The sequence below is a fragment of the Metalysinibacillus jejuensis genome (assembly GCF_003057615.1).
GTDB classification, from domain to species: Bacteria; Bacillota; Bacilli; order Bacillales_A; family Planococcaceae; genus Metalysinibacillus; species Metalysinibacillus jejuensis.
The window spans coordinates 1-93535 of sequence record NZ_QAFW01000005.1; the positions used below are offsets into that span (position 1 = coordinate 1).

General features: G+C 40.5%; 84 protein-coding genes, 1 pseudogene and 1 other annotated feature. Of the genes and pseudogenes, 23 read left to right on the plus strand and 62 right to left on the minus strand.

Annotated features, from left to right (window positions below; genetic code table 11):
- Positions 1-455: 455 nt before the first annotated feature.
- The 3 genes from DDE80_RS03045 to DDE80_RS03055 form a co-directional block, all read right to left on the minus strand.
- Positions 456-3419, minus strand: a complete 2964-nt coding sequence (locus DDE80_RS03045) for a Tn3 family transposase (protein WP_108306213.1) — start codon at positions 3417-3419, stop codon at positions 456-458.
- A gap of 241 nt (positions 3420-3660) precedes the next feature.
- Positions 3661-4827 (minus strand): M56 family metallopeptidase, encoded by a 1167-nt coding sequence (locus tag DDE80_RS03050; RefSeq protein ID WP_108306214.1) that lies wholly within the window; start codon positions 4825-4827, stop codon positions 3661-3663.
- 8 nt (positions 4828-4835) lie between these two features.
- On the minus strand, positions 4836-5210 hold the full coding sequence (locus DDE80_RS03055) for a BlaI/MecI/CopY family transcriptional regulator (protein ID WP_108306215.1): 375 nt from the start codon (positions 5208-5210) through the stop codon (positions 4836-4838).
- A gap of 283 nt (positions 5211-5493) precedes the next feature.
- Here DDE80_RS03055 and DDE80_RS03060 point away from each other — a divergent pair.
- Positions 5494-6051 (plus strand): annotated as a pseudogene (locus tag DDE80_RS03060) (recombinase family protein); the annotation flags it as partial.
- 86 nt (positions 6052-6137) lie between these two features.
- Here DDE80_RS03060 and DDE80_RS03065 read toward each other — a convergent pair.
- From DDE80_RS03065 to fadH, 6 genes are all read right to left on the minus strand, one after another.
- Positions 6138-6980: an ABC transporter permease gene (locus tag DDE80_RS03065; RefSeq protein ID WP_108306217.1), complete on the minus strand. Its 843-nt coding sequence runs from the start codon at positions 6978-6980 to the stop codon at positions 6138-6140.
- On the minus strand, positions 6977-7912 hold the full coding sequence (locus DDE80_RS03070; protein WP_108306218.1) for an ABC transporter ATP-binding protein: 936 nt from the start codon (positions 7910-7912) through the stop codon (positions 6977-6979). The genes DDE80_RS03065 and DDE80_RS03070 overlap by 4 nt, the downstream gene beginning before the upstream one ends.
- A complete protein-coding gene (locus DDE80_RS03075) occupies positions 7909-10176 on the minus strand; it encodes a hypothetical protein (RefSeq protein ID WP_108306219.1) in 2268 nt (755 codons plus the stop codon). Before DDE80_RS03075 ends, DDE80_RS03070 begins: the two co-directional genes overlap by 4 nt.
- Positions 10177-10305: 129 nt before the next feature.
- Positions 10306-11199, minus strand: coding sequence for a transcriptional regulator CcpC (ccpC, locus tag DDE80_RS03080; protein WP_108306220.1), 894 nt, complete (start codon positions 11197-11199; stop codon positions 10306-10308).
- Between the two features lie 49 nt (positions 11200-11248).
- Complete coding sequence (cbpB, locus tag DDE80_RS03085) at positions 11249-11686, minus strand: cyclic-di-AMP-binding protein CbpB (RefSeq protein ID WP_108306221.1); 438 nt, start codon at positions 11684-11686, stop codon at positions 11249-11251.
- A gap of 98 nt (positions 11687-11784) precedes the next feature.
- Positions 11785-12549, minus strand: coding sequence for a 2,4-dienoyl-CoA reductase (fadH, locus tag DDE80_RS03090; protein WP_108306222.1), 765 nt, complete (start codon positions 12547-12549; stop codon positions 11785-11787).
- Positions 12550-12747: 198 nt separating this feature from the next.
- On the opposite strand from fadH, the gene DDE80_RS03095 reads away from it, so the two are divergent.
- Positions 12748-13653, plus strand: coding sequence for a DUF4352 domain-containing protein (locus DDE80_RS03095; RefSeq protein ID WP_108306223.1), 906 nt, complete (start codon positions 12748-12750; stop codon positions 13651-13653).
- Positions 13654-13684: 31 nt separating this feature from the next.
- Here DDE80_RS03095 and DDE80_RS03100 read toward each other — a convergent pair whose 3' ends face one another.
- From DDE80_RS03100 to DDE80_RS03125, 6 genes are all read right to left on the minus strand, one after another.
- Complete coding sequence (locus DDE80_RS03100) at positions 13685-15829, minus strand: RNA degradosome polyphosphate kinase (RefSeq protein ID WP_108306224.1); 2145 nt, start codon at positions 15827-15829, stop codon at positions 13685-13687.
- Positions 15826-17373: a Ppx/GppA family phosphatase gene (locus tag DDE80_RS03105; protein ID WP_108306225.1), complete on the minus strand. Its 1548-nt coding sequence runs from the start codon at positions 17371-17373 to the stop codon at positions 15826-15828. Before DDE80_RS03105 ends, DDE80_RS03100 begins: the two co-directional genes overlap by 4 nt.
- Positions 17374-17470: 97 nt before the next feature.
- Positions 17471-18379: a chemotaxis protein gene (locus DDE80_RS03110; RefSeq protein WP_108306226.1), complete on the minus strand. Its 909-nt coding sequence runs from the start codon at positions 18377-18379 to the stop codon at positions 17471-17473.
- A 74-nt stretch (positions 18380-18453) separates the two neighbouring features.
- Positions 18454-19749 (minus strand): MFS transporter, encoded by a 1296-nt coding sequence (locus DDE80_RS03115; protein ID WP_108306227.1) that lies wholly within the window; start codon positions 19747-19749, stop codon positions 18454-18456.
- A gap of 91 nt (positions 19750-19840) precedes the next feature.
- Entirely contained in the window at positions 19841-20695 is an 855-nt protein-coding gene (locus DDE80_RS03120) for an NAD(P)-dependent oxidoreductase (RefSeq protein WP_427901792.1), read from the minus strand.
- 95 nt (positions 20696-20790) lie between these two features.
- Positions 20791-20979, minus strand: a complete 189-nt coding sequence (locus DDE80_RS03125) for a hypothetical protein (protein WP_108306229.1) — start codon at positions 20977-20979, stop codon at positions 20791-20793.
- A 108-nt stretch (positions 20980-21087) separates the two neighbouring features.
- Between DDE80_RS03125 and DDE80_RS03130 the strand changes: the two genes are divergently transcribed.
- The 3 genes from DDE80_RS03130 (at position 21088) to DDE80_RS03140 (ending at position 22726) form a co-directional block, all read left to right on the plus strand.
- On the plus strand, positions 21088-21303 hold the full coding sequence (locus DDE80_RS03130) for a YkvS family protein (RefSeq protein WP_108306230.1): 216 nt from the start codon (positions 21088-21090) through the stop codon (positions 21301-21303).
- Positions 21304-21387: 84 nt separating this feature from the next.
- Positions 21388-22002 (plus strand): CPBP family intramembrane glutamic endopeptidase, encoded by a 615-nt coding sequence (locus DDE80_RS03135; protein ID WP_108306231.1) that lies wholly within the window; start codon positions 21388-21390, stop codon positions 22000-22002.
- 49 nt (positions 22003-22051) lie between these two features.
- Complete coding sequence (locus DDE80_RS03140) at positions 22052-22726, plus strand: hypothetical protein (protein WP_108306232.1); 675 nt, start codon at positions 22052-22054, stop codon at positions 22724-22726.
- 50 nt (positions 22727-22776) lie between these two features.
- Here DDE80_RS03140 and DDE80_RS03145 read toward each other — a convergent pair whose 3' ends face one another.
- Complete coding sequence (locus tag DDE80_RS03145; RefSeq protein WP_108306233.1) at positions 22777-23223, minus strand: MarR family winged helix-turn-helix transcriptional regulator; 447 nt, start codon at positions 23221-23223, stop codon at positions 22777-22779.
- 167 nt (positions 23224-23390) lie between these two features.
- On the opposite strand from DDE80_RS03145, the gene DDE80_RS03150 reads away from it, so the two are divergent.
- Positions 23391-25130 carry a B12-binding domain-containing radical SAM protein gene (locus tag DDE80_RS03150; RefSeq protein ID WP_108306234.1) on the plus strand — a complete coding sequence of 580 codons (1740 nt, stop codon included), beginning with the start codon at positions 23391-23393 and terminating at the stop codon, positions 25128-25130.
- Between the two features lie 111 nt (positions 25131-25241).
- Here DDE80_RS03150 and DDE80_RS03155 read toward each other — a convergent pair whose 3' ends face one another.
- The 6 genes from DDE80_RS03155 to DDE80_RS03180 form a co-directional block, all read right to left on the minus strand.
- Positions 25242-26588, minus strand: coding sequence for a TrkH family potassium uptake protein (locus DDE80_RS03155; protein WP_108306235.1), 1347 nt, complete (start codon positions 26586-26588; stop codon positions 25242-25244).
- A gap of 80 nt (positions 26589-26668) precedes the next feature.
- Entirely contained in the window at positions 26669-27436 is a 768-nt protein-coding gene (locus DDE80_RS03160) for a TerC family protein (RefSeq protein ID WP_108306236.1), read from the minus strand.
- 226 nt (positions 27437-27662) lie between these two features.
- Positions 27663-28754 carry an SDR family oxidoreductase gene (locus tag DDE80_RS03165; RefSeq protein ID WP_427901790.1) on the minus strand — a complete coding sequence of 364 codons (1092 nt, stop codon included), beginning with the start codon at positions 28752-28754 and terminating at the stop codon, positions 27663-27665.
- Positions 28755-28768: 14 nt separating this feature from the next.
- Complete coding sequence (locus tag DDE80_RS03170) at positions 28769-31828, minus strand: efflux RND transporter permease subunit (protein WP_108306238.1); 3060 nt, start codon at positions 31826-31828, stop codon at positions 28769-28771.
- A 59-nt stretch (positions 31829-31887) separates the two neighbouring features.
- Positions 31888-33462 (minus strand): peptide chain release factor 3, encoded by a 1575-nt coding sequence (locus DDE80_RS03175; protein ID WP_201261486.1) that lies wholly within the window; start codon positions 33460-33462, stop codon positions 31888-31890.
- Positions 33463-33572: 110 nt separating this feature from the next.
- Entirely contained in the window at positions 33573-35042 is a 1470-nt protein-coding gene (locus tag DDE80_RS03180; RefSeq protein ID WP_108306240.1) for a UDP-N-acetylmuramoyl-L-alanyl-D-glutamate--2,6-diaminopimelate ligase, read from the minus strand.
- A gap of 129 nt (positions 35043-35171) precedes the next feature.
- Between DDE80_RS03180 and DDE80_RS03185 the strand changes: the two genes are divergently transcribed.
- Entirely contained in the window at positions 35172-36743 is a 1572-nt protein-coding gene (locus DDE80_RS03185; RefSeq protein ID WP_161952257.1) for a two-component system sensor histidine kinase NtrB, read from the plus strand.
- Positions 36744-36811: 68 nt separating this feature from the next.
- Here DDE80_RS03185 and DDE80_RS03190 read toward each other — a convergent pair whose 3' ends face one another.
- Together DDE80_RS03190 and DDE80_RS03195 are read right to left on the minus strand one after the other, a co-directional pair.
- Positions 36812-38179: an aldehyde dehydrogenase gene (locus DDE80_RS03190; RefSeq protein WP_235612263.1), complete on the minus strand. Its 1368-nt coding sequence runs from the start codon at positions 38177-38179 to the stop codon at positions 36812-36814.
- Positions 38180-38189: 10 nt separating this feature from the next.
- Entirely contained in the window at positions 38190-39569 is a 1380-nt protein-coding gene (locus tag DDE80_RS03195; protein ID WP_108306242.1) for a right-handed parallel beta-helix repeat-containing protein, read from the minus strand.
- Between the two features lie 109 nt (positions 39570-39678).
- Between DDE80_RS03195 and DDE80_RS03200 the strand changes: the two genes are divergently transcribed.
- Positions 39679-39954: an amphi-Trp domain-containing protein gene (locus DDE80_RS03200; protein WP_108306243.1), complete on the plus strand. Its 276-nt coding sequence runs from the start codon at positions 39679-39681 to the stop codon at positions 39952-39954.
- Between the two features lie 34 nt (positions 39955-39988).
- Here DDE80_RS03200 and lpdA read toward each other — a convergent pair whose 3' ends face one another.
- From lpdA to DDE80_RS03220, 4 genes are all read right to left on the minus strand, one after another.
- Entirely contained in the window at positions 39989-41326 is a 1338-nt protein-coding gene (gene lpdA / locus DDE80_RS03205) for a dihydrolipoyl dehydrogenase (protein ID WP_108306244.1), read from the minus strand.
- Between the two features lie 99 nt (positions 41327-41425).
- Positions 41426-41953 (minus strand): YceI family protein, encoded by a 528-nt coding sequence (locus tag DDE80_RS03210; RefSeq protein WP_108306245.1) that lies wholly within the window; start codon positions 41951-41953, stop codon positions 41426-41428.
- A 124-nt stretch (positions 41954-42077) separates the two neighbouring features.
- Positions 42078-42680 (minus strand): thermonuclease family protein, encoded by a 603-nt coding sequence (locus tag DDE80_RS03215; RefSeq protein ID WP_108306246.1) that lies wholly within the window; start codon positions 42678-42680, stop codon positions 42078-42080.
- 91 nt (positions 42681-42771) lie between these two features.
- Positions 42772-43353, minus strand: a complete 582-nt coding sequence (locus tag DDE80_RS03220; RefSeq protein WP_108306247.1) for a phosphatidylglycerophosphatase A family protein — start codon at positions 43351-43353, stop codon at positions 42772-42774.
- Between the two features lie 107 nt (positions 43354-43460).
- Here DDE80_RS03220 and DDE80_RS03225 point away from each other — a divergent pair, with 107 nt between their 5' ends.
- From DDE80_RS03225 to DDE80_RS03235, 3 genes are all read left to right on the plus strand, one after another.
- On the plus strand, positions 43461-44180 hold the full coding sequence (locus DDE80_RS03225; protein WP_108306248.1) for an alpha/beta hydrolase: 720 nt from the start codon (positions 43461-43463) through the stop codon (positions 44178-44180).
- A gap of 104 nt (positions 44181-44284) precedes the next feature.
- Complete coding sequence (locus DDE80_RS03230; RefSeq protein ID WP_108306249.1) at positions 44285-44797, plus strand: 2'-5' RNA ligase family protein; 513 nt, start codon at positions 44285-44287, stop codon at positions 44795-44797.
- A 1-nt stretch (position 44798) separates the two neighbouring features.
- The gene (locus DDE80_RS03235) at positions 44799-45233 is read left to right on the plus strand and encodes a GNAT family N-acetyltransferase (RefSeq protein WP_108306250.1); all 435 of its coding nucleotides are present in this window, start codon (positions 44799-44801) and stop codon (positions 45231-45233) included.
- Positions 45234-45289: 56 nt separating this feature from the next.
- Here the strand turns inward: DDE80_RS03235 and mgtE are convergent, their stop codons facing one another.
- From mgtE to DDE80_RS03260, 5 genes are all read right to left on the minus strand, one after another.
- Positions 45290-46660, minus strand: coding sequence for a magnesium transporter (gene mgtE, locus DDE80_RS03240; protein WP_108306288.1), 1371 nt, complete (start codon positions 46658-46660; stop codon positions 45290-45292).
- 62 nt (positions 46661-46722) lie between these two features.
- Positions 46723-47646, minus strand: a complete 924-nt coding sequence (locus DDE80_RS03245) for an RluA family pseudouridine synthase (protein WP_108306251.1) — start codon at positions 47644-47646, stop codon at positions 46723-46725.
- Positions 47621-48415: an NAD kinase gene (locus tag DDE80_RS03250; RefSeq protein WP_108306252.1), complete on the minus strand. Its 795-nt coding sequence runs from the start codon at positions 48413-48415 to the stop codon at positions 47621-47623. Before DDE80_RS03250 ends, DDE80_RS03245 begins: the two co-directional genes overlap by 26 nt.
- Positions 48415-49083 carry a GTP diphosphokinase gene (yjbM, locus tag DDE80_RS03255; RefSeq protein WP_108306253.1) on the minus strand — a complete coding sequence of 223 codons (669 nt, stop codon included), beginning with the start codon at positions 49081-49083 and terminating at the stop codon, positions 48415-48417. Before yjbM ends, DDE80_RS03250 begins: the two co-directional genes overlap by 1 nt.
- A 21-nt stretch (positions 49084-49104) precedes the next feature.
- Complete coding sequence (locus DDE80_RS03260; RefSeq protein ID WP_108306254.1) at positions 49105-49473, minus strand: UPF0738 family protein; 369 nt, start codon at positions 49471-49473, stop codon at positions 49105-49107.
- A 90-nt stretch (positions 49474-49563) separates the two neighbouring features.
- Between DDE80_RS03260 and DDE80_RS03265 the strand changes: the two genes are divergently transcribed.
- The 4 genes from DDE80_RS03265 (at position 49564) to DDE80_RS03280 (ending at position 52306) form a co-directional block, all read left to right on the plus strand.
- Positions 49564-50154 carry a CYTH domain-containing protein gene (locus DDE80_RS03265; protein WP_108306255.1) on the plus strand — a complete coding sequence of 197 codons (591 nt, stop codon included), beginning with the start codon at positions 49564-49566 and terminating at the stop codon, positions 50152-50154.
- A complete protein-coding gene (locus tag DDE80_RS03270) occupies positions 50154-50900 on the plus strand; it encodes a lytic transglycosylase domain-containing protein (RefSeq protein ID WP_108306256.1) in 747 nt (248 codons plus the stop codon). Before DDE80_RS03265 ends, DDE80_RS03270 begins: the two co-directional genes overlap by 1 nt.
- Before the next feature lie 190 nt (positions 50901-51090).
- A complete protein-coding gene (locus DDE80_RS03275; RefSeq protein ID WP_108306257.1) occupies positions 51091-51489 on the plus strand; it encodes a globin domain-containing protein in 399 nt (132 codons plus the stop codon).
- Position 51490: 1 nt separating this feature from the next.
- On the plus strand, positions 51491-52306 hold the full coding sequence (locus DDE80_RS03280; protein WP_108306258.1) for a DsbA family protein: 816 nt from the start codon (positions 51491-51493) through the stop codon (positions 52304-52306).
- Positions 52307-52565: 259 nt separating this feature from the next.
- Here DDE80_RS03280 and pepF read toward each other — a convergent pair whose 3' ends face one another.
- The 4 genes from pepF to spxA form a co-directional block, all read right to left on the minus strand.
- A complete protein-coding gene (gene pepF / locus DDE80_RS03285; RefSeq protein ID WP_108306259.1) occupies positions 52566-54365 on the minus strand; it encodes an oligoendopeptidase F in 1800 nt (599 codons plus the stop codon).
- A gap of 22 nt (positions 54366-54387) precedes the next feature.
- Complete coding sequence (locus tag DDE80_RS03290; protein WP_108306260.1) at positions 54388-55461, minus strand: competence protein CoiA; 1074 nt, start codon at positions 55459-55461, stop codon at positions 54388-54390.
- A gap of 168 nt (positions 55462-55629) precedes the next feature.
- Positions 55630-56292, minus strand: coding sequence for an adaptor protein MecA (locus DDE80_RS03295; protein WP_108306261.1), 663 nt, complete (start codon positions 56290-56292; stop codon positions 55630-55632).
- A gap of 102 nt (positions 56293-56394) precedes the next feature.
- Positions 56395-56790 (minus strand): transcriptional regulator SpxA, encoded by a 396-nt coding sequence (spxA, locus tag DDE80_RS03300; protein ID WP_036147132.1) that lies wholly within the window; start codon positions 56788-56790, stop codon positions 56395-56397.
- Between the two features lie 361 nt (positions 56791-57151).
- Positions 57152-57366, plus strand: a binding site (T-box leader).
- A gap of 47 nt (positions 57367-57413) precedes the next feature.
- On the opposite strand from spxA, the gene trpS reads away from it, so the two are divergent.
- Positions 57414-58400 (plus strand): tryptophan--tRNA ligase, encoded by a 987-nt coding sequence (gene trpS, locus DDE80_RS03305; protein ID WP_108306262.1) that lies wholly within the window; start codon positions 57414-57416, stop codon positions 58398-58400.
- A 65-nt stretch (positions 58401-58465) separates the two neighbouring features.
- Here the strand turns inward: trpS and DDE80_RS03310 are convergent, their stop codons facing one another.
- The 3 genes from DDE80_RS03310 to DDE80_RS03320 form a co-directional block, all read right to left on the minus strand.
- Positions 58466-59098, minus strand: a complete 633-nt coding sequence (locus DDE80_RS03310) for a carboxymuconolactone decarboxylase family protein (protein WP_235612265.1) — start codon at positions 59096-59098, stop codon at positions 58466-58468.
- A 104-nt stretch (positions 59099-59202) separates the two neighbouring features.
- Positions 59203-60438: a beta-ketoacyl-ACP synthase II gene (gene fabF, locus DDE80_RS03315; protein ID WP_108306263.1), complete on the minus strand. Its 1236-nt coding sequence runs from the start codon at positions 60436-60438 to the stop codon at positions 59203-59205.
- Positions 60439-60451: 13 nt separating this feature from the next.
- On the minus strand, positions 60452-61390 hold the full coding sequence (locus DDE80_RS03320; RefSeq protein ID WP_108306264.1) for a beta-ketoacyl-ACP synthase III: 939 nt from the start codon (positions 61388-61390) through the stop codon (positions 60452-60454).
- Positions 61391-61572: 182 nt separating this feature from the next.
- On the opposite strand from DDE80_RS03320, the gene DDE80_RS03325 reads away from it, so the two are divergent.
- Entirely contained in the window at positions 61573-61767 is a 195-nt protein-coding gene (locus DDE80_RS03325; RefSeq protein ID WP_108306265.1) for a YjzD family protein, read from the plus strand.
- 78 nt (positions 61768-61845) lie between these two features.
- Here DDE80_RS03325 and DDE80_RS03330 read toward each other — a convergent pair whose 3' ends face one another.
- The gene (locus DDE80_RS03330; protein WP_108306266.1) at positions 61846-63975 is read right to left on the minus strand and encodes an ATP-dependent Clp protease ATP-binding subunit; all 2130 of its coding nucleotides are present in this window, start codon (positions 63973-63975) and stop codon (positions 61846-61848) included.
- A gap of 189 nt (positions 63976-64164) precedes the next feature.
- Here DDE80_RS03330 and DDE80_RS03335 point away from each other — a divergent pair, with 189 nt between their 5' ends.
- Positions 64165-64854, plus strand: coding sequence for a Crp/Fnr family transcriptional regulator (locus DDE80_RS03335; protein ID WP_108306290.1), 690 nt, complete (start codon positions 64165-64167; stop codon positions 64852-64854).
- 109 nt (positions 64855-64963) lie between these two features.
- Here the strand turns inward: DDE80_RS03335 and DDE80_RS03340 are convergent, their stop codons facing one another.
- Entirely contained in the window at positions 64964-65272 is a 309-nt protein-coding gene (locus tag DDE80_RS03340) for a metal-sulfur cluster assembly factor (RefSeq protein ID WP_036144760.1), read from the minus strand.
- 101 nt (positions 65273-65373) lie between these two features.
- On the opposite strand from DDE80_RS03340, the gene DDE80_RS03345 reads away from it, so the two are divergent.
- The gene (locus DDE80_RS03345; protein ID WP_036144763.1) at positions 65374-66186 is read left to right on the plus strand and encodes a Cof-type HAD-IIB family hydrolase; all 813 of its coding nucleotides are present in this window, start codon (positions 65374-65376) and stop codon (positions 66184-66186) included.
- A gap of 36 nt (positions 66187-66222) precedes the next feature.
- Here DDE80_RS03345 and DDE80_RS03350 read toward each other — a convergent pair whose 3' ends face one another.
- The 10 genes from DDE80_RS03350 to DDE80_RS03390 form a co-directional block, all read right to left on the minus strand.
- Positions 66223-66420: a YwbE family protein gene (locus DDE80_RS03350; protein WP_108306267.1), complete on the minus strand. Its 198-nt coding sequence runs from the start codon at positions 66418-66420 to the stop codon at positions 66223-66225.
- The gene (locus DDE80_RS03355) at positions 66413-67843 is read right to left on the minus strand and encodes an alpha-amylase family glycosyl hydrolase (RefSeq protein WP_108306268.1); all 1431 of its coding nucleotides are present in this window, start codon (positions 67841-67843) and stop codon (positions 66413-66415) included. Before DDE80_RS03355 ends, DDE80_RS03350 begins: the two co-directional genes overlap by 8 nt.
- Before the next feature lie 147 nt (positions 67844-67990).
- Complete coding sequence (locus tag DDE80_RS03360) at positions 67991-68356, minus strand: YisL family protein (protein ID WP_108306269.1); 366 nt, start codon at positions 68354-68356, stop codon at positions 67991-67993.
- Positions 68357-68432: 76 nt separating this feature from the next.
- Positions 68433-69335 carry a fumarylacetoacetate hydrolase family protein gene (locus DDE80_RS03365; RefSeq protein WP_108306270.1) on the minus strand — a complete coding sequence of 301 codons (903 nt, stop codon included), beginning with the start codon at positions 69333-69335 and terminating at the stop codon, positions 68433-68435.
- A gap of 30 nt (positions 69336-69365) precedes the next feature.
- Complete coding sequence (locus DDE80_RS03370) at positions 69366-70520, minus strand: DUF418 domain-containing protein (protein WP_108306271.1); 1155 nt, start codon at positions 70518-70520, stop codon at positions 69366-69368.
- Positions 70521-70631: 111 nt separating this feature from the next.
- The gene (gene addA, locus DDE80_RS03375; protein WP_161952258.1) at positions 70632-72923 is read right to left on the minus strand and encodes a helicase-exonuclease AddAB subunit AddA; all 2292 of its coding nucleotides are present in this window, start codon (positions 72921-72923) and stop codon (positions 70632-70634) included.
- A 293-nt stretch (positions 72924-73216) separates the two neighbouring features.
- A complete protein-coding gene (locus DDE80_RS15105; protein ID WP_161952259.1) occupies positions 73217-73375 on the minus strand; it encodes a hypothetical protein in 159 nt (52 codons plus the stop codon).
- 161 nt (positions 73376-73536) lie between these two features.
- Entirely contained in the window at positions 73537-74883 is a 1347-nt protein-coding gene (locus DDE80_RS03380) for a UvrD-helicase domain-containing protein (protein WP_108306273.1), read from the minus strand.
- Complete coding sequence (addB, locus tag DDE80_RS03385; RefSeq protein WP_108306274.1) at positions 74855-78361, minus strand: helicase-exonuclease AddAB subunit AddB; 3507 nt, start codon at positions 78359-78361, stop codon at positions 74855-74857. Before addB ends, DDE80_RS03380 begins: the two co-directional genes overlap by 29 nt.
- A gap of 349 nt (positions 78362-78710) precedes the next feature.
- A complete protein-coding gene (locus DDE80_RS03390) occupies positions 78711-79328 on the minus strand; it encodes a TVP38/TMEM64 family protein (protein ID WP_108306275.1) in 618 nt (205 codons plus the stop codon).
- Positions 79329-79437: 109 nt separating this feature from the next.
- On the opposite strand from DDE80_RS03390, the gene DDE80_RS03395 reads away from it, so the two are divergent.
- The gene (locus DDE80_RS03395; protein ID WP_108306276.1) at positions 79438-80139 is read left to right on the plus strand and encodes an AzlC family ABC transporter permease; all 702 of its coding nucleotides are present in this window, start codon (positions 79438-79440) and stop codon (positions 80137-80139) included.
- Positions 80136-80459, plus strand: a complete 324-nt coding sequence (locus tag DDE80_RS03400) for an AzlD domain-containing protein (RefSeq protein WP_108306277.1) — start codon at positions 80136-80138, stop codon at positions 80457-80459. The genes DDE80_RS03395 and DDE80_RS03400 overlap by 4 nt, the downstream gene beginning before the upstream one ends.
- A 44-nt stretch (positions 80460-80503) precedes the next feature.
- Here DDE80_RS03400 and DDE80_RS03405 read toward each other — a convergent pair whose 3' ends face one another.
- From DDE80_RS03405 to uvrB, 9 genes are all read right to left on the minus strand, one after another.
- The gene (locus DDE80_RS03405) at positions 80504-81679 is read right to left on the minus strand and encodes a PDZ domain-containing protein (RefSeq protein ID WP_153060864.1); all 1176 of its coding nucleotides are present in this window, start codon (positions 81677-81679) and stop codon (positions 80504-80506) included.
- A 115-nt stretch (positions 81680-81794) separates the two neighbouring features.
- Positions 81795-82376 (minus strand): peroxiredoxin family protein, encoded by a 582-nt coding sequence (locus DDE80_RS03410; RefSeq protein WP_108306279.1) that lies wholly within the window; start codon positions 82374-82376, stop codon positions 81795-81797.
- 1 nt (position 82377) lies between these two features.
- Positions 82378-82974: a hypothetical protein gene (locus DDE80_RS03415; protein WP_108306280.1), complete on the minus strand. Its 597-nt coding sequence runs from the start codon at positions 82972-82974 to the stop codon at positions 82378-82380.
- A 149-nt stretch (positions 82975-83123) separates the two neighbouring features.
- Positions 83124-84413: a murein hydrolase activator EnvC family protein gene (locus DDE80_RS03420; RefSeq protein WP_235612266.1), complete on the minus strand. Its 1290-nt coding sequence runs from the start codon at positions 84411-84413 to the stop codon at positions 83124-83126.
- Between the two features lie 21 nt (positions 84414-84434).
- Positions 84435-85319, minus strand: a complete 885-nt coding sequence (gene ftsX / locus DDE80_RS03425; protein WP_108306281.1) for a permease-like cell division protein FtsX — start codon at positions 85317-85319, stop codon at positions 84435-84437.
- Positions 85309-85995: a cell division ATP-binding protein FtsE gene (gene ftsE / locus DDE80_RS03430; protein ID WP_108306282.1), complete on the minus strand. Its 687-nt coding sequence runs from the start codon at positions 85993-85995 to the stop codon at positions 85309-85311. Before ftsE ends, ftsX begins: the two co-directional genes overlap by 11 nt.
- Positions 85996-86233: 238 nt before the next feature.
- The gene (locus DDE80_RS03435; RefSeq protein WP_108306283.1) at positions 86234-87370 is read right to left on the minus strand and encodes a DUF4097 family beta strand repeat-containing protein; all 1137 of its coding nucleotides are present in this window, start codon (positions 87368-87370) and stop codon (positions 86234-86236) included.
- Between the two features lie 63 nt (positions 87371-87433).
- Complete coding sequence (uvrA, locus tag DDE80_RS03440) at positions 87434-90259, minus strand: excinuclease ABC subunit UvrA (protein WP_108306284.1); 2826 nt, start codon at positions 90257-90259, stop codon at positions 87434-87436.
- A gap of 7 nt (positions 90260-90266) precedes the next feature.
- Positions 90267-92231, minus strand: coding sequence for an excinuclease ABC subunit UvrB (uvrB, locus tag DDE80_RS03445; RefSeq protein ID WP_427901791.1), 1965 nt, complete (start codon positions 92229-92231; stop codon positions 90267-90269).
- A gap of 267 nt (positions 92232-92498) precedes the next feature.
- On the opposite strand from uvrB, the gene DDE80_RS03450 reads away from it, so the two are divergent.
- Entirely contained in the window at positions 92499-92984 is a 486-nt protein-coding gene (locus DDE80_RS03450; protein ID WP_108306286.1) for a competence protein ComK, read from the plus strand.
- A gap of 137 nt (positions 92985-93121) precedes the next feature.
- On the opposite strand, the gene DDE80_RS15255 is transcribed toward DDE80_RS03450, so the two are convergent.
- On the minus strand, positions 93122-93277 hold the full coding sequence (locus DDE80_RS15255; RefSeq protein WP_201261480.1) for a hypothetical protein: 156 nt from the start codon (positions 93275-93277) through the stop codon (positions 93122-93124).
- Between the two features lie 81 nt (positions 93278-93358).
- Here DDE80_RS15255 and DDE80_RS03455 point away from each other — a divergent pair.
- Positions 93359-93535: helix-turn-helix domain-containing protein (locus DDE80_RS03455; RefSeq protein WP_153060862.1), on the plus strand; the 177-nt coding region annotated here is incomplete at its 3' end.

Here is a 93535-nt window from a genome sequence, read left to right on the forward strand (position 1 = left end):
TTATGTCTATATTTTACCAAATTCTTTGGCTAAAGCCAACCGAAATTCATCTCCCACCTACTCATTGGTGCTATTCGCACCTTCACACTCCTTGAGGTTGGGAGACTTCTTTCGGAAAGTCGTTAAAGGATGTAAGGTAAAAGATATATGGGTATTACCGGCTACTAATAGAAATGTCGGAACACGTTAGTTTAAACTAACGTGTTTTTTCTAAGTGTGCCCAGTATGGGCATAGTCTATAGGGTGCAAGTCCCGAGCAGTGAAGGAAGAAGTTGCCATGTATGAACTTCAGAAAGAAGAGGTTAGGAAAAATCCTAATCATAACTTTAAATGTCACGCTCTGAAGAATAAGATTGTGAAATAATGTACTTACGCTAACGTGGGGTCCCGTCAGAAAAATGCGGATTTGCAACGTTAAGGGATTTTTTCTGACGGAAACGCCTATTTTAACAACGTTAAGGAATTCGTAATGGGCGAAGTTCCTTTGGATTGTGGCTACTTTCTGACCTGAAGTGGTATTCACCTAAGAAATTAATATGCTCCCAACCGAGTGGAGAAATATGAGGTAATAGTTCTTCGTTGAAATGCCCTTGGCTCTTTTGGTGTTCGAGTGCCTCCGTTAAATAAATCGTATTCCACACGCTAATGGCGTTAATAATGATATTTAAGGCGCTGGCACGTTGTAATTGATGCTGCATTGTTCGTTCTCGCAGCTCGCCTTGTTTCCCAAAGAAAATCGCACGTGCTAGCGCATTCATTGCCTCACCTTTGTTCAAGCCCTTTTGAATTTTCCTTCGTAGTGCCTCATCTGAAATATAGTTTAAAATGAAAATCGTTTTTTCAATCCGTCCCATTTCTCTTAAAGCTGTCGCTAAACTATTTTGTATTGCATAAGAGCCTAGCTTGCCCATAATGAGAGAGGCAGATACTGTTCCTTCACGTAAAGAGTGTGCTAAACGCAAGCATTCGTCGTAATTTTCCCGAATGATTCTTGTGTTAATTTGACCACGTAAGAGTGCATTTAATTTGGGATACTCTTTCATTTGTTTAAAAGTAAATAGCTTGGCATCCGATAAATCTCGAATTCTTGGCGCAAACTTGAAGCCTAATAGATGTGTCAAACCAAAAATTTGATCTGTGTAGCCCGCTGTATCCGTGTAATGCTCTTCAATCATTAAATCCGTTTCATGATGCAATAAGCCATCTAACACATGAATCGCATCTCTTGAATTAGTATGAATAATTTTAGTGTAATACGATGAGAACTGGTCACTTGTAAAGCGATAAATCGTGGTGCCTTTTCCTGTGCCATAATGCGGATTGGCTTCTGCGTGTAAGGAAGAAACGCTAACTTGCATACGCATACCATCGGAGGAAGATGTTGTACCGTCTCCCCAATACGAAGCCATTTTTAACCGGTGTTGATAATTCACTAAGGTCGCTTGTGCGCGATTCATTGCATCTTCATGCATACGCCAATGAGCGACATTTGCTAATTGTTTATAGGTTACACCTGGTGTTGCATCAGCCATTTTACTTAAACCAATATTGGTCCCCATACCAATTAAAGCAGCCATAAGCAACACCGTTTCCTCTTTGTCGGGTTTCCGATTCGACGAGGCGTGTATAAATTGCTCATGAAAGCCTGTTAAATACGCAACGTCCATTAAGAGATCCGTTAATTTAATGCGTGGTAACAGCTTATATAAACTTGCACTATACGCTTGTGCCTCTGCGGGAATATCTTTTTCTAATCGAGCTAACGATAAGCGTCCTTTTTCAAGTGAAACGCCATCTAAGTCTTTTAAATTAGTAGTTAACCATTTCAAACGTTCCTCTAAGCTTGCCATTCGCTCTTGCAAGTACTCTTCATAAGCAATAGGGACAGCGAGTCGCGTTTGTTGTTTGTCAGCCTGCCACTGTTCTGCTGTAAACAAATATTCCTCAAAATCTCGGTATTGCTTACTTCCTTCAATGAAAATATCCCCAGCTCGTACGTGCTCACGTAATTCGGTTAAAACAGCCATTTCATAATAGTGACGATTAATGGAGCCGTCTTCCTCATATAAATGCTTTTTCCATCGTGCAGAAATAAAGTTGATAGGTGCATTGTTAGGCACTTTTCGTTTCCCCGCATCGTTCATCTCACGTAATAGCTCAACGGCTTCTAGTAAAGGTTCATTTGCTTTTGTTGAACGAAAATCAAGTACACGTAACAACGTTGGTGTGTATTTACGAAGGGCATAAAAGCGTTTTTGCAGCAAGTCTAAATAATCGTAATCGGATGGTCGTGCAAGCTCCTTTGCTTCTTCAATGGACGTAACAAATGTATCCCATTCTAAAACGGATTCTAATACATCAAAAACATTCAAGTTCTCTTGTTTTGCCTTAATAAGTGCCTGTCCAATATTTGTGAAATGAATAATTTTTTCGTTTAATTTCTTGCCGTTTTTCCGCTGGATTTCTTCTTGAGCTTTACGCCCTTTTGATAATAAGCTTAAAATTTGCCGGTCATGAATTTCAAAGGCTTTATCTGTTAATTCCTGTGCCAGCTGCAGCAAGTACACAACTAAAATGGCGTAGCGTTTGTTTTCTTTAAAATTACGAAACGCATACGGCTCATAGCGTGTACCAAGTCGAGCGAGCTGGCTTAACCGGTTTCGATGAATCGTATGTAATGAACGGTCATTTAACGCCATATCCCGTATAAATTCTAACCGTTCAATAACTTTTAAAAAGGTATCTGGTGAAGGGAACCCCATCGGCTCTTTCAGCCAGCCAAGCGGTGTTTTATTCGATTCTGTTGCACTCGCTGGCACAACCAATGTTTCTAATTTCTCTATTTGCGTAGGTGTTAGCGCATAATAAATCTGATTAAATATCCTTTCTTCAGCTCGGTCACGTGTTTCCCATACAACCCGTTCAAGCGTTGTTAAGGCAGGAAAAATGATTTTCTGTTGGCGTAAGTAGTCAAAGCATGCATTTAATAAATACATCGAATCCCCATTCTCTAAGGCCAGTGGTAGCAGGTGCTTTGAAAGCTGCCGATATTCCTTACTTGTGAATTCCTGATAACCGTACGCTTTACGAATTTCTTTTAAGTGATCCCATAACGTATTTTCTCTTTGCCCATAAGAATGAATGGCTGCTGCTGGGACATGGATTTGTTGGGCGATGTACTGGATAACACTATGTGGAATGCTTTTAAGATGCGTGTAAGACCAACCCGGATAGCGTAAAACCGCAAGCTGTACGGCAAAGCCTAAGCGATTGTCCTCACGTCTTCGTTTTAAAATGATGGCCAAATCCTGCTCTGAAAACGTATAGTATGTCCCTAAAATCCAGTCATCCGTTGGGATTTGCATGAGTTCAGTTCTTTGATTGTCAGTTAGTAGTTCCCGTCCTCTTGAAGTTTTCATGATTCACCAACCTTATTATTAATAATAAAAACAGTAAGTCCACTGTCATTCTAAATGATAGTGGACTACTTAGGGTCCTGCCGACAAAACGTGGGTATTGTACACTATGGTATTTTTAGAAGGATAAATTCTAATTTCTTTTACTTTAAGAGGAATATTAACATACAAAACAATATGAACGTGACTTGCATTTGTAATATAAAAATCCCCCTACTTTTTATAACGTAGAGGGTTTGTAGTTCTATTCATCTTCCAAAATAATTTCTCCTGCTTCAATTCCTTTTAGAACTTCTTTCCAACTTTCTTCTGAAAACTTACTCTTATCCGATAATTTAACCGCAGAAATTTCTGAATATCCGCCTGGACTTTCTGTTTTATTTTCTTTTTCTGAGACTAATGTTGCAATCTTATTTTTTTCCTGATCCACTTCTTTTGATACAGATGGTGTATTTTCTTTGGCTAATGTAGAACCTAATACTCCAATGCTTCCAAGCGTCAATAATGCAACAGAGGATAAAGCAATAACCGATTTACTCATTTTTTTAACCTTTAACATTTTTATCAATCTCCTTTTTAAATTCATTTGTTTAGTCGAAAAAAAAGCCCCAACAAAATGGGATTTAGATTGCTCGTTTGCCCTTTCAATCATATTCAGAATGGTTTCACCATATTTTTTCCTTTCAATGTGGGACATCTTCATTACAACTTCTTCATCACAAGATAATTCACACCATACATGCATCTCTTTTTGTAATAAGTAAACAAGTGGATTGTACCAATGTAGAATAGTAGCAATTAGCATGGCCCTATTAACCCATAAATCTTTTTTCTTAAAGTGGGTCAATTCATGTTTAATAATCAGATCCAATTCATCATTTGGAATCTTATACATAGGCAATACTATAAACGTTTTCAAAATCCCAATTAAAAAAGGACTAATATTACAATGACTATAAACAAGTTTGATTTCAGCCGAGATGTTCATTCTTACCATATTTTTATTAAGAAGGTGTTGCACTTTACTTTCTTCAGGCACTAGAAAACTAGCTATCTTCATCTTCTTTATAAAGCTCTTATACGAATAAAAAGACCAAACACTTGTAATAAATACTCCTACAACCCAAATAGCAAATAAAATTTGGACAAATGTCAATGATAAAGATAGTGTGTTCTGATGTACAGACTGACTCCCATAATATATATCGGTATTTACTTTTCTGAAATTGGAAAGTAGTTCAGGTATCATAAATACTGGAACAAGGAAAAAGAAGAGAGTCAGTTTCAAGCTTAAATAACTCCACTTCGCAGAGAGTGAACCTTTTGTTACGTATGTTATCAAGATGGAAAGTAATAGAACTCCACTTCCACCCACTGACAATGCAATTAATACCTTGAGCCACTCATTCATTATCAAACCTACTTATCCGAAAACCATTTTTTGAGTTCATTCAATTCATCGGAAGGTATCTTTTCATCGTATAGTGTTACTAAAAAGTTCTTGACCGAACCTTCATACATTTTATCTAAGACACTTTGGGCTTCTTTCTTTTTATACTCTTCCAAGGAAAGTAGGGGAGTATAGATGTTTGATCGTCCTTCTCTTTTTACTGATAGGACCCCTTTATCAACAAGTCTTGATAAAAAGGTGGCTATCGTTTGGCCCTTCCAACCTTTTCCTTTTTCTTTCGATGCAATATCTAACAATACATTAGATTTGACAGGACAACCAAATTTCCAAATAATTTCCATTATCTCCATTTCTGTATCAGATAATTTTTGAAAATCATTCACTGTCTCACCCCCATATAAGTATGTATTTTTTAAAAACCACTACATTGTGTAGTAGGTTAAATATACTACATAATGTAGTATATGTAAAGTCCAAATTTTGTTTTGGGGACCCAATTTCTTTCACCAGGGGAATCTATCACAAACGATTGTTTTTGAGACAGTTTTCATTTCAGTAATTTTCATTCGTATTTCTAGCTAAATGCTGTTTCAAAACTTTGCTCAAAATCTATGTTTCAAAAAGCCCCCTTTGTGATATAGATTTGTATATCAAAGGGGGAAAACGATGGCTTCTTATACTTATGGCTATGCACGAGTGAGTACACGACAGCAGGAATTGAATCGACAGTTAGATTTATTGAAGCAGTACAATTGCCACGAGATTTTAACTGAGAAATTATCCGGAACGAAAACAGATCGTCCAGAATTAAACCGGCTGAAGGATAAATTGCGACCAGGAGACATGGTAATCGTAGAAAGCTTTTCTCGGTTAGGTAGAAGTACAAAGGATTTAATTGAATTAGTTGCGTATTTTGAAGAACGAGAGATCAAGCTACTGAGCATTAAAGAAAACTTTGATACTTCAACACCACAAGGGAAATTAATGATGACGGTTTTCCAAGCATTCAGCCAGTTTGAACATGATTTAATTGTCCAGCGAACGAAGGAAGGTTTAATTAGTGCTAGAGCAAGAGGGCGTCAAGGTGGGCGTCCGAAAGTGAATGAACGAGAGCTGAAAAAAGCCCTCAATTTATATAGATCCGAACAGTATAGTGTGAGTGAAATTGTTGAAATGACAGGGATTAGTCGTGCTACACTTTATCGCTATTTAAAACAAGAGCAGCCCAACAGTTAACGTTGTGCATGCTCTTGTTTTGTGTCCATTTTTCCTTAACGTTGTAAATCCGCATTTTTCTGACGAGACCCCTTTTAGCGTTGTGTTTTCATATTGGTACGCAGCTTTTTAATCGCGCCCGTTAAACAACAAACAGTAATGGTACTATAAAACGCTAAGTAGGTAATCCACACCGGTAGTGTAACACCTGTCATCTCCTGAAAAACTTGCGTCAATTCAGGCGTTGTGAGTGTAATAATTAAAGCACCTGGGTTAATAGCCGCAAATAAATAAGCTAAATAGCCACCTACTATTGGCGCAACGCCCGACTGTGTCATAATCATGCTAACAAAAAATAAAAAAGCTGTAATGGCACCTAAAAAAATCATAGCCCCGTACGTTGCAATCATCGCAACAATTGTTTTTTTCGTAATGGTCGAAAAGAAAATCCCAATACTCCCTATTGCTACAAGCGTGACAAAATAAAAAGCAAATGTCGTTATCATTTGACTTGGTGATACCCCACCAAATAAAAATACTAAACTATAAATCGGTAAACCTGCTACGAGCATTAATACAATAAAGGCGATAGAAGACAGTAGCTTACCAATAATTAATTGAGCTGAACTTTGTGTAGTCGTTAATAAGATATTTAGCGTTTGTTTTTCACGTTCACTACTAATCGCGCCTGCTGTGACACCTGGCGTAATAAACATTACTAATGCCATTTGCACAATGCTTAATAATACAAATAAACCATAACTCATCGTCGGCTCAATATAACCGTGGCCTTTAAAATCTGTAGCGATTAAAACGAAGCCCGTAATAAAAATACAAAGTACGGCTAAATAAAATAAGAGACCTGAAAAGCTTTTAAATGAACGAAATCGCAACTTCATTTCCTTCATCAACATAGGATTATATAATTTATCCATCATGCTAAGTCCGCTCCTTTCGTAATAGCCATAAAGACATCCTCTAAATCTTTTTTCTGCTCTGTAAAGCTTGTAATAGCAAGGTCAGCAAGCATAGCCTCACGCAATAACTCTGTTTGCTCCACTTTAGTACCACTGAAACTAAACTGCAGTTGCATAGCAGCATGATCTACAAACATGGCACTAACGAGTGGGTTACGCTCAAAAAAGGCACGCGCTTCTTCTAAGCCGTAACTTAGTTCTACAAAAATATGGGCATCGCCTTGTAGCTCTGCTTGAATTTGAGCGACATTGCCATGTGCAATTAAGGTACCGTTATCAATCACACCAATTTCGTCACACATCTCCGCAAGCTCTGGCAAAATATGCGATGAAATAAGCACCGTCTTGCCTAAATCTTTAAGGCGATGAATAATATCACGCATCTCAACACGCGCTCGTGGATCTAAGCCTGAAGCCGGCTCATCTAAAATCAACACATTAGGATCATGAATGAGTGCTCGTGCTAAACAAAGACGCTGTTTCATACCGCGTGATAATAAATCTACATACTCATAACGCTTATCTGTTAAATTTACGAGTGCTAATAGCTCTGGTATTAACTTTTTTCGTTCACTCGCTTTAAGGTTATAACTTGCGCCGTAAAAATCTAAATATTCATCTACTTTAAGTTGATCATATACACCAAAGAAGTCCGGCATATAACCAATCTCCTTGCGTACAGCTGCTGGCTCTCGTACGACACTTTTACCATTAATTAGTGCATCACCACTCGTTGGTGAAAGAAGCGTAGCTAAAATCGAAAACGTCGTAGATTTACCTGCGCCGTTCGCACCTACAAAACCAAATACCACACCGTCCCCTAATGTTAAATGTAAATCATTTAACGCATAGAAGTCGCCGTAACGCTTCGTTAATCCTGTAATCTCAATCATTGCGCCACTCCTTTCAATTCAACAATTGGTAACTCATACCACTCATGCTCCGGTCCTGTTAGCAATAATTTAATTTGATTGCCATCGATATAATCTTTGCTACTTGCAGTAGGTGCCATACGCTCAATATCTTCATAAGCTTGTGTCGTGGCATTCCAAATGCTAACCTCACCTTGCGTAGCATTTGCTTCTACGGTAATTTGTTTAATGCTTGCAATATCTTTCACCATTTGTGCTGGTACTTCTAACGTCATAACGGTTTCTTTACCTTCAAAATACCACTCTTCCTCATCCACAGAGGACGACGTATAAGCCGTAGCGGTTTGTAAGTCATAAAGTTGTTTATTCATCACTTCACTCGTAATAGAGAAATCGCCCTGCAATTGTAGTGTAGCTGTAATCGGTTGCGCTAAATAATTAATCATTTTTTGTTTGGCTTTGCCTTCATAAGTTAAGCCTATAAGCGGCTCATCTGTCCACCCTACTAAAATTGGTGACTGTAAGTCTTGCGTTTGTAAAACGGCTGCTTCGCTTACCATTTGATGAAGTCTTTCATCTAAATCTTGCTGTGGCATTGCTGTATACTGGTATGCTTCTAATGCTACTTGTCCTGCTTGTAAATAATTGCTCGGAATTTCAGCAGACACTTGTAACGTTGCACCCGCTTTAATGGTGCCAAGGTGAATACGCTCTTTCCCTGTAGCAATCGCTACATCTTGAACATCGAACGGAAAATTATTTTTGACCGTTCCTTCAACTCTTCCATCTGCCACAACTAAGCTTGTGTCAAACTTGCCTAGCTTAGGGATAAAACTTTCGCCTTGAATTTGTTGTACCGACCAATAACGTGCATCTTTAAAAACGACTTGCTGACCTTTTGTGTAGGCAGTTTGTGCGTTTGCACCCAAATTGGTTGCCTCCATAGCAAAAGCTGTAGTTGTATCATCAAAAGTAAAACTAAAAGTACCACCACGATTTGTTAACAGTGATGTCATATACGTGCCTGATAAACTACTGTCTTCATTAATGACATAGCTTGCTACTTGTTGTGTTTGTGGTTGACGAATGCGATCTTTAGCGCCGAAACCAAATAGAGTGATGGCGACAACAACCGCTAAGGTAGGAATGATAACCCAAGCATACTCACGCTTGTCTAACTTTTTTAATACCATATATAAAATTGGTCCAACGATAATGACATATAAAATAATCGCGAGTAAAATACCTGAAGCTGAAACTTCAAAAGCCTCAAATGTTGCATTAGCAGTACGGTAATACTCAGCTACATTTGTAGTAGCCATTACTTGATGTTGCATATCAACAGCACTTACCAACCACTCACCATAAGCTTGGTTGTTATGATATGGTTGATCGCCAATGACAAAAGCAAATTGTACAACTTTACCTTTACCTAATGGCTTTTGAGCAACTAATGTCTCTCCTGTCCCCGTCGTTTTTACTACAGTAGCACCTGGCTCAAGTGTTGTCATATACCCCGGGATGGTCAGATTCTCACTAATCGTTAGCTGTTGCTTTTCAGCTTTTTGCAACGGCATATGCGCATTTAATTCACCTAATGTTGTCGGTGTTGTACCAGCAACTAACATGCCACCGTTTCGTACCCAAGCAATAAGTGCATTTTGCTGTGCCTTCGTTAAATCTTGAGTGGCTACATCATCAATAATGAGCACATTAGCAAGGGCCAACGCTTCAACATCTTGCGGAAATGTTTGTGTTGTTAAGGCGACTTCCACACTATCTGCAAGTTGTTTTTTTAATTGATCGGATACCGCCTGTAAACGCTCTCGGTTCGAAGTTAATGTAAAAATAAACGGCGTATCTTCTGGATATAATTGTGGTTGCGTAACTAATTGATACGTTGCACTTACCTTTTTCCCTCCTTCAATACCGCCATCATAAAAAGCAATAATTTTTGGCAACATTACTTTGGGATTCTCAGCAATTTGCGAGCCATTTAAGTTTACTGTAATTTTCTTCTCTTCACCGCTCGCAATATTTAACGGCTGTGCTGTTGTTACCTCTCTATTATTTTTTTCAGATTTTACTACCATATCACCTAAAAAATCTTTACCTGTATTTTTAATTGTAATTTCTGCTGGCGATAGTGCACCATACTTCAATTTGTCCGTAACAGAAAAATCCACTTGTACTTCTATCGTCGATTTCGCTGCTACATGCATCGTCGGTAATAAAATACTCATTACGATGAGTACTAATGTTAAACGTAGCCATTGTTGACGCATAAATGTTCACTCCTTATTTTATATGTGGTTATAGTGTAAACGCTATAAGCTGTAAAAAGGTCCATTGTTATAAAGCTTTAATATTTTTTTCAGAACTTAATAAGAAAGCGTTCGCCTATTAAGCGAACGCTACTCATAAAGTCCATATAAACATCGCGCATGATTTTGTACTACTTCCGAAAATGCTTGTACTTGGCGTAGTTCGAATGCCGATTCGTAACCGATTAACCACGTATCTCTTGTTAAACCTAGCTCTTTATCATTATTAATGAGTGGGATTTTATTGACGTTTTCTTCACCATTTAATGTAATGGAAGGTAAAATAGCGTAGCCAATGCCGTTCATCGCCATTTGCTTACACGTTTCAATTTGATCTACTAAAATTTGACGGTGTGGATTAGAAGAAAACTGATGTTGCCACCACTGCTGGATTTCTTGATAATAATTAGAATCACTCTTAAACTGAATAAAAGGACGTTGCGTTTGCAACACATCCTCTAAAGTTTCAAGCTCACGGTCTACTAAATACAGCGTATCCCTAAACAAGTGCACCTTAGGCCCTTTCCAATCGACTTGACCTCGAACAATACCGACATGTGCCTCACCATCATAAAGCGCTCGCACAATTTCTGAGCTCCAGCCTGTCATTAAGGAAATTTTGGCATCCGGAAATTGACTGACATATTCCTTTAATACTTTAGGTAACCAATTTTGCCCGATGATTGACGCGCAAGCAATTTTTAAAGTACCATTAACCTTTGTTGTTAAGCCTTGTATCGTTTCAAAAATTTGCTCACGTTTTTCTAACACTTCATTCGCATGCGCAATAACAAGCTCTCCTGCTGGTGTTGGTAACAACCCTTTTTGTGAGCGAATAAACAGCTGCGCATTCCATTCTTTTTCTAATGTTTTAAGACGTTGCGACAGTGCAGGTTGCGTTAAAAAAAGGCGTTCCGCTGCCTTTCTCATATTGCGTTCTTCCGCTAAAATTTTTATGAGCTTTGCTTCTGTAACTGCTGTCATTTCACTACTCCTTCACTTAAAAAAAAGATGCCCCTAATGGCGCATCTTTTTATGTGGAATATACATATTTTTTTAATTGTTTTAATACAACACGGCGTGTTAAAATACCCATAAACATACCATCTTCATCTACCACGCACAAAAATGCATTATTAATGACTAGCTCTAGCGCTCGTTGGAATGTATCTGTATACTTTAATGTCGCCACATCTTTATCCATAATAGCTTCAACTTTAATGCCACTTAATTTATCAAATTCAATATGTTCTAACCCTAATATCGATTCTGTAATCATTTTCATACTCAATAGCCCTTGTAAACGGTACTTCATATCAAGCACAGGAATCGCTGAATAGCCTGTTCGTGTTAGCACGAGTAGTGCATGCTCTGCATTGTTCATGCTTTGCACATGTGCAACCTTCTCAGATGAAATAATAAAGTCTTGAATCCCCATGTTTAATAAATCTCTATTCTTCGAAACAATCATAGTAGTCTTCTCCTTTATCGCCCTCTCATGAGAACAGGTCAATCACTTCCTATCATACCATAATTATTAATAACGCTATATTGAAATCACTGACTTTTTTAGAAAGGATGTGTATTTAACCATTGTCCGCCATCTAACGTAACGCATTCGCCGTTCATATAGCGTGCTTTGTCAGACATAATAAATGCCGCTAAGTCACCAATCTCCTCTGGCGTCCCTAAACGTCCTAGCGGCACAGATTGAATCGTCCGTTTTGCCGCTTCTTCGGACTCCCATAACTTCTCAGAGCCACCCGTACGCTCGATAGGCCCAGGTGCAATCGCATTTACACGAATACCATACTGGCTACCCCACTCAACCGCTAATGTGCGCGTCAGCGACATGACACCTGCTTTCGCTGCTGCAGAATGCACTACCCCAGCTCCTGCGCCCCATGCATAAGTAGCTAACATATTAATGATACTTCCCTTTATTTCTTTCTCAATCCAATAGTTACCGACAGCAGAAGTACAATAAAAGGTGCCGTTTAATACGATGTCAATAACAGCTTGCCAACCATTAGGCGATAACTTTTCAGCTGGCACTAAAAAATTACCCGCTGCATTATTCACTAAACCTGTCACTGTGCCGAATGTGTTATCAGCAAATGCCACCATAGCTTTCGCTTGCTCTGGATCGCGCACATCCATCGCAAATGTAGCAATATTTTCGCCTTCACTAATAAAAGCTTTAGCTTCTTGCAAACGTTCTTCATTTCGACCTGTGATTACTACGTTAGCGCCCTCTTTCACAAATTGCTTAGCCATGTACAAGCCCATGCCACTAGAGCCACCTGTTACGATAATTGTTTTTTCTTCTAGCATTGCGTCATCCCCCTCTATTAACTGAATATTCATTCATAATCGTACTACATCACCAGCGTTTTGTCATACAAAAATATCTCGAAAAATCTTTTTTATCATATTTAAAATCAATTTTTTCTACAAAATTCAAAAAAGCTATGTATTTATTTTCATTTTTCGATTACCATTATCAATAGATAGAAAGGGTGTTTACGCATCATGTTTCCATTGTTACAACAAACTTGGCTTGTAATAATAAGTCTAGCGGTACTAACTTTAGTCGGTTGTACGCCAGAAAAAAATCACATTGTGAAAGAAAATCACACGTATCCCACAGAAGCTACATTCGGTCACTTACATATCGCTTTAAACGAAAGTTTACCTTACACCTCTGATGCACAAATATTTTATCAAGGGGTTGCTGTTACTTTAACGAATACCAGTAATGAGGCTATTAACTTACCATCAATGTTTTCGCGCATAACTGTTTTTGACACCACTGGGCAGGATATTACAAACCAAATCGACTGGCAAACAACAGATGAACACGGTAGAGATCTCGCTTCGTTAAAAAAAATCGCACCTAACCAAACGATAATCGGACATGTGTATTATAGAAGCGAAGCAACACCACATACTATCATGTTGACGCATAAAAAAAAGCCGCAACAGTTGCAATTGCCTCCATCACCTACCGTACCAATAGCGAGTGCTAAAAAACATGCGCTACCTGATGATGCCGTCGAGGCTAAAGTGCAAGTAATTCGTACATGGTTTAACCAAATTGAAGCGAATGCTCAAGCAAATCAAATGAATGTACAACATATTGATAATATCGTAACTTATGACGCTGAAGCTTATCGCAAAGTAACATACCATTATCAAGAAATGACATATCATTTTTACTACATGAATGATGAGCTATTTTTCGCTTATACTTATCCTAATGTTGAAGCCGTCGCTTCAGAAAACCGCTATTATTTCCAAGATAATATGTTGATTCGTTGGATTAAAGCAGATGGTACAACGATTAACCAAACCGCTGGCAATACAAGCGCTAATTTTTTACAACAAGAAGCTAATATTAAATTTTTAGCTAATAAAATAAAAAACAGACGTCACTAAAGTATAGCGACGCCTGTTTTTTTATTGTAAGTTATTCTTCATTGACAATTGCACTTAATGCTTCTTGTAAGAAAATTTCTTGGCTGTTTAATAAATTCGCATCAAGACCGCGATCTGCATCCTTATAACGGTATTTACTATCCGCCCCTTGCACACGTGCTTTCGCTGTATCCGCAATTTGTAAATCCATAATATGCTGAATACGCGCTTTCGCTGCCGCATCATAAATTGGGAATAAAATTTCTACACGCTTAATCATATTACGTGTCATCATGTCGGCTGATGATAAATAAATCTTCTCATCACCATTATTATTAAAGCAGTAAATGCGTGAGTGCTCTAAGAAGCGACCAACGATTGAAGTTACGGTAATATTTTCACTAATGCCTGGGATGCCTGGGCGTAAACAACAAATACCACGAATGATGAGCTCTACCTTCACCCCTGCAATTGACGCCTCATACATCTTCATCATTAAATCTTTATCCGTTAATGAATTCATTTTTGCACGAATGCGGCCATTGCCAAATTGCTTATGACAAGCAATTTCATCATCAATTAATTTAATAAATTCATCACGAATATCAAATGGTGCTACGACCAAATGGTTAAATTTAGGTTTTTCTGTATAACCACTTAAATAGTTAAAGAAGTTTGTCGCATCAATACCAAACTCTTTATCTGTAGTAATGATACCCATATCTGTGTAAATTTTAGCTGTTGCATCATTATAGTTACCTGTACCAAGGTGAACAAAGCGCTCAATTTTACCTTGACGACGGCGTACCACTAACGTGATTTTCGAGTGTGTTTTTAAGTTATTCATACCATAAATAACCAAGCAACCTGCTTGTTCTAGCTGTTTCGCCCAATGCACGTTGTTTTCTTCATCAAAACGTGCCTTTAACTCTACAAGTACCGTAACTTGCTTACCATTCTCTGCTGCTTGTTTTAACGCTTGAATAATTGGCGAGTTACCACTTACACGATACAGCGTTTGTTTAATTGCAAGCACGTCTGGATTAACAGCTGCCTCAGCAATAAAATCGACGATAGGTGCAAATGATTCATATGGATGGTGGAAGAACACATCTTGTTGTAATGATTTTTCAAAAATATCTTCATCTGAACATAAATCTAATGGACGCTGTGGAATAAAGCTCTCATACTCTAAGTGCTCACGACCTGCTGAAATCGCCTTCACAAACGGGAACATGAATGTTAAATCTAACGGTCCATCAATATGGAAGACATCCGCTTCTTCAATTTCAAATTCTTTCAGTAAATAAGCGAGTACTTCGTCACTCATTTCACCTTTTCGTACTTCTAAACGGCTTCCTACGCCCCATTTACGCTTTTTCAATTCTTTTTCGATTTCTACAAGTAAATCGCGTGCGCCTTCTTCATGAATCGTTAAATCAGCGTTACGTGTTAGACGGAAGGCTTGTGCCGACTTTACCGTATAGCCGTAGAATAATTGTTCAATATGTTTTGTAATAACGTCTTCTAATAAAACAAACTCACTCTTACCTTCTTCAGTTGTCGGTAGTTCAATAAAGCGTCCTAATACAGATGGCACTTGTACTACAGCTACTTTTTGGCGATTTTCTGGATCGGCATCCTCTTGTTCTAGCAACACTAAAATATTTAACGTTTTTCCAAGCAATGTTGGGAATGGACGGTACGCATCTACTGCTACTGGTGTCACAACTGGAAAAATTGTCTCTGTAAATAATTCATCGACATAATTATTTTGTTCCGCTGTTAATTCATTAATATCTTTCATAAAAACATTATGTTCTGGTAGTAAATTATGTGTTAAATGATTGTATACTTCAGTTTGACGCTTAACTAGCGCTTGCGTACGTTCTGCGATACATGTAAGTTGCTCTGTTGGTGTTAACCCTGACTTGTTTTCAGGTTTATGAAAGCCAGCACGTACTTGATCTTGTAACCCTGCTACACGTACCATGAAAAACTCGTCTAAATTCGAGCTGAAAATCGCTAAAAATTTTAAGCGCTCTAATAATGGGTTATGAATATCTTCCGCTTCTTCTAATACACGCTCATTAAACGCTAACCAGCTAAGCTCACGGTTATTATAGTATTCAGGCTTAGCAATCTCCTCTAGTAAATTCGTGTGATGGGCTGTTTCGTCAATGATTTCTGTCATCATTTATTCAATCCTTCCTCGTTATAATAAATATGAATATCTTCTTTAATGACACGCTCTAAATGTTTTTTATGGCGTTCTGCTTGGTATTTTTCAGCCGCTGCATTTTTTTGCAACTTAGCAGTTAAATGTACACCGTCCGCTGCGCGTGTAAGTGTAATATCTTGCACTACACCACGCTTTGACACAGTAAAAGCATACGCAAACTTTAACATGGCACCGAAGTCTCGAAGTTTATGTAATTCATCTTCCTCTAGCCATGATTCAAATGGTTCTACAAAGTGAGAAAAATAATCTTTATTTTTATAGGATGCCAGCAGTGCTACTTTAATACGCTCTACGTGGTCTAACCCATCAATTGCTTGATTAGCAATTAAGTAAAATGTATGTTGGCTCGAAGAACTTAGCTCGATATATTCGCCTATCGCAAAAACTTTAGCAGCTTTACGGATTAGCTCCTTATCTTCCTCTACATACGTAAAGAAATTTAAACGACAACATTCGTCGTACATTTTTTCAGCTAACTGGACTAAATTGGCTACTTCAACGTCGCTGCGCCGATATTCCGCCGCAAGTTGCTTAGCATGAATATCAAACACATGATACTTATCAAACGCTGTTGGATCCTTTTGTAAAATGCGCTCCATAACTAACCCTTCGCGTAAACCTTTTTTCGTTAATTGGAAGCGTGTTGTATTAACGATTTCTAACAAAATACGGAATACAGAAAGTGCGGGTACGATAATATCTGCACGATCTGAAGATAACCCATCAAGTTGTTTGAGCTCTTCATACGTCATATTACCTAAGAAATCATTTAATTTTCGTAAATCTTGTGCGGTCATTTCATACCCATGAACTCCAGTTAACCCATAATTTTTTCGTTGTTGATGTACTTGCGCAATATTACGCGCACTGCCACCAATTCCGATAACAGGCAAGCCGCAATTTGTAATCCATTCAATTTGCGCAAACTGCTCACGCACAAAGGCATTAAGCTTTTGTTGCTCATTTGTAGACAATACTTCACCTTTGACAAACATTTGTTTCAACGACACCGTACCGAAAGGAAAACTATGTGAGTAGCACAATTCCTTATCTTTAAATAGTGTAATCTCGGTACTGCCACCGCCGATATCAATCGTTACAGCAGATGGCGTTGCTAGTGAGTAAGCTACACCTAAAAAGCCATAGTAAGCTTCTTGTTCTTCCGATAGTAAATCTATTTTCAACCCAAGCTTGTCAGACATTCTGGCCATAATTTGCTCACGGTTCGTAGCTTGTCGAATCGCTGCAGTAGCTACAACACGGACGTCGCTCACCGAAAAATCTTCTAGCATTTCCACAAAATCCTGCAAAGTATGCTCTAATAAGTCGATGCCTGCTTCTGCCATTTCTCCAGAAGGTAAAATATGTGTACGCAAGCGCGCAACTACTTTCATATTTCCTAGTTCATGGAGACCTTCACGTGTATCATAATCGTAAATTACAAGACGCACCGTATTTGAACCTATGTCGATAATTGCTGTCTTCATTTTAGTTTGCATAAAAACGCCCTTCTTTCCGCTTGGGATGTGTAAAAAAACACGCTAGGGTGCAGTTCACCATCTAACGTGTTGTTTTACTTATACGAGATGGATTGCATTATAAAATTAATTGGTCAATACGTAAAATTAATTCTGCAATTTCTGGTTTACTAATTTGATCTTCTGCACCTACGCGCTCACCTTTATGGCGAAGGTCATCGGTAATTAAACTTGAGAAGATAATAACAGGTAACACAGCAAGATCTGGATGTTCTTTAATTTTTCGTGTCAGATGATGCCCATCCATTTGTGGCATTTCAATGTCTGTAATAATAATCTGCACATGTTGCGTAATATCTTTATTTGGATCTGCTTTGACGAGTGTTTCTAAATAGTTATAAGCATCTCGCCCATTTTCAAAGAAGTCGACATTACCATAGCCTGCCTCACTTAGCGTATCATGCAATAGTTTACGCAGTAATGGTGAGTCTTCAGCTACGACAATTTTCTTATCAGAACGATCACGCTTCCCTAATTTTTTAACCGATTCTACACTAATGCCTGAATCTGGGTTAATCTCTAGCATAATGCGCTCAAAATCAAGCAGTAAAATCATTTGATCATTTTGTTTAATGACGCCGATAACTTGTGATGCGCCACCTTGGTACATGTCTGAAGGTTTTTCAATTTGGTCCCATGAGATACGGTGAATTTGCGTTACATTATCCACATGGAATACGACACGCTGTTTATTAAATTCTGCTACGATATATTTTTGCTGCGGGCTACGTTCTACATCTTTAATACCTAGTACTTTTAACATATCTACTACAGGTAGCACTTCACCGCGCAATTGAATAATCCCTTCTACATGTTCATGTGCATGCGGCACAAAAATAACAGGGATAGGCTGAATAATTTCTTTCACTTTAATAACGTTAATACCAAATTTATTATTGGCCACATCAAACTCTACAATCTCTAGTTCGTTTGTGCCACTTTCGAGTAAAATTCCCGTTTGTTCCAAGAGAGTCGCCCCTTTACGTTAAATGTTTGTAATATACCTTAATTGTATCACAGACACGACATTTCTCCTACTTGCTAATTTACTGAATTATCCTTTACGCGCAGATGAATGAGCAAGCCAATAACCGTCATAACAATTAGTGTAGAAAGCGCAATGCGGCTCGCTAGCGTTCCATAATCACGCAACATAAAAGTGACCGTTCCGTAAACAGCAGGACCAATGATAGATGACACCTTACCTGAGAAGGCAAATAGTCCGAAAAATTGTCCTCTTTTTTCCTCTGGCGACAATTCAATGATAAGTGTACGTGAGGTTACCCACATAGAACCTAATGATACGCCGAATAAACTCCCCGCAATCCAAAACATCCATGACTCAGTTGCAAAGACCGCTAAGGCGAGGGCAACAATCATTAATAGTGCTACTAACGACACCGCTTTATGTGCGCCTACTCGTTTAGTAATAAGACCAAAAATAAACGATCCAATGATAGTGGAGATAGTAGAAACGAGGTAAAGTATAATAAACTGGCTAGAACTAAAGCCAATAATTGCTGTAGCATACACCGCCATCATAGCAATCGTTGTAGCAATCGCATCATTTAAAAAGAAATAAGCAATCATAAAAGTGAAAATTGTACGATGCCCTTTCATCTCTTTAAAAGTAGCAATAATATCTTTATAGCCATCAAAAAACTTAAAAGGCTTACGCTGCTCTTTAGGAATCGGCGTGTCTTTATTAATAAAAAACAGTGGTAACGAGAATAATAAGTATAAAACGGCCGTTGGAATAAAGCTGCGGTGGAAGTCCGAATCCCCTACATATAAATACACTAATAAACCAACTAGCGTGCCAAAATAGCCTACCGCTACGCCAAAACCTGAAATGAGCGGCATCTCTTCTCGCGTACCGAGGTCTGGCATCATCGCATCATAAAAAACGAGACTTGCATTAAAGAAAAATTTTGCGATAACGAAGCTAGTAACGACGAGCAGTAAGCTAAGTGGCACACCCTTATAGGCGTAAGCAAATTCCATGGGTGCTAAAATCCCCATCATAAATGTAAAGAAAATAGAGATGGATGCAAACCATACGATAAAGCGTTTTTTATAACCCGTCTTATCGACCATCACACCGAATAGCGGCGAGAAGATAACTAAAAATAAGCTAGCTAATGCATTGGCATACGAAATAAAAGTGCTCGCTACTTGTTGCATAACTTCATTTTTCCCAAGTACTTCATCCATATAAAAAGGAAAGAAAATCGTATTAATATTTGATGAGAAAATGGTATTCGCAAAATCATAAAACGCCCAAGATAAAATAGGGAGCGATAAATATAGCGCATACTGACTTCTTTGTTGTGTCATGCTCAGCCCCCACTTTCTTTTTGTACTATCTCACACACCGTTTTATTTGTCGCGTGCACTTGAAAATCTTCAATTGCTTTTTACACCTGCTTTACAATTCATCATAATAACGAATTAATGCTTGTGTACCTTCCTCACCGTAACCCGCTGCTAACAGCTTCGTATACATTTCATGCGCTAATGCTAGGCCTGGTAACTCGAGTGCCATGCGCTCACTTTCTGCAAGTGCAATACCTAAATCTTTAACGATATGTTTAATATAAAAACCTGGCGCATAATCGCCCTTTAACATGCGCGGTGCAAGATTTGTCAGCGCCCACGAACCAGCTGCGCCGGTAGTAATCGAGCGCAAGACGTCTTCCATCGTTAAACCTGCCTTTAGTCCGTAAGCGAGTGCTTCACAGACGCCAATCATACCTGATGCGATTACAATTTGGTTGCACATTTTCGCATGCTGACCAGCGCCCGCTTCCCCTTGGTACACAATCGTTTCACCAAAGCAAGTTAACACAGGATAAACATGATCAAACGCTGCTTTATCACCGCCTACCATAATTGATAGCGTGCCGTTTTGTGCGCCGATATCACCGCCTGAAACAGGTGCATCTAACACGGATAAATTTTTAACTTTCGCTTCTGTATAAAGTGTTTGTGCTAATGTCGGTTCGGACGTTGTCATATCGATAATAATCGCCCCTTGTTGTGCGGCTTGAAAAATACCTGCCATTACTTCTTTAACATCTTGAGGATAGCCGACCATTGTAAAAACTACCTCTTGATTTTCAGCGCAAGCTTGAGGCGAATCAGCCCACTTCGCACCAGCTGTGAGTAGTGGTTCAGCTTTCGCTTTTGTGCGCGTGTAAATTGTTACTTCATGTTGTGCTGCTAATAAGTGTTTGACAATACTTGCCCCCATAACACCCGTACCTATAAAACCGATTTTCATCATTTAGCCCCCTTTGTAAAAATAGTAGTTGAAAATTCCGAAAAATACAAATAACAAAAAGAGGTCAACACATTTATGGACCTCTTTGACATACATTAAGCTCGTGCTTCTTGTAAATACGTATAAACAATCGTAGCACCTTGATGGGCTTCGCCTCTAAAATGTTTAAACTTAGGATGAGCAATCAACACTTCTCGAAACGCTAAAAAATCCGCTTTTGTAATCGTTAAACTGGCGATTTCTCCTGCTTCAAGTTGCGCTAATTGTTGTGTATAGTCCGCCATACGTTATTCACCTCGATTCTCTCGTTGCATGCAAATTTAGCAAAATACTTTACCTTTTGTAAAAAATCAGTAGACTATAAGTAGTAGCTGTTAAAGGAGCTGACAAAAATGACTGATAAAAAAGAAGAAGAAGATATTATCGTAGCCCAAATTGGTGACATTATCGAATTCCGTGATGGTCTACAAGGTATCGTTGAAAAAATCAATGAAAATTCCGTTATTGTTAATTTAACATATATGGAGAACTTCGAGCAATTAGGGATGGAAGAGCGTACTGTCATCAATCATAAACGTTACACTATTATTGAGGAAGCACAGTCCTAATCAACGCTTTGTTCAAGAGCTTGCCATTTTTATTATTCATGGTAAGCTCTTTTTTTGTTAGTATAGTAAGCGGAGGTTAATGAAATGCAAATTACAAATAAACAAAAAGGTACATTAGTCTTCTCCTTATTATTTATGTTTATTATGCTCTACATTACATTTGATAATAAGGCGGTCTTTTGGTATCTGTATACCTTCACCATTTTGGTAAGTTTAGCAATTGCCATCTTACATGCAAAATTTTACGATGAGTTACCTACTTGGCACTATTTATTATTCGGTATTGGCTATGGTACTGTTTCTTACGGTATTATTCGCGCATGCTATGAGTTAGCACCGATCTTTTCTTTTAAAGTGGCAAAACCAATCGCGAGATTTTTACAAGATTTCGCACCTGCACATATTGGCCATTACGTTTTACTCATTTTTATTATTATTATTGGTGAAGAACTTTTTTGGCGAGGTTATGTCCAACAATTGCTTAAAGGTATGATGAAAACAAGCCTTGCCGTCGTTGTTACCGCACTCCTTAGTGCTATGGTACTTCTACCGAGTGGGTTTATCCCTGGGATGTTGGCTGCATTTGTTGTAAGTATACTATGGGGCTTTTTATATGAATGGAAACGAAGCATGCCCCTCATTATTATTACACATATGGTTTTTATCCTTTTACTGTTTCTCGTTTTACCTTTACAATGAAACTACTGCTAGTTAAAAACGTTCTAGTAGAATAAGGGAGGGTTTATCAATGTCAAAAAAATTAACACTTACGATGACATTAGCTTTGTCAGCTATGCTAATCGCAGCTTGTGGACAAGGTGACGATAAGAAAGCAAAAGAAGCTGAACAAGAACCGATTGAAATTAAATCAGAAGAGCAAACGACTGCAGATACTGTAGAAAAAGAGCCTGCTAAAGAAAGCACAGCAGCGCAAGAAGACGGGCAAAAAGCTGAAGAAAACACAGCACCTACAGCTTCACCTGAAACAAAAACAGAGGCACCTAAAGAAACTGTGAGCGCTACAGGCACAGCTTCTACACAAATGCCTTACGTCGTTACATTACAAGACGGCTTTACGTTTACAGCTGAAGAGCCTGGTCGTGATCAAATCATTTCAGCAGCAGATAGCGGCTTAAGCATGCGTATTCAAGTAGCTACTACTGAAGAGGATACATTCGCTTCAGTAAAAGACAATGCCATGATGTATATGCAAGCAGTAGGCGAACCTACAGAGCTATCAGCTAATGAATTAGCACCACTAGCGAATGCTACAGGTTGGAAAACAACATTTGATAACGATGTCGTGTACGTTATTGCTTTCGAACAAAATGGTTTAGTCGGTCAGCTAACAATTTATGATAAAGCGAACGCTTCTGCCATCGCTTCATTTTTACAAATGGCCTCAACCATTACAAAAAAATAACGACAAAAATAGGCTACCTCATTTGCTAGGTAGCCTATTTTTTATAGAAATTAATAAGATAAATCTTTAATCGAACGACCAAGCTTTTTTAATAACACAATAGCTTGTTCCTTTTCATCACTATCTAGTGCCCCTAGTAAATCCGCTAGCATTAACTCGTGCTCCGGAAAAACTTTTGCCATAAAAGCTTCTCCTTCTTCGCTAATTTCTGCATACGTTACGCGACGGTCATTAGGACAAGACACGCGGTTTAAATAACCACGCTTTTCTAATTTATCTACAACATACGTAATCGATCCGCTTGCCAATAGGATTTTAGAACCGATTACTTGTAATGGTTGACGGCCTTTATGATATAGCAACTCTAGTACAGCAAACTCCGTAGGATTTACGCCGTTCGCTTGAAAAAATCCGTGTAACTCCTCGTTGATAGCTTTATGCGCACGAGAAAGGACAATGTATAATTTTAGCGATTGCTTTACTTCTTCTGTCGTCAATTTACTCACCTTCTCACTTGTTCATGCTTAACATATTATAGCGACTTTCGAAAAGGATTGTCAAAGTGCCGCATTTTTCTCGATATAGTAACAAAACAGACGAATATGTTGATTGAGTGAGCACTATTTCATTGTTACAATGGATAAGGAGAAAAGGAGATAGATTGATGAAAATTGTTTTAGCTACACTCAATGCCAAATACATTCATACGAACTTAGCACTGCGCTATTTAAAAGTAGCAGTCGCCCCTGAATTTGACCCTGAAATTGCAGAGTATACTATTAAAGATCCTGCTTTTAATATTGTCTCAGATTTATTTCAAAAGAAACCAGACGTTGTAGGCTTTAGTTGCTACATTTGGAATATCGAAGAAACGATTACGGTTGCACGCATGCTACGTACAGTATTACCTAATGTAAAAATCGTACTTGGTGGACCTGAAATATCCTACGACGTACATGATTGGCTACGTCGTCTTGATGGCGTTATTGATTATATTTTAATGAATGAAGGAGAAATCGCCTTTAAGGAATTATTGCGCTATGAAAATGGCGAAATACCGTTAGAAAAGGTACCTAATATTTGCTACCTTGTGGATAATAAAGTAAAGCTCCATCCTCAAGCACCGAAAGTGGACTTGCGCGAAATGCCAAGCCCCTTCCGTCTAGAAGAAGATCGTCCTTTCCTTAGTAAACGTATTCAATATATTGAAACGAGTCGTGGTTGTCCGTTTTCTTGTCAATTTTGCCTATCTTCTATTGAAGTAGGTGTGCGTTACTTTAACCGCGAGAAAATTAAAGATGATATTCGCTACTTAATGGCTAACGGCGCGCGTACGATTAAATTTGTCGACAGAACGTTTAATATTAGCCGTAGCTATGCTATGGAGATGTTCCAATTTTTAATTGACGAGCGTCAACCTGGCGTGGTCTTCCAATTTGAAATTACAGCAGACATTATGCGTCCTGAAGTCATTCAGTTTTTAAATGACAATGCACCAGCCGGGCTTTTCCGCTTTGAAATTGGCGTTCAATCTACAAATGATGAAACGAATGAGCTCGTGAAGCGTCGTCAAAACTTTGAAAAGTTAACACGCACCGTCACGATGGTTAAAAAAGGCGGTAAAATCGACCAGCACCTTGACTTAATTGCAGGACTGCCTGAAGAAGACTATGCAAGCTTCCGTCAAACGTTTAATGACGTTTTTGCGATGCGTCCTGAGGAACTGCAACTTGGCTTCTTAAAACTACTGCGCGGGACAGGTTTACGTCTAGAAGCCGAGAAATATGGCTACACCTATGTTGATGTAGCGCCTTACGAAATCTTCTCAAACAATGTGCTTACTTTTGATGATATCGTACGTATTAAACATGCAGAAGATGTGCTCGAAAAATATTGGAATGACCACCGCATGGATCATACAATCGAATACTTAGTAACCGAAGTATTTGAGACACCATTTGATTTCTTCCAAGACTTTGGTACGTATTGGGAAAATAAAGGTTGGTCACGTATTGGTCACCAGTTAGAAGATTTATTTACGCGCTTACTTGAATTCTTGCACACACGTGAGGATGCACCTATCGCCATCATCACAAGTTTAATGCAACTTGACTTCCTAAGTGCTCATCACTTCCAACCGCGTAAACTTTGGTGGAAAAATGAATTATCAACAGAGGAACGTAAAGCAATTTATGAACGTCTTGATCAAGATGCTCACACAGCAGGCGAAACTTTTGCAAGCTTTGGCATTCACCAGCGTGAATTATTTAAGCATACGCTCGTACTGCCGTTTGCATTTAATGTAACGACTTACTTAACAGAAGGACGTATCGTACCTGAGCGTGCGTATTTACTCACTTACTTCCGTAAAGATGAAGCGCCATTTTTCACTACATTCCATTAAACATACAAAAAGCTACTTGCCGCAGCAAGTAGCTTTTTTGTTAACCTTTCCATTGGGGCAAAACATCTTGCCCCACTCTTCAAACCCTTATATATCAAGGCTTTATGACGCTTACCCAATAATTACGCGTTCTTTGGGATAATGGAATTTCGTCTTTTTCGTTTTACCGCCAAGTGAGTAAAGGAACGAAATAAGACCGACACGTCCAATAAACATTAGTAACATAATTACCACTTTACCTGTTGTCGATAAATCACCTGTAATGCCGAGCGACATACCACACGTACCGAAGGCGGAAGCAATTTCAAAAATGATTTGCATCAATGATGCTTGAGGTTCGGTAATAAGTAAAATAATCGTTGCCACAAGCACCATAAAGATCGCTAAAATAATGACCGCATACGAACGAAATACGTCGATTAAATAAATTTCACGTCCAAACACTTGGATATCTTCTTTACCACGCGCGAACGTAATTAAAAATAATATCGCAATCGCAAAAGTCGTCGTACGAATACCACCACCTACTGAGCTAGGTGAGGCCCCGATAAACATTAAAAAACTAATGAATACGTTAGTTGACTCACTAAATGTTGTTACATCAAACGTCGTAAGCCCTGCTGAGCGGGCTGACACCGAATGAAACATCGCTGAAAACAATGCCTCATGCCACGTCATCCCTTTAAACGATTGAAAAGACTCTAACACAAAAATTACGAGTGCACCTACCACAAATAAAATCGCATACGTTGATGTCGTAATTTTAGTAAATAAACTGAACCGAAAATTCGTTTTGCGGCTGCGTAAATATTGTTTTACTTCTATTAAAACAGGAAAACCAATGGCTCCTAGTGCAATGAGTAACATCGTAATAAACTGTACGAAATAATCATTGTGAAAAGGTAGGAGACTGAGACCTGTAATATCAAAACCACCATTTGTCGTAGCTGAAATTGCACCAAATACCCCTTGGACAACCGCTTCTTGCCATGTATCAAAGTACTTTAAATAATGAATAGACAACACTACCGCACCGAAAAGCTCTATCGCAAATAATATTTTTATAATTTCTCGAATCAAGTTAACAACGCCAGAGATATTGGACTGGTTGTGGTCAATCATAATGAGCTGTCGCTCTCGCATACCGATTTTTTTACCTACGAGCAACCAAATAAATGTACCGAGCGACATAATACCGATAGCGCCTAACTGCAATACAATTAGTAGCATGACAAAGCCGAAAGTCGTATAGGATTCGGCGATTGTAATCGTCGTTAAGCCCGTCACACTTACAGCGCTTACCGCTGTAAACAAACTATCAATTAACGATACTTCAACACCGGGTTGATGCACCCACGGTAAACGAAGTAATAAAAAAGAAATCGACATCGCTATCAAATAATAAGAGACGATTAAACGAAACGGTGTAATTCCTTTCTTCTCTTTCTTCCAGGGCATAACTTAACCTCCTCGCAAAATAAAAGGAAGAACAGCAATAAAACTGTTCTTCCATCAGTATAGCGCATTTTTATCAGACGTTAAGCATTTTTCTCTGCTTTCTTTTTATTTCGTAATCCTGTTAAATAACCGCCCACTGCGATTGCTACTAACACAATCCAAAACGTTGCTTTCCATAGTGTTGAATGTGGGAAGCTTTCTGCAATTAAAGCGACACCAGGGTGCGCAAGCGTTAACACTACTAGCTTAACCCCAACCCATCCGACGATCATAAATGCAGCCGCTTCAAGTGAAGGATAGTCGTTGAGCACTTTCACAAACCACTGTGCTGCAAAACGCATGATGATTAAACCTATTACACCACCGAAGAACATTACTAAAAATTGCCCGCCATTAATGCCACCAATTGAAAAATCCCCTAAATGTGGTAACGTCATTGCAATCGCTACAGCCGCAAGCATCGAGTCAATGGCAAATGCAATATCAGTAATTTCTACTTTTACTACTGTCATCCAAAAACCTGATTCTTTTTTCGGTTTAATATCCGCATTTTCTGTATCTTTATGTTTCCAAATAGCATATAAACTACGAATCGAAATAAATAGTAAATATGCGGCACCAATCGCTTGAATTTGCCAATATTTCACGAGTGTTGCAATTAAAAATAACGCCGCAAATCGAAATACTAATGCACCAATTAAGCCATAAAACAAAGCTTTCTTCTGTTCTTTTTTAGGTAAATGTTTTACCATAACTGCCATTACTATCGCATTGTCAGCGGCTAATAAACCTTCTAATGCAACAAGCACTAATAATACCCAACCATACTCGAGTAATATCGCTTCCATATATAACCACTCCTCTTGTTTTATACAAAACAAAAAGACCCCTGCCTAATAAAAGGCAAAGGTCTTGCTAAACAAGTTAATGTTATTGCATCCGGTGACATTGTCACGTAATGACGAACGCAAAGTAAACGATTGTATCGTTTATAGCTACTCCCCTTTGACATACTGTCAATAAGGTCTATTGAATTGTAAAATTATTATAACATGCTACTACAATGTGTGCAAATTATTTTATTGTGACGCGTCGTTTCCCATCTTTATGCGCCTCATAAAAGGTAATAAGCGTCGGCAATATTTCAATAAAATCAGGGCAATGGATACGACTGTTTTTTAATAGCGCAGTAGCTACCCGCGTATCAAAAGTAGCTTGCCAACTTAAATAATCAATCGCTTGTTGTTCTACACCTAAATATACACGCATTTTTTTATAACGCAATGTTTGCTTAGCTAGCGTTAAAGAAATATGGCCAAAAGGGTATTGACCTGTCATCTCTTTTACCATCGCACGGTACACTTCTTGCATCGGGTGTGGATTAGGGTCGGTGAGGTGCACGGTTTTTCCTTGCGCTTCATCCGTTAATGCTAAGTAATTAGCAGCTTGCACAATATAATCAACAGGGACAATATTAAGGGCGATTTTTGATTTACCAATATACGGGACTGTCGGTAACTTACGCAAACGATCAATTAAATTGAGTATAAAGTAGGGACCATCAAATTTATTCGTCTCCCCCGTTGCCGAATGACCACACACGATACCTGGACGCAAAATAGTAATCGGTAATATCGCCTTACAATGCTCTACTAAACACTCTGCCTCATACTTCGTTGCTTCGTAATGATTTTTAAAACGGAGCGGCTGTATTAAATCATCTTCCTTAATCAAACCTGTGCGCGTACCTGCCACGTAGGCTGTACTAAAATACATATAACGGGTGAGCTGTGGCAATTTTTGTGCGAAGTCATTCACCATCTTTGTGCCGTGGACATTTACACGGTATGCATCTTCTTTAGGCGCAGCTAGGTCATAAATCGCGGCTAAATGCCATACATGCGTAATATGCGCACGCAACGCCTCCATCACCTTATCGTTTATACCTAATTGTGGTTGTGTAATATCGCCTTCTATAATATGAATTTTTTTATGTGGAAAGCGCGTTAATAATGTAGCGGCAGCAACTTCTGCTTGTAAACTATTACATTTTTCTACTAACGTATACACTTCATCACATAAATTTTGTTCAAATGCATCAGCAATTAACCGGCTCGCAATAAAACCGGGAAAACCTGTGTAAAAATAGTTCCTCAACGAAAACATCCCCTTTGCTTCGTTTACTTACGATTCATTTTACGTGTTTCACGATCAAATAGGCTATAAATAATTGGCACGATAAATAAAGTGAAGAACGTAGCACTTAATAGTCCCCCGATAACGACAATGCCCATCGGCTGATTCATCTCGGTGCCTTCTCCAATACCTAAAGCTAAAGGTAAAAGCCCTAAAATCGTAGTTGCCGCTGTCATAATAACGGGGCGCAAACGGTCTTGCGTAGTAATAAGGATAGCCTCATATGACGCAACACCTTGTGCTTTTTTCTGGTTAATATAATCTACAAATACGATCCCATTATTGACGACAATCCCAACTAACACTAGAAGACCGATAACAGCTGTAACACTAATAATCGTGCCTGTTAACAAGAATGCCACCGCTACACCAATTACCATTAGCGGTACGGTAAACATAATAATAAATGGGTATTTAAAGGATTCAAATTGTGCTGCCATTACAAAGTATACGAGTAAAATAGCAACGATTAGCGCCATAATCATATCGTCGATTGCGCTATCGTATAGCTCACGGTCACCGCTGAAAGCAACATCTGTCGAAGCAGGTAACGCTGTATCTGCAATAACTTTGTCCACTTGCTTAGACATGCTACCGAGCGAAGCTGTAGCCGTATACTTTACAAAGAAAGCTACCGCAGCTGTTTGATCAGAACGTCTTATCGATACAGGTCCTTCTTTCACTTCAATCGTCGCAATTTCTTTTAGCGCTACAAAGCTTCCTGCAGGCGAACGAAGTTTCATATCAGCTAATGCCTCGCTATCTTTTGTATAGGCCTCACCAAAGCCAGTCGTTACGAGCAACACTTCATCATCTTCGGTTAAAAGTTGTGTCGTTGTTTGACCACGCGTCATTTGATTTACGGTTTGAGCGATTTGTGCGGGCACAAACCCTAAGTCTTTCGCCGCTTCTTTATCAATTTCAATTTGAATTTCTTCAACTGTATTTTCTAAATCATGCGTTACTTCTAAAATACCAGGTTGCTTAGCTAACGCTTCTTTTAATTGGTCGGCGCTTTGCGCTAAGCGTGTGCGGTTCGTGTCCGTCAAACGGAATGTTAGCTGTTGCGGTGCTGAACCTGATGATGTCGAAATATTAAATTGTACGCTCACATCTTCAGCAATTTCTTTCGCCAAATCTTGCTCTACTTCTTCAGCAAAAGCAAAAATCGTACGCTTGCGCTCACTCGCGGGTTTCATTTTGACATAAAGCTCCGCACGATTCGCTACGCTTTGGCCACGAGAGGCAGCTTCTTGTGTAGCACCGATTAAACTAACATATACATCTACATCTGATTCCTGCTTTAATCGTTCTTCAACTTGAGCGACAACTTTTTTTGTTTCACTTAACGAAGCACCATTTGGTAACTGTACCGCTACCGAAGCAAACCCTTCGTCAGTAGCAGGTAAAAACTCTGTTCCCCTTGTGACAACGACATATAATGAGGCTACAAATAATACAGCTACCGCACTAAGAACAATCGCACGATGGCGGAGCGCTGCTTTTACAACAGCTGTATAGCGTTGATAAAAACGAGATTCGCTACGCACCTCTGTCAGATTTACTGTCTTCGTTTTTAACATGCGGCTTGCAAGCATTGGTACTACGGTTAACGACACCATTAGCGAAGCGAATAAACTAAAGGAAATCGTCAGTGCAAACTCTGTAAAAATTTGGCCAATTAACCCTTCAATAAATAAGACAGGTACGAACACAGCTACCGTTGTTAATGTTGAAGCGGTAATGGCTGTCGCTAACTCTTTCGTCCCTTTTTTAGCCGCTTCAATCGGTGTCTCACCAAGGCCGAGGTGACGTTCGATATTTTCAATGACGACGATAGCGTTGTCTACAAGCATCCCTATGCCTAACGCTAGCGCACCGAGCGTCATAATATTTAAAGAAAAGTCAGCAAAGTACATTAAAACAAACGTTACAATAACTGAATACGGAATGGCTACACCAATAATAATGGGACTCTTAATGCCGCGTAAAAATACGAATAATACGAGCATGGCAAACAGCCCACCGACAATCATCGACTGCCCAATATTAGCAATAGCTATGCGAATATAATCCCCTTGGTCAAATAGTACGTCTGCTTCTACACCTTTATAACGCTCGTCTTCTAAGAGCTTCGTTAATGTCGCTTTAAACTGTTCCGATACTTCTGCTGTATTAGCACCTGATTCTTGTAATACGGACATTAATACGGCCGGACGTTCATTAGCATACGTTTCATTTGTCGCCTTTTGCTCTGCGCGCTCTACTTTCGCAACATCGCTTATCGTAAGCTTTTCACCTGTCATCGGGTTTACTGATACTGTCAGCTGCGCGATATCCTCAGCGGAAGTTAGCGTGCTCATAATGCGCGTAGTTAATAACTGCCCGTCTTTCGTTTCGACTGACTCCCCTGGCAAAGATACATTATTAGCTTGTACAAGCTGCACGATGTCTGCTTGTGTCAATCCTTTTTCTTCTAACTTTTTAGCATCGAGCGTCAATGTAATTTCCTCTACTACTTTACCCGAAATATTAACGCTTGCTACACCTTCTGTACGCAATAACTCTTGCTCAAGCTCCTCGGCAATAATACGAATATCTGTCGTCGTATCTTCTGCACGTAAAGCTAATTGAATGACCGGGAACTGAGCCGGGTCAAACTTTAAAAAGCTCGGCTTACCCGCATCATCTGGTAGCGGTGTCATATCGATGCGCTGCAAAACATCGAGCTGTACATCTTTAATATTTGTCGACCAGTTAAATTCTAAAATAATTAAATTTGAACCTTCTTGTGAGGTGGATTGCACCCGTTCAATACCTGGTAAGGTAGCTAATGTAGCCTCTAATGGCTTCGTCACTTTTTCATTGACTTCCTCTGGGCTAGCACCTGGATAAGACGTGACCACTACACCAATTGGCGGGTTGAGCTCAGGTATTAATGTTACAGGTATTTTCAGTAACGAAATGCCTCCTAGTAAAATGATAAGCAACATGGATACAATCGTTAATGTTGGGCGCTTAATCGAAAAATTACTAATGTTCATCGTGCCAACTCCTTTTTAAAAAAACGCGAATAAGGTCATGCCCAATTCGCGTTTCATTTTTACAATAAGCTATATAATTTAATATGATCGTTTTTATCTGCAAACCAGCGCATTGCAAAGTCGTTTTCAAATAAAAAGACGTAATTTTCGTAGCGGTCATGCACGAGCATACTACGTGTTGAAGACATAGACTCTTTTACATCTTCTTCATTCTCAATCCAACGAGCAATTTTGCTGCCCATCGGTTCCATACGCACTTCAACATTGTATTCATTTTTCATGCGATGCTCAAACACTTCAAATTGTAATTGACCAACCGCACCTAAAATAACTTCCTCTGTATGCAATGTTTTGTAGTATTGGATAGCTCCTTCTTGTACGAGCTGTAAAATCCCTTTATGGAAGTGTTTTGATTTCATGACGTTTTTAGCTGTTACTTTCATAAATAATTCAGGGGTGAACTGCGGCAGTGCTTCAAACTTAAACGTCTTTTTACCACCGACTACGGTATCACCAATTTGGTAGGTCCCTGTATCATATAACCCGATAATATCACCAGCTACCGCTTTATCAACCGTCTCACGATCATCTGCTAAAAACTGTGTAGACTGTGTTACTTTAAATGATTTCCCTGTACGTGACAACGTCATATTCATGCCGCGCTCAAATTCACCTGATACGATACGCACGAAAGCGATACGGTCGCGGTGAGCAGGGTTCATATTGGCTTGAATCTTGAAAATAAAGCCCGAAAACTCTTTTGTTTCTACTGGGTCAACAATTGTTTCTTCTTGCGTTAAACGTGGCTGTGGCATCGGCGCAAACTTTAAATACGTCTCTAAAAATGTTTGAACGCCAAAGTTTGTTAAAGCTGAACCGAAAAATACAGGTGTTAGCTCACCACGACGAATTTTCTCTTCAGAAAAGTCATTCCCCGCTTCATCAAGCAACATAATATCTTCCATAGCTTGCGTATAATATGATGTTTTTTTCATATCATTTTCTACCGCTAATTCACCATTTTCGTCTAAAGGTAAGAAGCGCGCCTCCTCATCCGTACGGAACTGTTCGATACGCTTATTATAACGGTCGTAAATGCCTAAAAACTCCTTACCCATACCGATTGGCCAGTTCATCGCATACGACTGAATGCCAAGCACTTCTTCTAATTCTTCCATTAACTCTAGTGGTTCTTTACCTTGGCGGTCTAACTTGTTAATAAACGTAAAAATAGGAATACCGCGCATACGACAAACTTTAAATAGTTTTAACGTTTGTACCTCGATACCTTTAGCTGCATCGACTACCATGACAGCACTATCTACTGCCATCAATGTACGGTACGTATCTTCCGAGAAGTCTTGGTGACCAGGTGTATCTAAAATATTGACGCGGCAACCTTCAAAATCAAACTGCATAACTGAAGATGTGACAGAAATACCACGTTGTTTTTCAATTTCCATCCAGTCAGATGTCGCAAACTTGCCAGACTTTTTACCTTTGACTGTACCAGCGTCGCGAATCGCGCCACCAAAGTACAACATTTTTTCTGTAATGGTTGTTTTCCCTGCGTCAGGGTGAGAGATAATCGCAAAAGTGCGACGTGATTCAATTTCTTGTTTTAAGTTCGTCATGAGTAAGTAATCTCCTTTTCCTATCTCAACTATCATAAAAATTTTTTATTGGGCTGACAACTGTTTTCACAATTTGTCCAATTAAAAAAGGAGGGACGCGCCCTCCTTCCTCACACGTTAAATTTCTTCATACCCGCTTCAACTGCAATTTCTGCATCGCTATGTGGGTATTTGGTATTTTCGATAATTTGGAAGTCTTCGTGCCCTTTACCTGCAAAAATTATCATATCGCCAGGCTCGGCTACTTCTATAGCATGGCATACAGCTTCTGCACGATCTCCGATACAAGCAAAGTTTTCATGCGTCATACCTTTAGCTAAATCGCCTGTGATGCTGTCATATTCTTCGTAACGTGGATCATCAGTCGTTAAAATAACATATTCTGCACGCGAAGCTTTTTCAGCCATTGCAGGGCGTTTTGATTTATCACGATTGCCACCTGTCCCGACTAAGAAAATTATTTTACCTTGTTTGTAAGGCTCGGCCGCCTGAATGGCTTTTTCAATCGCATCAGGCGTATGCGCATAGTCAATAAAAATTTCAATAGGTAAGTCACTCGGCACTTTTTCCATGCGCCCTTTAACCGGTGGTAATAATTCGATATGTTCGATAATTTGCTCAATCGCATGACCGCGCGCATAAAATGTTGTAGCCGCAGCCAGTACATTATAGACGTTAAAATCACCGAGTAAATTCATCGTTACCGGGAAGATGCCTTCTGGTGTATGCATATCAAAATGCGTTTTAAAGTTTTCGTAAGAGCAGTTGCTCGCTTTAAAATCTGCGCGTTCACTTGTAAAACCGTAACGCCAAACAGGAAACGGTGTCATTTTAGCGTAGCGCTCTGCCCAAGGGTCGTCGGCGTTCAATACAACGTATTTATTTTTCTCGAGGTCTTGACCAAGTTGTGAGAATAATAAACCTTTCGCTTGTCCGTAGTCTTCCATTGTACCGTGGAAATCTAAATGGTCATGCGTTAAATTCGTAAAGATGGCAACGTCATAGTCAACGCCGGCTAAACGGCCTAAAGCTAGTCCGTGTGAAGATACTTCCATCGTCATTACACGACAGCCTTCCATTTTAGCGCGGAAAATCATTTGCTGTGTACTGAGAGCATCACTCGTCGTATTAGCTGACTCGTATAAAATCCCGTTTAAGTTAAAACCAATCGTACCTGTTAACGCGGATTTTGTACCCATGCTCTGCAACATATTTTGAATAATGCCTGTGACCGAAGTTTTGCCGTTTGTTCCTGTTACCCCAATCATAAACATATCTTGTGAAGGGTAATCGTAAAATTTAGCGGCCAGTAAACCTAGGGCACGTGTCGTATCGCGTACGACTACTTGTGTTACCCCTTTTGGTAGCGTTAATTCTCGCTCTGTCACAATAATTGTCGCACCCGCTTCAATTGCTTGCTCAGCATAATCGTGTCCATCTACAGTATAACCTTTAATACAAATAAACATGCTATCTTGCTGGACTGCGCGCGAGTCAATTACAATTTCTGTGACATGCGCTGGCACTTCACCAATGACACGTTTAACCGGTAACATGTTTAATAATTCGCCTGCATACATTGTTCGTTCCTCCATTTCACATAGTAAGGCTATGTGTCACTTCTTTTCTTATCATCATAACAAAATTTTCGTTTTCTTGATACTGTTGAATCGTGTATGATTAGTGTCATCATACAAAAGGAGTCACCTATGGATCAAAATACGTTTTTAGCAAATCGTAATAAGCTTTTTTTACATTTGTATATCATTGGAATTGCTGGCTATATTGTCGCCTTTTGGTTAGATATTTTTCCATTTTTTAAGCGCCTTCCTTATGAAGGTATCGTCTTTGCCGCAATTGCAATCGGGCTTTGCTACAGTAAAATTTCACCTAAGGCGATGCAAATTACGTTATTAGTTGGCGGCAATATTGCTATGGTAATTTTTAATTACTACAACTGCCACTATATCGGCATTACATGGTGTGTGTTATTTATTTTACTCGCATCTGTGTATGAGTCGATTCATATTAATATTGCCGTATCTTTTGCAGCGATTATTGAGAGTATTATTTTACTCAAGCTATTGCCGCAAAAAATTACATTAGAAATTACATCGGTTTATTATTTATTATTCACGCTATCATTAATGACTATTTTAGCTTGCTTACAATTTTACTTATTAAAGCGCTCATGGCGTTCTATGGAAGTTATGCAGGACTCTAAAGAGAAGCAACTCGCTTGGAGCGACGCTTACTTAGAGCTCTTCTTTAACTCAGCGAAAGATAGCATTGCAGTGTTTGATTTAAACGGGCGCATTATTCAAGTAAACCCCGCCTTTGAAGAGTTATATGGCTGGAAGCGCGAGGAATGCATCGGCAAAATTTTGCCACTCGTGCCCCACGAAAATGAATTGGCGGCTAAAATACGCCAAAAAGGCTTAATGAAAGGCGAAAGTTATTCACTGCTCGAAACGCAAGATCAACGTAAAGACGGTAGCTATTTCGATGCGCAAATTTCTTTATCGCCGATTTTAAATGAACAAGGTGAAGTTATGGCGACCTCTGTCATTTCTCGCGATATTTCTTACCAAAAAGAAAATGAACGCTTAATCGTTGAAACAGAAAAATTAAATCTAGCTGGCGAATTAGCCGCGGGGCTCGCACATGAAATTCGCAATCCTATGACGGTGATCTCTGGCTTTATTCAGATGATGAGCGCGGATACGGCGTCGCCTTACCATACGCACTATGCCACGATAAAAAAAGAAATCGAACGCGTCGATTTAATTATTGAAGAGTTTTTAATTTTATCCACACCACAGGCACTTGCAATAACGCCTTTTTATTTAGATGAGGTATTGCAAGAAACATGCGATTTTTTAACGCTATCATTTGAGCGTCATGCCATTGATTTTGAACTACAGTGCGAATTAGCATATTGCAAGGTGCAAGGCAATGCCAATCAAATTAAACAAGTGCTACTTAACCTATTAAAAAATGCGATTGAAGCATTAGAACATAGCACACATAAAAAAATTACCGCTCGCCTTTATAAAAAACAAAATACGCTTCGCATCGCTATTACGGATACCGGTTGCGGCATTGACGAGCAAACTTTACAACATATTTTCAGCCCTTTTTATACGACGAAACCTTCAGGCACTGGCTTAGGCATGATCATTACTAATAAAATTATGCAAGAGCATGGCGGACAAGTGCTCATTGAAAGCGTCGTTGACGTAGGTACGACAATTACTATCGTCTTTCAACTACCACAATAACTATAGTAAAACGCATGGTACCGAAAAAGCTTAGGTGCCATGCGTTTTTTAGATGAGCTAATTGCCGTTCACTTTATTATTTTCTTTACTAAAGCTAAACGATTATTATAAGGCGGAAAGACAAGGTTTGGTTCAATTTTCGTAGATTTTTGATAGATTGATTTAGCATGGGTAAAGTTTTCGAAACTCGCCTTGCCGTGGTAACTGTTAACACCAGATGGCCCTACGCCACCGAATGGTAACGCCGTACTACCTACATGCGTTAACGTATCATTAATGCAACCTCCGCCAAACGGCAACGCTTCTAAAAAGTATTGTTGTGCCACTCGTTGCTCCGAAAAGAAATAAGCTGCTAGCGGCTTTGGTTTCGTCGCCACTTCTGCTAAAGCTACTTTTACATCGTCAAAAATAATAATCGGTAACAACGGTCCAAAAATTTCATCTTGCATAATAGGGTCCGAAAAATTTACATCATACAATAATGTCGGTGCCATATAGCACTGCGCTCTATCATATGCACCGCCATGCACCACTTGCTGTTGTTGTGCTTGCAATAAAGCGCTCAGCCTATCCAAATGGCGCGTATTAATAATACGGCCGTAGTCTTTACTCTTTTCTGGGTGTTTGCCATAAAAACGTGTAAGTGCCTTCTTACAGGCGTTCACAAATTCATCTGCTATGCTACGGTGCACTAACACATAGTCAGGTGCAACACAAGTTTGTCCCGCATTCGTAAATTTCCCCCAAACAATACGCTTAGCTGCCAACGCAATTTTAGCGGTATGATCTACAATCGCTGGAGATTTACCCCCTAGCTCGAGGGCAATTGGTGTTAAGCGTTCAGCTGCAGCACGCGCTACAATTTTACCTACCGCTACACTTCCGGTGAAGAAGATGTAGTCAACAGGTGCATAAATGAGTGTTTGTACCGTTTCTTTAGCACCTTCTACTACAGCTACATACGTTGGTGCAAACGTCTCTTCGATAATCACGCGCACAATTTTTGTAGTAGCAGGTGTCATTTCGGATGGTTTAACGATTGCCGTATTACCTCCGACAATAGCGCCAATTAATGGCTCCATCACAAGTTGAAATGGATAGTTAAATGGTGCAATAATAGCTACTACGCCGTAAGGTTCACGCACGATAAAGCTTTTACCTGGTTGCAAATGTAATGGTGTTGGCACAACTTCTTTTTTCGCCCAATCATCCACATGTTGTATCATATACGAAATGCTATCAAGCACCAATCCGACTTCTGTTGTGTAGGCCTCAAAAGCACTTTTGTGTAAGTCTTCATATAAAGCAGCTAAAATTTCAGGTTCATGGCGCACGATGCTATCTTTTAACTGTTGGAGTTGCTGCTTACGAAAAGCGATATCTCGCGTAGCGCCACTTAAATAGTAGCGTCGCTGTTGTGTAATAAGCTGTTGCACAAAATCACCCTCACTTTTGTAAAATAGTTTGCGGCTCACAAGCTTCAAACGTGCCAAAGGTGGCCGGTGCTTCTAGTGTATCACCTTTTAACATAACTACTGCTTCATTAAGCCCTGCTTGACATGCAGTAAATGTGTTTTGTTGCCCATCTACTGTACATGCATACGCATCAATCGCTGCGCCTCCAATACGCGAAGTACACGTTGTAAACGTATTATTTTTCAGTTGCGCTGTCGCTTCATACATATGAATAGCACCGCTCATTTCAGCGCGCGTCTCATTAAAAGTACAGCCTTCAATAAGCATCGTAACACGCGTTACTTTACGTGCCGGACGGAAGCCGAAGAAACTACGGGCCTTCATATGGCTCGCCTCTGTCCCTGCCACATACATCGCGCCACCTTTACCTAAACTTGAACAATGCTCAAACGTGCAATCTCGCACAATAAAATGCTCACTATTCGTAAAATAAAGTGCACCGCCACGCGCTTCATCAAAACATTTTTCAAACGTGCAACCTTCTAACGTAACTTGCGCATTGTCCATCTGTATGGCACGCACATTATTAGCGCCATGAAATGTTACATCTTGCAATGTAAGTGCACCGACATTGCGGATTGATAACATCGTTTGATTAGCATCCATTGACGCTTGTAACGTAGCGCCGTCCGCTTTTATTACCCCGCCGTCTACAATAATTGACGCGCCATCTAAAAACGTAACCGTCATGCCATTTAAATCAAGCTCTGCTCCTTGACCTACGGTAACTTCCCCTTGCAAGACAGTTGCATACGTTAACTTACGCTTTTGTCCTGTAAATAATGACATTGTCGTTAAGCGTTCTTCATAGACGAAACCTGGCAAGAAGTAGCTGAGAGCATCTAATGGCACAGCCACTTCTTGTTCAAACGCCGCTTGCACTACTTTATTAGCTACTTCTTGATCTTGACGTAACATAGCCATGCGGAAATTACGCACAAAATGTACTTCTGCGTAATTAAGTCGTAACAATTCTTCAAATAGTACGAGAAATGCTTGTTCTTTTTCCGTAATTTTGCGGTCTTGTTGCGCATAAGCATACAAGTCGAGCATAAATACAAGCTTTTGCATAGGCTCATGGAGTACGTTTAAAATATTATGTACGAGCGCGTCTTCTGCAGCCATCGCCTGTTGAATCGCTAACTTGGCAAATGTTTCTTTAATTTCTAACGCTTCTAACTGTTTATGTAACTCATCCTTTGCCATCTCACTCGGATAACCATCGACACATAGCAGCATCGTATAACCTGTAATATACGTCTTTTTAAAACGTACGCTTTCTTCGGCAAAAGGATGTTTATGATGAAACAATTGTTCTTTGATTCGTTGTAAATTATCTAATATGGACATATCGTCGCCTCCTCTTTGTTATATCGGTTACCTTACCTTCGTTTATAGATGGAATTTTCGCTCTTTTTAGCGTATACTAAAGGCAATACCATGATAGGAGTTGATAGTGATGACACAAAAGAAAAGCACACGACCAAACATCATGATTGACTACAAGCAACGCATGTCTAAACAAGAGGTAGCTACATTTTTACGCACGATTGCCGATAAGCTCGATGAAGACGGTAAGTTCACGCTAACACAAGGTGACAAGACTCACGAAGTAGAGCCAGCAGCTTCACCTTTACTAGAAGTTGAATATCGTGAACGTAACGGCAAATATAAATTTGAAATTGAACTTGAGTGGCGCCCGAATGATACAAAGCGTAGCTTAACAATTGAATAACAATGATAAAAAAGCTGGCATGCCAGCTTTTTTCTTATATATGAATCCCTCTTCCAAATACTTCGCGCGCCGATTCCCCGATATGCTCCGACATAGTCGGATGTGGATAAATCATATTCGCTACCATATCAATATCAGCACCTGCTGTTTTAGCAGCTAAAATAGAGTTGAGCAATTCAGTCGATTTATCTCCCATAACGCAAGCCCCTAAAATACGACGGTCTTTATCTGCTACGATTAATTTAACAAACCCTTCTGTATTGCCTTCCATTAGCGCTTTTGCATTTGTGCGCAGTGGTAACTCAATCATCGTATATGGCTCTTGTACTTCATGCGCTAGCAAACCAAAAGTGGCAATTTCAGGATGCGTATACACACAACGCGGAATTTCATCTTGTTGCACAGGTTTTGGGTTACGCCCAAGTAAGTGTTCAACAACATGGATGCCCTCTGCACTTGCAGAGTGGGCGAGTTGTACACCGCCGATTAAATCACCGATGGCATAAACATGTGGTTTAGACGTTTGGCAATGAAGATCGACATCAATAAGACGTCCATCAAACTTTAAGCCGAGTGACGTTGCAATTTCAACGTTCGGACGTCGCCCTGTTGCAAACAGAAGATTTTCGAATGGCATCTCACCGATAGACGTATGAATAACGTTGCCTTCAAAGCGCTCGAAAGTAAAATCAAGCACTAAATTGATGCCTAACTCCTCCATGCGCTTCTTAATAATTGGTCGTGCATCAGGTTCTTCCGTTTGTAAAATATCTTCACTATGGTTAAGCACCGTAACTTTTGTACCGAGTGGCGCTAACGCAAATGCCATCTCAATTGCAATAACACCGCCACCAATAATCGTTAATTCCTTCGGTAATGTTGTAATATCAAAAAATGTGTCTGTCGTGTAGTAGGTTGTCGTTTCTAGTCCTTCGAATGGCGGTACGAATGGCTTACTACCTGTAGCTAGCATAATGTCTTTTGCTGTAAAATTTTCATCGCCTACTGTCACCGTTAAGTCATCTGCTACGGTAGCTTCACCTGCATAGTAAGCTACATGATTTTTTTCGATATAATGCCCTAAATTATCAATTAACTCATCAACAATTTTATCTTTACGACGCATCAGTTTAGCAAAATCGATGGTAGTTTCTTCTGCATTTATACCCCATGTACGCCCACGTTCAATCGATTGAACGAGCTTGCTGTGCTCTAGCATAATTTTAGATGGAATGCACCCTACATTATAACAAGCCCCACCTACTTTTTTACGTTCTACTAACGCTACTTTCATTCCGTTTTTCGCTGCATGAATTGCCGCAATATAGCCGCCAGGGCCTGCGCCAATAATCGCTAAATCATAGTTTTTCATACACTTCACCTCTTGCGTTTACCATAGCATTTACAATTTAGCTTTGCAACGCAAAAAGAAGCTTGCTAACGTTCATTTAGTTAGCAAGCTTCTCATTAATTAAGCAGCAGGGTTTAACTCTAAAGCAACGTGAATTTTCACATCTTTACCAACGAGTACGCCGCCTGTTTCTAACGCTGCATTCCACGTTAAGTCAAAGTCTTCACGATTAATTTTCGTCTCTGCTTCGAAGCCATACACTTCTGTACCATCTGGCGTCTTTCCTTTGCCGTTATACTCCACTTCAAAAGTAACGGGTTTTGTAACACCTTTTATCGTCATATCACCTGTTACTTGATAATCGTCACCGTCTCGTACAATATTCGTAGAAGTGAATGTGATAGTAGGATGTGCTTCTGCATTAAAGAAGTCAGCTGAACGCAGATGGTTATCGCGGTCGCTATTGCGCGTGTTAATGCTCGCAACCTCAATTGTAAATGCAATATTCGCCGTTGTTAAATCAGCTAAGTCTTCGGCTGATACTGTGGCATCATACGTATCAAATGTACCTTTTACTTTACTCACCATCATATGCTTAATCGAAAATTCAATGCTTGAGTGATTGCTATCTACTTTATAATTTGCCATGCCAAATTCCTCCTCATTACGTAGTTAGTTATCTATATCCTTTTATCTCGAATTTGAAACATATTTTTTAAAAAATAAAAAAAGCACCATTTTTCTAGAGTGAAAAATGGTAACTTCTATTGTACTACTCGATAACTTCAGGATGGAAACCATCTTTTTGCAAGTAATTTTCATGTTTCCAAATCCCTTTTTGCTGCGCTTTAGCTTGTGCTTCAACATCTTTAAACTGTTGCTCAAATGTATCATTGTCAGGATTAATAAAGCGTACAGCAGCTAAGCCTTCTTTTAATAATGCTTCTTGTACTAATTGATCATCTGCAAAAATATAGGCCAGCAAGCGGTCGTAGTGGTCCTTCTCTTTTCCTTCATCAAACACAATATACACATGGCGCGCTTCCATCAATAATTTTTTTGTGAAATATTTACCTTCTTCAGCAAATGGCATGGGCTCGCCTTTTTGATAATTCATTTCTGGTGTATCTACCATTAAAAATCGTACTTTTTGTTTTTGTCCGTCCACCTCTACTTGAGCGGTATCACCATCATACGCTTGAATAAACTTCACTTCTACACGCGCTTTACCCGTCGCCTCTTCTACTTGTTCAATCGTAATATGATCAGGTAAAGCATCTTTATCTGGTGGTGGGTCAGCAAAAATCATGTATAAAATAATACCGATTAAAATAACGCCACCTGAAATTAACGACTTAACGTCTTTCATTTGCATAGTTTTCCCTCACTTTTCTTTTTTCGTTTTCCATTATACAAGAAAAATGAGAAATCACACATGGGATGTGCAATTTCTCACCGTTGTTACATTAAATTTCTGCTAATTTCTTCACTTTTTTACCGAAGCTAACGGGATCGACAGCCGCGAACGTCTGCCCCATTTCTTCAAGGTCACGCCAACGATGCGCAATGCGAGACGCTGCGCACGCTGCAATACTGCCGACTAAATCATCTAAAAATGTATGAACATGATCACCAGGTACCGTATCTAACTGATTAATAATACCAACTTTTTGTTTATCTAAATGGCCATAAGTCGTTACTGCGATACTGCCGTATGTAAATACTGAGCCTAGCGCAATCGTTTCATCTACGCCAAATAGTCCTTCATCCGACTCAATAATTTGTTGAAGTGGTGCAGAAAGCATTTTCTTTTCAGCTAACTCATCAAGTTCAATACCTACTAATACCGCATGTTGTACTTCACGTTTATTTAATACACGGTCTACTGAGCTAACACAATGTTGCATCGTTAATCCTTCGTTATAAGGGCTTTGCATTGCGTAAACAATTTCAGCGATATCTTCTAACGTCACCCCACGGCGTACGAGCGCCTCTTTTGTTGCGCGTGTTACATCGTCTGAATGCACACGCATTGTTTTATTATGCATAACTTTTGTCCTCTTTTCTAAAAAATAATAGTACTAACTCCTCTATTATACCTTTAGTTTTTTAATATGGTACAATTTCGATACAACTTACGTGAGGAGTGACACATGTGGAAAAAGGTTCAATTCAAGATGTGGTGTTTTATAGCGAAGCTTTACAAGAAGAGTTACAACTTTATGTATATGTGCCAGCTAACTACACCCCTTTAACAGAATACCAATTACTCATCGCCTCTGATGGCAATGATTATTTTCAATTAGGCGGCATTACACGCCTAGCCGACGAATTAATTGATACGATGGAAATTGAAGACGTTATTATCGTCTTTGTCCCTTATCGTGATGCGCTAGACCGCAAAGATAAATACATTCCAAGCGGCAGTAAATACCATAAATATTTGACATTTTTAGCGGACGAACTCGTACCTTATATGGATAAAAACTATGCCACGACAGAGCTTGCTATGGGGCGCACGCTTATTGGCGACTCAATGGCTGCTACAATTTCGTTAATGGCTGCCCTCACCTACCCTAATATTTTTGGTAAAGCCATTTTGCAATCTCCTTATGTCGATGAAGACGTAATGCAAGCGGTAAAAGATTTTAAAACACCGACGCAAATTTCTATCTATCACATTATCGGTACGGGTGAAGACCGTGTTAAAACTACGGACGGCACATACGAAGATTTCTTAACGCCTAATCGCACTATGCATGAAGTGATGGTCGAGCGAGGTTACCCTGTATTTTATGATGAATTTGAAGGTATTCATACATGGAAATACTGGAAGCCTGATTTACGTCGTGCATTAATTAAAAATTTCGCGTAATCATCTACGACTCAAAATGCTGTACTAAGAAGGCAAGTCGTTCACTTAATGTAGTTTTCTGTTATACTAAATAAAAATACGCTTTTATCGGGAGGTAACGAACATTGAAATACGGTATTGTCGCTTTTCCATCAAAACAAATTCAAGATTTAGCTAATCATTATCGCAAACGTTATGATACACACTATTCACAAATTCCGCCTCACTTCACTTTTGTGGATGCTTTTACAGCAGATGAGTCGGAGCTATCTACTATCGTTACTAAAATTGGTGATATCGCTAAGCACTTTGCACCTATCGAAATGCATGCAACACGTATTAGCACCTTTTCACCTGTCACAAATGCAATTTATTTCCGCATTGAACCGACAGAGCAAATTAACGCGATACATAAAGCGTTAGTCGAAAGCCTACAACATGAACAAAAGCATGTCTTTACACCGCATATTACGATTGGTCAAGATTTATCCGATGCTGAGCATGACGATATTATCGGTCAACTGCGCATGGTTGGTGTAGATGCTAAAGAAAAAATCGACCGCATTCACTTACTATATCAGCTCGAAAATGGCTCATGGTCAACGTATGATACGTTTCGACTAACTGGGGAGGTATAATATGTACCAAGTTCTTATCGCTCGTACACCACAACAACGAGAAGATGCATTTTTTATCCGTAAAAAAGTTTTCGTTGAAGAGCAAAACGTTCCACTACACCTAGAGATTGATGATTTCGACACGAGTGATGATGTGGTACATTTCGTTTTATATGATGATGCAAAAGTGATTGGGGCTGCACGCGTTCGCCAAAGTGAACCCGGTGTCGCTAAAATTGAGCGAGTATGTATTGATTATGACTACCGTGGTAAAAATCTCGGTATTCTCATTATGCAAGAGCTCGAAAAACATATTCGTACATTGCCTTATCAAACGATGAAGCTCAACGCCCAAACCTATGCCATCCCTTTCTATGAAAAACTCGGCTTTACAGTTACATCTGTAGAGTTTTTAGATGCCGGTATTCCGCATCGTTCAATGGAAAAAACCATTTAAAAAAGGAAACGCAGCCGCGTTTCCTTTTTGTTTTACATACCGATGGCAAAATAAAATTAACCAATTTGACTTAAAAATACGGTTGCTAAGCCGAGGTAAATTAAAATACTCGTAATATCATTTAACGTCGTAATAAATGGTCCCGATGCTACTGCTGGGTCAATTTTTAAACGGTGCATTAATAATGGAATAAATGAGCCTGCTAATGTTGCCACAATAATTGAACAGCAAATCGCGGCGCCTACTAACATACCGAGTAGTAACTCACCTTTCCAAAAGTACACGATACCGATAATTAATAAGCCACATACTACACCCATAATCATGCCCGTAAACAACTCACGCACGAGTAATTTAAGCTTGCTCTCGTCCTCTAAGTCACCTGTTGCAATACCACGAATTGCTACTGCTAGCGCTTGTGTACCACTGTTACCACTTGTCCCTGCAATTAATGGAATAAATATCGCCAGCAACGCTACTTTTTCGAGTGTCGCTTCGAACTGTCCCATTAAATTCGCTGTTAACATACCAAGGAATAATAAAATAACGAGCCATGGCAAACGTTTTGTCGCTGCTTGAAAAGGATTAATATCGAACTTGTCCATATCTGAAATACCCGCTAATTTTGAGTAGTCTTCCGATGCTTCTTCATCGATAACGTCGATAATATCATCGACTGTAATAATACCGAGTAACACACCGGCATCATCAATAACAGGTGTCGCTAAGAAGTTATAGTCCTTCATAATTTGCGCGACTTCTTCTTGGTCATCCTTTACATGCACCATCACAACACGTTCGTTCATAATGTCATGTATGCGCGCTTTAGGATCGGCTATGATTAAATCACGTAACGAAACAACGCCTGTTAAGCGGTGCGCCTCGTCCACTACGAACACATAATAAATGGTTTCGGCATTCGGTGCTTCTTTACGTAAAATAGTCATGGCAGTCGCTACCGTTGATGCCTCAGGAATTGCGACATACTCCGTCGTCATAATAGAACCCGCTGTATCTTCTGCATAGCCTAGTAGCTCATTAATCTCGTCCGCTACATCTTCATCCATCATCTCTAAATAACTTTCACGATGGGCATCATCTAACTCATTTAATACGTCAACTGCATCATCGGTATACATATGAGATAACATTTCTGCACCGTAAGCTGTGTCCATCTCGCGTAAAAATGCTTCATACTCATCGTCATCTACTTCTAAGCCTTCATATAAATCCGCCATCTCTTTCGGAGACAAAACGGCATATAGTTGCTTACGTATATCTGGGCCCACCTTTTCGTAAAACTGTGCCTTATCGTATGAGTGCAACGATAAAAATTCTTCACGGAAAGCCTCGGCATTTACATCGCGAAGCATTTTTAATAAATGCGCTTCGTCATAAGCGACTTCTTCCTGTTCGGTTTTTTCCATTGTCACGTTCTGTCTCCTCCTTCCAAATAGCTAATCATCTACTCTATAATAGTAGTCTGTCGTCAATTGGGCAAACGATTTTTTTGTGACGTTACACCTGCCATATCGACAGGTAACGCGCTTGTAATAGATAAAGGCACTTTTGTTAGTGGATGGATAAACATTAATCTACTGCAATGAAGCGCCTGTCGGTTTATCCGTCGTCTGTCTCCTCCGTATAATGTGTCGCCTAACAAAGGATGCCCTATATGTGCCAAATGTACCCGAATTTGATGGGTACGCCCTGTATATAAAGCTAATTTAACGTGGCTAACAATAGCCCCGTCTAAATTGACATACTTTACTACTGTAACATCTGTGCGTGCAGATTGCCCATCTTCACACACTTCACGCGCAATAATGCTATCTTTCGCTCGGCCGATTGGCGCGGTAATACACTGAGCATTAACGCGACCTGTTGCTAGCGCTTCATATTCACGCGTAAGCTCTCCACGCTTTTGCATTTCACTTAACAAGTGATGTACGTGACGATGTTTGGCAATGCAAACAATACCCGAAGTATCTCGGTCTAAGCGCGTTACAATATGGGCCGTCACATGCAAGCCTTGTTGTTCAAAATACCCACATACGTCGTTTGCTACACTATTTGTAGGGTGTTCACGTGAAGGTATCGTATTTTGATGTGCGGGTTTATTAATGATGAGCAGTGCATCATCTTCATAGAGCACAGTGAGCGGAGCGTAAGTGGCGACTAATCCTTCGCTTCGTGTCTCTTGTGGAAATACTAAAGTTACTTCATCCCCTCTTTGTAAAGGGTAACGTACATTTTGTTCTACGCCATTTACCGTAATTTTTCCGCCTGTAAATTTAATGGCCGTCAGTGCACGTTTAGAAACACCATACGCCGCAATTGCTTCACGGAGCAGTTGCGGCGTATGCACAATAAAGGTAAGCGTAAAGTTACTCATTTGACACAAATGATTCATGCACGCGCTCCCAAAACGGGAATGGGCGGAAACGTGCGAAACGAATTTTTTGTTCAGCCACGGTAAACGTAATCGTTTTAATATCTTTTTTTACTAATTGTAAATGATCTACCGTCATATTAAAGCTCTGTTCATTTACTGGCTTTAACACACATTTATGGTGTGCTGGTAATACGAGCGGTGAACCTACCGTACGAAACACACGATTATTAATAGATGCAATTTCCGTCATTTGGATGGCTGGTAAGGTTGGGTGAATAATCGCGCCACCTAACGCTTTATTGTAAGCGGTACTGCCTGATGGTGTCGAAACACATAAACCGTCGCCACGGAAACGTTCAAAATGGTCGTCATTTAATTCTACATCCATTACTAGCGTTACATCAGGTGATTTAACTGTCGCTTCATTTAACGCCAAGTGCGACTCTGCCGGCGAGTTATAATGTTCAACTACCATTTCAAGCAACGGGTATGCCACTACACGGAAATCCCGCTTAGCGATAGAAAGTACGAGCTTTTCTAGTTCAGACGGCTTCCAGTCAGCATAAAACCCTAAATGTCCTGTATGAATACCTACAAAAGATACCGTATCAAGCAGGTGGCTATAGCGGTGAAAGGCATGTAGTAGTGTACCATCCCCACCGATTGAAATAACGATATCTGGGTTCTCCTCATCTAACGTCAAACCAAAATCTTCTAAATACGTCGTAGCTAAAGCCATCAGTTCATTCGATTGCTCATCGCGACGTGATTGAATTGAAAACTTCATTATGATTCACGCTCCTCATTCGTTCGAATCGTTACATTTGATGCCTCTTTATATTCCGTAAAGTACGCTTGTGCATCTTGTATTTCACTGCGAATCGACGACATTTCTTCATCTAAGCGGAATGCTGCTTCTGCGGCGCTTTGCAATCGATTTTTAATCTCATTAGGGAATACCCCTTTATATTTATAATTAAGCGAATGCTCAATAGACGCCCAGAAATTCATAGCGAGCGTACGTATTTGGATTTCGCCGTAGACAATTACTTGTCCATTAATGGTCTCTACGGGGTACTCAATTAACATATGATGTGAGCGGTAGCCACTCGGTTTACTATGCGTAATGTAATCGCGCTCTTCAATAACACGCATATCATTACGCTGTCGAATTAACTCTGCTACCGTCGCAATATCATCTACAAATTGACACATAATACGCAAGCCTGCAATATCTTGTAGTTTTTTACCGAGCTCAACAGATGGTTGAAAGGCAAGTTCTTTTTCCGATGCTTTTTCGTAAATGCTGGCTAATGGCTTAACGCGCCCTGTCACAAATTCAATCGGCGAATTGGTGTTGGCATTACTAAATTGCGTGCGCATCCCTTTTAACTTTACTTTTAACTCATCAACTGCCTGTTTATACGGTCCTAAGAAAACTTCCCATTGTCCCATCTTTTAACCCCCTGTCACCGACTACTGTAAGACGTCTGCAAACGTTGCTTCTACTTCTGTTACAAAAGCTTCACCATAGTTATCATTGCCCTCAATATTGTAAAGTAATGCAATAAATTGTTCTGTAAAGCCTGGAAGTGTAAGCGTAGTCTGTCCATCCGTTACGGTTAGTTGCTGTTCCATTACCTTTGCTAGCTGTGGCCAGTGTTGCTTTTCAATGCGTAAATACACATACGCATCGCCTACATCTACTAAGTAAATAAACGCAAAGTTATCAGAGTCTGCTAACACCTGCTCTGCACCTCGCATTTGGTCATTCAATTCATTTTCGTTTACAATGAATTGATACGTTTGTTCATTAATTTGTTGTACTGTAATTGTTTTACGCAATTGCCTACTTCCCTTCGACATATTTCTTCTCATATTTTATCATACGTTGTCGAAAAGTTAACGATAATCTACGAAAAGAGGCGTTCATGCATGAAAGAAACAGAAATCGAATTTAAAAACATGATTACAAAAGAAGAATACGATCAATTACTCCAAGATTTTAACGTACGACCAACAGCCATTCAACAACTAGCGAATGCTTATTTTGACACACCTGACTTTGCGATTAAAGCATTGCGTAGTGCGCTGCGCATTCGTCAGCATAACGACGCATACACATGTACGCTAAAGCAAGCTACTAGCGCTAACACAAGTACAGAGATTAATATCGCGATTAGCGAAGCGCAAGCACATGCCTTAAAGAGTGAGATGACTACACTGCCAACGGCTATCGCCACCCCGCTCGCTGAACAAGGCATAGACCTCGCTCAAATTACATGCTTCGGCACGCTTCGTACCGCACGTGTTGAACTACCTTATAAAGGCGGATTACTCGTTTTCGACCACACGTTCTATTTGCAACAGGAAGATTATGAGGTAGAATACGAGACAGAGGATGAGCGCGAAGGACAGCTTATTTTCCAACAGTTTTTACAAAAATATCAATTACCCGTGCGTCATGCGCAAAAGAAAATCGCACGCTTTAGTGCTGCGCTACAGGCACAGAAAGGGCAAGATTAATGGATATTAAAGCAATGACTACATTACTACAAATCCAAGCTTTACAAACGCTCGGTAGCACCCAAAGTAATCCGTTACAAACAAATAATACTTCGCTGTTTTCTTCGATGATCGAAGAAATGATGCAATCTTACTCACAAAACAACATGTTTGGCGGGGTAAAAAGTGCAGCCGAACAAGGCGATACACCTACATCATACATAGAAGCATTGCGCTACCAAGGTGATACTAAACTACCCGCTTCCATGTGGTCATTACTCAATACGCCTAGCTTAGCGACACCACAAATGGCGCAAGCACTTGCTGTGCCAACTACAGATTTTACTCAAGTAGCGGGCTCATCTTCCTTTACAGGTGCGTTAGCTGGTGCCACACCTTACGCTAACATTATAAAAAAAGCTGCCAACACTTATGGTGTGCCAGAAAAACTCATCGCTGCTATTATGAAACAAGAGTCTAACTTTAACCCAAATGTAGTAAGCTATGCCGGCGCGCAAGGTTTAATGCAGCTTATGCCAGGTACAGCTCGTTACCTCGGTGTCACTAAACCATTTGATGCCGAACAAAATATTATGGGCGCGACAAAATATATTAGCCAAATGTTAAAACAACATGGCAATAATACACAGCTCGCTTTAGCTGCTTATAATGCCGGGCCTGGGAATGTTGCGAAATATGGCGGTATTCCACCCTTTAAAGAAACACAAAACTACGTCAAAAATGTAATGAATTATTACAAAGCCTAACAACACAAGGAGTGCATTTGTTGCGCTCCTTTTACATTGGCAAACGACAGCAGTGAGCGATTTGTTTGTTTAATACTAAAGTCGTTGCTAAAATGAGTATAATCCATGGCAAATGGAGATGTTTTTTTACCGACACAATAGATTTTTGATATCGTTAACTTTCAATTTACTTTGCAAAGGGGTACTACCTATGAGTCCGAATTATACCGTTCCTTATGATGAAATTGGCGCTGAAAAACTAGAACAACTCATGCGTGCTTTTTATAAGCGTGTTGCTGTTCACCCTGTATTAATTCCTATCTTCCCTGAAGATTTAACCGAAACAATACGCAAACAAATCCAATTTCAAACACAATATTTAGGTGGGCCTAATTTATTTACAGAAGAACATGGTCATCCAATGATGCGCGCACGCCATATGAATTTCGCCATCACACCTGATGCTGCGCAAGCATGGTTAGAGTGCATGCATGAAGCAATGGATGAAGTTGAACTAGCGCCTAAATTTAGAGAAATTTATTACAAACGTTTAGTATTAACTGCCCATCATATGATTAATCGACCAAATATAGATGAGGGGGAGAACTAAATTGACTAATAGTCCTATGCTTTCAGAGCCTATACCAACAGTGGCATCTTTTAATAAGCCGATTGAGCTATATGTTTTTATTAATCCACTTCATGAAAGTGCCTTTGAAATGCTAGCAACTATTCGTAAATTACAATTAGAATATGACCATTACTTTACTTGGCGCTTTGTACTAAGCTCCGATTTAGTGTCATTAAATAGTATTAGCGAGCATATCGGGCAACAGCTTGAACAACGTGTAAGTCATCCCGTACTACCTTCTCTAGCGATCAAAGCAGCAGAGCTCCAAGGTAAACGCGCAGGCTTACATTTTTTAGCTAAACTACAAGAATATATTCGCCTAAACGTTCCGCATATTACATCCTACGAAACGATGATGGCTATCGCTAAAGATATTAATTTAGATATGGTGGAATTTTCGTCAGACTTCGGCTCTAAAGAAGCAGCACGTGCATTACAATGTGATTTGTACATACGCCGTGAGATGGAAGTTGATGAAACACCAAGCATTGTATTTTTCAATGAATGTATTGAAGATGAAGGATTAAACGTAAGTGGCACATATGATTACACCATTTATGAACACATCTTAGAAGAAATGTTAGAAGAGCAACTGGTGCGACGCCCATTGCCTACTATGGAAGAATTATTTAAACGCTTTACTACGCTATCTACAAATGAAATCGCATTTATTTATTCCCTACCTTTGCATCATGTAGAGCGCGAGTTAAAAAAGCGTATGTTACAACAGAAAGTGGAGCGTAAACAAGCAGCTAAAACAACTTTTTGGCGCTTGCGTGCAACACAAATCTTATAATATATCGCTAGCTACTTTGTAGCTGGCTCTTTTTTTGCACAAAACAAAAGAGACGCCATTAGCCTCGACCGCTAATGACGCCTCTTTTCACAAAGGGGATGGGAGAAATGTTCACGTTCAAACAAAGGGGTGTATGTTTGTTTTGTGATTTATTTCACAATCATTACTTTATCACGTACAACCCCTTTATGCAACGGATTCAAGCGCCTTTCACAAAGTTGTCATAGTTAAAACGTTTTCATCACCTTTTGTGGAAATGTTACCCTATTAGTTGCTCTAATTCTTCAAGACGTGCAGCAAATACCGCACACGCATCTTCTATCGGTTTAGCTGTGGACATATCAACGCCTGCTGCTTGCAACACATTAATTGGATAGTCTGAACAACCCGCTTTTAAGAAATTATTAATGTAACGCTTTACTGCTGGTTCGCCTTCTTCTAGAATTTGTTTACTTAATGATACGGCTGCAGACTGTCCTGTTGCATATTGGTACACATAGTAATTGTAATAGAAATGAGGAATACGCGACCATTCTAAACCGATTTCTTCGTCTACTACAATCGCGTCACCGAAGTACTTTTTATTTAAGTCATAATACATTTGTGTAAATGCCTCGGCTGTTAATGCTTGTCCTTCTTGATCCGCTTTATGAATCATATGCTCAAACTCTGCAAACATCGTTTGACGGAACACTGTACTACGGAAACCATCTAACCATAAATTTAATAAATAAATACGTTGATTTTTATCCGTAACCGTTTGTAATAAATAGTCATTTAACAATTCCTCATTGCACGTAGAAGCTACTTCTGCCACAAAAATTGAATAATCACCATAAATATACGGTTGGTTTTTACGTGTGTAGTAGCTGTGTACACTGTGACCAAACTCATGCGTTAACGTAAATAAATTATTTACATTATCTTGCCAGTTCATTAAAATATAAGGGTTTGTACCGTACGTACCTGATGAGTACGCACCGCTTCGCTTACCTTTATTTTCACGCACATCGACCCAACGGTTTTTTAAGCCTTCTGTTACGACTGCTTGGTAACCTTCTCCTAGAGGTGCTAAACTTTTCACTAAAATATCTTTAGCTGTTTCATAAGGCATTGGCATATCAACTTCAGCTACTAATGGCGTAAATAAATCATACATATGCAATTCGTCTACACCTAACACCTTTTTACGAAGCGCTACGTAGCGATGAAGTAATGGTAAGTTTGCGTTAATGGTGTCAACAAGTTGATCATACACATTTTCAGGGATAAAGTTCGCTTCCATAGCCGCTTGACGTGCTGAATCATAATTGCGAATACGCGCATTAACATTATCACGCTTCACTTGCCCGATAAGCGTTGATGCAAATGTATTTTTAAAGTTACCATATGTTTCGTACATCGCTTTAAAAGCTGCTTCACGCACGGTACGGTCTTTGCTCTCTAACATTTTAATGTAATTACCATGCGTCAAACGTACATCTTTACCGTCTTCATCTTGAATGATTGGGAAGCTTAAATCTGCATTGTTTAACATGCCAAAAGTTTGAGAAGATGCACTCGTTACTTCAGATAACTGCGCTAACAACGCTTCTTGCTCCTTAGGAAGCGTGTGCGGACGCTCCTTAGCAATCTCTGCTAAATGTTGACGATACAGTGCTAAATCTTCATTTTCTGCCATAAATTGCGCTAACTTCGCTTCTTCAATAAGTAACAGTTCCGGTGTAAAATATGCGAGTTCAGATGAAATTGTAGCCGCTAAAGATTGAATGCGGCCATTCATCGCTTGGTAAAAACTATTTGTCGTATCTTGGTCGTAGCGCATATGTGCGTACGTATATAATTTCATTGTGCGACGGTATAGCGTGTCACGACTTTGAAGTGCCGCTAAAAGTGTCGCTGCGCTTTCTGCTAAACGTCCTGCATATTGCGTAACGTCTTCAATTAGTGCGCTCACTGCTAAAAACTCTTGTTCCCAAGCTTCATCTGTAGCAAAAATATCTTCTAAGCGCCACGTATCTTCGAGCGCTACTTGTTCTCTCGTTAGTAATTCTGTCATTATGTCACCCTCCAGCTGAAAATTAATTGTCTGTTTTATTTTCCCACTGTAGATGAGAGATTGCAAATAATTCAGTTAACGTATAGGCTGATATTCCCTTAATATTCTCACAATAATAACGAATTGCCTTGCAGTTATCATCAGATACTATATAAGAGAACGTCGTTAAAAAATGTGCGGGCTCTACTTCTTCTATCCAGATTTTTTGCTCTTTACAGTAAAGCGCTAACTCGGTTTGCCAAACGACATCCGCACCTAATGTATGCGGTAAAAACACAGGGAAACTGCGATTTAACTCGGAGAAGCTGAGGTAAAGACCGTTTGTACATCGTCGCAGACGCTTAGCGCTATTCCCACGTGGATAACGTATACAGTTATGTAAAAAGCGTTTATACCCGCTCGTATAGCTCCGACTATATGCCTCCGCTTGTGTTTTACGCAGAGGTTTAGGCTGATAGAGTGGAAACACTTGCCTGTCGAGCGAAACTTGCGCCAGACGCATAAGAAACTGGTTATGATAAAGTCGGTATAAAAAGGTCGCATACGTAAATTTTTTCGTAGTTGGTGAATAAAAAATAGTATGAGGCAAAGTATATTGATACATCTTACGCAATCGTTGTTGGACGACACCCTGATAATAGGCAAATTTCGGTGTATTAAAAATCCAAATAGGTGTAATATTCGCTTTAGCATAGCCTGCGTTACGCTTTTCAAGCAACGCTGTTTTAATGGCACTACATTGAAACTCCAGCGCGTAATAGTGATTATTATGCAACACTAAAATATCAGGACGCTGACTAAAATTTTTAATCGTCGGCTCTAACCATACATGATTTACTCGCGTTTTTAACCATTCATACAGCTGCGTTTTGCCTCGTAAATGTTCCTCGCTCTCGCCCTCTGTAAATAACTCGCGGCATGAACTAGCGACTTTATGGGCAAAGTGCGGTGTAATAACCGTACCAATCTTTAATTGCACAGGCGCCTTACATTGTGGACAGCGAAAAGTCTCCGTACGTTGTAATGTTTCGAGCGCTGTGCGCGTCAAGCCTACAACATTAATGACAGTACCTTTAATCGTTTCTGCAATTAACATACGATGGTTGTCACTTCACTTATAGCGACAACATTCACCTCATTTCATAGAAGAATAGCATTTTTCTAAGCATACGTGATTATAGAAGAGGTTTCAAAACTTTTTTGTAAATAACAGCAAATTTGCATTTTGCCTATAAAAAAAGCAGGCGCTTTATGCGCCTACTTCTTATGCAAAATATGCTACGATCGTATCAAAGCAATTATCTTTCATAATAACTTTGCCGTATTCTTCTAAGTAATGCGTTGTTACCGTACTTTTACTAATATACTCACTTACTTTAGCATCAATATTCGCAATTTCATTCGGTACTAGCTCATCTACCTCAATGACCACGTAATAATCATTGTCTAACGTATAAAGTGAAGCTTTTATATTTTCTGCAATTAGACGATGAGCTAATGGAACGATGTCATCAATATCTTTACATGTGTACGTTAAAGCAGCATCATAAAAAGCATCTGTACTTTCAACGTTATCTTCAAAATCAAATGGCGCTTCTTCTGTACCATCTACTAAGCTATTCATCATATCATCTAAATCATTGCTATCTTCAAACATAGTAGAGAACATTTTTTCGATTTCTTTCATTGCATCAGAACGTGTCACTACGATTTCTACGCCACCATCTAAACTGCGTACATAAGCCCACATAAGTCCCTCTGCTTCTAAATAATCGCGCTCATCCGCTTCCTGTAAAACTTCCATAAAGAGTTGATCACTCTTCGTAGGATTTAGCCATACCGTATTGCTATCATAGCCACGCGACTCAATGTCATGATTTGTTAAAAATAATTTAATTGTATTATCATTAATACGTTCGATATTCATATACACCAACTCCCTTCATCGTTAATGCCTATCGTTATCTTTAACAACGAAAGGCTGATCAAAAAGCACTTTTACTTTTTGGTCAGCCTCTTAGCTGTTTATTTAGTTTACCATCTTTTGTGCTTCTTGCAACTGATACGCACGCACTTTACGAGGTAAGAAGCGTCGAATTTCATCTTCATTATACCCAACTTGCAAACGTTTCTCGTCTAAAATAATCGGACGACGCAATAAACCTGGATGCTCCTGAATAAGCTCGTATAAATGTTGCAGCGGTAAGCTCTCGACATCTACGTTTAATTTTTGGAAAATTTTTGAACGTGTCGAAATAATTTCGTCCGTACCGTCTTCTGTCATACTTAAAATTTCTTTAATTTCGCTAATGCTAAGCGGCTCAGAAAAAATATTACGCTCTTTGTAAGGAATATCATGTTCCTCTAACCATGCTTTGGCTTTACGACATGATGTACAACTTGGTGAAGTAAACAATGTAACGATCATGAATTACACATCCTCTCAATGTATTTATATCAAATGTATTTTCATTTAGAATTACTATAAACAATATGCTTTCTTTATTATAATATACAAATCGTCTTTTGAATATAGTACAGTGTGAATTTTTTGCGACAGTTCAAAATTAAAATGTCGTTTTTTCGTGTTTTAAGCATTATTTTTGTTAAATCGTTTTTATACTGTTATATATTTCCCTGTCATAAAAGCTTTAAACCTCATTCGCTTTATTCTCATTTGTTATTTTTTAATCGAGAAGAATGCGTTTTCTTCTCATTACATACTACGTCATAGCGGCGAAAAAGTTCCTACTTTCTCACTTTGTATAGAAATGTTATACTAAACTATAACAACGATGATGAAGAGTAGTAGTTAGCAACGGTTTTCATAGAGAGTGTATGGTCGGTGTAAATACATAAAACTGAGCTAATGAATGGACTTCGGAGTTAATAAGGTGAACTTGCAGTAGCTTTATTCGTGACCCTCGCGTTAAGAGATTAAGTGGCTAGATAACTAGCAAGCTGGGTGGTACCACGGATTTTAACATCATTCGTCCCTTCTTCGGAAGAGATGCGTGATGTTTTTTTATATAAAGGAGGCAATTACTAATGAAAACTATTTTTTCTGGTGTACAACCGACAGGCGTCATTACATTAGGTAACTACCTAGGCGCATTTAAGCAATTCCCTAAATTCCAAGACGAAGGCAATGCCATTTACTGCATCGTAGATCAACATGCGATTACGGTACAACAAGATCCTAAAGAATTACAGGAAAACATTCGTAAACTTGCAGCAACGTATTTAGCAACAGGCATCGATCCGAATAAATCAACATTATTTATTCAATCTGAAGTGCCAGCACATGCGCAAGCAGGCTGGATGATGCAATGTGTTGCTTCTATGGGTGAGCTTGAACGCATGACGCAATTTAAAGACAAATCAACAGGTAAAGAGAGCGTTAATGCAGCACTTCTTACGTACCCACCGCTTATGGCTGCAGACATTTTACTATATAATACGACTATCGTTCCCGTTGGTGAAGACCAAAAACAACATTTAGAGTTAACGCGTGATTTAGCTGAGCGCTTTAATAAACGCTACGGTAAAACATTAGTTGTACCTGAAATTTATTTACCAAAAGAAGGCGCGCGCATTAAATCATTACAAGAACCGACGAAAAAGATGAGTAAATCTGATCCAAATACGAAAGCAACGATTAAATTACTTGATACACCTAAACAAATCGAGAAAAAAATTAAAAGTGCGGTTACTGACTCTGAAGGCATCGTAACTTTTGATGCGGAGAATAAACCAGGCGTTGCTAACCTATTAACGATTGAGTCAGCAATTTCTGGTGTTGCGATTGATGATTTAGTCGCAAAATATGCTGGTCTTGGTTATGGTGCTTTCAAAGCGGGCGTTGCTGAAGCTGTGATTGCCGACTTAACACCTGTTCAAGAACGCTTTAATGAATTAATTGACTCACCAGAACTAGATCGCATCTTGGATGAAGGTGCTGAAAAAGCAAACGCTATCGCTTCTGCTACTGTTAAACGCATGGAGCGTGCGATGGGTCTAGGTCGTCAACGTTAATACCCTGCCCTGTATAAAAAAGGAACAATCTCGCTCAATAGCGGGACTGTTCCTTTTTTGAATGCTTAATCAAAGTTTTTTAATGCTTTAGCACTTTGTGTATAAGCGCTACCTGCATTTAAAGCACTTGCGATAAATACCGTTTCTGCTACTTCTTCTTGTGTTGCGCCTGCTTTTTTCGCATTTTTAACATGCGTGTCGATGCAGTATGGGCAACCTGTAATTAGTGTTACTGCTACAGTAATTAACTCTTTGTCTTTTACAGATAATGCGCCTGCTTTAACAACCGCTCCTGTAAAGTTGAAAAATGCTTTAAAATCATCTGGTGCTAATGATTTAAGTGCCATTGCATCCATTAAGTATGATTTTTTAAATAGCTCATCATCTGTGCTTTCGTTATAAGCTTGCATTGCGTTAGCTGCGTGAGCAAATGGCGAGCCTGCCTTCGCTGCTGTCGCAATCATTAATGCCTCCGCTACTTCTTCCTCTGTTGCGCCTGCGCGCTTTGCACCTTTGCTGTGTAAATCTAAGCAAAAGTCACAGCCTGTTGTTGCCGCTGCTGCTACTGCCATAATTTCTTTTAATTTGTGTGAAAGTGCTCCTTCTTTAAACGCAATCATATTCCATTGTTGGAAAGCCTCGTTTAATTCAGGTGTTAATGTTTTAAATTTGCCTAATTGGCGCATTGTTTCTGCCATAATTCGTATACCCCCATAAGTATGATAATCTCATAATACCCCACCCTGTATATAAAGTCTAGTAAAAAAATCGCCCCACCCTAAAGTGAGACGATTTATATAACTTAAACGCGTTTAAACACTAAACTTGCATTATGACCACCAAAACCTAATGAGTTACTCATCGCGTATTCTACTTGCTGCTCACGCGCTTGGTTAGCTACATAATCTAAATCACAGTCTGGATCTGGATTTTGCAAGTTCATTGTTGGTGGTAAAATACCTTCTTTAAGTGCTAAAACTGTAAATACAGCTTCCACACCACCTGCTGCACCTAGTAAGTGACCCGTCATCGATTTTGTTGAACTCATTGCTAAATTATACGCATGCTCTCCAAAAACTGATTTAACCGCCATTGTTTCGTATAAATCATTGTACGGTGTACTTGTACCGTGCGCATTAATATAGCCAACACTTGTTGGCTCCACGCCGCCGTCTTGTAATGCTTGCTTCATTGCACGTGCTGCACCTTCACCCTCTGGCGCTGGCGCTGTAATATGGTAAGCATCACCTGTTGCACCGTAACCTACTAACTCTGCATAAATTTTAGCACCACGTGCCACTGCATGCTCATACTCCTCCAAAATAACAATCCCTGCCCCTTCACCAATAACAAAACCATCGCGGTCTTTGTCAAATGGACGTGATGCATTGCTTGCATCTGTATTAAGTGAAAGAGCTGTGCTTGAGCAGAAACCTGCAACTGCCATATTAACAATTGGTGACTCTGCGCCACCTGTAATCATTACATCTGCATCGCCGCGCTCAATTACTTTAAACGCATCGCCAATCGAGTTTGTACCTGATGCACAAGCTGTTACTGAACATGAGTTAATACCTTTTGCACCGAAGTGAATCGATACTTGACCTGATGCCATATCAGGAATCATCATCGGTACAAAGAACGGGCTCACACGGCGTGCTCCGCGCTGTTGGAATTTTAAATATTCCTGCTCGTATGTTTCCATGCCGCCAATACCCGAGCCAATCCACACACCTGCGCGTGGCGCTAATTCTTCAGAGATTTCAAGGTTGGCATCTTTCATTGCCATAATAGAAGCTGCCATCGCATAATGCGTAAAGCGGTCCATGCGACGCGCATCCTTTTTTTCGATAAAGTCTTCAATGACAAAATCTTTCACTTCTGCTGCAATTTTAGCTGGAAAATCATCCGGATTTAAACGTGTTAATGGTCCCACGCCTGATTTACCTGCTTTAATGTTTGCCCATGTTGTTTCGATATCGTTACCAAGCGGCGTTACAACGCCTACACCTGTTACTACTACTCTACGTTTCGTCATTATACTCTCTCCTTTATTTTCCCCAAATTAATAAAATAGCGCCCCATGTAAGACCGCCACCAAAGCCTACTAATACTAGTTTGTCACCATCTTTTATTTTACCCGACGCTACATCATCGTACAATGATAGACCAATTGAAGCCGCTGACGTATTGCCGTATAAGTGAATCGTTTTAGACATCTTCTCCTCAGGCAAACCTAAGCGCGTGCGTGCTGCATCCATAATACGAATATTCGCTTGGTGTGGAATTAAGTAATCTACATCTTCTTTTTGTAAACCTGCTTTCTCAATAACGCGTAACGCCGATTCTCCCATCGTACGCACAGCGAATTTAAAAACTTCACGCCCATTCATTTCGATATGACGCTGGTCATTTAAAAATAAATGCTTACCTCCACTACCATCTGAACCAAGATCAAACGCTAAGAAGCCGCGGCCCTCTGCTACATTACTTACGATGGCAGCACTTGCGCCGTCCCCAAACAATACGGCTGTATTGCGATTTTCAAAATCTAATACTTTCGATAATTTTTCGACGCCAATGACTAAAACATTGTTATAAGCACCTGTTTGTACAAATTGTTGTGCGGTTACAAGTCCGTACATAAAGCCCGTACATGCGGCGCTCATATCCATTGAGGCTGCATTTTTTGCACCGATTGCATCTTGCACGATATTAGCGACGCTCGGGAAGGCTTGGTCTGGTGTAACTGTTGCAACAATTACCATGTCGATTTGCTCTGCGCTAAGTGCTGCTTGTTGCAATGCCTCTTTAGCTGCATGGATGGCTAAATCTGATGTATCTTCATCATCTGCCGCAAAGTGACGCGCTTCAATACCTGTTCGTGTACGAATCCACTCGTCATCTGTATCTACAAATTTTTCTAACTCTACATTTGTTACCTTTTTTGCTGGAACGTATTTTCCGAGTCCAATTATGCCTACACCCATAAGGCAACCCCTCTTCCTATTATCAATTATTAGTACCTAGTGCTAATTATAGCGCACGCTTTTTTTAAACACAATAACGAGTTTTTTTGCCCTAAAGTATTCATTTTTTTTCGCCTTATGGTATGGTATTATAAGTGTATATGTACAATCGTACGAAAAACGTCATATGAGGTGAAATAATCATGCAATATATTGTTACTTTCTTTTGGTCATTCTTATTAGTATCAATGTTAAACTATGTAGTAAGTTCGGTACTTGCGGTACCATTTGACTTCCAACTTGGTGCAATCGTTTCTGTCGTATTTGCTGTTTTAGTATTCATCATTGCAGCAATCATCCCGAACGAATCGACACCTGAAACAACAAAAGAAGCTTAAAAATCAAGCAGTCGCTAAGTGCGGCTGCTTTTTTCAATGCAAAAAAAGCGAGAAGGCCGTACCTCCTCGCTTCATATCTTATGCTTTTGTGACAACACATTGACCATCTTGCATCGTTACGTTTAATGTTTCGCCTGCTACTACGTCACCTTTTAATAGTTCATGTGCTACTGCTGTTTCGAGATGGCGTTGGATAAAGCGTTTAAGTGGTCGTGCACCGAACTGTGCATCAACACCCTCTGTTACAATCCACTCAATGACACTATCGTCAACCGTCAGTGTAACTTCTTGCTGTGCCACACGGTCTTGCAATTGTTTGACGTATTTCCACGTAATCGCATGGAAGTGATCGTTTGATAAGGCATGGAATAAAATAATGTCATCCACACGGTTGAGTAACTCTGGTTTAAAGTGCTGACGCAGTGCGCCCATAATAACATTTTCTAAATCGGCATTCGGTGTTTCTTGCACGTCTAATAAATACTGCGAACCAATATTAGATGTCATAATAACGACCGTATTTGTAAAGTTCACTAAGCGACCTTGACTATCTGTAATGCGGCCATCATCTAAAATTTGCAGTAAGATGTTGGCAACATCAGGGTGCGCTTTTTCGATTTCGTCAAGTAGCACAACGGCATAAGGGTTGCGGCGGACAGCCTCGGTTAATTGACCGCCTTCTTCATAACCAATATAACCTGGAGGTGCACCTACTAAGCGAGAGACACTATGTTTTTCCATGTACTCACTCATATCAATACGAATAAAGTGCTCCTCTGCATCAAATAATTGTGCGGCTAATGCTTTCGCTAACTCCGTTTTACCTACACCTGTTGGTCCAAGGAATAAAAACGAACCAATAGGCTTATTCGGATCTTTAATGCCTGCACGCGCGCGCCAAACCGCTTCTGTAACAAGTTGCACAGCATCATCTTGACCTACTACGCGCTCCTCTAATGTTTCTTTAAGGCGCAACAGTTTTTCACGTTCGCCCTCTACTAATTTCGTTACAGGGATACCTGTCCAGCGCGATACAATAGAAGCAATTTCTTCTGAGGTTACTTCTTCACGTAAAATACGTGTGCCATCACCCTCCATTGCATCCTCTAACTCATGGATTTCTTTTTCGAGTGAAGGGATTTTACCATGACGCAGTTCTGCCGCTTTATTTAAATCATATTTCGCCTCGGCATCCTCTAAATCACGACGATAACCATCTAATACTTCACGTTTTTTCTGAATGATTTGTAAGCCTTCTTTTTCTTGTTGCCACTGTTTACGCATACCTTCAGATGATGATTTTAACTCCTCTAGCTCTCCGCGTAATTGTTCAAGGCGTTTTTGACTCGCTTTATCGGTTTCTTTTTTTAGTGCTTGTTCTTCAATTTCGAGTTGCATAATACGACGTGTTACCGCATCTAACTCTTGTGGCATTGAGTCAATTTCTGTACGAATCATGGCACATGCTTCGTCAATTAAATCAATGGCTTTATCTGGTAAAAAGCGGTCTGTAATGTAGCGATTTGATAGCTCCGAAGCTGCTACAATCGCATGGTCATGGATACGCACACCATGGTGAAGCTCGAAACGTTCTTTTAAGCCACGTAAAATCGATACAGTATCTTCAACAGATGGCTCACGTACCATTACTTGTTGGAAGCGGCGCTCTAATGCTGGGTCTTTTTCGATATACATACGGTACTCATCTAATGTTGTTGCACCGATACAGTGCAGCTCACCACGCGCAAGCATTGGTTTTAGCATATTGCCTGCGTCCATTGCACCACTCGTTTTGCCTGCGCCTACAATTGTATGAATTTCATCAATGAATAAAATAATACGTCCTTCTGCCTCTTTAACTTGCTTTAATACACCTTTAAGACGCTCCTCAAATTGCCCTTGGTAACTTGCACCTGCTACAAGCGCACTCATATCAAGCTCGTATAATTCACATTCTTTTAAGCCTTCTGGTACGTCGCCTTTAACAATACGTTGTGCTAAACCTTCTGCAATAGCTGTTTTACCTACCCCTGGCTCACCAATTAATACAGGGTTGTTTTTTGTTTTACGCGTTAAAATACGAATGACATTACGAATTTCTTCATCGCGCCCAATAACAGGATCCATTTTTCCGCCTTTTGCGGTTTCAGTTAAATTACGTCCGAATTGTTCTAATGGTTTTTTATTGTCTGTTTGTTGAAATTGCATAGCATTCTCTCCTTTGATTATTTTTTGACCATCTTTGACTATTATCATCTTACAACCTTTATTCCCCAATTGCAAAAAATTGCTCCACTTTTTTTATGAAAATTTGTCATGATACTACCTTTTACTTATCGCTTTCATTTGAAATTTTATGTTACGATGGAACTATTAGTAGCGAAAGTAGGTGACAGCATGACAGTAGCCATTCAACAACAAATTCAACATATTTTTTATACGGAAGGACGTCTGCTTGCTTTACAAAAAGGCACGCGCATTCCATTAGATGATGAACTCGCTCATCACATTGCTTATATTCATAAAGGGCATGTACAACTAACCCAACAAACATTAGGTGGCAAAGAACTCACTGTGCGCATTTGTAGCGAAGCGGGCTTAATTGGTGATATTACCTTATTTGCACAAACGAGTACCTCGCCATTTTCAGCTACAGCCTTAACCACCGTCGAATTGTATGTGCTTCCTAAAACAGTAATGGAGCTACGCATGCAACAACAACCCGACGCTATGATTGAATATATGCAGTGGTTGCAACTCGAAAACTTAAAACATCAAAGCTTATTACGCGACCTCGTGTTACACGGTAAAAAGGGCGCGCTATTTTCTACGTTAATCCGCTTAGCAAATACATATGGTCAGCCGCAACCATGCGGTAGTATTTTTATTGATTTAGCCTTAACTAACACAGAGCTTGCTAATCTTTGCGGTACGAGCCGCGAAATGATTAATCGCATGCTAAATGACTTAAAAAAACATCATATTATTTCATTTGATAAGGGATATATTACAGTGCATGAGCTTGAACAATTAAAGCACGCTATCGATTGCGAAAACTGCCCCATTGCCGTCTGTCGCATCGATTAATGCTAGCGTTACAATAGAAAGGACGGGTGACCAAGTTGTAATCTACTTCGCGCACCCAATAAATACGCATAGAAAAAAGGTGCAGCCGAGTGGGCTACACCTTTTTGTATTAACGTACACCTAATGCGATTTTTGCATAGCGTGACATCATATCTTTTGACCAAGGTGGACTCCAAACAATGTCAACCTCTGTCTTTTTCACTTCTGGTAATTCACTTAATGCCGTTTGCACTTGATCAACAATAACAGGCGCCATTGGGCAACCCATTGAAGTTAACGTCATCGTAACTACCGCGGTACCTTCTTCATCTAAGTTAACATCGTAGACTAAGCCAAGATTGACAATATCAATACCAAGCTCAGGGTCGATTACATTTTCGAGTACACCTAAAATACTTTCTTTCATATCTGCATCCATTTGCTTCACTCCTATCTTCTGTAATCATAACAGAAGCCTTTAATGCTTGCCAAATCTTTGATGTAACGTTACGATGCTAACAGAAAGTGAGGGACATTTTTATGATTTTTCAACCGCATTTAATCGTCTTAGATTTAGATGGTACCTTGCTTACCGATCAGCAGACCATCTCGCCTAAAACAAAAGATATTTTATTGCGCGCTCAAGCGGCTGGCCACTACGTCATGATTGCGACAGGGCGTCCGTACCGCGCAAGTATTCCATATTATCAAGCACTCGGTTTAAAGACACCAATCGTTAACTTTAATGGTGCTTTCGTACACAATCCTCGCAACCAACGTTTTAAGGAGCAACATACACCGATTGACTTACATGTCGTTCGTGATGTTGTTGACTCTATAAACCACTTTCAATACGAAAATATTATCGCTGAAATTAAAGATGATGTGTACTTACATGCAGATAATGAGAAGTCGCTTGAAATTTTTACGATGGGTGAACCGCGAATCACACGTGGTGACTTAACCGTTTACTTACCAGATAACCCCACAACCCTACTCATTCAAGCTGAGGAACAAGATGTTGCTACGATTCGTAGCCATTTGGCGGATGTCCATGCAGAACTCATTGACCATAGAAGATGGGGCGCCCCCTTCCATATCATTGAAATTGTGCGTAACGGCTTACATAAAGCTGTAGGTATCGCTTTAGTAGCGAAGCATCTCAATATTCCACGCGAGCGCATTATTGCTTTTGGCGATGAGGATAATGACCTTGAAATGATTGACTTTGCGGGCGTTGGTGTTGCTATGGGCAACGGCATTGATCAGCTAAAAAACATCGCCAATGAGATTACAGCTTCTAATAACGAAGACGGTATCGCACGCGTGTTACAAGAGCGCTTAAAATTATAAAAATCGAGCAGTAGCACTCGCTACCGCTCGATTTTTTTACGTTATAATTTGTTGCACACGACCGACTTGACCATCTGTTAAGCGCACTTTAATACCATGTGGATGGCGAGCGCTATTCGTCAAAATATCTTGAACGATGCCTTCTGTCAGTTTACCTGTGCGTTGGTCTTTTTTGAGTACAATGGCTACTTTACTTCCTGGGTGAATGTCGCTGCGTACTTGTCCATTACGCATTGCGTTTTTTCCCTTGGCGTGCGCGTTTTACGACAATAATAATAAATGCCGCAAATAAAATATAAACGAGCGCTAAAGCGACCATATAGGATTTATTTAGCCCTTGGTTTTCAATCACTTGATAAATTTCGACAATTTCACGATTCAGCACGAGCACATACTCCCCGTTTTGTTCACGTACGATATCGCGGTCAAACATACCACGCAACTCTTTATTAGCTCCTAGTTGCTCTTCTGTTAACGTTACACTTTTTGTTTTATCCGTGTTGTTAACAAAAATTACCCATTGTTCGTCGTCACTCGTACGTGTATAAACGAGTAACCCATTATCATTTTCAATGACATTAAAATCACCGTTACGTAATGTTGGCGAATCATTGCGTAGTTGCATCACATTGCGCAAGTTACCTTGTAGCTCTTTATCTACACTAAAGTTCATTACTTGATGTGTATCAGGTGCTTGTTCACCGTTAATAGCAATTTCCGTTCCGTACTGCACGACAGGCGTACCTGGTAATGTAAATAATGTACCTAACACCATGCGCATACGTGTTGGTGCAAACATTCCTTCACCTGCAATATCGTGCGTGAAGCGGCTCGTATCTAGCTCATCAACCATTAATTGCATCGGTTTATCGCTATTGACGATTGCCGGAATTGTCGATGTATCGCCGTTAACATTTTTAAACGCTTCACGGAAAATTTGATTCGTTTCTTCGCTATACGTCGTATCAAAATCAGCATCGCTTTCGCCCTTAGCTATTACGTAATAATCGCCTTCTGCTTTAACAGCAGCAATTAAGTCATTTAAAAAATCTTGCGGCGCATCTTCTAAATAAGTAATGCGAAGCCCTGCGATATCATGTGCTTTAACGAATGTCGTCGCTGCCTCAATCATCTTTTGTTGCAATGCTTTATTCGTTAAATCCCACTTCACCATATTGCCTTCAGTTGAAGCAATCCATTTCGGGTCATTTGCCCACTCATGATTAATGCTTGCTTGCCCCAGTGGGAAGTCAGCCATCATACGAATATCGTATTTTTTATACGTTTTAATTAGTTCGTCTAGCTCTTCTTCTGTGCCGAAGCGACGCTCTAATGTAGTGTGGCTTGTTGGTAATGAGCCATCATATTTATCAGTAGAGAAAATGGTACCTAATGAAATGATCGTATAGCCCATATCATAAATATAGTTAAACTTTTCTTGTAATCCACCAAAGTCACCACCAGCAAAGCTTGACGGGTCATCTGGGTCCGTCTCGTAATCGTTTTTACTCGTCTTATTAAAATAACGGTCTACGAGCACATCGTAAATGCTTTCATCTTGAATTGTGCGCTTCTCTTGTGCTGAAGCTGGTAATTGTATTGCTGTGGCAAGCAGCATACTCGCTACTGCGGTACTCAACCATTTTTTTATATTCAACGTACTTCCTCTCCTTCACATCATACATCAGTAAGTTTATCAAATAACCCTAGGCGACCGCTATCTTTTATGTAATTTAGCACAAATTTAGATTTGACAAAGTCGTGACAAAAAAATCGCGCCAGCCTAAGCTGACGCGATTTATTTTTATGCTAAGAAATGCATGCCTACTGGTAATTTAAAGCCTAGGAATAATGTGATGAATAAGAATACCGCAAATAAAATCATAAAGATGTTATACGGCTGTCCTTTTGTCTTCTTCACTAATGTCATTTCCATCATACCGATTGTTAGTAGACCCATTAAGAATTTAATACCATACATCATATTATCAATCGATTGGTGTTTAAAGAATAATGCCGCACCTGAAATGATAATTAAAATGTAAAATAAACGCAGTGCCATGTGTAAGCCTTTGTTTGGTTTAGCACCCATTGCCGCAACAATGAATAATACAACGCCGATTACCCATGTTGTAATATGCAAGTGCGTTGTGTCTGTTAAAAAGCCCATAGTTTTCCCACCTCATTTTTTTCTGTACAAAACTATCCTAACATGATGCTGACCTTGTTTCAAACGATACTAATTATTACTTAATACGATTTACAAGCGTACCAATATCTTCGATTGATACTTTAACAACATCACCTGTTTGTAAGAAAGTTGGTGGGTTCATGCCTTTACCAACACCCGCTGGCGTACCTGTTAAAATAACGTCGCCTGGCTCTAATGTAACGTGTTGCGAGATGAAAGCTACTAAGTCTTCCACTTTGTGCATCATGTCTTTTGTTGAGCCATTTTGACGAATTTCATCATTAACTTTTGTCACAATTGTTAAATTATGTGGATTAGGAATTTCGTCTTTCGTTACAAGGTATGGTCCAAGCGGACAAGTGCCTGCTAAACTCTTACCTAAGAAGAACTGCTTGTGCTTTACTTGTAAGTCACGCGCTGTAATATCATTACCGATTGTATAACCGAATACATAATCATACGCTAAGCTTTTCGGGATGTTTTTACCTTGTTTACCGATTACAATCGCTAGCTCGCCTTCATAGTCAAGCTGTGTTGTTAAATCTGCATGTGCAGGTACATCTGCGCCATCAGCTGTAATTGCTGTTGGTGATTTTGTAAATAACATAACGTTTTCTAACGCTTCAGCGCCGCCCATTTCTTGTGCGTGCTCATAGTAGTTGCGTCCAACACACATTACGTTTTTCGGTGTGCGTGGAATTGGCGATAACCATTCAATCGCTGAAAACTCATGCTTAAATTGTGCTGGGTTGTCTGATTGCTCAGCAGCCTCTACTAATTTACGCATTTTTTCTACAAAATCAAAGCCTTGTGCAATCCCTTCAATAATTGTTGGGACAAGTGATGGAAGTACGTTTAACGCTTGTTGAATCGCTTGGACATCCCAAACCGCTTCCTGTTTCTTTACTTTTGGTCCAAACTTTACTTCTCCATTCACTTTGAATGATAAAATTTTCATGATTATAGCGCTCCTTTTTCCTTTTACTTTCTATACACGTAATTTGAAGTACGTAAACTTTCGCCATAGTGCTTCAAGTGGTCCCTGGTTAAATTTACGCAACCATAAATCAGCAATTACAACTTGAACAATAAATATGGTTACTGCAATTACAACCCCTGACTGTACGTTAATCTTACCATACAAGCCGAAACCAAACCCATAAAATAATACAGACAAAATAACCGATTGCCCAATATATGTCGAAAGTGACATGCGCCCGACTGTAGCAAATGGTGTTAGTAACTTAGCGACAGTTGGCAACAAGCAAAGTGAAACGATAATACTCGCGTAGCCAATCGCCGTTAACGGGCCGCCGACATACGTTTTAATATACTCTAAGAAAAACGTACGCTCCTGTAAAATGGATAGGTTTTTTAAATAAATACCGAGTGGGAACGTAGTGACGGCTAAGCCAATCCACAGCCATTTTACTTCACTAGCACGCTCGATTAGCTTGAGCTTACTCGCACCTGCACCGAGCAACATATAAGGGAAAATCGTAAATAAGCCGAAAAACCACATCACGCTACTATTTTGAACAGCTAAATCTATCATACGCTGATCAAAAATTTCCAGCCATGTGCCTGTACCGTAAGCTGCTAACGCCTCTCCAATGCCGACGATGTTCGCATAATACACATCATCAACGACACCTGGTGACGAAAATACAATCATAAATAATTGAATGACACCGTTCCATGCGAAGGCAAGTAAAAATAAAATAAACGGTGGCATGCGTAAAAATAACAATAACAATGTGCCAAACACCGCATACATCATTAAAATATCACCCCACCAAATGAGGATGGCGTGTAATAAACCAATAATAAAAAGTCCTACCATGCGGCGTAGCCCTGTCGACCAAAAGGGTTGATCATTAGCATGTGCTTTTTGCCATTGCATCGCGAGCCCGTAACCAAACAGCATCGCAAATAATGGATAAAAGCTACCTTGCACATAAATATCGAGTAGTTGATGCCATTTAATATCACTTGGCAGTGTGAACCACGAGCCTAAATCAATATGAGGTAGCGGTAAATTAAACGCTAGCAAGTTAACGAGTATAATGCCGAGTAAACTAAAGCCACGTAAAATGTCGAGCGTTTTATTTCGTGTCTTTGTAGGTGTTGGTGTAAGTTCCACGTTTCTTCCTCCTAACTATCATTACTATTCATACTACAACAAATCTCGTATACATAGGCAACTTTTGCTTAAGAAAAATAGCGCTACCTCAACGTCAGGTAGCGCTATTTATTATATACGTATCGCTTGTTGCGTACGCACCGCATATACGTAAACATGACTAATCGTAATACCTAAAATAGCTTCTAGCGCTTGGCGGTAAATGGTAAGCTGTTGTGCATGGCGCTTTTTCATCTCCGCTTCAACATCATTTGAGACATTATCCGTCTTATAATCAATAATGCTGTAAGAACCATCGGCTTCTTCTACGATGACATCAACGATACCTTGTAAAATTTGAGCATCACCATCACTATCTACGACACGCCACGTAAACGGTTGCTCACGCAGTATGCGCTTTGCCTCCATAAATGTTTTGCCAAGTGGCGTCGCAAAGAAAGCGGTAATCCACTGAGGTTCTACGGCGTCTTTTTCGGTCGCTGTCAGCAACTCACGCTGATATAACGAAGAAATTAGTGTGAGTGCTTCTTCTTCACTGTGCACACCTTGCTGCGGCACATGTTGCATAATCGTATGCACCGCTGTCCCTAACTCGCCTGCACTTAACGTTTTCGCTTGCATAAATTTAGGGCGCTCCGCTTTAGCACTTTGCGTGTTCGTGTAGATTGGCGTAAATGTTTCTTCTTGTTCTGCCAATGTGCGCAGTCGTTTTTGTTCGGTCACCGATGTTTTCGTACGTTTTCTCGTCGCACGTTCATAGGCGTAACGATAACCGAAACGCTCATGTAATACCTCGGTGTAAGCATCGTATGCTTGTTGATCAAATGCCTTCTCCTGCGCTTCGCTTTCAATTTGTTCACGCGCTGTAATCGTAACGGACGTCATCTGCCAAATCGAAGGATCCACCCTATCACCCGCTTCACCTAATGTAAACTGATGATGCCTTGCTACAGCAGGGACAATCCAATCTAAATACGTTTTTGCTGAAGCGCGCAAATACGTCGGCAGTAGCGGTGTTTTAACATGTTGCGCTTCACACCACTTAGCCATTGCTTGTTCGTACTTTTTAACAGAACCTACTAAAATCAAACGCTCTTTGGCGCGCGTCATTGCTACATATAAAATACGCATTTCCTCTGAACGAATTTCAAGACGCTTCTTTTCACTTAAAGCGACATAAGGTAATGCCTCAAACATAATGCGTTCTTCAGGGTCAACCGCTTTGACCGCTAAACCGTAGTGTTGATCAAACAAATACGCATTTTGTAAATCTTTTTGATTAAACCCTTTACCTAAAGCTGCTACAAAAACGACTGGGAACTCTAAACCTTTAGAAGAGTGAATCGTCATTAAACGCACGACGTCTTCCTGCGCACCAATCGCACGTGCTGATGATAAATCATCCCCGCGTAAACGCATGCGGTCGACAAAGCGTAAGAAGCGGAACAAACCACGGAAAGAAGTTTTTTCATACGCTAAAGCGCGTTCATGTAGCGCTCGTAAATTGGCTTGGCGTTGTTTGCCGTTTGCCATAGCACCGACCATGTCGTAATAATTTGTATCGTTATACACTTGCCAAATTAAATCTGCAAGTGAGCCTCGGCGTGAGAGTTGACGCCATTTTTCAAAGTTAACAAAAAAGGTCGTTAACTTACGTGCCGTTTGCGGCGCAATGCCACTCTGCTCTTGGCTAATAAAGGCTTGTAACGCATCATAATACGACGTCTTTTTATTAGCGAGACGAATATGTGCGAGCTCATTTTCGGTCAATCCAATAAAAGGTGCGCGTAGCACGGAAGCTAACGCAATATCTTGATAAGGATTGTCGATACATTTTAACGTATTCATCATGACCATTACTTCTAGCGATTCAAAGTAACCGCCTGGCGTTTCAGCATATAATGGAATATTAGCTTGTTTAAACGCCTCAACTAATTCATTTGACCACGTCATAGAGCGTGTAATAATGACAATATCGCGATACGTAAGCGGTCGCTTCGTGTTCGTTTTTGTATCAAACACCATCGTCTCCTCGCGCATTAATTGCTGAATGCGCTGCACGATGTAATGGGCTTCTTGATCTTGTTTCGTTAATGTGTCATCAGCATCTTCATTGTCTTGCTCGATAATCGCAAGCTCTACAGGCACCGTTATTTCATCGTACGTAGCACCTACATGTAAGGCGGCGTTGTCGTCATAATTTACATCGCCAACGTCCTTGCCCATAATTTGCGAAAAAATAAAGTTGGTAGCTTGTAAAATTTCTTTACGGCTTCGGAAGTTAGCATTTAAATCAATGCGCATCCCCGTATCCGTTGGTGCACTCGCAAATTGTTCATATTTAGCGATAAATAAGCCAGGTTCAGCTAATCTAAATCCATAGTAGAGTAGGCGCGTTCGCACCCCTCTCCGAACCGTACGTACACCTCTCAGCGTATACGGCTCTCCACTTATAAACGAACGATTTTTTTTCGTATGTAGTAATCGTTTGCTAACATTTACTAAGAAACCGTAAGATGCCTTGCGCATCATCTCTCGTAAATGGCAACGTTATAAGCTGCTTTCCTTCGCCGTGTAATAGGCTTTCCCTATCTCAGACTACTACGAAAGCTCCGTTACCTTATGCAGTAATTGCACTTAGGTAATCCCCATTTAGTATAAAATAGTTAGGCGCGATGGTTTGTCGGAAGGAACGTTCATCCTTTACTTGATAAAAGCTGTGTTAATCGTTTAATTGTACACACGTAAGCATCTCTACGTGTTACACGATTAAAGCTAGGGCGCAAACGGTTACCTAGCTGAGAAACATTGCCCCACTCGGACTGTTCTTCAAGCAGTTTAGCCTTCTTCCTCATAACCTTCTTTTTCATCTTGCCATTTAGTCGTAGCTTTCCGTTTAAGCTAACTTATGACGTTACCGACATGCTACACTCCCCTAGTCATTTCTGCGCTAAGATAAGTCGGTTGATGATAACTCTGTTGTTAGCACAGCCTAATTGTGCATACTATTTTATCCTTATGGGCGCACGATGCTCTGTTTAATATCGCCAACCATAAAGAGGTTGCCGTCTGCTTCCTGGCCGCTTTTTACAAGCTGTAATAATGTTTCTTGTAAAATATTTACGTCTTGGTACTCATCGACAAGCACCTCATGAAATTGCCTTTTATAATCAAGGGCAATTGGTGATGGGTGTACAACACCATCTACACGCTCCGTTAAAATAGCCAGCGCAAAATGTTCTAAATCCGAAAAATCAATGACGCCACGCTTGCGTTTTAGTGCGCTAAACGTTTCGCCAAAGCGCTGTGTCAACGTACAAAGTGTTGCTAGTAAAGGCTTCATTTGGCGCATTTCTTCAAGTAATCGCGCTTCACTACGCACAAAATACCCCTCAGCAATCGCTTTAAATTGTTCACGTATATCTTTATATAACGCTTGACCTCGTAGTTTTAACGCTTCCTCAACTTGATGGGTTTTCGTAATGCGTGGCAGGTTCGCAATTTCTACCTGTTTAAAAAATTGATATAGCGTTTCCCACGAGCCTTGTTCTACTAAACTGCGCGCTTCTTTAATTAAGGCTTGTGTCTCTGGCAAAACTTTTTGATAAGGATGAGGACCACCTGGCAACTCGCTATTATCACGAAAGCTTACATAGAGAGCTTCCATCGCTTCGACGCGGCGTAACATCGCCTCACGTATAATTGGTGTAAACGGTAAATCATCGATATGCGTAACATTATCCACATCATATAGCGCCACAATATTGGCTAGCCATACATTTGGATCTGCATGGACACGTGACATCGTATAGAGCTTTTCAATTAAAATTTCCATCGCTTGGTCATTACGGTCAGACGTAAAGCTATCAATAAGACGAAATACAGCCTCGTCACCTTCTTGATATACCGCTTCGAGTAACGCTGCTAACGCATCATCTTTAATGAGCGCAATTTCGTCTTCGGTTGCAATACGGAATCCTGGGTCAATGTCTAACACGTAAGCGTACTGCTTGACGATTGTTAAGCAAAAGGAATGCAGTGTAGAAATTTGTGCTTTATTTACTAAGCTTTGCTGGCGGCGCAAATGGTTACGCGTCTCATCTGTGGCGTTCGCTAGTGCTTCATCTAAAGCTTTAGCTAAACGCTGACGCATTTCGGCTGCAGCTGCATTCGTAAACGTCACGACTAATAATTCGTCGACGTTAATTTTTTGCTGGATTACTTTTTCAATCATACGTTCAATGAGCACAGCGGTTTTACCCGAACCTGCTGCCGCAGAAATGAGCGTATCCTGTCCCTTTGTGTAAATGGCTTGCCATTGTTCGTCCGTCCAGCTAACACTTGTCGGTTTCGTTGGTATCATTTGCTACATCCTCCTTTATCGCTTGCAGTGCTTCGGCGCGCTTATACTTCGGTAACTTGCGGTATTGTTGCTTACCATCTGTCACATCAAACTGACAGAGCGCTTTATAAGCACAATATTCGCAACTCGTACGCGTGCTATGTTCAAACGGTGCAATCCGAATATCCCCTTGCCAAATAGCATTGCCCGCTTCCTGATGTTTGCGCCTAGAGAACTTGCGAAGATCGTCAAAATCTTGTTCGCTAATCGCATAGGATGTCGATGCAAGTTGTTTATTGGATTTATTAATTTTGACTGGGATAATTTTTGAAGGTTCGTACTGTTCGAGCGTATTATCCATGTCGAGTAACACTTTTTTATCATCTGTCACAAAGCCGCTTAATTTAAATTCACTTAGACGGTCACTAGCGATACGCTCTTGCGAAACTTCTTCGGCATATTTTAATAAAGGGTTTTGGATATGCATGTAGAGCATACCTGCTGGTAAACCTTCTTGTTGCAATAAAACTTCGGCATTGCTTAGCGCCACATCTAAATACGTAATGACTTGCAGGGACAAACCATGATAAAGCTCAGATAAATCTACATCGCGACTCGATGACTTATAATCGATAACGCGTAAATATTTTTTGCCGTCAATAGTCGTAGCATCGATGCGGTCAATGCGCCCTTTTAACTGTAATTTTTTATTATGAGCTAATGCAAATTCTGGTGATACGAGCTTTTCGCGCGGACCGAATGCCGCTTCAATCGCGATTGGGGTAAATGCGCTGTATTTCGCTTGCTCCCCAATGGCATGCAATGTGCGCTTTATAACGCGCAACAACTTTGTTTCGATATATTGGTAGCGCGCACTCGAGCGCAAAATATTATGCACTAATAACGGTGCCATTTGAGCCATCGCAGTAGTCGCTAATTCATCGAGCGCCGCTTTACTAAGCGCTGACCATGATAGCTGCTGTTGCTCAACATGCTTGGCTACGTAACTTAACACTTCGTGGAATAAATCGCCGATTGTATAAGCTTCTAAGCGATATTCTGGTCGTTCTTCTAGCTTTAAGCCATAGGTCGCAAAATAAGAAAACGGACAACTATAAAATTTTTCAATGCGCGAGATGCTCATCACAGGTGTTGCTTGATACAAGCCTTCCACAACATTTAATTGTAAGCGCTCTGCCTCATTCGTTTGTTCGAGTGGACGCACAGTACGTAAAAACACGTCTCGCCATAAATCACTCGCGACGTAGTAGTCATACAACGCTTGCCACGCTTCTGTTAGCGGTGCTTGCTGTTGCAATTGACGCATCATATACGCTAGCGCTGGGCGCGGATGGTATAAATAGCTGAGTGGCTCTACTGCTGTCGCTAATTCTGTAGGATCTACTGCGACACGCATGACGTGAACATCCGTGAGCATTTTTTCGAGCTTATTTACATAAAGCGATGGTAATAACGCCTTACTCTCTTCATCTGCCGTCGCATACGTTACATATAAATAGGTACTCGGGCTCACAAAGGCGCTATATACTAAGTAATCTTCTTGCAGTAAGCGCTTCGTTGACGTTGGCGCTAATTCAAAGCCCGCTGCCGTAATATAATCACGCTCATTATCTGACAATAAACCTTCGTACTCGATCTTTTGTGGGTATATCCCTTCGTTAACACCGATAACAAATGTTGCAGTAATGCCTAATAATCGCGCTAAATCAACCGTAGCTACTTGCACTTCATCTAGCGTAGGGGGAATGCGAGCAAACTCTGCTGCTTCAAGCCCTTCATCAAGCAGTGCCACCATTTCTTCTAGCGTCATCGGCTCGTCACCAAACATCACAACGAACTGGTCTAACACCGCTACTAACTCGCGCCATGCTTGTTCGTGCTCATCTGCAAATTGCAGTTGGTATTGCTCACGCTCATAATCGCGCATGACCATTAATTTATCGTATAGTTGCATTTCTTCCATAAATACAAATAGCGCTGTCGCATAATCACGCCCTGTTTTAGCTTCTTCAAATTTGTTCTGTAAATTAGCAAGTGGCGTACGCACTATATCGCGCGCTGCTTCGATTTCGCCTTGCATACGCAAGTCTTCATCGGTTTGTTTACGCGTATGGAAAGCAAGCCCACGGTACTTTTTATAAAACCAGCGGCTATCTTCAAACCAACGTTTGCCGTAAATCCCATAAGCTAAGCAGAAGTTTTCTAAACGGTCGCCACGTTCACGCCATAGTGCCATACCTTCATGCGACGTTAACGGAAAGAATAAATCTGTTTTCACTGCTCTAAACATAGGTTCATACTGCCAATCATTGACGAGCGCCTCTAAAACCGAGCGGGTAAACTCAATTAATGGATGGTGCAACATCGGCTTTTTCGTATTGGTGAACACTGGAATTTGATACTGCGGAAAAATCGTCGTAATAAGCGGATCATAAACCGCTGCCTGACGATATAAAATAGCAATTTCGTTATAGCGCACACCTTGTTGTGTCAATTTAACAATTTCACGCGCTATCGCATGAACTTCAGCTACGCGGCTCGTCGCCTCGATAATTTGCACATGGTCTTGCGCTGCTGCTGAGGTCGGTTGATGTTGCTCAAATTGCTGTTCGATATGCGCTAAAGCGGGTGATGTAAAACGCTCGCCCGCTTCGCAGTGAATGACAGGTGCAACTGGGATATTATGTTGCGCCGCAATGTCGAATAAGCGCTGTGCTGTATAAGCTGCTTCATGAAATAACGCTTGGTCATCATTTGCTTGCTCGATTGTTTCAAATGGTAAGGTAATGTACACATCTTTTGCTTGCTGCATTAATGCGGTAACGAGCGCTAACTCGCGTGCCGTAAATGCGGTAAAGCCGTCAATATAAATGGTCGCATTGCGAATCGGTGCATACGACGCAAGATGTTCGGTCAATAGCGGGTAAAACCCTTCACTATCGATATATGTTGTGCCTAAACGCTGTTCAAGTGTTTCCACAATAACCGTTAAGTCTTTCACTTTGCTAAGCAATGTGTGTGGTGCACCACTTGCCGTTAGCGAAGCATAGAGCGTATGCATCACTTCACTCGTAATGGCGTAGCGGCTAAACTCTTGCAGCAGCTGTTCGATTTCTTCGGTAAAGCCTCGCTTACCTGCCGCTTGTCGAAATAGCGAAAACTCCTCTTTATGCGTAAGCAGTAGTTGACGGATTAGCATGCGATAACCGTAGCCCGATACTTGCTCACGCGCTACGCCACCAATTTGCTGTAAAATATACCAAGCTAGCCGCTTAAACGTTAGTACTTGTGCACGCACTAAGCCTTGCACATGTTCGTTGCTCGTTAAGTTATACTCCGTGGCATACGACATTTGGTCAGGTACAATAACAAAAATTTCATCCCCAAGTGGCGCGCGCGTCAGTTCGTTCGTTACAGCTTGCTGCAACCACTTTGTTTTACCTGAGCCCGATCGCCCTTTAATGACATGTAAGGTCATATATTCTCCCCCTTTTCCAATAGTATACATTGAACTACTCGCCACTTAACACCTTTTCGGGTTATTTGAAGTGGACAATTTTTGGGAAAAAAGCGTACTTATCAGTGTATTTCTTTACCGACAAAGTCGTCTCTTATTAACCGAGCTATCCCCGAAGCTCTCTAGCGTGATAGTTGAATAGATGTAAACTTGCCTAGCATAAAATAAGAACAAACATTCCCTTTTCGTTAAATTAATAATATCATGAAGGTCTGAATTTGATAACCAAAACCTTTTTCTCGCCAACCGACATTCACCTCTCTGTTATTGTGGGCGTTTCCCTACACGCAAATAATAAAAGACCCATCCTTTATTTTTCGGATGAGTCTGTCTGTTGTAAATCTCGCGCTACACGCTTATTTAATTGACGTTCGGCAAATTTTCCGATGGCCCATAAAATGATAATCGCTAGTAGCGCTAGTACCATTTTTAACGGGCTTGTCAGTAATGCGCGTAAATCATGCCCTATAAAGCTCATCGAAAAAATCATGACGAACTTTCCGGCAGCAAGCACGATTAAATAATATTTTTTACGAATATTTGACAGCCCCGCTACGACATTGACAATAACAGAAGGCGTAAATGGTAAACATAACAGCACAAATAAAGGGCTTAAGCCGCGCATATCTACCCAGCGAATGAGCGATTGCACACGCTCCCCACCGACGATACGTTGCATTTTAGGGTGGCGACCAAAGCGGCGCACGAGTAAAAATACAAGATACGAACCGAGTACTGTGCCTAGCCACGATAATAAAAAGCCAAAGCCTAAGCCAAAAGCACTCGCATTTGCGACGACAAAAACGACGAGCGGTAAAAATGGCAAGAAAGCTTCAATCATCGGAAACAAGATGCCGACTAAGGGACCGAGTTGTTTATATTGCTCCGTTAAGTGTTCTACATTGTCGATGGTAAACCATTCATTCATCGTTCTCTCACCTGATTTCTCTCTCAATTTGCACCGCACATTGCATAACATGCGGTTATTCTATATAATCTGAAAATACTAACTATTGCTAGAAAGTGAGCTGACATAATTGACAACGACTGCATCCGATGATTCATTTCTTCAAGGCATTAAAGATTGCCTTCCTACTTTATTTGGCTATATTAGTATTGGTTTAGCCTTTGGCGTAGTAGGTGTAGCCTCTCATTTAAGTGTACTCGAAATCGCCTTATTATCGATACTCGTATATGCGGGCTCTGCACAATTTATTTTTTGCGCCTTAATTTTAACCGGGAGCCCAGCTTCGGCTATTATCCTTACAATTTTTATCGTAAACTTACGCCATTTATTAATGAGTTTATCACTTGCGCCGTTTTTTACGAAGTATAGCGTCCTACGAAATATTGGCTTTGGCACGCTATTAACAGACGAAACATTTGGTGTGGCAATGACAAAATCTATGCAAAATGGCAAGCTATATGGCAAATGGATGGACGGCTTAAATATTACCGCCTATACGTTTTGGATTGCCTCTTGTACAATTGGCGCTTTTTTAGGGCAATGGGTTGCACATCCCGAGAAATGGGGTTTAGATTTTGCTTTAGTAGCGATGTTTATCGCGCTGCTCGTTTTGCAACTCCAAGCGGTCGGCAAATCGAAAGTAATGCACTACTGTAAGCTTATCGTTTATATGGGGCTCTTTATGTACGGGCTGTCATTTATCATGGCATCGCACGTCGCAGTATTAGTCGCTACGGTAGTCGTTGCAACGATTGGGGTGTTAACTGAATGACAATTTCTACTGAAATGTTATGGCTTATTATAGGATGTGCGATCGTCACGTGGTTACCGCGCATTCTTCCTTTTATTTTTGTGCGTGCGCTCACTTTGCCAGATGTCGTCTTGCGCTGGCTCGGCTATATCCCTGTTTGTATTTTGAGCGCACTCGTCTTCGAAAGCTTACTAGATACGAGCGGTCCTATCGTATCGTTTCATTGGTCAAAAGTGCTAACCTTCGTGCCAACGCTCGCTGTTGCACTCCTAACGAAAAGCTTATCGCTCACAGTCATTACAGGTGTTGTAGTAATGGCGCTGGTGCGCTTTATGTTATAAAAAAACCTCAAGTAAAGTAGCATACACTACTTGCTTGAGGTTTTTTAGCGTCGACGTCCGTGTGGATCTGCCGCCAGAATCCCGATGCGATAATGATCTTCCGCAAAAATGGCTTGTTGCGTTTGCCGTACTTCTTGTCGGTAGTCCATCACTTCTAATTTACAGTAAGCTGCGTTAATTTGAAGCGCTTCGTACAATTCATCTTCATTCGTTACAGGTTGACCGTTCACTTTAACGATGCATTCCCCTAACTGTAAGCCCATGCGCTCTGCTGGCGAATCAGGTAGCACAGCTGCAATCATAATACCTTTAGCACTCGGCGCTACCGCATAACTATCCGCGCGCTCTCGCCATACGAAGACAATGCTTAATGCCATACGTAACACTACGCCGATACCGATAACAACATAAAACATAGCCGGCACATAATAGACGATAACTGCGCTCGCTACTAATAGCACACCTAACGTAACGACCGCTTTACCATAGCCATTAAATACGTCCGTTGGCATACGTCTACGCGATGTCATTGCCGTACCGATAACGAGTGGCACGAGTACAATCGAAAAATCACTCGCACCTAACGTAAACTGCGGCCAGTAAGGTAATACCGCTTGCAACGGTCCACTCGGCACGACGATAGCGATAGGCAGTAGCCATATTTTACGTAGACGGTAAACGATGGCATGCAAGCCGCGCTTCGTCTTTTGCAACACTGGTGTTAAGCCATGTGCATACGTTTTACGAATTAACGTACCTTCAATGATGAGTGCTAAACCTGTCACTAAGACGATAGGCACGAGCGCACCTGTAATGACGCCGTCCCCTAAATACGTCGGCCATTGTTGCCAGTTAACGAGCGCCATACTACCGAGAGCAAGCGCTACCGTATACATAGGCGATAAGCTCGCTACGACGAATGTTAAGCTAAGTACGAACGTGGCGAACGTCACATATAATAAAAACGTAGTAGGTACGACTAAACCTGCACCGACTGTAATAAACGATACAATGAGCGCATAGCCGAGGCTTTCTTTAATGGCGCTTTTTACTTCTGTGGCACCGTGCTGGATGCGAATATGAAAGTGTGAACGCTCGCGTTTCACACGGCGATACCCTAACAGCACAGCGAGTAGCAAGGTAGTATACACAACGGGATTAATGATAAAGCGACCGAGCGCAGTCGCCAGCATTTCGAGATAAGCCATACGTGTTAGCACGCCTCCTTCGTATCACAAAATTTTGTCATATCTCATTGTACCAAAAAAGCATGGTCTCGCACTACCTACGAAAGAAACGCAGCGCTAAAAAAAGCGACGAGCCATTGGCCGCCGCTTAATTAATTCCTTCTACATAAGTTTCTAATAAATCTTCGTTCATCGGTCCGATAATCGAATGTTCGATTTGCCCGTCAGTATTTAAAATAAAAGTAGAAGGTATCGTAATGACTTGATACGTTTTTGCTAAACTGCCGTCTTCATCCATCGGTACAGGGAACGTAATGCCGTAGCTTTGTAAAAACTTTTCGACAAGGCGGTCGCCCTTTTCTTCACTCGTTAAGTTAACAGCTAAAATTTCGAAATTTTGTTCTTTCGCTTTTTTCTCATAATACTTTTGCATATGTGGCATCTCCGCTTTACAAGGTGGGCACCAAGAAGCCCAAAAATTTAAAATAACTTTTTTGCCTTTATAATCACTTAACGTTACTTCTTCGCCATCGACTGTCGTTAATGTAAAGTCAGGCGGTGTATCCCCTTTTCGTAAACCTGTTTGTTTATAATTAAGGTCCATCGCTTTACCGAGCAAAGATTCGTTAATTTCTAGCTCACGGTCTTTTGCCATTTGTTGCTTCGTATAGGTAGCTACCGCAATGACGAGCAACGCGACAATAAGCAACATGCCGATATTTTTTTTCATATTACTTCAACTCCTTTTGCCATTTCACTACAGCAAGTGTTGCCACAATGGTCAACAACCAACTCAGCTGCTGTGTGAGCGCTACGGGCTGCAATAGCGCTATTATAAAATGAAGCCCCATAAATCCTTGTAATGTAGCAATCGTTGGCTTACGTACGACCATGAGTAACGCGATGCTACTTATAAATAGCGTTGTTAGCTCAATCCACTGCGCATTATCATTTACTAACACCATTATAATTTGATAGCCGCTCTGCGTTAAAGCGATTGCCCACGCACTTGCCGCAAAAGAAAACGTCGCACGCTTACGATACGCCTGCACGAATACCGCTAAGCTTGCGAGCACGACACCTAGCTTGCCCCCATTAAAATATAAAATCGTCAGCGGTTGCTGAAGCACCATCTTAAAATCGGTCAAAATGACACTAAACTTCCATACTAAAATAAAGGTCAGCACAAAATCGCTATACTGTGCACTCGCTGTTTTAGAAAATTGGCTACGTAAAATAATGCCCGTCAATATAAACGTCAACACTAACGCTAACCACGGTGAGGGGAAACTCATTTTACCGATACTATAAATTGCTGTAATGTTCATGCCCGCGCCCCTTTCAATCGTTATTACCATAGCATACAATTTTTTAACGTTACATTAAGTTGCTCAAAAATAGCGATCCTGCTACTAAAGCGCATAAAAAAACAGATGACGAAAAAATAACTCATTTTTCGTCACCTGTTAGTTTGTGCTTAAAAAGGAATATAGTACATCGGATTAATATTGTTAGCACGTTGACCTTGCCACGTTCCTGTATGCAACTCAAAGTGTAAGTGTGGCCCTGTAGAGCGCCCTGTCGAACCGATGCTACCAATTTGTTGTCCTTTTGTTACCGTTTGTCCTTGCGACACGCTAAAGCCGCTTAAATGCGCGTAAACTGTCGTATAAATTTGCCCTTCAATCGAGTGCGTTACCATAATTAAGTTGCCGTACGTGCTCAGTGGTGCCGCATGAGAAACGACACCGTCTGCTGCTGCAACAACAGGCGCGCCGTAAGGGCTACCAATATCTAAGCCGTAATGGTATTCATTACCTTCACCGATATTACGCCAACCATGCCCTGAAGTAATAGGACCTGATGACGGGCGTGTCCACGTACCTGCTGATGTAGAAGGTAGCGGTGCAGTCGGCGCACTCGCACCTGGTGATGGTGCACTTTGTGCCGCTGCTTGAGCCGCTTGTTGTCGTGCAATTTCAGCGATGCGCTCTTGCTCCGCAACAATTTTGCTTTGTAAGGCTTCACTTAAGTTTACCGCTTCATCATGTGCAACTTCGAGTTGTTGACGCTCTTTTTTCAGCTTAGCTTCGGCTTCTTCTAATGAAGCAATTTGGCGGTCTTGCTCTGCCTTTTGCTCGGCTAATTTTGCTTTAACGCTTTCCGCTTCTGCTTTTTTCGCTTCAAGCGCCGCTTTACGTTGTTCCATCTCTGCTTTTTCGGCTTCTAAACGCTCACGGTCTGCTTCTTGTTCTTCGATAATTTTACGGTCGGCATCGATGAGCGTATTAACGGCCGTAAAGCGATCAATAAAGTCTGTAAAACTACTTGAGCTAAGCAGCACATCAATATACGTTACTTTGCCACGCGCTTGAACTGCACGCGCACGGTCGGCTAACAATAAGTTACGCTCTTCGATTTTACGCTCAAGCTCTGCAATTGACGCTGCTAATGTGTCAATCTCTTGATTCATTACAACGATTTCATTCGCTAATGTCGCAAGCTTTTCGTTCGTTTCGGCAATTTCTACCGTTAACGCCTGCACTTTTTCTACCGCAACGCGTTGCTTCTCAATATTGGCTTGCAACGCTTTATTTTTATTTTGAATCGTCGCATCAAGCGAGTTCTTTTTTTGCTCGACTTGTTGCTGTTCATTTTTTAAATCGTTTAAGTTTGCTGCACTTGCCATCGGTGCTTGTGCCATGATAAGTAATGCCGCACTAGCTGTCACAAGTCGCCAACTTTTTGTCCATCGTTTCTTTGTCACTTGCTAAACGCCCCTATCCTGTTAAATCTTTAAAAACTTACGCATTGATATAAAGCTACCGAACATACCAATAATTACGCCTAGCGCAATTAATAGCGCAGACACTTGGTAAATTAATGGTGAGAAGCTTTGTAATTGCAATAGCTCCCCTTTTAAATTTGGTGAAATAGACTTATGCACATTGTAGTAAAGTACTGCTACTACGGTTACAGGAATAACAGAGCCAAGTAGACCTAACCATGCACCTTCTAGTAAAAACGGAATACGTACGAAGCTGTTCGTCGCTCCTACTAATTTCATAATTTCGATTTCGTCACGACGTGCAAAAATCGTCGTACGAATCGTGTTAAAGATTAAAAATACAGCCGTTAGCAACAAGCCAATAATTAATACGAGACCTGCATTACGGCTCGTATTTAACACTTTAAATAACTTTTCGACTTTGCCTTTGCCGTAGTTAACTTCCGCTGTATATTCAAATTTATCAATTTTCTTTGCGACATTTGCCGTTTCTTGCGGGTTGATCGCTTTGACATAAATCGCATTACGGAGCGGGTTGCTTTGCTCATGTAAAACAAAATCATCGCCGTAATCTTTTATGACTTTTTTCAGTTCTTCGTCACGCGAAGAATATTTGACGTCTGTAATATCTGGCAACTTTTTAATTTTTGCTAGCAGTTCCCTTTCTTCTTTAGAACCTGCTAAGTCATCAATTAAAATTTTAATTTCGACATCATTTTCAATATCATCGGCTAACTTGTTTAAGTTGGTCATAATCAAAGCAAAAACCCCGACTAAAATGAGGGTTACCGTCACCGTGCCGATCGAGGCAAAGGTCATCCACCCGTTTCGACCGAGCGACTTAAAGCTTTCGCGGAAGTGACGGCTTAGCGTTCTACCTTTCATAGCCGTATTCACCTCCAGCTTCGTCGCGCACAATAATACCGCCCTCAATTGCAATAACGCGGCGGCGTGCGGTGTTAACGATTTCTTTATTATGGGTAGCCATGACAATCGTTGTACCTTGCGCATTGATTTTTTCAAATAAATGCATAATATCCCATGATGTATCAGGGTCAAGGTTACCTGTTGGCTCATCGGCAATTACGAGTTGCGGCGTGTTAATAATCGAACGTGCAATCGATACACGTTGCTGCTCACCGCCTGATAATTCGTGCGGGAACATGCGCGCTTTATGCGACAGCCCTACGAGTTCTAGCACTTCCATTACGCGCTTACGAATTTTCGTAGGCTCTTCCTCTGTTACTTCTAACGCAAACGCGATATTTTCGTAAGCGGTTAAACGTGGCAATAGTTTAAAGTCTTGGAACACTACGCCAACATTGCGTCGAAATTGTGGCACTTGACGATTTTTTAATGTTGATAAATCGATACCATTAACAATAACGCTACCTGTTGTAGCTTTTTCTTCACGGTACATTAACTTAATAAACGTTGATTTCCCTGCACCACTCGGACCGACAACATATACAAATTCGCCGGGCTTAATATGAACAGAAATGCCATTTACCGCAACGACGCCATTTGAATACTTCTTCGTTACATTTTTCATTTGTATCATTATGTCTGTACTCCTTCAGTTCTTTTAAATTCTTATAGTATTATATCATTCCTACTATTCTCTGCTATTACAATTAGATTTCATTATATTTCGTTGTTGCAACGTTTGTATTGTAGTATATAAGCGTTTTGCTATCTTTGCCATAAAAACATCCTAAAAGTACCAAAATTGATTTTTGCATAGCAAAACGCACCACCTTCTTTTACGAGGGTGATGCGTTAGTAATGAGAGCGTGCTATTATTCTGTATCGACGATTGTCGTATAGCGCACTAAAATCGTGCCTGTTTTTGACGTACCTTCGATAAATAATTTATGTGCATTCTCTACATGTTTTGTAAAGTGCAATGTTTTAGAAAACAGCTGATCTTGTGAAGCAACTTGGTCAACGTCAGCTAAATTAACATCTAACTTGCCCATATTTGTTGCTAATTTACCACTTAATGCGACATGGCTCGGCACGTAAACTTCCACCGTACCTGCTACCGTTTCCGCTTCGACTTTGCGCGCATTTTTAGCATACGTTGTCACGGCGATTGCACCGTTAATTGACTTCGCTTCGACTTCCTCTACCGCGCCGTCAATGTAAATGCGACCGTTCAGCGTTTCAGCTTCAATTTCTTTACCGCGTACGTCGCGTAGCTCAATCGCACCATTTGACGTTTTAATCTCCGCATCCGCAAAACGTACATCATGTGCTTTAACAGCGCCGTTTAATGATTTCACGCGCAATTTGCCCGCTTCTACATCATGTAAGCTCACACCACCGTTAACGAAACGCAGTTTTAATTCGTCGTATTTTTTACGTGGTAAATAAAGCGTTACTTCGATTTGCGACCATTTCGCGTCTGTAATAATACGCAGCGATTGCTGTTGTGTATCCACCACATAATTGGATAAGAAACGTTGCTTTGTCGTCTCCACATCATTATCTAATGGCGTGCGCACATTCGTTACGATGCGAATGTCATTCAGCTCTGCTGGCTCAATTGTTAAGCTACCGTTCGGTAAATCGACATACACTTGACGCACGTCGTCACCGTCGAATGTTTTAACATCTTGGAAACTCACTTTTTCACCGAGTGGGAACGGTGTCGACATATCCATATCTTTAACTTTATCCACAGTTTTATTAAATAAGTCCATAAACACCGAACCGATTTGTGTCATATCTTTGCGGAATGTTTTTAAATCTTCTTCAAAGATGCGCTCAAAAGTTGGTTCTTCTTTCGTTTTGCTTTGTTTAGCTTGTTTGTCAGCAGCGGGTGTTTGCTCCGCCGTTGTTTTTTCTAGTGCTTCTAATAACGTGATTGCTTCCTCCACCGCTAACTTACCCTCAGATACCATTTGTAAAATACGTTCTTTTTCAGTTTGCATACTATAAAGCCTCCTCACGATTTGTCTATTACTATTTACGTTACTGCAGGAAAAAAGTTTCACTTACTTTTTTGTAAGCACTTGGCGCAAGTAACGTCCCGTATGTGATGCCTCAGTTGCTGCGATTTTTTCTGGCGTACCGGTCGCAACGATCGTACCGCCTTTATCGCCACCTTCAGGCCCTAAATCGACGACGTAATCGGCCGTTTTAATCACATCTAAATTATGCTCAATAACGAGCACGGTGTCGCCATTATCTACAAGGCGCTGCAATACCCCGAGCAAACGCGCAATATCATCTGCGTGTAAACCTGTCGTCGGCTCATCCAAAATATAAATGGACTTACCGTTCGAACGCTTATGCAACTCAGATGCTAGTTTAACGCGCTGCGCCTCACCTCCTGATAGCGTAGTAGCAGGTTGCCCTAATTGTATATACCCTAATCCTACATCGACAATCGTCTGCAATTTACGTTTAATTTTAGGAATGTTTTCGAAAAAGGCGAGTGCATCTTCTACAGTCATACCTAATACATCCGAAATGTTTTTGCCTTTATACGTCACTTCTAACGTTTCACGGTTATAACGCTTACCATGACAAACCTCGCAAGGTACGTATACGTCTGGTAGGAAGTGCATTTCGATTTTAATGATGCCATCGCCGCGACACGCCTCACAGCGCCCGCCTTTGACGTTAAAGCTAAAGCGTCCCTTTTGATAGCCGCGCACTTTTGCTTCATTCGTTGAGGCAAAGACATCGCGCACATCGTCAAACACACTCGTATACGTCGCAGGGTTAGAGCGCGGTGTGCGTCCGATTGGAGATTGGTCAATATCAATAACTTTTTCGAGCTGCTCAATGCCTTTAATTTCTTTATGCGCACCTGGCTTTGCTTTAGCGCCGTTTAATTGTTGAGCGAGCGTTTTATACAATACTTCATTGATGAGCGTTGATTTACCTGAGCCTGAAACACCCGTAACTGCAATAAACGTGCCGATCGGTAAATCGACTTTAACGTTTTTTAAGTTATTCGCTTTAGCACCAACAATCGTTAATTTACGCCCGTCCCCTTTACGACGCTCTTTTGGTACAGGTATCGCTTTTTTGCCGCTTAAATATTGCCCTGTTAACGATGCTTCGTTATTCATTACTTCTTGCGGTGTGCCTGCCGCAACAATCGTCCCGCCATGCACGCCAGCACCAGGACCAACATCTATTAAGTAATCTGCCGCCATCATTGTGTCTTCGTCATGCTCTACGACAATGAGTGTATTACCGATATCACGCATGCTTTTTAACGTGCCAATTAAGCGGTCATTATCACGTTGGTGAAGCCCGATAGAAGGCTCGTCTAAAATATAAAGTACACCCGTTAAGCGCGAGCCAATTTGCGTCGCTAACCGAATGCGCTGTGCCTCGCCGCCTGATAGTGTACCTGCGGCGCGGCTAAGCGTTAAATAATCGAGCCCTACGTTAACGAGGAAGCTTAAACGCTCGTTAATTTCACGTAAAATTAAGCGCGCAATTTGGTAATCTTTATCGGACAATTGTAAATTCGCAAAAAATGCGACCGCTTCTACAATCGAAAAAGCTGTTACCTCACCAATATGCAAGCCCGCAATTTTTACAGCGAGCGTTTCTTTTTTTAAGCGGTACCCTTTACACGCTTCACAAGGCTGTTCTGTCATATATTTTTCCATTTGTTCGCGCACATAGTTGGAGCTCGTATCTTTAAAGCGGCGCGCTACGTTAGGGATGACACCTTCAAAAGGCACGTCTTTCGTACGCACATCGCCGTATTCATTTTCAAAGACGAAGCGAATTGTTTCGCCGCCTGAGCCGTATAAAATTTTATCAAGCTGTGCTTTCGGTAGCTCGCTTACCGGTACGTCTTGCGGAATGCCGTAATGCGCACATACTGCCGCAAGCAGCTGCGGGTAATACTGCGAACTCGTCGGCTCCCACGGCGCAATTGCGTGCTCAAGCAATGTTTTTGTTGGGTCTGGAATAATGAGCGACTCGTCCACTTCTTGTCGCATTCCTAAGCCATCACATGTCGGGCAAGCACCAAACGGGCTATTAAACGAAAACATGCGCGGCTCTAATTCACCAATGGAAAAACCACAAATGGTGCAGGCATGATGTTCGCTAAATAATAGCTCCTCAACGCCCATAACGTCTACAATAACGCGACCGTCTGCTAAGCGTAGCGCCGCTTCGAGCGAATCGCTCAAGCGCGATGCTACACCTTCTTTAACGACGATGCGGTCAATAACAGCCTCAATCGTATGTTTTTTATTTTTATCAAGGGTAATGTCGTCATCTAAATCGCGTAGCTCACCGTCTACGCGCACACGCACGAGCCCTTGTTTTTTTAAGTCGTCTATTACTTTAACATGCGTACCTTTACGCCCTTCTACAATGGGCGCTAAAATTTGCAGGCGCGTTCGCTCTTCATACTGCATAATGCGGTCGACCATTTGCTCGATCGTTTGCGACGCAATCTCCACGCCGTGCGTAGGACAAAACGGCTTACCGACGCGCGCGTAAAGTAAGCGCAAGTAGTCGTAAATTTCCGTTACGGTACCAACGGTTGAACGCGGATTGCGACTCGTCGTTTTTTGATCGATGGAAATGGCAGGCGATAGCCCTTCAATCGCATCGACGTCTGGCTTATCCATTTGTCCTAAAAATTGACGTGCGTAGGCAGACAGCGACTCTACGTAACGTCGCTGCCCTTCTGCGTAAATGGTGTCAAACGCTAATGACGATTTGCCCGAGCCTGATAAGCCCGTAATTACAACGAGCTGGTCTCTAGGAATCGTCACGTCGATATTTTTTAAGTTGTGCGCTCTTGCACCTTGTACGACGATTTCGGTATTTTTCAAATCGTTCTCACCCTTCTGCTTGTAGCTCTACTATCGTATCTCTCAGCTCGGCCGCACGCTCATAATCGAGCGCTAAGGCAGCTTCTTTCATTTCTTTTGTAAGGCGCTCAATTAACTGTTTGCGCTCTTTTTTCGTATATACTTTGCGCGCAACATAGCTTTCTTCGCCATCTGCCACTTGCGTTGCACGTATAATATCGGGTATCTTTTTAGTAATCGTAGTTGGCGTAATACCGTGCTTTTCGTTGTAAGCGATTTGGATTGTACGGCGACGCATCGTCTCAGAAATCGCTTTATTCATCGAGTCGGTCATTTTATCGGCATACATTATAACTTGACCGTGTGCGTTACGCGCTGCCCGCCCAATCGTTTGAATTAAGGAGCGTTCAGAGCGTAAAAAGCCTTCTTTATCTGCATCGAGTATGGCCACTAACGAGACTTCAGGTATATCAAGCCCCTCACGCAATAAGTTAATGCCGACTAACACATCATATGTGCCTCGGCGCAGCTCGCGTATAATTTCGATACGCTCGAGCGTTTTTACCTCAGAATGCAAGTATTCTACTTTCATACCCATTTCTTTTAAATACGTCGTTAAATCTTCTGACATTTTTTTCGTTAACGTTGTAATTAATACCCGCTCATTCACTGCAACACGCGCATTAATTTCATCAATTAAGTCATCAATTTGCCCTTCAATCGGTCGCACATCAATCGGCGGATCTAATAAGCCTGTCGGACGAATGATTTGCTCTACCATTTCAGGCGTATGTTCAATTTCATAAGGACCTGGCGTAGCCGACACATAAATAGCCTGCCCTACTTTTTGTTCAAACTCCTCAAATTTTAACGGGCGGTTATCGAGCGCCGATGGCAGACGAAAACCGTGATCAACTAACACATTTTTACGCGCTTGGTCACCGTTATACATGCCGCGTACTTGCGGTAACGTAACGTGACTTTCATCGACAATGAGTAAAAAGTCGTCTGGGAAGTAATCGAGTAAAGTGTAAGGTGTTGCACCTGCTTCACGCAATGTTAAATGGCGTGAATAGTTTTCGATGCCTGAACAAAAGCCCATCTCTTTCATCATTTCTAAATCGTAATTTGTGCGCTGCTCTAAGCGCTGTGCTTCGAGTAATTTATCTTCTGCACGCAATACTGCTAGACGCTCGGCTAACTCCTGCTCAATATTAGCAATGGCTAGCTTCATTTTTTCTTCGCGCGTAACGAAGTGGGATGCTGGGAAAATCGCAACGTGTTCACGTTCGTTTAGCACTTCACCCGTCAATGCATCAATCTCTCGAATGCGGTCGATTTCGTCACCAAAAAACTCCACACGAATACACTGCCCATCCCGTGAAGCTGGAAAAATCTCGACCACATCGCCGCGCACGCGAAACGTACCGCGCGTAAAATTCATATCATTGCGCTCATATTGAATATCCACGAGCTTGCGCAGCAGTTGATTGCGCTCAATTTCCATGCCGACGCGAATCGAGACGACCATTTCGCGGTATTCTTCTGGCGAACCTAAGCCGTAAATGCAAGAAACAGACGCCACAATAATCACGTCGTCGCGCTCAAATAAAGCTGACGTCGCTGAGTGACGTAGCTTATCAATTTCGTCGTTAATGCTCGCATCTTTTTCGATAAATGTGTCGGTTTGGGGCACGTAAGCTTCTGGTTGGTAATAGTCGTAGTAGCTTACGAAATACTCCACCGCATTATTTGGAAAAAACGCTTTAAATTCACTATATAATTGCCCGGCTAGCGTCTTATTATGCGCCATCACGAGCGTAGGTTTTTTTACTTGTTGAATGACATTAGACACCGTAAACGTTTTACCCGTACCTGTCGCGCCGAGTAAAGTTTGATGTTTTTTTTGCAAGTTGATGCCTTCCACAAGCGCTGTAATCGCTTGTGGTTGATCACCACTTGGCGTGTAGGACGATTGTAAATCAAAATCCAACGCAACCATCTCCCTCATATTTGTCAGTTAATTGTAACATAACGCTGTTAAAAGTGCGAACATACGCTCCATGCAACGCGTAAATTGTTTAAATTGTACGTAAATGAATCGTATACAGTAGTTTTTTACCCGAAATGGCCTATTTTACGCCGATTTTGTTAATTAAAGCACGTTTTTTGCATTTTACGGCGTTTGACATTTCGTTCGCAATATGTCCTATGAATATTTAATTAGCTATACTTAATCAAACTAAAGGAGGCATCACATATGAAATCGAATTATCTTATCTCATTTGATACTTTGTTAATTACACCGACGTTAGTTGAAGGCAAGTTAGCATCACAAATTATTGATAAAAATTTGGAGTGTGTCGTATTACGTAAGCCCCTTTATTTAATTCGTAAAAGTTGCTTAACACTTGGGCTGTCCTATGAAATGGCACGCAAAAACGCCAAAAACTTTTTCAGCAATCAGCACAAATTGCCAATTGTTATTTCGCATCAATACGGCATGCCGTGCATCTTTTTCCCTACATTATCGCCGTCTTCTCCGCACAATAGTTGGGTTGGCTTACATGCGGTAAAACGCATCGATCCCTCACCTGAAGGCTGCGCGCTCACCTTAACGACTAATCAGCAGCTGACGTTAGACATTAGCTACACAACAATGCTTAAACAATATGCCAATGCTACCTTGCTGTACCGCCATTTTAAAAAGGAACAACAAGTGCTCGTGCACGAAGCATTTTTCTAAACTAAAAAGTACAGCCCCCTCTTATGAGAAAGCTGTACTTTATCAAAAATAGGCGAGAATACTCCCACCTCAAGGAACGTGAAGGGCGTAGCCCAGTGAGTAGGTGGGAGATGAATCGCCTTCGGACAAGGGGTAGCTTACTTGCTATCTCGATTGTCCGACTGTTCGAGTGCTATCTGTAATAGATGAAAAATAGTTTGTGTACGAGTTCCAAAACCCTTTTTCTTTTTGTATGCGTCCACTCTATCTAAAAGAATTTTAGGAAATCGTAATACGACTGATTGTTTTTCCATGTTTTCACCTCCAAAATAATATAAAATGAATATCAACTATGATATAATATGTATATCATAACACACAGGGAGGTGAAAGTCATGTTGGTCAATAAAGCATATAAATTTCGTATCTATCCAAGCAAAGAACAAGAAATACTGATTGCTAAAACAATCGGTTGTTCTCGTTTTGTATTCAATCATTTCCTCGCAAAATGGAACGATACTTATAAGGCAACAGGAAAAGGTTTGACTTACAATTCGTGTTCTTCTCAATTA

What these genes read in the sequence shown, in the direction of transcription:
- DDE80_RS03045 (WP_108306213.1), bottom strand. Translation starts at nt 3,419, where the DNA reads ATGAAAACTTCAAGAGGACGGGAACTACTAACTGACAATCAAAGAACT.
- DDE80_RS03050 (WP_108306214.1), bottom strand. Translation starts at nt 4,827, where the DNA reads ATGAATGAGTGGCTCAAGGTATTAATTGCATTGTCAGTGGGTGGAAGT.
- DDE80_RS03065 (WP_108306217.1), bottom strand. Translation starts at nt 6,980, where the DNA reads ATGATGGATAAATTATATAATCCTATGTTGATGAAGGAAATGAAGTTG.
- DDE80_RS03070 (WP_108306218.1), bottom strand. Translation starts at nt 7,912, where the DNA reads ATGATTGAGATTACAGGATTAACGAAGCGTTACGGCGACTTCTATGCG.
- DDE80_RS03075 (WP_108306219.1), bottom strand. Translation starts at nt 10,176, where the DNA reads ATGCGTCAACAATGGCTACGTTTAACATTAGTACTCATCGTAATGAGT.
- ccpC (WP_108306220.1), bottom strand. Translation starts at nt 11,199, where the DNA reads ATGACAGCAGTTACAGAAGCAAAGCTCATAAAAATTTTAGCGGAAGAA.
- cbpB (WP_108306221.1), bottom strand. Translation starts at nt 11,686, where the DNA reads ATGATTGTTTCGAAGAATAGAGATTTATTAAACATGGGGATTCAAGAC.
- fadH (WP_108306222.1), bottom strand. Translation starts at nt 12,549, where the DNA reads ATGCTAGAAGAAAAAACAATTATCGTAACAGGTGGCTCTAGTGGCATG.
- DDE80_RS03095 (WP_108306223.1), top strand. Translation starts at nt 12,748, where the DNA reads ATGTTTCCATTGTTACAACAAACTTGGCTTGTAATAATAAGTCTAGCG.
- DDE80_RS03100 (WP_108306224.1), bottom strand. Translation starts at nt 15,829, where the DNA reads ATGATGACAGAAATCATTGACGAAACAGCCCATCACACGAATTTACTA.
- DDE80_RS03105 (WP_108306225.1), bottom strand. Translation starts at nt 17,373, where the DNA reads ATGCAAACTAAAATGAAGACAGCAATTATCGACATAGGTTCAAATACG.
- DDE80_RS03115 (WP_108306227.1), bottom strand. Translation starts at nt 19,749, where the DNA reads ATGACACAACAAAGAAGTCAGTATGCGCTATATTTATCGCTCCCTATT.
- DDE80_RS03120 (WP_427901792.1), bottom strand. Translation starts at nt 20,695, where the DNA reads ATGAAAATCGGTTTTATAGGTACGGGTGTTATGGGGGCAAGTATTGTC.
- DDE80_RS03125 (WP_108306229.1), bottom strand. Translation starts at nt 20,979, where the DNA reads ATGGCGGACTATACACAACAATTAGCGCAACTTGAAGCAGGAGAAATC.
- DDE80_RS03130 (WP_108306230.1), top strand. Translation starts at nt 21,088, where the DNA reads ATGACTGATAAAAAAGAAGAAGAAGATATTATCGTAGCCCAAATTGGT.
- DDE80_RS03135 (WP_108306231.1), top strand. Translation starts at nt 21,388, where the DNA reads ATGCAAATTACAAATAAACAAAAAGGTACATTAGTCTTCTCCTTATTA.
- DDE80_RS03140 (WP_108306232.1), top strand. Translation starts at nt 22,052, where the DNA reads ATGTCAAAAAAATTAACACTTACGATGACATTAGCTTTGTCAGCTATG.
- DDE80_RS03150 (WP_108306234.1), top strand. Translation starts at nt 23,391, where the DNA reads ATGAAAATTGTTTTAGCTACACTCAATGCCAAATACATTCATACGAAC.
- DDE80_RS03155 (WP_108306235.1), bottom strand. Translation starts at nt 26,588, where the DNA reads ATGCCCTGGAAGAAAGAGAAGAAAGGAATTACACCGTTTCGTTTAATC.
- DDE80_RS03160 (WP_108306236.1), bottom strand. Translation starts at nt 27,436, where the DNA reads ATGGAAGCGATATTACTCGAGTATGGTTGGGTATTATTAGTGCTTGTT.
- DDE80_RS03165 (WP_427901790.1), bottom strand. Translation starts at nt 28,754, where the DNA reads ATGTTTTCGTTGAGGAACTATTTTTACACAGGTTTTCCCGGTTTTATT.
- DDE80_RS03170 (WP_108306238.1), bottom strand. Translation starts at nt 31,828, where the DNA reads ATGAACATTAGTAATTTTTCGATTAAGCGCCCAACATTAACGATTGTA.
- DDE80_RS03175 (WP_201261486.1), bottom strand. Translation starts at nt 33,462, where the DNA reads ATGACGAACTTAAAACAAGAAATTGAATCACGTCGCACTTTTGCGATT.
- DDE80_RS03180 (WP_108306240.1), bottom strand. Translation starts at nt 35,042, where the DNA reads ATGTATGCAGGCGAATTATTAAACATGTTACCGGTTAAACGTGTCATT.
- DDE80_RS03185 (WP_161952257.1), top strand. Translation starts at nt 35,172, where the DNA reads ATGGATCAAAATACGTTTTTAGCAAATCGTAATAAGCTTTTTTTACAT.
- DDE80_RS03195 (WP_108306242.1), bottom strand. Translation starts at nt 39,569, where the DNA reads ATGTCCATATTAGATAATTTACAACGAATCAAAGAACAATTGTTTCAT.
- DDE80_RS03200 (WP_108306243.1), top strand. Translation starts at nt 39,679, where the DNA reads ATGACACAAAAGAAAAGCACACGACCAAACATCATGATTGACTACAAG.
- lpdA (WP_108306244.1), bottom strand. Translation starts at nt 41,326, where the DNA reads ATGAAAAACTATGATTTAGCGATTATTGGCGCAGGCCCTGGCGGCTAT.
- DDE80_RS03210 (WP_108306245.1), bottom strand. Translation starts at nt 41,953, where the DNA reads ATGGCAAATTATAAAGTAGATAGCAATCACTCAAGCATTGAATTTTCG.
- DDE80_RS03215 (WP_108306246.1), bottom strand. Translation starts at nt 42,680, where the DNA reads ATGCAAATGAAAGACGTTAAGTCGTTAATTTCAGGTGGCGTTATTTTA.
- DDE80_RS03220 (WP_108306247.1), bottom strand. Translation starts at nt 43,353, where the DNA reads ATGCATAATAAAACAATGCGTGTGCATTCAGACGATGTAACACGCGCA.
- DDE80_RS03235 (WP_108306250.1), top strand. Translation starts at nt 44,799, where the DNA reads ATGTACCAAGTTCTTATCGCTCGTACACCACAACAACGAGAAGATGCA.
- mgtE (WP_108306288.1), bottom strand. Translation starts at nt 46,660, where the DNA reads ATGGAAAAAACCGAACAGGAAGAAGTCGCTTATGACGAAGCGCATTTA.
- DDE80_RS03245 (WP_108306251.1), bottom strand. Translation starts at nt 47,646, where the DNA reads ATGAATCATTTGTGTCAAATGAGTAACTTTACGCTTACCTTTATTGTG.
- DDE80_RS03250 (WP_108306252.1), bottom strand. Translation starts at nt 48,415, where the DNA reads ATGAAGTTTTCAATTCAATCACGTCGCGATGAGCAATCGAATGAACTG.
- yjbM (WP_108306253.1), bottom strand. Translation starts at nt 49,083, where the DNA reads ATGGGACAATGGGAAGTTTTCTTAGGACCGTATAAACAGGCAGTTGAT.
- DDE80_RS03265 (WP_108306255.1), top strand. Translation starts at nt 49,564, where the DNA reads ATGAAAGAAACAGAAATCGAATTTAAAAACATGATTACAAAAGAAGAA.
- DDE80_RS03270 (WP_108306256.1), top strand. Translation starts at nt 50,154, where the DNA reads ATGGATATTAAAGCAATGACTACATTACTACAAATCCAAGCTTTACAA.
- DDE80_RS03275 (WP_108306257.1), top strand. Translation starts at nt 51,091, where the DNA reads ATGAGTCCGAATTATACCGTTCCTTATGATGAAATTGGCGCTGAAAAA.
- pepF (WP_108306259.1), bottom strand. Translation starts at nt 54,365, where the DNA reads ATGACAGAATTACTAACGAGAGAACAAGTAGCGCTCGAAGATACGTGG.
- DDE80_RS03290 (WP_108306260.1), bottom strand. Translation starts at nt 55,461, where the DNA reads ATGTTAATTGCAGAAACGATTAAAGGTACTGTCATTAATGTTGTAGGC.
- DDE80_RS03295 (WP_108306261.1), bottom strand. Translation starts at nt 56,292, where the DNA reads ATGAATATCGAACGTATTAATGATAATACAATTAAATTATTTTTAACA.
- trpS (WP_108306262.1), top strand. Translation starts at nt 57,414, where the DNA reads ATGAAAACTATTTTTTCTGGTGTACAACCGACAGGCGTCATTACATTA.
- DDE80_RS03310 (WP_235612265.1), bottom strand. Translation starts at nt 59,098, where the DNA reads ATGGCAGAAACAATGCGCCAATTAGGCAAATTTAAAACATTAACACCT.
- fabF (WP_108306263.1), bottom strand. Translation starts at nt 60,438, where the DNA reads ATGACGAAACGTAGAGTAGTAGTAACAGGTGTAGGCGTTGTAACGCCG.
- DDE80_RS03320 (WP_108306264.1), bottom strand. Translation starts at nt 61,390, where the DNA reads ATGGGTGTAGGCATAATTGGACTCGGAAAATACGTTCCAGCAAAAAAG.
- DDE80_RS03325 (WP_108306265.1), top strand. Translation starts at nt 61,573, where the DNA reads ATGCAATATATTGTTACTTTCTTTTGGTCATTCTTATTAGTATCAATG.
- DDE80_RS03330 (WP_108306266.1), bottom strand. Translation starts at nt 63,975, where the DNA reads ATGCAATTTCAACAAACAGACAATAAAAAACCATTAGAACAATTCGGA.
- DDE80_RS03335 (WP_108306290.1), top strand. Translation starts at nt 64,165, where the DNA reads ATGACAGTAGCCATTCAACAACAAATTCAACATATTTTTTATACGGAA.
- DDE80_RS03340 (WP_036144760.1), bottom strand. Translation starts at nt 65,272, where the DNA reads ATGGATGCAGATATGAAAGAAAGTATTTTAGGTGTACTCGAAAATGTA.
- DDE80_RS03345 (WP_036144763.1), top strand. Translation starts at nt 65,374, where the DNA reads ATGATTTTTCAACCGCATTTAATCGTCTTAGATTTAGATGGTACCTTG.
- DDE80_RS03350 (WP_108306267.1), bottom strand. Translation starts at nt 66,420, where the DNA reads ATGCGTAATGGACAAGTACGCAGCGACATTCACCCAGGAAGTAAAGTA.
- DDE80_RS03360 (WP_108306269.1), bottom strand. Translation starts at nt 68,356, where the DNA reads ATGGGCTTTTTAACAGACACAACGCACTTGCATATTACAACATGGGTA.
- DDE80_RS03365 (WP_108306270.1), bottom strand. Translation starts at nt 69,335, where the DNA reads ATGAAAATTTTATCATTCAAAGTGAATGGAGAAGTAAAGTTTGGACCA.
- DDE80_RS15105 (WP_161952259.1), bottom strand. Translation starts at nt 73,375, where the DNA reads ATGAGGAAGAAGGCTAAACTGCTTGAAGAACAGTCCGAGTGGGGCAAT.
- DDE80_RS03380 (WP_108306273.1), bottom strand. Translation starts at nt 74,883, where the DNA reads ATGATACCAACGAAACCGACAAGTGTTAGCTGGACGGACGAACAATGG.
- addB (WP_108306274.1), bottom strand. Translation starts at nt 78,361, where the DNA reads ATGACCTTACATGTCATTAAAGGGCGATCGGGCTCAGGTAAAACAAAG.
- DDE80_RS03390 (WP_108306275.1), bottom strand. Translation starts at nt 79,328, where the DNA reads ATGAATGAATGGTTTACCATCGACAATGTAGAACACTTAACGGAGCAA.
- DDE80_RS03400 (WP_108306277.1), top strand. Translation starts at nt 80,136, where the DNA reads ATGACAATTTCTACTGAAATGTTATGGCTTATTATAGGATGTGCGATC.
- DDE80_RS03410 (WP_108306279.1), bottom strand. Translation starts at nt 82,376, where the DNA reads ATGAAAAAAAATATCGGCATGTTGCTTATTGTCGCGTTGCTCGTCATT.
- DDE80_RS03415 (WP_108306280.1), bottom strand. Translation starts at nt 82,974, where the DNA reads ATGAACATTACAGCAATTTATAGTATCGGTAAAATGAGTTTCCCCTCA.
- ftsX (WP_108306281.1), bottom strand. Translation starts at nt 85,319, where the DNA reads ATGAAAGGTAGAACGCTAAGCCGTCACTTCCGCGAAAGCTTTAAGTCG.
- ftsE (WP_108306282.1), bottom strand. Translation starts at nt 85,995, where the DNA reads ATGATACAAATGAAAAATGTAACGAAGAAGTATTCAAATGGCGTCGTT.
- DDE80_RS03435 (WP_108306283.1), bottom strand. Translation starts at nt 87,370, where the DNA reads ATGCAAACTGAAAAAGAACGTATTTTACAAATGGTATCTGAGGGTAAG.
- DDE80_RS03450 (WP_108306286.1), top strand. Translation starts at nt 92,499, where the DNA reads ATGAAATCGAATTATCTTATCTCATTTGATACTTTGTTAATTACACCG.
- DDE80_RS15255 (WP_201261480.1), bottom strand. Translation starts at nt 93,277, where the DNA reads ATGGAAAAACAATCAGTCGTATTACGATTTCCTAAAATTCTTTTAGAT.